Annotated in this window: 76 protein-coding genes; 38 read left to right on the top strand and 38 right to left on the bottom strand. The window is 38.6% G+C overall.

The features are described from left to right. Positions 1-3,873, top strand: a 3,873-nt coding sequence (locus tag JHD79_RS08520) for a pectinesterase family protein (RefSeq protein WP_199118801.1), incomplete at its 5' end; no start/stop codon positions are given. Between the two features lie 248 nt (positions 3,874-4,121). Here JHD79_RS08520 and lipA read toward each other — a convergent pair. After that, positions 4,122-5,015, bottom strand: a complete 894-nt coding sequence (lipA, locus tag JHD79_RS08515; protein ID WP_199118800.1) for a lipoyl synthase — start codon at positions 5,013-5,015, stop codon at positions 4,122-4,124. Positions 5,016-5,274: 259 nt separating this feature from the next. Between lipA and JHD79_RS08510 the strand changes: the two genes are divergently transcribed. The 3 genes from JHD79_RS08510 to JHD79_RS08500 are packed head-to-tail and all read left to right on the top strand — an operon-like array spanning position 5,275 to position 7,050. Continuing rightward, a complete protein-coding gene (locus tag JHD79_RS08510; RefSeq protein ID WP_199118799.1) occupies positions 5,275-5,985 on the top strand; it encodes a thioredoxin domain-containing protein in 711 nt (236 codons plus the stop codon). Positions 5,986-5,987: 2 nt separating this feature from the next. Further along, positions 5,988-6,551 (top strand): YeeE/YedE family protein, encoded by a 564-nt coding sequence (locus JHD79_RS08505; RefSeq protein WP_199118798.1) that lies wholly within the window; start codon positions 5,988-5,990, stop codon positions 6,549-6,551. A gap of 10 nt (positions 6,552-6,561) precedes the next feature. After that, complete coding sequence (locus tag JHD79_RS08500; protein WP_199118797.1) at positions 6,562-7,050, top strand: DUF6691 family protein; 489 nt, start codon at positions 6,562-6,564, stop codon at positions 7,048-7,050. A gap of 1 nt (position 7,051) precedes the next feature. Here the strand turns inward: JHD79_RS08500 and JHD79_RS08495 are convergent, their stop codons facing one another. From JHD79_RS08495 to JHD79_RS08440, 12 genes are all read right to left on the bottom strand, one after another. After that, entirely contained in the window at positions 7,052-9,154 is a 2,103-nt protein-coding gene (locus tag JHD79_RS08495) for a tetratricopeptide repeat-containing sensor histidine kinase (protein WP_199118796.1), read from the bottom strand. Between the two features lie 338 nt (positions 9,155-9,492). Next, a complete protein-coding gene (locus tag JHD79_RS08490) occupies positions 9,493-9,924 on the bottom strand; it encodes a GNAT family N-acetyltransferase (RefSeq protein WP_199118795.1) in 432 nt (143 codons plus the stop codon). 4 nt (positions 9,925-9,928) lie between these two features. Then, on the bottom strand, positions 9,929-10,867 hold the full coding sequence (locus JHD79_RS08485) for a phosphatase PAP2 family protein (RefSeq protein WP_199118794.1): 939 nt from the start codon (positions 10,865-10,867) through the stop codon (positions 9,929-9,931). Position 10,868: 1 nt separating this feature from the next. Then, positions 10,869-11,489 (bottom strand): sterol desaturase family protein, encoded by a 621-nt coding sequence (locus JHD79_RS08480; protein WP_199118793.1) that lies wholly within the window; start codon positions 11,487-11,489, stop codon positions 10,869-10,871. A gap of 11 nt (positions 11,490-11,500) precedes the next feature. Then, positions 11,501-12,784 (bottom strand): DUF4833 domain-containing protein, encoded by a 1,284-nt coding sequence (locus tag JHD79_RS08475; protein WP_199118792.1) that lies wholly within the window; start codon positions 12,782-12,784, stop codon positions 11,501-11,503. Between the two features lie 109 nt (positions 12,785-12,893). After that, positions 12,894-15,455: a DUF5686 and carboxypeptidase-like regulatory domain-containing protein gene (locus JHD79_RS08470; protein ID WP_199118791.1), complete on the bottom strand. Its 2,562-nt coding sequence runs from the start codon at positions 15,453-15,455 to the stop codon at positions 12,894-12,896. Then, positions 15,456-15,830, bottom strand: a complete 375-nt coding sequence (locus JHD79_RS08465; protein WP_199118790.1) for a GtrA family protein — start codon at positions 15,828-15,830, stop codon at positions 15,456-15,458. 4 nt (positions 15,831-15,834) lie between these two features. Beyond that, positions 15,835-16,290 carry a phosphatidylglycerophosphatase A gene (locus tag JHD79_RS08460; RefSeq protein ID WP_370583310.1) on the bottom strand — a complete coding sequence of 152 codons (456 nt, stop codon included), beginning with the start codon at positions 16,288-16,290 and terminating at the stop codon, positions 15,835-15,837. Between the two features lie 280 nt (positions 16,291-16,570). Then, complete coding sequence (locus tag JHD79_RS08455) at positions 16,571-17,884, bottom strand: inositol-3-phosphate synthase (protein ID WP_199118789.1); 1,314 nt, start codon at positions 17,882-17,884, stop codon at positions 16,571-16,573. A gap of 107 nt (positions 17,885-17,991) precedes the next feature. Continuing rightward, complete coding sequence (locus tag JHD79_RS08450; RefSeq protein ID WP_199118788.1) at positions 17,992-18,984, bottom strand: NAD(P)-dependent oxidoreductase; 993 nt, start codon at positions 18,982-18,984, stop codon at positions 17,992-17,994. Further along, positions 18,981-20,105 (bottom strand): hypothetical protein, encoded by a 1,125-nt coding sequence (locus JHD79_RS08445; RefSeq protein ID WP_199118787.1) that lies wholly within the window; start codon positions 20,103-20,105, stop codon positions 18,981-18,983. Before JHD79_RS08445 ends, JHD79_RS08450 begins: the two co-directional genes overlap by 4 nt. A 2-nt stretch (positions 20,106-20,107) precedes the next feature. Then, entirely contained in the window at positions 20,108-21,313 is a 1,206-nt protein-coding gene (locus JHD79_RS08440; protein WP_199118786.1) for a pyridoxal phosphate-dependent aminotransferase family protein, read from the bottom strand. 601 nt (positions 21,314-21,914) lie between these two features. On the opposite strand from JHD79_RS08440, the gene JHD79_RS08435 reads away from it, so the two are divergent. The 3 genes from JHD79_RS08435 to JHD79_RS08425 all read left to right on the top strand — a co-directional run bounded on the left by JHD79_RS08435 (position 21,915) and on the right by JHD79_RS08425 (position 25,092). Further along, on the top strand, positions 21,915-22,811 hold the full coding sequence (locus tag JHD79_RS08435; protein ID WP_199118785.1) for an AraC family transcriptional regulator: 897 nt from the start codon (positions 21,915-21,917) through the stop codon (positions 22,809-22,811). Between the two features lie 301 nt (positions 22,812-23,112). After that, a complete protein-coding gene (locus tag JHD79_RS08430) occupies positions 23,113-23,517 on the top strand; it encodes an OsmC family protein (RefSeq protein ID WP_199118784.1) in 405 nt (134 codons plus the stop codon). A 57-nt stretch (positions 23,518-23,574) separates the two neighbouring features. After that, a complete protein-coding gene (locus JHD79_RS08425; protein WP_199118783.1) occupies positions 23,575-25,092 on the top strand; it encodes a malate:quinone oxidoreductase in 1,518 nt (505 codons plus the stop codon). Positions 25,093-25,180: 88 nt separating this feature from the next. Here JHD79_RS08425 and ytxJ read toward each other — a convergent pair whose 3' ends face one another. The 3 genes from ytxJ to JHD79_RS08410 all read right to left on the bottom strand — a co-directional run bounded on the left by ytxJ (position 25,181) and on the right by JHD79_RS08410 (position 27,152). After that, a complete protein-coding gene (gene ytxJ, locus JHD79_RS08420) occupies positions 25,181-25,513 on the bottom strand; it encodes a bacillithiol system redox-active protein YtxJ (protein ID WP_199118782.1) in 333 nt (110 codons plus the stop codon). A gap of 269 nt (positions 25,514-25,782) precedes the next feature. Further along, entirely contained in the window at positions 25,783-26,274 is a 492-nt protein-coding gene (gene ribH, locus JHD79_RS08415) for a 6,7-dimethyl-8-ribityllumazine synthase (protein WP_199118781.1), read from the bottom strand. A 209-nt stretch (positions 26,275-26,483) separates the two neighbouring features. Then, positions 26,484-27,152 carry a tetratricopeptide repeat protein gene (locus tag JHD79_RS08410; protein WP_199118780.1) on the bottom strand — a complete coding sequence of 223 codons (669 nt, stop codon included), beginning with the start codon at positions 27,150-27,152 and terminating at the stop codon, positions 26,484-26,486. Positions 27,153-27,277: 125 nt separating this feature from the next. On the opposite strand from JHD79_RS08410, the gene JHD79_RS08405 reads away from it, so the two are divergent. Then, a complete protein-coding gene (locus tag JHD79_RS08405) occupies positions 27,278-28,381 on the top strand; it encodes a DNA replication/repair protein RecF (protein ID WP_199118779.1) in 1,104 nt (367 codons plus the stop codon). Beyond that, positions 28,374-28,664, top strand: coding sequence for a DUF721 domain-containing protein (locus JHD79_RS08400; RefSeq protein WP_199118778.1), 291 nt, complete (start codon positions 28,374-28,376; stop codon positions 28,662-28,664). The genes JHD79_RS08405 and JHD79_RS08400 overlap by 8 nt, the downstream gene beginning before the upstream one ends. 23 nt (positions 28,665-28,687) lie before the next feature. On the opposite strand, the gene JHD79_RS08395 is transcribed toward JHD79_RS08400, so the two are convergent. The 3 genes from JHD79_RS08395 to JHD79_RS08385 form a co-directional block, all read right to left on the bottom strand. Next, entirely contained in the window at positions 28,688-28,864 is a 177-nt protein-coding gene (locus JHD79_RS08395) for a hypothetical protein (RefSeq protein WP_199118777.1), read from the bottom strand. A gap of 56 nt (positions 28,865-28,920) precedes the next feature. Beyond that, entirely contained in the window at positions 28,921-29,700 is a 780-nt protein-coding gene (locus JHD79_RS08390) for an FKBP-type peptidyl-prolyl cis-trans isomerase (protein ID WP_199118776.1), read from the bottom strand. Positions 29,701-29,786: 86 nt separating this feature from the next. Next, positions 29,787-30,206, bottom strand: a complete 420-nt coding sequence (locus tag JHD79_RS08385) for a nucleoside-diphosphate kinase (RefSeq protein WP_199118775.1) — start codon at positions 30,204-30,206, stop codon at positions 29,787-29,789. A 222-nt stretch (positions 30,207-30,428) separates the two neighbouring features. Between JHD79_RS08385 and JHD79_RS08380 the strand changes: the two genes are divergently transcribed. From JHD79_RS08380 to JHD79_RS08355, 6 genes are all read left to right on the top strand, one after another. Next, complete coding sequence (locus JHD79_RS08380; RefSeq protein ID WP_199118774.1) at positions 30,429-31,439, top strand: bifunctional oligoribonuclease/PAP phosphatase NrnA; 1,011 nt, start codon at positions 30,429-30,431, stop codon at positions 31,437-31,439. A gap of 123 nt (positions 31,440-31,562) precedes the next feature. Next, positions 31,563-32,561: an FKBP-type peptidyl-prolyl cis-trans isomerase gene (locus JHD79_RS08375; RefSeq protein WP_199118773.1), complete on the top strand. Its 999-nt coding sequence runs from the start codon at positions 31,563-31,565 to the stop codon at positions 32,559-32,561. A gap of 85 nt (positions 32,562-32,646) precedes the next feature. Next, positions 32,647-33,414, top strand: coding sequence for a TatD family hydrolase (locus tag JHD79_RS08370; RefSeq protein ID WP_199118772.1), 768 nt, complete (start codon positions 32,647-32,649; stop codon positions 33,412-33,414). 142 nt (positions 33,415-33,556) lie between these two features. After that, entirely contained in the window at positions 33,557-34,573 is a 1,017-nt protein-coding gene (locus JHD79_RS08365; RefSeq protein WP_199118771.1) for an asparaginase, read from the top strand. A 236-nt stretch (positions 34,574-34,809) separates the two neighbouring features. Beyond that, the gene (locus JHD79_RS08360) at positions 34,810-36,225 is read left to right on the top strand and encodes a rhodanese-like domain-containing protein (protein ID WP_199118770.1); all 1,416 of its coding nucleotides are present in this window, start codon (positions 34,810-34,812) and stop codon (positions 36,223-36,225) included. A 215-nt stretch (positions 36,226-36,440) separates the two neighbouring features. Continuing rightward, positions 36,441-37,421, top strand: a complete 981-nt coding sequence (locus tag JHD79_RS08355; RefSeq protein ID WP_370583311.1) for a YpdA family putative bacillithiol disulfide reductase — start codon at positions 36,441-36,443, stop codon at positions 37,419-37,421. A 17-nt stretch (positions 37,422-37,438) separates the two neighbouring features. Here the strand turns inward: JHD79_RS08355 and JHD79_RS08350 are convergent, their stop codons facing one another. Next, on the bottom strand, positions 37,439-38,617 hold the full coding sequence (locus tag JHD79_RS08350) for a TlpA disulfide reductase family protein (protein ID WP_199118768.1): 1,179 nt from the start codon (positions 38,615-38,617) through the stop codon (positions 37,439-37,441). Positions 38,618-38,800: 183 nt separating this feature from the next. On the opposite strand from JHD79_RS08350, the gene JHD79_RS08345 reads away from it, so the two are divergent. Then, complete coding sequence (locus JHD79_RS08345; protein ID WP_199118767.1) at positions 38,801-39,874, top strand: sensor histidine kinase; 1,074 nt, start codon at positions 38,801-38,803, stop codon at positions 39,872-39,874. Further along, positions 39,871-40,548 (top strand): LytTR family DNA-binding domain-containing protein, encoded by a 678-nt coding sequence (locus JHD79_RS08340; protein WP_199118766.1) that lies wholly within the window; start codon positions 39,871-39,873, stop codon positions 40,546-40,548. Before JHD79_RS08345 ends, JHD79_RS08340 begins: the two co-directional genes overlap by 4 nt. 113 nt (positions 40,549-40,661) lie before the next feature. Here JHD79_RS08340 and JHD79_RS08335 read toward each other — a convergent pair whose 3' ends face one another. The 4 genes from JHD79_RS08335 to JHD79_RS08320 form a co-directional block, all read right to left on the bottom strand. After that, positions 40,662-42,008: a deoxyguanosinetriphosphate triphosphohydrolase gene (locus JHD79_RS08335; RefSeq protein ID WP_199118802.1), complete on the bottom strand. Its 1,347-nt coding sequence runs from the start codon at positions 42,006-42,008 to the stop codon at positions 40,662-40,664. 295 nt (positions 42,009-42,303) lie between these two features. Next, complete coding sequence (locus JHD79_RS08330) at positions 42,304-42,645, bottom strand: SRPBCC domain-containing protein (RefSeq protein ID WP_233164611.1); 342 nt, start codon at positions 42,643-42,645, stop codon at positions 42,304-42,306. After that, positions 42,642-43,514 carry a patatin-like phospholipase family protein gene (locus tag JHD79_RS08325; RefSeq protein ID WP_199118765.1) on the bottom strand — a complete coding sequence of 291 codons (873 nt, stop codon included), beginning with the start codon at positions 43,512-43,514 and terminating at the stop codon, positions 42,642-42,644. Before JHD79_RS08325 ends, JHD79_RS08330 begins: the two co-directional genes overlap by 4 nt. Before the next feature lie 22 nt (positions 43,515-43,536). Beyond that, positions 43,537-44,514, bottom strand: a complete 978-nt coding sequence (locus JHD79_RS08320; RefSeq protein ID WP_199118764.1) for a carboxylesterase — start codon at positions 44,512-44,514, stop codon at positions 43,537-43,539. Between the two features lie 70 nt (positions 44,515-44,584). Here JHD79_RS08320 and JHD79_RS08315 point away from each other — a divergent pair, with 70 nt between their 5' ends. Together JHD79_RS08315 and JHD79_RS08310 are read left to right on the top strand one after the other, a co-directional pair. Then, entirely contained in the window at positions 44,585-45,556 is a 972-nt protein-coding gene (locus JHD79_RS08315; RefSeq protein ID WP_199118763.1) for a polyprenyl synthetase family protein, read from the top strand. Further along, the gene (locus JHD79_RS08310; RefSeq protein WP_199118762.1) at positions 45,556-46,605 is read left to right on the top strand and encodes a TerC/Alx family metal homeostasis membrane protein; all 1,050 of its coding nucleotides are present in this window, start codon (positions 45,556-45,558) and stop codon (positions 46,603-46,605) included. The genes JHD79_RS08315 and JHD79_RS08310 overlap by 1 nt, the downstream gene beginning before the upstream one ends. A gap of 38 nt (positions 46,606-46,643) precedes the next feature. On the opposite strand, the gene ruvC is transcribed toward JHD79_RS08310, so the two are convergent. Then, a complete protein-coding gene (ruvC, locus tag JHD79_RS08305; RefSeq protein WP_199118761.1) occupies positions 46,644-47,207 on the bottom strand; it encodes a crossover junction endodeoxyribonuclease RuvC in 564 nt (187 codons plus the stop codon). Between the two features lie 42 nt (positions 47,208-47,249). Here ruvC and JHD79_RS08300 point away from each other — a divergent pair, with 42 nt between their 5' ends. From JHD79_RS08300 to JHD79_RS08280, 5 genes are all read left to right on the top strand, one after another. Next, positions 47,250-48,227, top strand: coding sequence for a lysylphosphatidylglycerol synthase domain-containing protein (locus tag JHD79_RS08300; RefSeq protein WP_199118760.1), 978 nt, complete (start codon positions 47,250-47,252; stop codon positions 48,225-48,227). Then, entirely contained in the window at positions 48,205-49,344 is a 1,140-nt protein-coding gene (locus tag JHD79_RS08295) for a glycosyltransferase (protein WP_199118759.1), read from the top strand. The genes JHD79_RS08300 and JHD79_RS08295 overlap by 23 nt, the downstream gene beginning before the upstream one ends. 5 nt (positions 49,345-49,349) lie before the next feature. Then, on the top strand, positions 49,350-50,435 hold the full coding sequence (locus JHD79_RS08290) for an ABC transporter permease (RefSeq protein ID WP_199118758.1): 1,086 nt from the start codon (positions 49,350-49,352) through the stop codon (positions 50,433-50,435). Between the two features lie 118 nt (positions 50,436-50,553). Further along, the gene (locus JHD79_RS08285; RefSeq protein WP_199118757.1) at positions 50,554-51,153 is read left to right on the top strand and encodes a ribonuclease HII; all 600 of its coding nucleotides are present in this window, start codon (positions 50,554-50,556) and stop codon (positions 51,151-51,153) included. Between the two features lie 4 nt (positions 51,154-51,157). Further along, the gene (locus JHD79_RS08280; RefSeq protein WP_199118756.1) at positions 51,158-52,375 is read left to right on the top strand and encodes a glycosyltransferase family 4 protein; all 1,218 of its coding nucleotides are present in this window, start codon (positions 51,158-51,160) and stop codon (positions 52,373-52,375) included. A 1-nt stretch (position 52,376) separates the two neighbouring features. Here the strand turns inward: JHD79_RS08280 and JHD79_RS08275 are convergent, their stop codons facing one another. From JHD79_RS08275 to JHD79_RS08260, 4 genes are all read right to left on the bottom strand, one after another. Next, positions 52,377-53,099 (bottom strand): phytanoyl-CoA dioxygenase family protein, encoded by a 723-nt coding sequence (locus JHD79_RS08275; protein WP_199118755.1) that lies wholly within the window; start codon positions 53,097-53,099, stop codon positions 52,377-52,379. 77 nt (positions 53,100-53,176) lie between these two features. Next, positions 53,177-54,283, bottom strand: a complete 1,107-nt coding sequence (locus JHD79_RS08270) for a DNA alkylation repair protein (protein WP_199118754.1) — start codon at positions 54,281-54,283, stop codon at positions 53,177-53,179. Positions 54,284-54,317: 34 nt separating this feature from the next. Further along, a complete protein-coding gene (locus tag JHD79_RS08265) occupies positions 54,318-54,776 on the bottom strand; it encodes a GyrI-like domain-containing protein (protein WP_199118753.1) in 459 nt (152 codons plus the stop codon). A gap of 50 nt (positions 54,777-54,826) precedes the next feature. Continuing rightward, a complete protein-coding gene (locus tag JHD79_RS08260; RefSeq protein ID WP_199118752.1) occupies positions 54,827-55,543 on the bottom strand; it encodes a YafY family protein in 717 nt (238 codons plus the stop codon). 295 nt (positions 55,544-55,838) lie between these two features. Here JHD79_RS08260 and JHD79_RS08255 point away from each other — a divergent pair, with 295 nt between their 5' ends. From JHD79_RS08255 to JHD79_RS08235, 5 genes are all read left to right on the top strand, one after another. After that, positions 55,839-57,125: a DASH family cryptochrome gene (locus JHD79_RS08255; RefSeq protein WP_199118751.1), complete on the top strand. Its 1,287-nt coding sequence runs from the start codon at positions 55,839-55,841 to the stop codon at positions 57,123-57,125. Positions 57,126-57,240: 115 nt separating this feature from the next. Next, positions 57,241-60,024: a 2-oxoglutarate dehydrogenase E1 component gene (locus JHD79_RS08250; RefSeq protein ID WP_199118750.1), complete on the top strand. Its 2,784-nt coding sequence runs from the start codon at positions 57,241-57,243 to the stop codon at positions 60,022-60,024. Positions 60,025-60,114: 90 nt separating this feature from the next. Continuing rightward, on the top strand, positions 60,115-61,341 hold the full coding sequence (gene odhB, locus JHD79_RS08245; RefSeq protein ID WP_199118749.1) for a 2-oxoglutarate dehydrogenase complex dihydrolipoyllysine-residue succinyltransferase: 1,227 nt from the start codon (positions 60,115-60,117) through the stop codon (positions 61,339-61,341). Positions 61,342-61,709: 368 nt separating this feature from the next. Then, positions 61,710-62,447, top strand: coding sequence for a DUF2490 domain-containing protein (locus JHD79_RS08240; RefSeq protein WP_199118748.1), 738 nt, complete (start codon positions 61,710-61,712; stop codon positions 62,445-62,447). A gap of 159 nt (positions 62,448-62,606) precedes the next feature. Next, positions 62,607-63,488 carry a hypothetical protein gene (locus tag JHD79_RS08235; protein WP_199118747.1) on the top strand — a complete coding sequence of 294 codons (882 nt, stop codon included), beginning with the start codon at positions 62,607-62,609 and terminating at the stop codon, positions 63,486-63,488. 64 nt (positions 63,489-63,552) lie between these two features. On the opposite strand, the gene JHD79_RS08230 is transcribed toward JHD79_RS08235, so the two are convergent. The 3 genes from JHD79_RS08230 to JHD79_RS08220 form a co-directional block, all read right to left on the bottom strand. Next, complete coding sequence (locus JHD79_RS08230) at positions 63,553-64,290, bottom strand: head GIN domain-containing protein (protein WP_199118746.1); 738 nt, start codon at positions 64,288-64,290, stop codon at positions 63,553-63,555. A gap of 110 nt (positions 64,291-64,400) precedes the next feature. Further along, positions 64,401-66,059, bottom strand: a complete 1,659-nt coding sequence (locus tag JHD79_RS08225) for a M1 family metallopeptidase (protein WP_199118745.1) — start codon at positions 66,057-66,059, stop codon at positions 64,401-64,403. 11 nt (positions 66,060-66,070) lie between these two features. Further along, positions 66,071-67,948: a CocE/NonD family hydrolase gene (locus JHD79_RS08220; RefSeq protein WP_199118744.1), complete on the bottom strand. Its 1,878-nt coding sequence runs from the start codon at positions 67,946-67,948 to the stop codon at positions 66,071-66,073. Between the two features lie 178 nt (positions 67,949-68,126). On the opposite strand from JHD79_RS08220, the gene JHD79_RS08215 reads away from it, so the two are divergent. Next, positions 68,127-68,858 carry a DUF6515 family protein gene (locus JHD79_RS08215; protein ID WP_199118743.1) on the top strand — a complete coding sequence of 244 codons (732 nt, stop codon included), beginning with the start codon at positions 68,127-68,129 and terminating at the stop codon, positions 68,856-68,858. 154 nt (positions 68,859-69,012) lie between these two features. On the opposite strand, the gene JHD79_RS08210 is transcribed toward JHD79_RS08215, so the two are convergent. Beyond that, complete coding sequence (locus JHD79_RS08210; protein ID WP_199118742.1) at positions 69,013-69,186, bottom strand: hypothetical protein; 174 nt, start codon at positions 69,184-69,186, stop codon at positions 69,013-69,015. 280 nt (positions 69,187-69,466) lie between these two features. On the opposite strand from JHD79_RS08210, the gene JHD79_RS08205 reads away from it, so the two are divergent. The 4 genes from JHD79_RS08205 (at position 69,467) to JHD79_RS08190 (ending at position 74,054) form a co-directional block, all read left to right on the top strand. Then, a complete protein-coding gene (locus JHD79_RS08205; protein ID WP_199118741.1) occupies positions 69,467-69,658 on the top strand; it encodes a hypothetical protein in 192 nt (63 codons plus the stop codon). A gap of 131 nt (positions 69,659-69,789) precedes the next feature. Next, the gene (gene lpdA, locus JHD79_RS08200) at positions 69,790-71,196 is read left to right on the top strand and encodes a dihydrolipoyl dehydrogenase (RefSeq protein WP_199118740.1); all 1,407 of its coding nucleotides are present in this window, start codon (positions 69,790-69,792) and stop codon (positions 71,194-71,196) included. 213 nt (positions 71,197-71,409) lie between these two features. Continuing rightward, the gene (locus JHD79_RS08195; RefSeq protein WP_199118739.1) at positions 71,410-72,594 is read left to right on the top strand and encodes a serine hydrolase; all 1,185 of its coding nucleotides are present in this window, start codon (positions 71,410-71,412) and stop codon (positions 72,592-72,594) included. 275 nt (positions 72,595-72,869) lie between these two features. Continuing rightward, positions 72,870-74,054 (top strand): MFS transporter, encoded by a 1,185-nt coding sequence (locus tag JHD79_RS08190; protein ID WP_199118738.1) that lies wholly within the window; start codon positions 72,870-72,872, stop codon positions 74,052-74,054. 336 nt (positions 74,055-74,390) lie between these two features. Here the strand turns inward: JHD79_RS08190 and JHD79_RS08185 are convergent, their stop codons facing one another. The 4 genes from JHD79_RS08185 to JHD79_RS08170 form a co-directional block, all read right to left on the bottom strand. Then, positions 74,391-77,579, bottom strand: coding sequence for an efflux RND transporter permease subunit (locus JHD79_RS08185; RefSeq protein ID WP_199118737.1), 3,189 nt, complete (start codon positions 77,577-77,579; stop codon positions 74,391-74,393). Between the two features lie 88 nt (positions 77,580-77,667). Further along, positions 77,668-78,726: an efflux RND transporter periplasmic adaptor subunit gene (locus JHD79_RS08180; RefSeq protein ID WP_199118736.1), complete on the bottom strand. Its 1,059-nt coding sequence runs from the start codon at positions 78,724-78,726 to the stop codon at positions 77,668-77,670. 31 nt (positions 78,727-78,757) lie between these two features. Beyond that, entirely contained in the window at positions 78,758-80,098 is a 1,341-nt protein-coding gene (locus JHD79_RS08175) for a TolC family protein (protein WP_199118735.1), read from the bottom strand. A gap of 40 nt (positions 80,099-80,138) precedes the next feature. Continuing rightward, complete coding sequence (locus tag JHD79_RS08170) at positions 80,139-80,777, bottom strand: TetR/AcrR family transcriptional regulator (RefSeq protein WP_199118734.1); 639 nt, start codon at positions 80,775-80,777, stop codon at positions 80,139-80,141. A 193-nt stretch (positions 80,778-80,970) separates the two neighbouring features. Between JHD79_RS08170 and murB the strand changes: the two genes are divergently transcribed. The 4 genes from murB (at position 80,971) to JHD79_RS08150 (ending at position 83,729) form a co-directional block, all read left to right on the top strand. Beyond that, the gene (gene murB, locus JHD79_RS08165; protein WP_199118733.1) at positions 80,971-81,987 is read left to right on the top strand and encodes a UDP-N-acetylmuramate dehydrogenase; all 1,017 of its coding nucleotides are present in this window, start codon (positions 80,971-80,973) and stop codon (positions 81,985-81,987) included. Positions 81,988-82,135: 148 nt separating this feature from the next. Next, positions 82,136-82,651, top strand: a complete 516-nt coding sequence (locus tag JHD79_RS08160) for an RNA polymerase sigma factor (RefSeq protein WP_199118732.1) — start codon at positions 82,136-82,138, stop codon at positions 82,649-82,651. Between the two features lie 164 nt (positions 82,652-82,815). Then, the gene (locus JHD79_RS08155) at positions 82,816-83,493 is read left to right on the top strand and encodes a lycopene cyclase domain-containing protein (protein WP_199118731.1); all 678 of its coding nucleotides are present in this window, start codon (positions 82,816-82,818) and stop codon (positions 83,491-83,493) included. Next, entirely contained in the window at positions 83,493-83,729 is a 237-nt protein-coding gene (locus JHD79_RS08150) for a cytochrome b5 domain-containing protein (protein ID WP_199118730.1), read from the top strand. The genes JHD79_RS08155 and JHD79_RS08150 overlap by 1 nt, the downstream gene beginning before the upstream one ends. Positions 83,730-83,781: 52 nt before the next feature. Here JHD79_RS08150 and JHD79_RS08145 read toward each other — a convergent pair whose 3' ends face one another. Further along, the gene (locus JHD79_RS08145; protein ID WP_199118729.1) at positions 83,782-84,705 is read right to left on the bottom strand and encodes a PfkB family carbohydrate kinase; all 924 of its coding nucleotides are present in this window, start codon (positions 84,703-84,705) and stop codon (positions 83,782-83,784) included. Positions 84,706-84,840: the final 135 nt, after the last annotated feature.

Raw genomic sequence — 84,840 nt, 5'->3', positions numbered from 1 at the left:
TCGGAGATGTGTATAAGAGACAGCAATACAAGAGAAAATAAAGGTTTTTTATTTAGGAATTGCGACATTATAGCCAACAGGGGCGTTACCAAATATGTATTGGGCAGGCCATGGCAAAATGATGCTGCCACTGCAGAATCAAAATCTACCTCGGCTACTATTTTTATCAATACCAAAATGAGCAATGTAGTAAAACCGGAAGGATGGGCTGTTTGGGATGCTGGTACGGATGTGAGTAGGATCATTTATGCAGAATACAATTCGATGGATATGAATGGAAACCTATTGGATGTGTCTTCCCGTGTTGCTTGGTCTAATCAGCTGCGTAGCGTAGATGCCGCAGAATATTTAGATAATAACATCGTATTCAAGGATAGAAATGATAATATTTGGGACCCCTATGCTGTTTTTCTGGATGGAAATACAGTCCCTGCCAATAGATTGGCCATCTCTAACTTTAAGTATATTAAGTCTGGTACAGAATTAACCTTTACCTGGAACCTGAACTGGCCCGAAAATAATGTCGTCTACAAATTGTACAGAATTGCAGATGGTGGCAGCCCCGTGTTGGTGAATGAACAAACCATCAACGGTAATAATGTAAATATTTCTCACGCTCCTGTAACAGGTAGGGAAGTCGTACCGCCGTCTATGTCTACTTATGAATATTATGTAGAAGCTACTTCGACAAATGGCACGATACGATCGGAAAGCATTTCAATTTCAGCAGTACCTGTAATTAACCTTACAGGAACTTTACAAGCTTTTAAGCAAGGGATCGACAAACCTTCCTCTTCTCAAATATTAACAATTAATGGAGAATATTTATTGGGAAATGTGACCATTACTCCGCCGGTAAATTTCGAGGTGAGCGTGGATAATGGTGTAAATTGGAGCAATGCATCTAGTCCCTTAATCATGAGTGCGCCGAATGGTCTACTAACTTCAAAAACCATTTTGGTGAGATTGAATGCAGCTGCTGCAGGAACCTATGCCGGAAATTTAACCATTGTTTCAGGTACGGGAGCCCATAATAAAAGTATAGCCGTAACAGGAGAAACTTACAGTCATCCCTTGGTGAACAGCAAAACCATAGCAAGTCTTTCGCTGGCCCAAAATTCGAATGCCACCTACCTTAAAGATGGCCTAGAGACCGCAACATTAAATTTAAATACCTACGTATTGTCTGAAAAGGTATCTGGCACAAATATTTCTTATTCTACTGTTTCGGGTATTCAGTTTGCTCCAAATTCACTTGGCGGCGGTTGGGGCGCTAACGAAATTAAGAACATGACCGATAAGACTAAGTATATAGAGCTCACTCTAAAGGCGGCTTCGGCTTATGAGGCGAGGGTCGATTCATTGTTGTTTAACCTAGCTGTTTTTCAAACGACAGGAAATTTTGCGGTTGAATATTCTACGGATAATTTTCAAACCAGTACGCTATTGCAAAGCGGCCTGTTAAATGGTACTCCAGAGACGCCCATTACCTACGGAAGTTTTACCAATGGAGCATTTGTGCTGGCTAATCAGAATACTGGAAATAAAAGATACGCTTTTGCCTTAAATGGAGCCAATGGCGTACAGGTGGCTACTGGCAAAGAGTTAAAGGTAAGGATGTATTTTAGAACGGGAAGCTCATCTAATGATAGATATGCCACTTTAAAAAATATTGATTTTAAAGGAAGTGTTGTAAAAGCTGCTGTGAATGGCGATTATATCACGGTAAAAAGTGGCAACTGGGACGATGTAAGCGTTTGGAAAAAATATGACGGAACAACATGGAATACAGTAAGTGCCTATCCTGTCTATAATTCTGGAGGGACATCAATCATTGACAATGGACATGTTATATTGCTGCCAACTATTACCAACGGGTCTGGATATGTAAATAATTTTACGGTAAGAGAAGGGGGAAAGCTAACTATTCCTTCAACTTCTACGGTGAAATTTGCAACCCAATCACCTAATTTCGTGGTTGAGGGAGAATTGGTAAATGATGGAAGCATTTCAAATAATGGTATTTTCAATCTTACTGTAAAAGGCACTTTTACAAATAATAGTGGTAGTTTGCTTAAAATTGATGTTGCTGGTAGCCAGCTAATTATAGGCGAAGATGGTGTTTTTGATAATATTGGAACTATTCAAGCCACAAATAGCACCATTCAAGTTGGCAATAAAGGTACATTAATTAATAAAGGTGCTGTGACTAATGGTGCATCAGGAAGTATCATAGTGCAGTTGGGAGCTACATTTACAAATAAATCATCGGTGGGCTATACCAATGTAAATCTATATGGTACATATGAACATGCTGCAAATTCTAGTACCATGCCGGCAATCATTAATTTTCAAGATGGTTCAACTTTCTTAATTTCTGGTATTACAACTTCTCAGACAGGAATATTAAAAAATACCCTAAGTTATTATAATGTAACTTGGAACAATACGGGCCAAACAAATTATTATGCATTTCAGGGAAATTTGGTAGAGAATATACGTGGGAAGTTTACGGTTAATAGTACTGGTTCTACTTACTTAGCTTTATTAAATACCAGCGGTACAATTGGCATGGGCAGTTATGAGCAAAATGGTGGTAGAGTGGTGGTAAGGGAAAATGGTACGGTGAATGCAGCAATTAATGTTTCTGGTGATTTTATAGTTAATGCGGGCACATTCGAATCTAATTCGGCAGCATCGGTTAAAATAAATCTAAAAGGGGCAAACAGTAAATACAAGTATACTGATGCCACAAATACCCTAACTGCATTGGATATTGATGTTGCGGGTAATTATGAACTGCAATCGGCCTTAACGGTAAGAAACCTAAGTATTGCTGAAGGCAAACTCAGCTTGGGTACAAATAATTTGACAGCTACAAATATCACCAGAACCGGAAGTGGTTATGTGGTAACCAACGGAGCAGGAAGCTTAACTTATAAGAACGTAGGAAGTTCGGTCTCCTTGTTTCCTATAGGTACAGCTAGTAGCTATACCCCGCTTTCTATTTCAAATACTGGAACGGTAAGCGACTTTATCGTAAAGGTTAAAACAGGATTTGATAATGTACTTCCATCAAATACTACAAAATCGGTAAATCTGCAATGGGATGTTGCCCCTGCAGTTAATGGGGCAAAAGCAAATATTGTTTTTCAATGGAATACAACAGATCAAAATTCAGGTTTTGATATTGGATATCCAATTATAGTAGCGAACTATCATAATAATGCCTATGTAGGTTATCCCACTGCTATTAGTGGTTCGAATCCATATAGTGTTTCCATTACAGCGATTGAACAATTTAGCCCATTTGTAATTATAAATGATGGGGTATTACCTCTAAAACTGCTGTCTTTTACCGGAAAGCTGAAGCAGGCTGTAGCACCTTCGGTATTATTAAATTGGCAAACGGCCGAAGAAGAAAATGTTTCCCATTTTGAAATAGAAAGAGCTGGAAGTGAGCTGAATTTCACTAAAATAGGTTTGAAATCTGCTTTGAATAGCTCGGGTACAAATAATTATTTATACGAAGATACGCGTCCGCTAAATGGAGTGAACTATTACCGTTTAATTATGATAGATAAAGATGGAAGAAGAGAAGAAGGAAAGTATATCGCCGTAAATAATAATACTGTTGCCATTTCAGTTTACCCGAATCCAACCGAGCGTATCATCAATATAGCTCATCCTGCAATACAGCATTCGGGATGGATAACGATTTATAACCTTCAAGGGAAAAAAGAAGTAATAGTGTCCATAGCCAAGGGGCAAAATTTAACCCAGGTAGATTTGTCGGCAGTGGTCAAGGGTGTCTACTTCATAAGGATAGAGACAGATGGACAAAAACAGGAAATGAAAATAATAAAGAAATAGATGAATAATAAAAAACTTATTGGAGAAATGGCAGATAGAGCGTAAAGTAACCAATAATATATGCTTTCGGAGGGGTGCTTTTTTGGTTTGAGGTGCCCCGAAAGAAAGCATAGCTGCAAATGCCAAAAATTAATGATTAGTTTAACACCGCTATCCAAAAGATAGTGGTGTTTGCTTTTAATGCCCTGATTCATTAATTCACCGCAGGTCCAAGCTGCTTTAAGTGAATAAACGCAACGATGAAAAAATTAAGCGATACCTTCTATCTCAAATAAATGTTTTTCGGCATGATAGGATGACCGTACCAAGGGTCCGCTCTCTACATACTTTAGGCCTTTGGCCAGACCTACTTCTTTGTATTTGGCAAATTGGTCAGGATGTATCCAGTCTATAACAGGGTGATGTGCTTTAGTGGGTTGTAGGTATTGTCCTAAAGTAAGGATATGTACGCCGTTGGCTACCAGATCATCCATGGCTTCAAATACATCTTCTTCGGTTTCGCCAAGGCCCAGCATAATGCCTGTTTTGGTACGTAGGCCAAAGTCAGAAATCCTTTTTAAACACGCTAGACTTCTGTCGTATTTAGCTTGGATACGTACTTGACGGGTTAAACGTTTTACCGTTTCCATATTATGTGAAACTACTTCAGGTCGTTCTTCTAAAACGCGGTATAAATTATCCCATTGCCCTTTGAAGTCTGGAATTAGCGTTTCTAAGGTAGTTATTGGACTTTCCCTTCTAATGGCCTGCAGGGTTTCTGCCCAGATAATGGAACCACCATCTTTTAGGTCATCCCTATCTACAGAAGTAATCACGCAATGTTTTACCCCCATTAATTTTACCGAATTAGCTACACGATTGGGTTCGTCTGTATCAACGGCTAGAGGTCTTCCGGTAGCAACCGCACAAAAGGAACATGAACGGGTACAGATGTTGCCCAAGATCATGAAGGTGGCAGTTCCTGCGCCCCAGCATTCGCCCATATTCGGACAGTTGCCACTTTCGCAAATGGTGTGTAGCTTATGTGTGTCTACCAAACTTCTAACCTGTGCATACTCCTTACCAACAGGTAATTTAACCCTTAGCCAATCGGGTTTACGTGCTTTTTCAGTTACGGCTGCGACAACGGGAAGTTCAATCATAATACAAAGTTAAGCAATCTTCGTTAATTGTTATAAGATTGATATGTTGTAAAGATGTAATGTTTCGTGCTTTGTGCTTAGGCTTTTAGGAAAAAAACTAAAATCTAGTGTCAAAAAACAATATGACAACAACAAATTTTATAGGTCAAAGTAAAGCGTTTCGCTAACTTTGCTTAAAGTTTATGATGTTGCTGCCTCATAATGTATCTTGGCAAAGCTATAATCGCATTAATAAGTGCATTGGTCAATAAAAAAATAAATGAACAAAAGGATAATCATGCAGTTTCTGGCTATTTTAATAAATAGCTATGTTCAAGGACAAACAAAACCTGAACCGACTAAACTTTCGGTGACCGAATTCTCCGAAAAGATAAATACTACAAAAACTGGTGTAGTTGTGGATGTAAGAACGCCCGCAGAATTTGAAAAGGGCCATGTAAAAGATGCCATTAACATAAATTGGAATGGGCAAGATTTTCAGGAGCAAATGGCCAAATTGGATAAATCGAAACCTGTATTTGTATATTGTTTAAGTGGCGGACGTAGTGTGGCGGCAGCTGGGGAAATGAGGAAAATGGGCTTTGGGCAAGTGTTTGAAATGTCTGGGGGCATGATGCAATGGAGAGAGAAAAATCTTCCGGAAACAAAAATGGCTTCTGTAACTAAGGGGATGAGCCTGAGGGAATATGAAGAACTTTTAAACTCCGATAAGTTGGTACTGGTTGATTTTTATGCCGACTGGTGTGTTCCTTGTCGTGAAATGAAGCCCTATCTGGAGAAAATTAGTGTAGAACTGGCAGATCAGGTAAAATTGGTTCGCATAAATGTAGATGAAAATGTAGCGTTGTGTAAGACTTTAAAGATCGTTGCTTTACCTGTACTAAAATTATATAAAAAGAAGGAACTCATATGGGAAAATATGGGTTTAATTAGTGAAAAAAAGGTAAGAAAACAATTGAAAAATAATTAGAAATGCTGGAATTCATCAAACAACCCTGGCCATGGTATGTGGCAGGACCCTTAATTGGGCTAACTGTGCCTGCACTTTTAATTCTCGGTAATAAATCATTTGGCATCAGTTCATCATTGAGACATATTTGTGCAGCCTGTATACCATCGAATATTCCATTTTTCAAATATGATTGGAAAAGGGAAATTTGGAATCTATTTTTTGTTTTCGGGATATTTTTGGGCGGAGCAATAGCGATCAATTTTTTAGCTAACCCCAACCCAATGGTGATAAACCCGAAGTTAGTGGCTGAACTTGCCAAATATGGCATGACGAACTATCATAATTTGGTGCCCGAAGATATTATGAATTGGTCATCATTATTTACCTTAAAAGGCATATTGATAATGGTGGGTGGAGGTTTTTTGGTAGGCTTTGGTACCCGTTATGCAGGTGGCTGTACCAGTGGACATGCCATCATGGGCTTATCTACCTTGCAATGGCCATCTTTGGTGGCAACGATCTGTTTCATGGTGGGAGGTTTTGCCATGGCAAATTTGATCTTACCTTATATCCTTTCACTTTAAAATAGAGAAAATGCAGAAAAATATAGATTTCGAAGTGAGTTCTCTAGATAAGATAGGCGTGAAGGAAAGTGGTTTGGCACCCCAGTGGTACCATTATTTAAAATATACTATTGTTGGTTTGTTGTTTGGGGTCATATTTGTGAAGGCGGAAGTGGTAAGTTGGTTTCGTATACAGGAAATGTTTCGTCTACAATCTTTTCATATGTATGGAATAATAGGTAGTGCCATTGCGGTAGGGATGATTTCCGTTTGGTTGATCAAACGATTTGATATTAGGACTATTGATGGAGAGAAAATAGTATTCTATCCCAAACAATTTAATAAAGGACAAGTTTATGGCGGCCTGCTTTTCGGTTTTGGTTGGGCCATAACAGGGGCTTGCCCTGGTCCGCTATTTGCACAAATAGGAACTGGAGCTACCGTTATTGTGGTTACCCTTTTGAGCGCTATTGCCGGCACTTGGGTATATGGCAAACTTAGGGATAAGTTGCCACACTAGCTTAAACTAAACTTTTGGCTGGAAGTGTAATGTAAAAGATGGTACCGCTATCTAAGTGGCTATATATATGTATGTTTCCATTATTCTGAAGGATCATATCCTTACACAGAATAAGACCAATTTGATAACCTTTTTCGCCAGAGGTTCCAGTACTCATGGTGTTTGCTAAATTGAAAAGGTTTTCTTTGTCCCCATCATCAATTCCGGGTCCAGTATCCCTAATGGAAAGCACTACCATATCGTTTTCTAATTTTGCGTCAAAAAACACTTGATCTTCTGGTCTACAGAATTTTATGGCATTTGAAAGCAGGTTTCTGACCACTACATTGATCATGTCTGGATCAGCAAAAACCGTTATTTCTGGATGGATGCTGTTGTTAACCTTAAGTGACTTCAGTTTAATTTGGGAATCCATTAATTTGATGTTATCATCTACAGTTTGATGTATCTGAAAAAGCGTAGGATTGACCATTATACCATCGAGCTGATTTTTAGACCATTCTAATAAGTTATCTAAAAAATCTGCGGTAGTGTATATCGTATCTTCTAGTTTGGTTAATAGTTCGCTTAGTTCTTGTTCATTTAAGGTACCTTTTCTGTATAGCCCCAACAGCATTTTTAAATTATTCAATGGTGCCCTTATATCGTGGGAAACGATGGAGAAAAACTTGTTTTTTACTTTGTTTAGCTTTTCCAGTTCTATGTTCTGTGCCGAAACAATATCCATTTGCATGGTCAATTCTTCATTTAATGCCCCAAGCTCCTCGTTAACTTCGGCAATTTCTTTTTTCTGTTTTTGCAATAGGGCATTGGCTGTATTCTTTTCGGAGTTCTTTTTGTAGTAGAGTACCAAAAGAATAGCCACCGCCACCAATAGGAAAGTAATGATTGAAATGGTAATGATATAATCGCTGATTTTGGCATTTATGGTTTTGTTCCGTTTTTCTAGGTTTTTGTTATCGTAATTAATTCTGCGTAGATCATTTAAGATAACCTCTTTTTTGGTTTTTGAATTGTTAATGCTATCGTTTATGGCCATATATTCAGATTGATGGCGCAAGGCATCGGCATATTTTTTCTGTGCTTTATTTACCTCTACAAGGTATTCAAGCGCCTGTACTACTAATCCCTTGGAGTTGGATTCTTTAGCCTTGGCCAAACCTAATTTTGCAGCTTTCTCAGCATTTTTATAATCTTTTAGTTGGACATGGGCATAAGAAACTGACATGAGTACAATAGCTTCTTGATAGATATTTTTTAATGCCCTATTGTGTTTTAGCGCAATTTCAAGATGCTCTAATGCCTTATGGTATTTTTTGGTGTTGTTCATGACCAGGCCAATGCCCCAATGGCTTAAGGCAATGCCATTTAAGTCACCGATTTTTTCTCTAATGGCTAAACTTTTTTGATAATATTCGAGCGATTTTTTTTGATCGCCGATCTTTCTGTTTGAACTACCTAATGAAAAAAGAGCAGTGGCCAGACCTGCTTGATCATTAGGCGTTTCTTTAACACTTTCCAATACCTGTCGGAAATAAATATCTGCTGTTTTATATTCGCCCAGATCAAAATAGAGAGAACCCAAATTCATAATACATTGGTTAATACCCTTTTTAAAATTGAGTTTCCGATAGATTTTTAAGGACTCTTCGTAATTTTTGACGGATTCTTTTTTACGGTCAAATCTATCGTAAATAAAGCCAATGTTTACGTAACTACGAGCTATGCCCTTTGTGTAATTACTGGCCTTCGATTTTTCCTGGCCTAACCTAAAGTAATAAAGGGCACTATCTAAATTGCTTCTAACGGCATAAGAGATGCCCATATCTAAATAGGCATTGGCAACGGAAGAGTCTATGCCATTTTTTTCTGCCAATAACCTATATTGGTTTGCATAATAAAATTTTTTTATGGGATCAACCGAAGTATAGGCCGCAGATAATTTCCTCATGACCTTGATCTGGGTCGTATCTGGATCATTTTTATGGAGTTGATTAAGTAGTTCGTCTACCTTGGTAGTTTGGGCCGAGGCCGTAATGCCGGAAAAAAATAGAACAAAGCAGAAAAATAAACGACTTTTTAGTCGTTTTATTACAAGTGGCATACTATTAAGTGTTTAGTCTGTGGTTTAGGTGTCTAGAGACAACAGCTAAATATAGGGATTATTTTTTTGCAAGTGAATGGATTATAAGCTGGTATCTGCTATGAAGATCACATTCTTGCCCAAGGTTTTAAAACGAAGCCTATTATCATGTGTTACGATAAGGGTCATATGCCCTGTTTTGCTAAAATGGATATCACTAATCTGGCAAGAAATACCTTTAATAGCCTTACATTTAACGCCATTTTTAAATGAAGCATTTTGGATATTTTTGAACGGTTTCCCTAAATTTACAGTGATTGATGATGCCAAGCATAGCAGAGGGAAAAGTTAAAGTGGGACTATAGATCTAATTCAAAAATTTTTTGCTCTTTATTGCATTGAAAACCAAGGTGATGATAGAATTTATGGGTTTCGGTTCGTAGTACATTACAGCGTATCAACATTTTGGAAATGTTCAAGTTGGCACTCCATTGCTTGCTGGTCTCTATTAAATTTCTTCCGATATGCAGGCCTCTTGCTTGTTCATCTACCACTAGACCTGCAACCTCTACAAATAAAGGGCTTTCTACCCTTAGGCCAACCAGGCAATGCAACCAACCTACAATTTTTTGATCTACTCTGGCCACAAAAATGGCATGGTCATCTTGTTTAATGATCTCGCTTAGTCTTGAAGACAGGGTATCGACATTATTTTCATACCCAAGCTGTCCAGATAAATTTAGAATTTGGTTTAGGTCATCCCCTTTAAGTTGGTCAAGCTTGCTGATCATATGGCTATGAGATTAGTTTTAACATCGATTTGGTAAACGATACGAGTGGTTTTCGATTTTTTAGCCAATTAAAAAGGAAGATGCCTATTATTGCGGTGCAGATTCCAGCCAAAACATCGGTAATATAATGATGGCTGGTATAAACGGCGGCAAACCAAATGCCTACCATAACCGTTGCAAAAAATAGGTTTATTTTGCCTAGTTTCCCCTTAAGGCCATAATAAAGTACAATTAGAGGGTAGGCAGAATGTAGGGAAGGCATGGCCGCAAAAACATTGGAACCTTTACTGTAGATAGATTGAAATAGGCCTCCATTAAAGAAATGATCAAATCTGACTAAGCCCGCTGTATTGCCGGGTGTACCTGCAATAAAATCGAACCCGTGTTGTTGTACGTACCAAGGTGGGGCGGCAGGATAGAGATAATACACTACAAAACCCAATAGGTTGACCAGTACAAAGGTAAGGGAGAAATACAGGAAGTACGGTTTGTTTTTAAAGAACAGAAAAGCAGCAAAAGCCAAGGGGACAGGTATCCACATTAAGTAGAAAAAACCGGTGAGTACATCTAAAAAGGTATTGGTGTGCAGTAGCCAATATTCATTCGGTGTAAGAAGTAGTTTCCCTTGTGTAATGCCAAAAACGTTTTGTTCAAAATGATAAAGATCTGCAATATGTACAACACTGTAATTATAATTGGGGAAGGCCTTCATATAATCATAAATGATCCAGTAGATAATGAAAATAGAAAAGCCTATGATGAACTTACGCGTATTTATCGATAAAAAATAGAGCGTGCTAAAAATACCGATAAGTACGAGCTGATCGGTTTTAAAGCCAACCAATAGATATGAAATGGCAAGGTAAAGTACAGAAACACTTAATGTAAAGAACAAATCCCTCGTGGTAGAGCGTACCTTCTGTGAAGGAATTTCAGTTGTCATATTATTTTTTATCGAATTTAGATCTAAATATATCATCCCAAAACATCCAGCTAACACCGAAACCTTTGGTAGAGTCTGAGTAATGGTGTAACATATGGTGATGTTTTAACCTTTTCCATAAACCACTTTTGAAATTGGCATGATGTAAGGCATAATGTACCATGTCATAAAATAAATAGCCTCCAATAAAGCCTATGAAAAAAGAGTAGATTTTGGTGTCGGGCAGAAGCCAATCAAACAAAAAATAAAATGCCAAGGCCAATGGAATACTTGCCGATGGGGGCATTACCAATCTATTGACATCATTTGGATAGTCGTGGTGCACCCCATGAAATATGAAATGAATACGCTTTCCCCATTTACTGGAGGGATAGAAATGGAAAATATAGCGATGTAGTATATATTCGGTAATGGTCCATATAAATAAGCCAAATGCTATCCATCCTATAAACTCAAGTAGGGGTGTTTTTACATCGAAAAGCGATTTCCATGTTAAAAAACCAATAATGGGTATGTACACAATTAATGGGATATAATATTTTACCTTGGATAAAGCTTCTAATAAATCGCTTTTAAACATTCTTGTTGATTCACTAGAGTTTGAAACAAAATTTTTTGCCATAGCCTGATATCTTAAACTTTTATTCTTTCTGTTACCGCTTTGGTAGGATTTGAAGCGTCGTAACCTTTTATTTCTACATATTTAACGTTGGGTAGCCAAAAAGTACCTCCTTCAATTCTAAGAAAAATCCTATCCAATAGTATTCTCTTATTGTTCGCAGTTACGTAAACATGATATTTTTTATCTATTTCCGATTTGGTGAGCAATAGTGGGAACTTCTTGTACGATACAAAGCGGAGTTCATATTGATCGTTGCCTATGTCTTTACTTTGTATGCCATAGGCAAATTTTCTTTGGATGTAGTTGAGGTCTTTTTTCCCTTCCTTATCTGCATAGCGAATCCAAAACACGTTAACAGGCTGTTTCTTATCAATGTCACCTTTTTCATCAACATTTAGCTGGCAGATAATGGTGTTGATATTCGGGTCTCTTTGAACATAAAACAATTGGTTCGATATATTTTTTGGTGTTGGGAAGGTAAGTGGCGAAGGGTCGTCATTATGTTGGGCCTTTGCGCTTGGCTGTACAAATAGCCCTAGACCTACAAAGAACACTGAACCAATAATTAATGCAGCTTTGTTGCTTTTGGTTTTTAACACTTCTTGGGCATCTAGGGCTTTTTTTGCATCCATTAACCTATTAAATGCGGTAATGTTGGTGAGTATGGCCATAAGTGTAATGGGCAAGGTAAAAATGGTCATAGTTTCAAATACATGAAACTTGATTCCAGGAACGAATAGTTTATAATCGCCACCGATGAAATTGGAGGCAATGCCACATACAATGGCAAAAACACCAATGGTTACTACTCGTTCAGGCCTTTGCATGAGACCTCCTTTACACTCTACGCCCAGTCCTTCTGCCCTGGCCCGTGTATAGCTTACCATCATAGAGCCAATTAGCGCAATAAAAGCAAACAATGAACTTAGGAAATAATGATGGGAAATTAAGTAATAACAAATGCCTAAAAACATGACCATTTCGCTATAACGGTCTAAGACAGAATCATATAAAGCGCCAAACTTAGAGCTCATATTGCCCAATCGGGCAACTTGCCCATCTAGCATGTCGAATAGGCCTGCAAATAGTACCAGTGCGCCTGCCCAGCCCACATATTCAAGCTCACCTCTATTTGATTTCTCGGCGCCTACAATAAAAATAATGGCCACACCAATATTAAGCAGCAAACCAATGGTGGTGACCATGTTTGGAGTAAGGCCAATTTTAATAAGACCTTTTACAAATGGATTAATTACCCTATAAATGCCCTGTTGGAGGCTATCTCTTACTTTCATCTGTTCGTTTTTTATTTGTCAGATGCCTACCTGAAACAGGTAGGGGACCACTGATGGTTAAAATAATTATTGTATTCATCATTATTTTAACCATATTGGCTTCATCTTGTTAAAAATCAAGTTTTACTCTAGTCCTAATACCCCACTCAGAAACTTCCGGATGATTGAGGTAATTAAACCTTTTAACCAAATCTAGCCTAATTAGTTTGAAAATATTTCCTAAACCAACACTTCCTTCTATATATGGAGTTTTGCTTAGTGAATAGGTTCTTTGCAAGCCATTTTCATACAAAGGCATTTTATACAATCCAGTAGTTGTTTTTTCTGGATTGTTCTCGTCACGTAGACCGCCATAAATCGCTTTAAAAGAGATGATCTCCCTCAATTTTAGGCTTCTGATCAAAGGTATTTTATTTAAAAAGAACCCATTAAAATTGTGATCAATATTCACGCTAACATAATGGTCGCTTACAAACTCTAAGAAGTTCATTAGATTGTAAGAGTTTAGCTGATAGGCATAGGTTTGGTTGGCACGGTGGATGGCCAACAAAGGAAAAGGAAGTTTTCCGGTAATATAGCCACCTTCTAACCGAACATCACTATAACCCAGTTGAGATAGATAAAAACGTTTATCCATACTACCCATGATATTGTGGTAATTATATTCACCGCCCAAGAAACCTTTGATGCCGGCTGTATATCTTAAGTTAAAGATAGGAAAACGATCTATAATCGGTGTTCTGTAGATTTTTCCCTGGTAGAATTTTTCGTTTTTCGCGAATCTTAGGCCTAGAGAAAGCTCTGTGGTGGTCAGCTTATTGATGTTGCTGTTATCTAAAGCATCGACGTAATATAGCCCTCCAGCAGGTGTCTGAGACCATTTCTTTAATCCTAGCGTATAAGAAAAATGGTTTTCGAACTCTTTTACATAGTCTATCCGATAGAAGTCGTTATACAACAACATATCATTAACCCCTCTTTTAAAAGATAGAAGAAAGTTGTCCTCTTGTACGAATTGTAGCTCCTGACCTGGGATTTTAGTATCTCTTTGGAAACTGGCCCTGATATAGTTTTGAGGGAATTGATATATAGACTTATTGTTTAATGAATAAGTGGCAGAAAGGAAGAATTTCCATTTCTCATCTTTAAATCCATATGCGGCATAATTCTCAAAATAATATCTCTTGCTTAATTCAGGAGTTGTTCTTCCACCCAAGCGCAAGCGTAATCCCTCTACATTGTTAAAACTATAAAAGGTATTTACGGGCCCAATTTCATAGGGGCCTAAATTTTGATAGCCTGCGAAAAGTAGGGTAACAATCTGCATCGTTCTTTTGAAGGATGGCAGATTTTGCAAGGTGTCTATATTATTATAGATCTTTAACTGGTTTTTAGAGATGGTATCAAGTCTATTTTGCGACCAAAAATCGTCACTCCTTTTATTGGCACCACTAAGCACTTCTAAATTTTTTCCTGTAAAGATGCTATCTGGAATGCTAATGTTGGTCTGATAATCTTTGTAGGTTACACTTCTCTCGCCCGTAAAGCCAAGCCCTTTATTTTTATTGATTCCAAAATCGGCAACCAGATTACTCTTGCTCAAATAATACCTTTTATCGGTATTTTTATCGAAGTCAAGATCAATTTGCATTCCTCTTACAAAATTGAGGTTAATGTTCTTGTTTACTCCGAAAGAAGCTCTTTGCACGGCATAATTGCCATCCATGGTAATGTAGATCTTACCTTCAAACAACATATCGCCCTTGTTACGTGGTGTAAACGAAAGTTCGATTACATTTGGACTGATGTTTTTCAAAGTATCGGTAATAAAGAATTTGTAGAAGGTAGGGGCAGCGTTGGCTATAGGACTTAAAAAGTCGTTGCTCATTACGGAAATGTTATTATCATAGATATTGATATTCTGGTACATCCTATCAAAATAGGCTTTCATCCCTTGGTTATCAATGTATCTATTGTCAAATTCTACCTGCTTTTCGCCTAAAACAATAGTCTTGCTCTTGTCGGGAGAAAAACTAAGGTATCGGTTGGACAGCTTTTCCTGTATATATACTGGTAATAAATTCTTGCCACCTATTAAGGTAGAATCTTGCTCCTGAAACAGGAATTGATAATTTTTGAAGATGCGTTTGTTCTTGAATTTTTCTGAAATGTTGCTCATAGAAAACAGCATCTTTTCATATTCTTTATAAGATACGGTCTGATAGCTTTTAGGCTGGTTTTCGTCCTTATGTTCAATGACCTGTCTGATCAGCTCTACAGCAGGATTGTTCTTGTTGGAATACCTCACTTTTTTTCCGGCCAGGATCGTCACTTCGTTTAGCGATTGGGCATTAGATTTTAGTAAAATATCAAGTTTCTGTGTTTGGCCAACAATAACATTTTTATATAAGACCTCATAGCCAACATAATTGAATTTCAGTTTATTGTAATTTTCTAAGGTGCTTATTTTGAAATTTCCATCAATATCTGTCTGTGTACCAATCTTCGTATCATTGAAGAAAATAGATACATAGGGAAGAGTTTCCTTGGTTACCGCATCCCTAACGGTGCCTGTAATGGTGGTTTTTTGAGCGAATGCCGATGATATACCAAGTACAGTAGCATTAAGAAATATTAATGCATAAATTAATTTTTTATATGTGTGTCTCATTTACTGTATGAAAATGAATTGCTTCTGCATGAAGTAATTGTAAATAGTACCGATTAATCCAGAAACTAGGATTTTAGAGAGCATATAATTGAAGCCCAAATAGTGCGTAAGCAAATAAACGCCTGCTGTGATCAACACCAGGTTGCCGCACCATACCAAAATGTACTTTAATATTTGGAGCTTAATGTCTTTATCGGTAGAATTAAAAACCCAATTACGCCCCATATAAAAATTTACACAGCCACCAACAACTGTTCCCTTTATACTTCCTAAAACATACCAAAGCCCTAGCATATCTACACAGAACCATGTGATCAAATAATCGACCAGTGTAGCTGTTAATGATGATGCTTGTGCTTTTAAAAAGGTTAACATTCTTTTAAAATATGCTGAAGAAAATGATTAGTTGCAATATTATATTTGAATAAATACCTGCCAGCACATCGTCAGCCATTACTCCCCAGCCGCCGGGCCATTTTTCCAATTTACGTATGCCCAAAGGCTTTACAATGTCAAAAAACCTGAATAAAATTAAACCTGCAACTATATATTCAATTTTAACAGGCACAAAGAGTAAGGTAATACACATTCCCGCTACCTCATCTATCACCACCCGGTTATGATCCTTCCCCCAAATCGCTTCTACTTCATTTGCACTTCTAATTCCCTGTATGGTCAATAACAGGGTAATTAATACTGGTGCAAGTTTTGCTTCATATTGCCCAGTCTGGAAAATATACCACAAAAGGCAGGTAAAAATAGCAGCGTAAGTGCCAGCTCCTTTACCTATATATCCTATTCCCAAACTGGTTGATATGATTTTGTGAAATATCACTGTTTCAATTTCTTTGAAGTCTCAAGCAATTTACCCTCTATTTTTAACACCTCAAAACTATGGAAACTTTTTTTAAATCAAAAGTTTCCGGCTATTGTTTTTGGTGTCTGATTTGGCAAATTACAATTTGCAGACAAATGACGAATATTCAGGAAACCGTTTAAGTAGATTTAATTTCAGCTACAACTTCGTTGCCGATTTGCTCCAACAGAAATGCTTACTATTTTAACGGCTTCCCGATTTTATTTTTAAAGAGTCTGCAAAATCTTCATTTGTTTAATTAGTTCTCTTCGTAATAATCAAGCCCTAAATGAGTGATTAATTCTTCACCCATGAAATAGCGCAAGGTATTATGTAATTTTTCTAACTGCTTGAAAATATCGTTCTCTGGACGCAATCCTTCTTTAGTTTGAGGAGATTTCAAATAAAACGATAACCATTCTTGAATACCGCTCATGCCAGCACGTTTGGCTAAATCTGAGAATAAAGCCAAGTCTAATACGATAGGAGCAGCCAAGATAGAGTCGCGGCACAAGAAGTTAATCTTGATTTGCATTTTATAGCCCATCCATCCAAAGATGTCAATGTTATCCCAGCTTTCTTTGTTATCACCGTGAGGAGGGTAGTAGTTGATACGGATTTTGTGGTACATATCACCATACAAATCAGGGTTTTGTTCTGGTTTGAAGATGTCTTCTAGTACACCTAATTTAGATACTTCTTTAGTTTTGAAGTTATCAGGATCGTCCAATACCAAACCATCACGGTTACCTAAAATGTTGTCAGAGAACCAACCGCGAACGCCTAAAGAACGAGCCATTAAACCTGGAGCCAAAACGGTTTTCATTAAAGTTTGGCCAGTTTTAAAGTCTTTGCCAGCCACTGGAGTTTGTGTTTGTTTGGCCAACTCTAACATTGCGGGGATATCTACAGTTAAGTTAGGAGCACCATTTGCGTAAGCATAGCCTAATTTTAATGCAGCATAAGCATAAATCATGCTTGGAGCAATGTTCGGGTCATTGTCTTTTAAACCTTGCTCAAAAGCAGCTAATGTTTGGTGAACTGCAGATGGCTCTAAATAAATCTCGGTAGAACCACACCATACCAGTACAATACGCTCGCAGTTGTTTTTAGCTTTAAAGTCTTTGATATCATCAATTACTTGTTGAGCCAAATCCCATTTTGTAGCCGCTTCCTTAACGTAAGTTCCATCTAAATTTTTAACATAATTTTTGTCGAACGCAGCTTTGTAAGGTTTAATTGCCGCTAACTCATCTTTAATTTCATACAAAAGATGGCCGTCGATAACCTTAGCTTTCATTGCAGCATCGTACACGTTATCTTCATACACATCCCAGCCACCAAAAGCCAGGTCTTCTAACTTTGCTAAGGGAACGAAATCTTTAATTAGGGGCTCTCTGTTTTCTGTTCTTTTACCAACACGTATAGTTCCCATCTGTGTTAAAGATCCAATGGGTTTAGATAGGCCTTTTCGTACAGCAATCACACCAGCAATCATGGTGGTTGCTACGGCACCAAGACCAGGCATTAATATACCCAATTTTCCATTGGCTTCTTTTATTTGCTTTTTCATTATTATTATGTATTAATCTATTTACTAAGTATTAAGTTTTACGTTATTAAGTAATACGTTTACGTGTGCGAATGATTACTATACAACTTACCACGTAGCTTACTACTTTATTTTAACCAATTATTAAGTTTATACCATTTTACGGTTTCATCTAAACCTTTCTGTAAGTTATATTGAGGTGTAAACTTTAAATCTTTTTTAAAGTTCTCTATACTACATGCCCAATTTGGAGCAGTAAGTTCTTTTATTTTCTCTCTGTTTAGTGTAGGCGTTGCTGAGGCTTTGGCATATAAAACATCCATCAGTCCGGCCAGCCCCTTGATCATGCCCAAGGGAATATGCATTTTCAGTGTTTTTTTATGCAATGCCTTTTTCAGCTCATCAGCCAATGCATACCTATTGTATACCAACCCATCAGAAATATTGTAGGTTTTGTGAACCATAGCTGAATTCAGGCACCTGATAATAATTTCAGCCAGATCCTTTACATAGATAAAGCTCAGTTGCTGATCGAATTTGCCGATGTAGGGCTCAAGCCTGCTGTTAATGGTTTTAAACAGAATAAAGATATCTTTCTCTCTTGGTCCATATACTGCGGTAGGTCTTACCGTTATCAAAGGAAGATTTTCAATTTTATTTAAATAATCTTCTGCCAGTTTTTTGCTCATCCCATAAAAAGTTACAGGTTGCAAAACGGTATGGTCCTCAATAGCGGAATTAAAATCTGAAAGCGGGCCAACGGCAGCTAAACTGCTTACAAATACGAATTTTTCAAGCTGATAATTGACCAATGATGCCGCCAATGCCAAGTTTTTACTGTATTCTGCATTGATCAGGTTATAGGCCTGAAGGGTTTTGGCCTTTGTAGTGCCTGCAGCATGTATAATATAAGCATATTGCTTTTCCTCAAGTTCTACTTTTAAAGCATCTACTGCATTAAAATTGAGGTGTACATAGTTAATGTTTAGAGAAGAGAGGTGCGAGGTATTACTGTTAGGGCGTATGGCTGCATAAACATCGAGTCCATGCTCAATTGCAGCTATGATTAAATGATAGCCTACAAAACCACTAGCGCCTGTTATTAATACCTTTTTGCTCATATCGCTTTTTCCAGTATCCTGTATTTCCTGTACAACTTTCCACCAATATTCTCTATTGGGCGGTTTACCATTTCATTATCTTCCAAAGTCCAGCTCGCCTCGGCGTATTTAAAGTCTCTGGCCTTAAACGCTTTGATAATGCGGCCATACAAACATGCTTCGATACCCAGTTTGCGATACCCATCAATAACGCCCAGTAATAAAATACGGATGCCATTTATTTTCTTTTTGCCCAGTAGAAGCTTAAGGAGGCCGGTAGGAAATAACCTTCCCCTTTTTATTTTGATCAAAATTTGGTTAATGTCGGGAATGGCCAATGCAAAACCAATAATTTTGCCTTTTTGCTCGGCAATGTAACAGAAATCGGTATCCAGTACCAACTTAAGGTCATTTGCCGTATAATCGAATTCCTTATCTGTCATCGGTACAAAGCCAAGATTTTTATCCCATGCTTTGTTGTAGACTTCCCTTAGTGCAGCGGCTTCTTCCTTAAATTTCTTAAGGTTTATTTTTCTAATGATAATTTCACTACGTTGTAATCGATTTTCTAGGCCATCTAGTAATTGTACTGCTCTGTCATTATAATGACCAGCTGTATATCTGTAGGCCCTTAGATCAACCTTTTTTTCGAAGCCGAAATCTTCTAAAAGATCAAGATAATAAGGGGCATTATAGGGCATCATGGCTACTGGAGGACCATCGTAACCTTCTATCAGTAAACCACAAATATCATTGGTAGAGAAATTTACCGGACCCATTATTTTGGTTTGGCCGTTTTCTTTCAACCAATTTTGAGCTGCAGATAATAACGCTTGGCTTACTTGCTTGTCATCAATGCTATCGAAGAAGCCAAAGAAACCTTCTTTTACATTTTTTGTGTTGTTGTGGTTACCATTGATAATGGCAGCAATCCTGCCTACAGGCTTTTGTTCATCATTATAAGCTAAAAACAATTGTATTCTAGAATGATCATAGAACGGATGTTTGCCTGGTGTAAGCATGTCACGTTGAGCTATGAATAGCTCTGGTACATAATAAGGGTCGTTTTTGTACAGTTCATGAGGGAAATCGATGAACGCCTTAAGCAACTTTTTGTCTGAAACTGCAACTATTTTGGCCATTTTTATAGTTGAGCTTTTACTAAATTTACACTGGCCTCTTTAAATGCGGCGTTTAGCTTCTCTACAGCGGTTTCAATTTGGGCAAAAGTATGTGTTGCCATTAAAGAAAATCTAATTAAAGAAGCATCAGATGGTACTGCCGGAGATACAACCGGGTTTACAAATACACCGTTATTCTGTAAAATATTAGTGATCAGGAAAGTTTTGTCATTATCCCTAATGTAGATTGGAATGATGGGACTATCCGTATGTCCAATATCAAAACCAGACTCCAACAAAAGTTTCTTGGCATAGTTGGTGTTGTCCCAAAGTTTATCGATGCGCTCGGGTTCGGCTTCAATAATATCTAAAGCTGCAATTACGCTGGCTACGGCCGATGGAGGCATACTGGCACTGAACATTAACGATCTGGCCCTGTGTTTAATAAATTCGATGGTATCTAGGTCAGCGGCAATAAAACCACCTAGTGAAGCCAATGATTTACTAAAGGTGCCCATAATAAGATCTACCTCGTTGTTCAGGTTAAAATGTGATGCCGTTCCAGCACCATTAAAGCCAATTACCCCTAAGCTATGGGCATCGTCCATCATAATATTGGCACCAAACTCATTGGCAATTTTTACCATTTCTGGTAAATTGACCAGATCGCCCTCCATGCTGAAAATACCATCGGAAACAATCAGTTTTGCCGAATCCTCTGGTAAACGGCTCAGCTTGCTGCGCAGGTCGTTCATGTCATTGTGTGCATACTTTATGGTACGCGAAAATGATAGCCTGCTTCCGTCAATAATAGAAGCATGATCATATTCATCTAAAATAAGATAGTCATTTCTTTCCAATAGGCAGGAGATAACACCAAGGTTGACCTGGAAACCAGTACTGAACAGTACTGCAGCTTCTTTATCTACATAGGTGGCAAGCCTGCTTTCCAGTTCTAAATGAATATCTAAAGTTCCGTTTAGAAACCTTGAGCCGGCACAGCCCGTTCCATATTTTTCTATGGCTTTTTGAGCAGCTTCCTTAATTGTTGGATGGTTCGTTAAACCTAGGTAAGAGTTTGAACCGAACATTAAAACCTCTTTCCCGTTAATCATAACCTCTGTATCTTGGGCCGAGTCAATAGAACGAAAGTATGGGTAAAGCCCTTTCTCTTTGATCAGCTTAGCATCTTTAAATGAGGCTACTCTATCTTGTAATTTTTTACGCATATTTTTATGCAATTAGATCTGTTGTGTAAATTGGATATTATTAATTCGCCAATGGTTTAAATCAATATGTACATCTTTTTTAGATTAAGGCTTCGTTAAGATGTTACTCCTTTTGGCAACATAAAATTAATCATTTAATAAACTAGAATTAATAAAATCTCGCAAATTTAATAAATCTTTGCTCCAGATGGGGTGGTTCAAAAGTATGGGTTATTGGTCAAAATGTTGGATTTTGATAAATCTGACATTGAGAAAACAAAAGGCATTGATATGGCATCCTTAAAAGAAGGGATTTTGTTTTTCTTGGTAAAAGTAGCTTTTTATGTTTTATAGACAGGAAGAACGAGAAATTGCCATCAAGATGATTTAATTCAAGACAACTCCTGGTTTTGATCTGTATTTTGTAATTTTTGGTCATTATTTCAGATGCGAAAATAATTAAAAAAGTTAATCATTTGATTAATTAGGGCGGTTTTTGACTGTTTTAGAGGCTAGAATTAAATGTTTTTTGCCCTTGTAATCCAATCCCAAGTTTTGTTATTCTTGTCTATAAATAGGGTATTTTTATATAAATTAGGCGATTATTAAAATGGGTGACACTATGCGAAAAAAAGTAGATATGCCATGTTTGGACGAGGGATTTGGTGATTTGGGACGTATGAACGTGCTGACACATCATGAAATAATTCCTTACTTGGTGCTCAGCCAGCCTTTTAGGTCGAATTCATTTGCGGTTATTGTTGTTCAAGAGGGGGTATTCAAGTTTCAGAATAATTTTGTTAAGTATACCCTTGGAAAGGGAGATGTGTATTTGGTTACCCCGGGTTCTATGTGCGAGCTTTTTGAAGTTTCCGATGATGTACAGTTTATCAGTATGGGCTTTAAAAAGGATTATCTAAAAGAGCAGGGTGTTTTTTTGAATGGTGCAGAAGTGGTTCATCTTTTCTCCTCAGAGCTTGTGCATCAGTTTACCCTTAGTGAAGAAGAGTTTGAAGATATTGTATTTTCAATGAAATCACTGAAAAAGAAGCTGAATATGGGACCTACAACCCCGCATTTAAAAGAAATTATTCGCCATAGCTTCCTTTCGGTCTTGTATGAAACATTGATCGTATATAGTAAAAATAGGGTTTTCGTTCCCGTAAAAGTCAATAGAAAAGAAGAACTGACCACTAATTTTCTGATGATATTGAGTGATAATTTTAAGAAGGAAAAACGAGTACAGCACTATGCAAAAGAATTGTGTGTAACTTCTAGGCACTTGTCGCAAGTGGTGAAGCAGGTAACAGGCAAAACAGCAGGAGAACTTATTGATGAAATGATTATCAAGGAGGCCAAAGTTTTATTGTCTTCCCATCTCTTGAATGTGGCACAGGTGGCAGATGAACTGCAGTTTAGCGATCAATCTTTTTTTGGAAAATTCTTCAAGAAATATACAGGTATTTCACCCTCAATTTATAGATCTAACAGTACGGTAGCTATAAATCCGCCTTTTTGACCAAAAAGTGCTACAAAATCACCTGCCTTTTATATTTCAATAGCCATAGATTTGTGCGTTAGTTAAGTATTTGCCTAAAAAGAACCAGGTATCTGTGGCCAAACCCCTAATGGTAGGTTACAGGTAGGTGCGAAATAGCCAGAATAAGGACCATGATTTACATTGGATTTGTAACAATGTCTCCCTTTTGGATGTTATAGTGTTTAGGAAAAGGATATGGTTTTTTAATTTGATGGCAAAACTTCAATTTTATTACATAATAATTTGATTTTAAGCAGTAAATTTGCGAAAATAACAAGTGATGGCTACTTCAAAAATTACTTATACAGGAGATTTAAGGACAAAATCTGTACACATAAAGTCGGGGAAGGAGATTGTTACCGATGCACCTACTGATAATCAAGGTAGAGGAGAAGCCTTTTCTCCTACAGACCTACTGGCAAACTCCCTGGGTAATTGCATGTTAACCATTGTAGGCATTGCGGCGAAGTCGCATGGTTTTAATATTGATGGGGCAACAGCGGAAATTACAAAGATCATGGCCGAAAATCCACGTAGGGTTAGTGAAATTGTAGTTCATCTTCAGTTCCCTTCAAATGATTATTCCGATAAGGACAGGGCAATTATTGAGCGTGCGGCAAGAACATGCCCCGTGGCTTATAGTCTGCACCCTGAAATAAAACAAAACATAACTTTTAGTTACTAGTTATACAAGCTTGCTTACATGAGTAATATTTGAGCAGGTAAAATATTTGGTTGAAAAATGAGCAAAAAAAAGAAGACGGTTGTTGAAACCGACGCAGATGTTATCTTGATAGGAGCGGGCATCATGAGCGCAACGCTTGGTGTACTTTTAAAAGAATTGGAACCTAGCTTGAGCATAGAAATTTATGAACGTTTAGACGTGGCAGCGGCAGAAAGTTCTGATGCTTGGAATAATGCAGGTACAGGGCATTCGGCTTTTTGCGAATTAAATTATACCCCACAAAAGGCAAATGGTACTGTAGATGTTAAAAAGGCGGTTGCCATTGCCGAATCATTTGAAATTTCAAAACAATTTTGGGCTTACCTATTAGAGAAGGGCATTTTGTCTGATCCTTGTTCTTTCATTAGGAATATACCTCACCTCAGTTTTGTGTGGGGAAAGAAAAATGTAGATTATTTGAAGACCCGTTACCATAACTTAAAAGAGTTTAATTTGTTCAGCGATATGCAGTACAGTGAAAAAGCAGAAGAAATTAAAGATTGGATGCCTTTGGTTATGGAAGGAAGGAAGGCAGATGAACCTATTGCGGCTACCAAAATGGATTTGGGTACAGATGTCAATTTTGGATCGCTTACCAGGGAAATGTTCAATTACCTGGCCAAACAGGATAAGGTAAGTCTACATTTCCATCATGAAATACGTGATCTCGATCAGCAAGATGGAGGAAGCTGGGAAGTGAAAGTTAAGGATTTAGACACAGGGAAAAAGAAGAAATGCACAGCTAAGTTTGTGTTTATTGGTGCAGGTGGTGGTTCATTATTGCTGTTGGAAAAATCTGGAATCAAAGAAGGAAAAGGTTTTGGCGGTTTTCCGGTAAGTGGTCAATGGTTGAAATGTACCAATGAAGAGGTCATTGCCCAGCACCATGCAAAAGTTTATGGTAAGGCGGCAGTTGGGGCTCCACCAATGTCGGTACCTCACTTAGATACCAGGATAATTAATGGTAAACAGGCCCTATTGTTTGGACCTTATGCCGGCTTTTCAACTAAGTTTTTGAAAAATGGATCGTATTTTGATTTAGCTGCGTCTATCAAGATCAGTAATATTCGTCCTATGATCTCGGCGGGATTGAAAAGTATCGATTTAACAAAATATCTGATAGAACAGGTGAGGCAATCTCCAGAAGATAGGTTTGAAGCTTTAAAAGAATATATGCCCAATGCAGATATAAAAGATTGGGAGTTGGAATTGGCGGGTCAAAGGGTTCAGGTGATCAAGAAAAAACCAAGTGGAGGTGGAATCCTGGAATTTGGAACTGAGGTGGTAAGTGCTGCAGATGGTTCTATAGCTGCTTTATTGGGGGCTTCTCCGGGAGCATCTACCGCAGTGTCTATTATGTTGGACCTTATGAACAGGTGCTTTAAGAAACATATGCAGACAGCCGATTGGCAAAGCAAGATCAGAATGATGATACCCAGCTATGGCCAAAAACTGGCCAATGATGACGAGCTGTGTAATGAAACCCGTCGACGTACCTCTGCTATTTTAAAACTCAATAGTCTGGCAATATCTTAGGGCTGACACTTGATTTTACAGCAATTAAATAATATGCCAGTTCATTGAAAGAGCTGGCATTTTTTTATGGGAAAAAGATAAGTTAGGCCTAGTTTGAGATCACCTCGGTAATTTCATCTGCAGAAATATCACCATGTGATGCGTCTAACAGGCATTCGCCATTTTTAATGAGAAGCACTTGCGGCGATTCGTGATGTACATGGAAAACATCGGCAATATAGCTGGAAATATCACGGTGATTGATCAGGTCGAGGAAATAAAACTCGGTACCTTTAGGGATATTTCCCCAATCCAGTTCGAAGTTTCTTTTTGCCATTAGACTGATAGAACACCTTGTGCTGTGTTTGAAAATAACACTATAGCCCTCATGTTTTTTAATCTCGTCTATTTGGGCAATTTCATTAAGGTCATTCCACTGCATGTGTTATCTCCTTCTTTTGGCTTCAGGATAAGAGCTATAGGCAGGGCACAAGCGGTTAGAACACGATTCTAAAACTGTGATGGCACAGAATAAAAATAACAAAAGAATAGCTACTTTTTTCATTCGGATATAGTTTTTGTTTTCAGTAGTAATGAAATGATCATGGCAAATTTCTAGCTGTTTGTGGATGTTGTATGCATGATTTTTCACCTTAAAGGTTGATTTTAAGTTACTAAAGTACAGTTTTTCTGACAATAAATTGTTATGGTCTATAAACTTGATGCATATTCGGCCATTTTTAGTGCGGTAATGGCGGCTTCATCTCCTTTGTTGCCATGTTTACCTCCTGCCCGGTCAATAGCTTGCTGTTCGTCATTGGTGGTTAATACGCCAAATATGACGGGCTTACTGTATTTTATCCCCACATTGGTAATGCCATGGGCAGCGGCGTCGCAAATAAAATCAAAGTGTTTGGTGTCGCCCTGTATTACACATCCGATGCAGATCACCGCGTCAAGGTCGCTTTTTTTATTTAACAGCATATCGGCGGCCCCGGTAAGCTCAAAAGTTCCAGGTACACTCAGGGATAAAATATCGCTCTCGTCAACGCCTTGTTTAATCAAAGTGTCGAAAGCACCCTGGTATAGCGCTCCTGTAATTTTGGCATTCCATTCTGCAACGATGATCGCCATTTTATAGCCTTTACCTGAGGGTATGGTCGTATGTGAAAAATCTGATAGGTTTTTAAGGTGTGTTGCCATGATGCAAAGATAGGTTTTTTAGTTGTTTACTTGTTAGGTTTCGTTTGCCTTGAAAGCCAGAATGTTGCTTTTAGGGCAAGCAAATTTGGGCACCAAAAGGCTAAGTTTAATTTTTGAAAGGTCGGAAAGATTTGAAAAAATATTGGGTAGCATAGGGCATAAAAAAGGCTTCCAAACATTTGGAAGCCTTCTACCCAAGATTTGGGGAATTATTTTATTTGAGCATTCGCTCTGGCAATGTACTCATCAATCATCTGGGCTTCCTGGCTCTCAGGGAACTGGGTTTTGATTTTAGTGTAAGCTTCTTCGGCAGCTTTGAAATCTTTCAAGGTTTCGTTTACTAAGCCTAATTTTTTCAAAAACATTGGCGAGGTAAACTTATTGGTAGATTTATCAACTGCTTTTTTGTAATAAGTGGCAGCTTGCTTAAAGTCTTTAAGCTCGCTATAGGCATCTCCCAGTAATCCCAATGCTAAAGGATCGGCAACAGGGCTTCCGGTTGGACTATATTTACCCAAAGCTTCAGTTGCTTTTTTGTAGTCGCCTTTACGTAGGTAGATACCGCCCAAATATAAATTGGCCAGATTAGCAGATTTTGTATTTTCATACTCTTCGGCAATTTTTTCAAGGCCCGGATAACCACCCTCTCCATTAATTGCTTTGTTAGCTAGCGAATCTACACCTACAAACTGCTCTGCTTTGAACATTTGGTTGGCCGCATCTTCTGCTCTATTCTTTAAATAAACATTTTGATACCAGATGAATATACCAATTAGAACTACTATAGCTCCAGCAATAAATCCTAAGCTTTTAGTATTCTCTTGTATAAAAGAACCTTTTCTTACGGGTTGTTCTGTTTCTTTCTCTGTTGCAGACATTTTATGATTAAAATTAAAGGATTGCAAAAATACATTTTTCATTTAAAGTATCAACCCCTTTTAACTATTTAATTAAACTTTAGTGTATTAGCAAAACTAAAAAAGGGTAACTTTGGCTTTCCGTTATGTGGCTAAAAAACATTACCCTTCTCAATTTCAAAAATTATGCTTCGGCCAACCTTAGTTTTGCCAAGACAGTGAATGCATTTGTGGGCAACAATGGTGCAGGGAAAACTAATCTACTGGATGCCATACATTACCTATGCCTCTGTAAAAGCTATTTTAATCCGATAGATAGCCAGCAGATCAAAGTTGATGAAGATTTTTTTTTGGTGCAGGGCGATTTTGATAGGACTGAAAAGAACGAAAAAATTTCCTGTGGGCTAAAGCGGAACCAAAAAAAATCGTTTAAAAGAAACAAAAAAGAGTACGATAAATTGGCCGACCATATCGGATTGTTTCCGGTCGTTATGATCTCTCCCTATGACATTAACCTGATTATGGATGGAAGTGAGGAACGGCGAAGGTTTATTGATAATGTAATTTCGCAAACAGATCCTAAATATCTGGATGAGCTGATCATCTACAATAAACATTTGTTAAATCGAAACTCATTGCTGAAACAGGTTGCCGCCACTCGAAAATTGGATGTAACGCTTTTACAGATTTTAGATGAACAGTTGGTTAGCTCGGGCAATCTCATCTTTGAAAAACGTAAACAGTTCCTGGTAGATTTTATTCCCTTATTTAACCAACACTATACTTTTATTACCCATGATGCCGAACAGGTATCTTTAGTCTACCAATCTCAGCTCAACGAACAACGTTTTGAAGATTTGCTAGCGGGGTCGATAGAAAAAGACAGGTTATTGGAAAGAACTACTACAGGCATCCATAAAGATGAGCTACTTTTTACCATCGCAGAAATGCCTTTGAAAAAATTCGGCTCACAAGGACAACAGAAATCCTTTCTAATTGCACTTAAGCTTGCTCAATATAGCTACCTGCAAAAGTTTAAAGGGTTTAAGCCTTTATTGTTATTGGATGATATTTTTGATAAATTAGATAACCAAAGAATACATAAGCTAATGGAAATGGTTTCGCATCATGATTTTGGACAAATCTTTATCACAGATACGAATAAAGATCGGGTATTGGCCGTTTTTAAGGAAATAGCCGTGGAAGTAGATTTGTTTAATGTAAAGAATGGAGTGGTAGAACATGCGTAAACCTAATGATATCACATTAAAGCAGGCCATTGACAAGATGCTTGCACATTATAAGCTTCGTGGAAAATTTGATGAGACGGGTGTAGTGTCTTTATGGCCCGAAATTATGGGAGCTGCAGTAGCCAATAGAACCAAGCAGATTTATGTTAGCCAGAAAAAACTTTTTGTTCGAATAGAATCTTCTGTCGTGAAGAACGAATTGTTGATGGTCAAATCTGCCATTATTGACAAACTCAATGAGCGGGTAGGGTCCAAAGTGATTTTTGAGATCGTTTTTTTATAGAATAAGGCTGGGAAAAACCAACCTTATTCCTTGTTCCCTCCGAAGAGCTTGGAAATTAACCAGCCCAACAGGGCAATGATAATCACTACTAGAATTATTCCTGTCCACATCCCAGTCTTAAAGATACCCTCTATCAATTCGCAGCTGGACAGTGTGGTGCATAATGTGGCTATAAAAGCCATGGGAATTATTTTTTTCATAAGAAATGCCGTTTTATGGTATTAAAACAGCATTGTCCTATAAAAGTTTTAAATAATTATTGACCTACCTTGATCAGTTCCACTTCAAATATCAGCGTGCTGAATGGAGGGATATCTTCTCCTGCGCCCCTGCCACCATAAGCCAATTGATAAGGAATGAAAAATCTATATTTTGCACCTTCTGGCATAAGCTGAACACCTTCTGTCCATCCTTTGATCACCTGATTAAGTCCAAATGTTGCAGGTTCGTTTCTATCATAAGAACTGTCAAACTGTTTACCATTAAGGAGCGTGCCCTTGTAGTGTACCGTAACTTGGTCGGTAGCTTTGGGTTTTACCCCAGCTCCTGGTGTAATGACCTCATATTGTAAGCCACTTGCAGTTGTTTTGATGCCTGGTTTTGTCTTGTTCTGTGCAAGAAAATTTTCACCTTCTTTAATGGCCGGTGCATATTTTTCCTTGTCTTTTTCTTCACGAACTTTAGCTAGGCTTTCAAATAAGCTATTGATAGCCGTTTGTGATACTTGCTCGGTCATTAAGGCATTGCCTCCCGAAAAAGCATCTTTCATGCCTTTGTTCAATAGCTCATAGTTTAATGATTCCAGCCCTCCAGATTTAAGGTTGCTGGCCATGGCAAGGCCAAAAGCATAACTGGCAGAATCTAGCTTGCTCTTAAAAACCACAGGCTTCGCTGCAATAGTGGTTGTTTTTTTTGTAGGTGAGGCCTTTTTTGCTGCCGTAGTGTTCTTTGCCGCAGTATTGGTTTTAGGTTGGGTTTGTGCGTTAGCGCTAATGGCAAAAATAGAGGCCAAAGCAATAATATAAGTCTTCTTCATTTTAAATATTGAGTTTCGAAATATACAAATAAAAAATAAGCATCCTAATATGGGATGCTTATCTGTAAAATCAATTTATACCTTGATTAAAAACGCTCGTCTGCAGTGAAGAAGAAATCACCTTCAATTTGTGCATTCTCGTCAGAGTCAGAACCGTGAACCGCATTTGCATCAATAGATTTTGCATATTTCTGGCGAATGGTACCTTCGGCCGCTTCAGCTGGGTTAGTTGCGCCAATCAGTTTTCTGAACTCCTCAATGGCATTGTCTTTTTCTAGGATAGCAGCTACAATTGGTCCCGAAGACATAAAGCTTACCAGGTCATTGTAAAATGGACGTTCTTTGTGGACTGCATAAAATTCTCCAGCTTTTTCAGCAGATAATCTAGTGTATTTTAAAGCGATGATTTTAAATCCTGCCTTAGTAATATCATTTATGATAGCACCAATATGTCCGTTAGCAACGGCATCAGGCTTAATCATAGTAAAGGTTCTATTTGTGCTCATTTTTATAAAAATTTTTGCAAAAATACAATTATTGACCTAAATAATACATCATTAGCAGAAGAAAACTTTTAGTTTTTAAGAAAGCAGTTACCGTAGTGTGCTGTCTCTATAGCCCCGTTTTTCGGTTTACTTGGCTTATCATTTATAACAATTTGTCAAATCAACAGTTTAACAATTAAGCAATATTCAACCTTAAATCATTAACTTCGCAATTATAATTATATGATATCAGTTTCTGAGTTAAAAGACTTGCTGGCTACGCCACAAAAAATAGTGATCACTACACATCATAAGCCAGATGGCGATGCGATGGGCTCGTCTTTGGGCCTTTATGCCTACCTTATTCAAAAGGGCCATCATGTGAATTTGATTACGCCTACAGATTATCCCGAATTTCTGCATTGGATGCCTAATAATTCAGAGGTGATCATCTATACCGAAAATGTGGCAAAATCTATTGGTCTGGTGGAAGAGGCCGCTTTGATTTTTTGCTTGGACTTTAATACGTTGAGCAGGATCAATGATCTGGGTGAACATATCAGGACTTCTTCAGCCATTAAACTAATGATAGACCATCATTTGGAGCCTGAAGATTTTGATGATTTTCGTCATTGGGATATTAACGCCTGTGCTGCTGCCCAATTGGTATATGACTTCATAGTTAATGTAATGAAAGAGGCCAATTTGATAAACAAAGATGTGGCTACCTGCTTATATACGGGTATCATGACCGATTCGGGATCATTTCGCTTTCCTTCGGCAACTTCTGCCGTGTACCGCATTGCTGCAGACCTGATCGATCTGGGTGCTGAGCATTGGCGTATACATCAATTGGTGTATGATAATGCTTCAGAAAACCGCCTGCGATTTTTAGGTTACTGTCTTTCTAATAAATTAGAGATCTTAAGGGATTTTAATACCGCCTTGATTACCGTTTCGAAGGAAGAGTTGGAGAAATACCATATCAGTACGGGAGACACCGAGGGCATTGTTAATTATGCGCTGTCTATTAATGGAATAAAATTGGCTGCTTTTATCATTGAACGAACAGATCGGGTAAAATTATCTTTGCGTTCAACCGGCGATTTTCCGGCCAATGAGATTTGCAAGAAATATTTTCAAGGGGGAGGGCATAGGAATGCTGCCGGTGGTGCATCAGATAAAAATCTGATAGATACCATAGCAGATTTTAAGGCGATTTTGCCAGAATACAAAAGCCAATTATTGCTCTAACGGCAAAAAAAATTAAACAATCAAAAAATATAATAAATAATACAGAAACCTGATTAACTTAGCGGGCTTAAAATGTAAAAGTTGATATTTATATAAAACATTAAAAAACAATTAAAAAGATAAATGAAAAAAAGTTTAGTAATTCTTCTTGCAGCTACTTTGGGCTTAGCTGCTTGTAATTCTGAGAAAAAGGGTCCAGGTGGTTTGTTATACAAAATACACAACTCTGCAGGAAAAGAAAAAATAAAAGAAGGCGATATCGTTAAAATCAATTTTACACAAAAGAATGAAAGAGATTCTGTATTAGGCAGTACCTATGATACAGATCAGGCTCAAATATTCCCGGTAGGTAAAAAGACTTATGCAGGTGATATGCAAGACGTACTTACCCTTTTTGGTGAAGGAGATAGCGCAACTTTCAAAATCAACCTTGATACCATGGCTTTTCACACTAAACAACCTAAGCCAGAGCAGTTTAAAAACGATAAATATTTGGTGTTTACCGTAAAAATCGAGAAAGTTTTCAAAAAAGGAGCAAATGAACCTGATTCGGTTTTCCAAAAGAAGGCAAGTGACTTTTTCCAGGCAGACTATAAAGCTGATATGGATAAAAAGAAAAATGCAGAAGAAGGAAAGATCAAATCTTATATTGCAGATAATAACTTAAAAGTACAAACCTCTGCTAGTGGTCTGCAATATGTGGTTACTACCCCTGGTAGTGCCGATAAAGCTGTGGATGGCGATACTGTATCTGTAAATTATACAGGTAAGTTCACTAAAAAAGGAAACGACAAAAAATATAAAGTTTTTGATACCAGTGATGAAAAAGTAGCTAAAGAAGCAAAAGTACACCAGCCAGGTAGACCTTATGGCCCAACAAAAATGGTTGTAGGTGGTACCGTACCTGGTTTTACAGAAGCGATCAAATTAGTAGGTAAAGGCGGTAAGGTTACGGCTATTATCCCTTCTAAATTAGGCTATGGCGAGCAAGGTGGTGGTCCAATTGGACCTTATAGCCCATTGGTTTTTGATATTGAAGTGATTGATATCATCAAACCTAAGGCGGCAGCTCCTGCTGCACCCGCACCTGCACCTGCTGCACCCGCACCTGCAAAAAAATAGTTAAATCATTCACCTGAAATTAGAACCCTGCTCATATTCGTGAGCAGGGTTTTTTTATGGCATAAATAAAAGATAACTTTGTAGCATGTTGTTGACCGATACCCATACCCATCAGTACTACGAAAAAGATATAGAAAAAAGGGCACAGGCCATGGAACGTTGCTTTGCCAATGGTGTAAATCGACTGTTTTTGCCAAACGTAGATATTTCCTCTATCTCACTTATCGATGAAATAGTGGCGGCCTATCCCGAAAACTGCTTTGCCATGGCCGGTCTGCATCCCTGTGAGGTGAAGGAAGGTTACCAGCAGGTGTTAGAGGAAATCTATCAAAGCATGCCAGATAGGAAAATTTATGCAATAGGAGAAATAGGGGTAGACCTATATTGGGACAAAACCACTTTAGCTATTCAACAGGATGCATTTAGGCAGCAGATTAATTGGGCCAAACAGCTCGATCTGCCGTTTGTTATCCATTGTCGCGAAGCCTTTGATGAAACCTTTGAGATCCTGGATGATTTGAAAGACGAAAAGATGCGGGGCATTTTTCACTGTTTTACTGGAGACTTGGCTCAAGCAGAAAGGGCCATAAAATTGGGGTTTTATTTAGGGATAGGCGGAGTAGTTACTTATAAGAAGGCAGGACTAGATCAGGTGCTTTCCCAAATTTCGATCCAGAACATCGTATTGGAAACAGATTCGCCCTACCTGGCGCCGGTGCCGTTTAGGGGAAAGCCCAATGAAAGCAGCTACCTTGTTCATATTGCTCAAAAAGTTGCCGATATTTATCAATTAAGCTTGCAGGAAGTGGCAGAAATTACCACAGAGAATTCCAAAAAGATTTTTGGGGTTTGAATTTCTGAATAAATGCTCGTTTCGCTTATTGTTTTTACAATCGATCAATAAAATGGTTAAATATTTGCTAAATCTTGTTCACGTGGTAAAAAGCTGTGCGAATGTTGTTTAATTTGTACTTGCAATCCATAGCTGTACTTTAATGACTAAGATACTAATCATCTACACCGGGGGCACCATTGGCATGGTTAACGATGCCAAGACCGGTGTTTTAATTCCTTTTGATTTCGAACAGATTAAGGCCAATGTGCCAGAACTTGCCCGATTGGATTATGAGATGTCTGTACACTCATTCAATCCAATTATCGATTCGTCAAATATGCACCCCAACCAATGGAAGGTATTGGCCGAACTGATTAAGGAAAATTACGAAGAATTTGATGGTTTTGTCATTCTACATGGATCAGATACCATGTCTTTCACCGCTTCGGCATTAAGCTTTATGCTTAAGAACCTGGCCAAGCCTGTAATATTGACCGGTTCACAATTACCTATTGGGGAAATTAGGACAGATGCCAAGGAGAATTTAATTACCGCATTGGAAATAGCGGCGACAAAAAATAATGGAAAAGCTGTAGTGCCCGAAGTGTGCATCTATTTTGATAATCAATTGTTTAGAGGAAATAGGTCTATAAAATACAATACAGAGAAATTTGAGGCCTTTCGTTCGCCTAACTATCCAATTTTGGCCGAAGCAGGTGTGCTGTTGACCTTTTTTCATAAGGAAATTTTACCGGTGCCAACAGCGCCATTTTATATTCAAACTGAATTTGATGCCAATATTGGCGTTTTGAAGGTTTATCCAGGGATAACAGAAGAAGTAGTGGCCGCGGTAACCAAATCGAGGGTGAGGGCAATTGTATTGGAAACCTTTGGCTCGGGAAATACCACCACAGACGAATGGTTTACGGATGCCTTGGCGCAGGCTATAGACAATGGTAAGATTATTGTTGATATTTCACAATGTAAGCGCGGTTCGGTACAGTTAGGTATGTATGAAACCAGCAGCAAACTGAAAAAAATGGGGGTTGTAAGCGGCTACGATATGACTTTTGAAACTGCGGTAACCAAATTAATGTATCTGCTTGCCGCAGGCATTTCCGACGCAGAAATTAGACAGCAGATGGAAGTTTCGATTGTAGGTGAGTTAACTCATTAATCTTTAGGTGTTATACGTTTTCTTGTCGGTTTTAAAAAAGCGCTCACTAACGTTATTGTGACATTCTTGGTGCGGGTTCTTTTGGGCGCAGTGGAATTGATGAGCTAAAGTAAAACTTCTGCAATTATGACACCCATCATTATATAAGTAAGCATTAAACCTTATTTTTGTTAACGATTAATACGTATCATGGCTTGATACTTGATAGGTACTACTTGATTCTAATACACTGAAAAATGAAGATAGAGCAAATATATACGGGCTGTTTGGCAGAAGCTGCCTATTATATCGAAAGTAATGGCGAGGCTGCTATCATAGACCCACTTAGGGAAGTTTCTCCCTATTTAAAAAGGGCGGCACAGAGTGGAGCAACTATTAAATATATTTTTGAAACTCATTTTCATGCCGATTTTGTGTCTGGACATTTAGATCTGGCCGAAAAGTCTGGAGCAACTATTGTTTATGGACCAACGGCAACCACCGGATTTGAAGCGCATATTGCCCAAGATGGTGAACAATTTAAAATTGGAGCAGTAACCATTACTGCATTGCATACACCTGGACATACCTTAGAATCTACCACTTATCTGCTTAGCGACGAACAGGGCAAGCACCATTGTATTTTTAGTGGAGATACCTTGTTTATTGGCGATGTAGGAAGACCAGATCTGGCTCAAAAAGGTAGCTTAACCATGGACGATTTGGCGGGAATGCTCTACGATTCGCTAAATGAAAAGATAAAACCATTGGCCGATGAGGTCATTGTCTATCCGGGACATGGGGCAGGTTCTGCCTGTGGAAAAAGCATGAGCAAGGAAACTTTTGATACCTTGGGGCATCAAAAGCAGGTTAACTATGCCTTAAAGGCTGCTACCAAAGCGCAATTTATAGAAGAAGTAACCGATGGGATTTTACCTCCTCCTCAATATTTTGCAAAAAATGCGGCAATGAACAAAGGAGGGTACGAAAGCATTGATGAAGTATATCAAAAAGGACTGCAGCCATTAGACCCGCGGGCATTTGAAGATATGGCCAATCAAACAGGAGCGCTCATATTGGACACTCGAGATCCACAGGTTTTTGCTAAAGGCTTTATTCCAAATTCAATCAATATAGGCTTAAATGGACAATTCGCACCTTGGGTAGGCGCCTTAATTACCGACCTAAAGCAAAATATCTTGTTGGTGACCGAAGAGGGCAAAGCAGAAGAGACCATTACCCGCTTGGCCAGGGTAGGTTACGATTATACCATTGGCTATCTACAAGGTGGGATTGCTGCTTGGCAAAATGCCGGCAAGGAATTAGACCATATTAAATCCATAAAAGCAGAGGAGTTTGAACAGGTCTCTTTGCAAGATCCAACTTTATTGGCCTTGGATGTACGTAAACCCGGAGAATACGAAGCTGAGCACCTGGAAATAACCTGGTCTCGCCCTTTAGATTATATTAACGATTGGACAGCAGAGATGGATCCAAACAAGACTTATTATATCCACTGTGCAGGTGGTTATCGCTCTATGATTGCCGCATCGATCTTGAAGGCCCGTGGAATAGATCATGTAATAGATGTGGCTGGCGGATATAGTGCCATTAAAAACACTTCTTTAAAACGTACAGATTTTGCTTGTCCAAGTAAGGCCATGAAAGTTTAACGTCATGACCAGTTGTTAAGAGTGCTTGCTGCAATTTTTGGAAAGGAAACTTGGCCATCTTTTTTATATTAGAAAAACAATGACAATATAGCTTCGGTAACCACAGCCCCGCTTTTCGTTTTAATCTTTTTGCAGCTGTTATCCTGAGCCTGTTCAAGGAAATTGCAGCAAAAAGGATTTTCACTACAATCGGGTTTAATTTTTAAAGGAACAATATCTTGGCAACAGAAAATCAACATTACGATATCCTGATCATAGGTGCTGGCCCTATAGGTCTAGCTTGTGGAATAGAGGCCCAAAAGGCGGGTAAAAGCTATGTCATTATAGAAAAAGGGCCATTGGTGAATAGCTTATATCATTACCCTGTTTTCATGACCTTCTTTTCTACGTCGCAAAAACTCGAAATTGGGGGTGTTCCCTTTGTTAGCATCAGCAATAAGCCAAACCGTAATGAAGCTTTAGAATATTATCGCCGTGTAGCGGAGAAATTTGCATTAAATATCCGTCTTTTCGAAACTGTAGAACGAAGTGAAAAGCTGCCTAATGGTGATTTTGAAGTGTTCACGAATAAGTCTAACTATCAGGTAAAGCAGGTAATTGTTGCTACCGGGTTTTATGATATACCGGTACTCATGAATATACCGGGAGAAGAATTATCAAAAGTAAAACACTATTATCAAGACCCACATTTATACGCTTTTAGTAAGGTTGTGGTAGTGGGGGCAAATAATTCAGCTATTGATGTAGCTTTGGAGACTTACAGAAAAGGAGCTAAGGTTACCCTGGTCATTCGTGGTGGAGAAATTGGTTCGTACGTGAAATATTGGGTAAGGCCAGATATAGAGAACCGAATAAAGGAGGGCGAAATAAAGGTCTATTACCATAGCGAGCTAACCCATATTTCTCCAAATTCTGTGACCATAAAAACACCCGAGGGCCTAATTAACCTGGAAAATGATTTTGTGTTGGCCATGACCGGATATACGCCGAACTTTAAACTGCTGGCTAATTTGGGGGTACAGTTTGATAAAGAGCAAAACCCCATCCATCATACAGAAACCATGGAAACAAATGTGCCAGGACTATATTTGGCTGGGGTAGTTTGCGGAGGTATGGACACCCATAAATGGTATATCGAAAACTCTAGGGTCCATGCAGAACAAATCATGAAGCATATAGTAGGTGCCCAACGCTAAAGTGTATAAGTCTTAAATTAAAGATTTGATGATAATGCTTTCTTAATTGCCTTTTCAATTTCTATTTTGTCAAACCCTCTTGAGGTATAAATAACCTTGCCATTCTTATCCAATAATATGGAGGCTGGATAGGCATAAATACCCAGGTTATTGGCCAGCTTTTCACCATTATAGAGCATTTGATATTTTGGTTTTTCTCTTTGATAGAAGAAATCTATTTCCTCTTTTTTCTCATAGGCATTGATACTTAAGATTTCAATCTTCTTGCCATACTTTTCCTGTAACGTTTTTATTTCTGGAAAAGCCAACATACAATAACCACAGTTTTTAATCCAAAACTCCATCAAAACAATTTTGCCTTTGAGATCAATAGATTGTAGGGTATCTGAATTTGTGGGATCGTATTTAGGCAGTGTCCAATTTTGGAGAAAGCTACCAACCATAACCATTGGTTTTTGGGTGCCTTTCTTTTGGGGTTCGTAACCCTTATAACTAGAATAATACCACGAATCTTCTGCGGGAGATTTTGGATTGACATTGATGTTCGTGAAAATCGTTTTGGTATAATATTGATCTTTGGAGATACTGTTCCCGTCAAAAACCATAAAAGGTAAAGCAGTTGTTTTGTCGATGATCAATTTATAATATTTGATTACCTCACTATCAAAACTGGCAAACCCGTTTGGAAATTCCATCGTTTTTTTGTTCAATGCAAATTGTACGAGATCATAACTTTTACCGTCAATTACGGTGTCTTTTAATGATTTTGGAATGCCTTGGTCCTTTAATAATAAGGGGAGGACGATGCGGATGGTGGTGATGGAATTATAGAGTAGAGATATGCTTCCAAGTTGTTTTGCTGTCCTTTTTTCTAGTTCCACGGTTTTGTCAGCATGGTCTAAAAGAAAATATTCTGTTCCATTATAGACCTGCAGACTTTTTTCATTTTGAAGTTGAAACTTCGCTACTTTTCCATCAGCTGCAGAATCATATTCAAAGTAACTGTTCCCGCTATTCTTTGAAAAGTAATTGTCTTTGAAATTATTGATTTCTCTATAACTACTATAGGAGATGGATTTTAGGCTGTTGAGTATTTCACTTGTCTTGCCAATTACATTTTCGACTGTTGCTACATTTTGGGCCGACGCCATGCTAACGGTAGATAATAAAACTAAAAAGGTTAAGCTATATTTCATGATTTTAAGTTTTTGTTTTACAAATCTATACATCGCAATGAAGCCTTTTTTATGAATTAGACCGGGTGGTTGATTAATTCGACAGAAAGGTCAAAATTAATTTTAGTCTAAAAAATGTGGGTTTTAGTCGAAAAGTAAAATCAATTGAAAAAGAGCTAGACAAATATTATTTACCTTGGTGCCATGTTCAAGCTCAAGACTAAAACAGATTGGAAGTACTTCAAGATAGAATTGATCTTCTTTATCTTCATCTGTTATGTTGGCTCAATCATAAGCGATATCGAATATAGTTTCTATGAGGAGAACAATTTATGGAATTTTACCCATGCCTTAGAGTATAGGTTAGTTATTGGTACGTATATTTTTATCTTCTATAGCATTTATTACTGGGTGTTTTTAAAAGGTTATGTGTTTAAGAAAAAAACCATCCCAATTGTGATAAGTGTGGCCTTTTTTGTTGTTTTAAGCCATATGTACGACAAATATGTAATGAACTGGTCCATTACTAAATTACCTTTTGTATCAGCTGAGCTGAAAGCAAGGGCTTTTAAAGATTTTAGTAGACCAACCTTATACTTTATCATCAGTTATACACTTAACCGCATTCTTTTTACCATTATCGGTTTTGCTTTTTTGATCCGGTCTTTACAACAGGATGAACAACTAAAAACATTAAAAGAGCAACAATTAATTTCCGAATTGACCTATTTAAAAGCACAGTTGCAACCCCATTTCTTTTTTAATACATTAAATAATATATATAGCCTGGCTTTGAAACAAGATAAGGATACAGCGCCATTGGTGGCTAAATTGGCAGAAATGATGCGTTATATTTTATACAGGACGGAAAATCAATTAGTGCCTTTGCATGATGAGATCGCATTTATAAAAAATTATGTAGAAGTAGAGAACATTCGTTATCGTGCGGCAATAAATATTAATTTTGATGCACAGGGCGTGGACAAAGGGGGTCAAATTAGTCCTTTGCTATTACTGCCATTTATAGAGAACGCCTTTAAGCACGGGGTAGAAGAAGAGGAAAAGGAAGGCTTTGTGAAGATTATCATCTGCAAAACAGAAGAAGAGCTGACCATGGAAGTGAGCAATAGTATAGCAAGTAGGCAAAGCAATAGGGGAGGAATCGGTTTGATAAATGTGAAGAAGAGATTGGAAATATTATATCCACAAAAGCATATGCTAGAGATACAAAGTAACAATGGAGTTTATCAGGTAATTTTAACACTAAAGATGACATGATCAAATGCTTAATTGTAGATGATGAGCCATTAGCGCAAGACATCCTGGAAACTTATATCAACAGCCATGAAAACTTATGTTTGGTAAAAAAAAGTAGCACAGCTTTTGAAGCCTTTGAAATATTGCACCAACAACAGATAGATTTAATGTTTTTGGATGTGAAGATGCCTGCCTTAAGCGGGATAGATTTTCTAAAATCGCTTAAAAATCCACCAGCGGTTATTTTTACAACAGCTTTTCCCGAATATGCCGTAACCAGTTATGAGTTAGAAGCCGTAGATTATCTTTTAAAGCCAATTACCAACGAACGTTTTCAGAAGAGCATACAAAAATTTCTTAAATTAACCGTAATGGCAGTTGACGAGGAAAAGGACTATACCTATTTCAAGGTTTCAGGAAAACTATTAAAAGTGTTGCATATTGAACTTTTTTATGCCCAATCTATCAAAGATTATATTATGCTGTATACCAGAAATGGTAATTTCATGGTGCATATGACCATGAAATATTTAGAGGAACTGTTGCCGAAAAAGCAATTTGTAAGAATTCACCGTTCTTATTTGATTAATCAGGATTATCTTTTGGAGATGGGGAAGAACCAGGTTAGGATTCATAACGTAGAAATCCCCATTGGAGAAAACTATCGTAAAAACCTAGCGGCGGTAAAAAGTTAAAGATATGTTAAGCTTAGAAACCCCGTAGGTTTTTATTGTTCAACGGTAAAGTTGAGAGACTTCGCCTTTTAAAGCCTACGAGGTTGGATAAATTTTGTTCAAATGTGCCCAGCCTAAGTTACCGAAGGGAAGGAAATTCCCTTAATCTTACTATAGAGCTCAACAGCATAAAGGTCGGTCATGCCAGAAACAAAATCCAGCACACTTTGTATTTTTGAATACAGGTCGTCCTGTTCGTTTTGAAACTGTTGAGGGATGAGCTTTACCAACTTTCTGTAGTAATGCGTATCATTATGTACCCATGCAGGTACAAATTCTTCCAATAGACCTGCCATTACTTTATAGCCAGAAACCTCTTTTTGGATAACCGACTCGTAATTATAGATTTTTTCTATCGAGATTTTTTCAATGGCCTGCCAAGCGGTAAGGTAATGTTCAGGAAGTGCATCTGTGAGGCTCTTGTTAAAATGGCCACTTAAGATCTGGTCTTGTGCCTCATAAAAAATTCCTGAGCATTCCTGTATTAAGGTGTTAATGGCTTTTGCCCTTAACAAACTTATTTTGGCATCTTCGTCCTCAATTTCATTTTTTAGTCTTGCATCTAACCTTTCGTCATTGCAAAGCGGTAATAAAAGCGTTTTGACTTCTTCAAAACTTAATATTTTTAATCGATGGGCGTCTTCCAGGTCGATGATATTATAGCAGATATCGTCGGCAGCTTCAACCAAGTAGGTGAGCGGGTGGCGTAGGTAAACTAAGGGAGCCTCATTTTCTTTGATCATGCCCAATGCATTGGCAATGGTGCTAAAGGTTTCCTTTTCCGATTGAAAGAAACCATATTTCTTTTTATGCCTAAACTTTTTATCATGCCCAATGCTCGATTCGCAGGGATATTTGGCAATTGCGGCCAAAGTAGGATAGGTAAGGGCATAAGCGCCGTTGCCCTTGCCCTTAAAACCATGGGTTAGTATGCGAATAGCATTTGCATTGCCTTCAAAATGGGTGAAATCTTTTTTTTGATCCTCACTTAATTGTTCAAGGTATTTTTTTCCTTCTCCATCTGTAAAATACCTTGAAATGGCAGCTTCGCCAGAATGGCCAAAAGCAGGATTGCCCAAGTCATGGGCCAATGCTGCTGCGGCAACAATATTGCCCACCTCGCTCATTAATGGTTGGTCATTATCGATAGTTGGCTGGTCTTTTTTTAGCTGATGGTAAAATATGCGGCCCAAAGAGCGGCCAACACTTGCTACCTCTAAGCTATGGGTGAGCCTGTTGTGTACAAATATGCTTCCAGGGAGCGGAAAAACTTGGGTTTTGTTTTGTAGCCTCCTAAATGGAGACGAAAAGATCAATCTGTCGTAATCTCTTTGGAATTGAGATCTTGCCTCATCTGTATCTTCGTTTAATTTTTTCTCATGCCCCCATCGCTGTGAAGATAGGAGCTGTTTCCAATCCATCATATTATTTATTTTAGCCAATTACCTAAGTGGTAAGTATATTTTGCCTTGTAAACATCTACCCGTTTTTTGAATTTCTTCTTTTATTGGGAATAGCCCCATTTAGAGTCCAAGTTTGGTTTAAATTTTCTGCGATGTTAAGCAATTTTTTGGTGTGGTTAAACTATAATGTATATTTCTGTGGCAGATTATTCCTTGAGAAACTTGTCACCAATCAAATTCAATTGAAGTCCGTATTCCAGATAAGCCTTTAAACCATCCAGCACCGTTGTGAAACCACCGGTGCTATCTTTGATCACAGCGATGAGCTCGTCGCCCGTTTGATGGAAGCCGTAGTTTTAATTACCACATAGGTACGTTCGTTGTCAATGGCTTGAAAATCAAAATCAACTATAGTGGCAGGTGTATCCCACTCGAGTATGATTTTTTTGTCTTCGATAATTTCTTTGACCACCACTTCTGTAGAAACATTGTACATTTCCCATTGCCAGGTAATGCTTTTTCCAGCTGCCAGTTTGCCACTGGACTTGGTGAACCAAAAGTTACGGGTGATGGAAGGATCTATAAAGGCATTAAAAACCATTCTGACAGGTTTTCTGATTAGCATTTGGGTTTCTACACATGGAAGGTTGTTCATGTTATTGATTTTTTGATTGGAGGATGATCAATAAGCGCCATGGCTTTATCATAAGCCTTTTCACCCATTTCTATTAATTGATTCGATTTGTGGAAGTCGAAGGTGCCACAGCTATTTCTGGGAATTTCTACCACCAGGTCAGGCTGATAGTGGGCTATGGTCAATTGGGCCAACCTGTCCTGGGTAAAATCATAAGAGGTGTTCATCAAGTCGAAAAGGGAAATTTTGGGCGTGGTGTTTTTTACCCCGCTGTTCCAATATTTATATAGCCAACTTTTGCTTTTCTCTTTAGGGGCTTCTTTTTGGTCGGATATAGGTATATTTCTTCCGTTGATGTTTACGGCTACAACGAGGGTGTCTTCTCGTTTTTGGATTAAGCTAAGTGGCAATGGGTTAAGTACGCCGCCATCTACCAAAATACTGTCTTCGGCCAATACAGGTGTAAATACGCCAGGAATGGAAATGGTAGAGCGTAGGGCGGTAAATAGATTGCCGGAGCGATAGTGTACTTCTTCCATATGCAACATGTCGGTGGCCACGGCGGTAAAAGGGATTTTAAGGTTTTCAATTTGCTGATCACCGGTAATTTTGGCAATTAAATTCCATATTTTCTCTCCTTTTACAAAGCCCCTGCTATTTAAGGTGAAATCTAGTAAGCTGAATACATTACTTCTGGTTAAGGTTTTCAGCCAATCTTTATAGGCGCCTAAAAAACCGGCACAATATAAACCGCCCACTACTGCGCCCATCGAACAACCTACCACTTCGCATATTTCATAACCATCTTTTTCTAAGCCTTCAATCACGCCAATGTGGGCTATTCCCCTGGCACCCCCACTCCCCAGAACCAACTGTACTTTTTTCTTCATTATAAAAAATGAAATTGATCAGCTAATAATTTTCTTTTGCAAATTGTGCAATGGCCTTTTCTACTCCTGCAACATCTTTTGAGGTAATAAATGAGCCTATTACGTGGTTCCCCGTATGGGGTAGTGCCAATTTTTGCTTTTTACCAGCTGGAGTGCCCAATTCGTCGAACATTTTGAGCATGGCAGATATACTTACTACAGGATCTTGTTCTTTTTCATTTTTATAGTAATACAATAAGAGGGTAGGCTGAGTCACTTTTTTAAACAATGTGCTGCTCATGGAGGTTTCCAATAATTCCTGAAGCTCAACCACAGATTCCAAACGATAATGGGTATACCAGTACTTTTGGTATAAAGGGCTCCTCCCATCTACTCTTCTTTCGTCTCCACCAGTTACCAGTCGTGCAATCTGTAATCCCCAAGGATTATTAAGCATCCAGGCCTTATTGTCGTTAATGGCAATGTTTGGCGATAAAAGGATAAGGCTGTGTACTTCGGGATAGGTGGCGGCCAACTTTAAAGCTAATGTTCCGCCCGTGGAAGTACCTGCCAAAATGACTTTCTTGCCTAATTTCTTACCAATGGCGTAGGCCTGTTGGGCGCTTTCCCAAAGTCTATCGGCAGTAAGGTATTGCATGGGGGCTATGGTATCAATGCCATGATCGGCTAATCGGGCCAAATATAAATTGGCCCCTATGGACTTGGCAAAAGTCTTATGGACAGGGTCGCCTTCTTCTTTCGAGGCAGAAAAGCCATGTAGGTAAACTACAGCATAAGCGGTTTGCTGATGACTGCTGTCTGCCCATACAATTTGGGCATTGTTGCCTGGCTTTATTCGATGCTTAGCTTCCTGTTGATCAATAAACGTTGTTAAAGAATCTATAGATGGAACCTTAGGTAAATCCTGTCGATAAATTGGTGTTTTAGGTTTGGGGCCTACCAAATAACCAAGGGCAAGCAGAACTAAAATGGAGCCGAGTATTCTTAAAAAGATTTTCATGCGAATAGTTTCATTAAAAATACGCTTTTAATGGAAATTCAACTAAGTTTGCAAACAGATTTTTAGCTAGATGCCCGGAATAGATAAAATAAAACTACCTATTGCAGAAGAGATTGATGCATTTGAAATCAAGTTCAAGGACTCGATGCACAGTAATGCACCTTTGCTCAATCGTATTACCCATTATATTGTAAAGCGAAAAGGAAAGCAGATGCGTCCAATGTTTGTATTCTTTGCGGCTAAACTTTGTGGTGGCATAGTAGAATCTACACACCATGGTGCGGCCTTGGTAGAGCTCCTGCATACGGCAACCTTGGTGCACGACGATGTGGTAGACAATGCCTATGAAAGAAGAGGCTTTTTTTCGATCAATGCGCTATGGAAGAATAAGATTGCCGTTTTGGTTGGCGATTATCTATTGGCGAAAGGCTTGCTGCTTTCGGTAAACAATAATGAATTTTCCCTTTTAAAGATCGTTTCCGAGGCTGTACAGCAAATGAGCGAAGGAGAATTGCTGCAAATAGAGAAGGTACGTAGAATGGATATTGGAGAAGAGCTCTATTTTAACGTAATTCGCCAGAAAACAGCTTCCCTTATTGCTTCATGTTGTTCCTGTGGTGCCGCCTCTACTGGAGCATCTCCCGAAGTGGTGGAAAAAATGAGGTTGTTTGGAGAGTTGGTGGGCATTGCCTTTCAGATAAAAGACGATACTTTCGATTTTGGTACAGATGATGTGGGCAAACCTTTGGGGATTGATATTAAGGAAAAGAAAGTTACTTTACCACTGATCTATGCGCTGAACAGGTCGGATAAGGCAGAACGCAAAAGAATTATCAACCTGGTAAAAAACCATCAGGATGATCCAAAGAAAATACAAGAGATCATTGATTTTGTGAATAGCAAGGATGGCGTACATTATGCCAACCAAAAAATGCTGGAATACCAGAATAAAGCTTTTGAAATTTTATATGAATTTCCGGAAGGTGATGCCAGAACAGGACTGGAACAATTGGTAAGATACACAACAGAACGAAAAAAATAATGTCGCACGAATTATTATTTATTGGTGGTTTTTTGCTCTTCATAGTGCTTATACTTGCACTTGATTTAGGACTTTTTAGTAAACGCGATCATACCATTAGTCTTAAACAAGCTGCGGTGATGAGCTTCGTAATGGTGGTATTGGCTTTGAGCTTCTACCTTTTGCTCATCCTAAAGGGGGAATATCTACATGGAATAGATAGCTTTGAAAAGCTTGAACAGATTGTGAAGGCACATCAGCACCAGATCACTTTGGTGCCTGGGCATTTCGAAGAGAGCCTTCTTATCTATAAGAAAAACCTGGGCATTGAATTTTTAACGGGCTATGTGATAGAATATGCCCTTTCGGTAGATAATATTTTTGTCATCGTACTTATTTTTTCAGCTTTCGCCGTTCCGGAGAAATATTACCATAGGGTTTTGTTCTGGGGTATTTTGGGCGCCATTATCATGCGGTTTATCTTCATTTTTGCAGGAGCGGCCCTAATTAACCAGTTTGCTTGGATCTTATATGTTTTTGGTGCTTTTCTGGTCTTTACAGGAATAAGAATGTTCTTCTCTAAAGAAGATGACGATGCCATTGATCCGGCCAACCATAAAGTGGTAAAATTTGTATCCAGGTTTTTTAAAATCCACCCGCACTATGAAGGAAAGAAATTCTTTCATAAAGTAAACGGCAAGAAATTATTAACACCTTTATTCCTGGTATTATTGATCGTAGAATTTACCGATCTGATTTTTGCGGTAGATTCTATTCCCGCTATATTTGCGGTGACCAAAGATGCCTATATCGTCTTCTTTTCTAATATTTTTGCCATTATGGGCCTAAGGTCCATGTTCTTTCTATTGGTGAATATTATCCATAAATTCCATTACCTTAAAACAGGCCTCGCATTTTTATTGACTTTTATCGGTGTTAAAATGTTGGCCCACGATTATTTGAAACTGTGGGGGTTTACAACCGAGCATTCGCTGATTATCATCGTCGCTATCTTGGCCATTAGCGTGATTGCTTCGTTGATGTTTCCGAAGAAGAAACTTAAAGTATAGAAATTGTTAGCTAAAACAAAGCCAACAATTAAAAGCGCTTACTTCACCCGCTTCTTGTTATCGCTTACGAAAGCTTCCCAGCCAGAATAGCTTTTGCTTTTTCCACTGGTAGGTATTCTCTGAAAAGAATGGCAGACGGCTACGGCCAGTCCATCGGTGGCATCCAAAAATTCTGGTGTTTCGTTAAAGTTGAGCAGGCGTTGCAGCATGGCCGCTACTTGTTCTTTGCTGGCCGTACCCTTTCCGGTAATGGATTGTTTTATTTTTCTGGGCGCATATTCTGTTACGGAAATATCCCTTGAAAGTGCTGCTGCCATGGCAATCCCCTGCGCCCTGCCTAACTTTAGCATGACCTGTATGTTTTTTCCATAAAAAGGTGCCTCGATAGCTAAAGCATCTGGTTTGTAGGTGTCTATAAGGCCTATGGTCTGCTCAAAGATGCGTTTTAGCTTTAAAAAATGGTCATCAAGATGGTCCATACGCACCACGCCCATGTTCAACAGTTCCATTTTGCTTCCTTTTTCTAAGATCACCCCATAACCCATAATAGCAGTACCTGGGTCTACTCCCAATATTACACGTTCCTTTTTTTCAACCAACATACAACAATATTAAGCATATTTGCACACACAAAAAGCAATAGTTTGACATCTAATTACAAAAAAATATTAACCACCCTGATCAAGATTGCCGTAGTGGTTTTCGCTTTTTGGTTTATCTACCATAAATTAACAAAACATAACGACTTAAAACAGTTTGTTTTATTGGTAAAAGATATTCCACCTGTACAGGTTTGGAGCGTGGTGACCATTGTTTTTTTATTGATGTTTTTGAATTGGGGAGTTGAGGCGGTCAAATGGCAGAAATTGATTGCCAAGGTAGAGCAAATAAGCCTATGGAGTGCCATCGAATCTGTTTTTTGTGGATTAACATGGGCTGTTTTTACCCCTAATAGGATAGGAGAGTACGGAGGAAGGGTTTTCTTTTTGTCGCCCAAACGTAGGATTGCGGGGGTGGTGGCCATGACTGTGGGCAACATGGGACAGTTGGTGTTGACCAATGTATTCGGAGCAATCGGGGTCTGTGTGTTTATCTATAGGTTCATCCCGCTCGAACCCATACTGTTCCTTGCCGTTTGTGGTCTGGCTTTTGTGTTTGCCCTGTTCTTCTTGGTTTTTTACTTCAACATTAAATGGTTGAATGGTATTTTGCTGGCCATGAGGATAACGAGGAAATACAAAAAGTTTTATGCGGTTTTGGGCAGTTATAAAAAGTCTGAACTCTTAAAGATCCTGCTTTTCTGTTTAGCCCGATATGCCGTTTTCACTACGCAGTATTTCATCATGTTTTTATGGTTGATCCCCGAACTGAACCTGCTGGATATGCTCATATTGGTGCCTATCCTATTTTTTGTTCAATCGGCCTTGCCTTCATTAGATTTGCTCGACATAGGCATTAGAAGCGTTACCGCACTGTTCTTTTTTAAATATGTTACCCCACAAAATGCGGCAGTAGTGGCATGCATTGCAAGTATTTGGCTCGTCAATATTATAATTCCTGCTATATTAGGATCTTATTTCGTGTTTAAACTCAATTTTTTTGGAAATTCTCAACGGCATTAGTTACTTTTTTGTTTTTTTAACCCTTATTTATGTATTCGTAGTCATTACATTTATTAGGGGTTGGGCCAAAATACCTGTTTTTAAAAGAAGCAAAAAAAGGCTTTCCACGTTGGTGTCCATCATTGTTGCTGCACGTAATGAAGAAGATAAGATTGCCAGTACCATAAATGATATTCTTGCACAAGATTATGAAGGTCATTTGTTTGAATTAATCGTAGTCGATGATCATTCTACCGACACTACGGCGCAGGTTGTAGCTGCTTATGCTGAAGACGGGGTAAAACTCATCAGGCTGAACGAAGATCTTGCCCTTAATTCTTATAAGAAGAAAGCAATACAAACCGCTATTGGCCAGGCGAAAGGTGAACTGATTATCACTACCGATGCCGATTGTAGGATGGGCAAAGGCTGGCTGAGTACCATTGTAGATTGTTATGAAACCAATGGTTATAAAATGATATCGTCGCCAGTGGCCTATTTTGAAGAAAAAGGTTTTTTTGAAGAGGCGCAGTCCTTGGAATTTGCCTACTTGATAGGTTTGGGGGCTTCTACTATTGGCAATAAAAATCCAAGTACCTGCAATGGAGCCAATTTGGCCTATGAAAAACAAGCATTTCATGAAGTTGGCGGATTTAAAGGAATAGACGATCTGGCATCTGGAGATGATGAACTTTTATTGCACAAAATATCAGCTATTTATGGGAACCAGATAGGCTTTCTTAAAAATGAAGGGGCCATTGTGTACACCCATGCCAAAGCAACTTTGCGGGAATTTATCCAACAACGTAGGCGTTGGGCTTCCAAAAGCACCCGTTACAAAGAGAAGTCGGTAATTATTTTGGGCGTTAGCGTATGGCTGTTCAACCTTAGCATTATCATCAATGCGATATTGAGTATTTTCTTTCCGGCTAATTACCTGCCATTTCTATATTTCCAATTAGGTGCCAAGCTTGTTATAGAGTTCATTTTCTTGAATAATGTTATGGCATTCTTTAAAAGAAAGGCGTTGCTGGTGTGTTTGCCCATATTAAATGTACTGCATATTATATACATTGTTTATATTGGCATAGCTGGAAATTCGGGCAAGTACAATTGGAAAGGTCGTATGGTTAAATAGAATAAATGAGCAAGAAAGCCCCCTCAAAAGTTTGGAAGAAATTTAAGCGTAATAAACTTGCCTTTGCAGGCCTGATTTTTATTGTGCTGTTGATGGTCGTTGGTGTATTAGGTTATCTGATTACACCTGACCAGACCCCTTATGCCAATACCATGCATTTACAGTTAAGTAATAAAAAGCCTGGACGAACCTTCCAGTTTTTGATTATAAGCAGAAATGATCAGGTCAAAAAAGTTGGCTTTCTTCATAGAATGCTATATGGTCAAGAGGCTAATTATAAAAGTATTCCCATAACATCTTATCGAGTGGAAGGTGATAAGGTTATTGCTAAAGAATATATAGGAGATGATGAACTGGCTGAAGATGCTGCTTTTCCACTTGTTTCTGGTGAGTTTGCCTATAAACAAACTTATTATTTGGGTACAGATATGTATGGGCGGGACATGCTGAGCCGTCTAATTCTAGGGGTTAGGGTTTCGTTATCGATAGGTTTAATGGCTGTACTAATTTCTATGTTTATCGGTGTTGGCTTAGGTGCTATTGCAGGTTATTTCGGTGGGAAAATAGATGCCGCCATCAGTTGGTTTATGAATGTGATCTGGTCTTTGCCTTCCTTATTATTGGTGATTGCCATTTCATTTGCATTGGGTAAAGGTTTTTGGCAGATTTTTATTGCGGTGGGCCTATCTACATGGGTAGATGTGGCGCGTTTGGTTCGCGGACAGGTCATGGCGCTTAAGCAGGTAGAATTTGTGGAAGCAGCCAAATCATTGGGTTTTTCTAATGGCAGGATTATTATAAAACACATTCTGCCCAACATAGCGGGACCAATTTTGGTGGTCGCCTCAGCTAATTTTGCCTCTGCCATTCTACTCGAAACCGGATTAAGTTTCTTGGGTTTTGGAGCACAACCACCAATGCCCAGTTGGGGTACCATGATTAAAGAACATTACGGTTATATTATTATGGATGCCGCCTATCTGGCAGTGCTACCTGGCCTGGCCATTATGCTTACAGTTTATGCTTTCAACCTAATAGCCATTGGTCTTCGTGATGCCTTTGATGTAAAAGGTCAGAATACCAGCGTTTAAGTGGTTGTTTTCGATCTTTAAGGGACTTGCACTGAGCAAAATTTTGGGCTTAAATTAAATAGTTGGTGTAAATGCTAAAAACTGATAAGTAAATGCATATAAGTGCTATTTTTGTAAAATGCTGCTAAACTGTTATCAAATAGAATTTATGGAGGCTGGCTGCGATGAAGCAGGACGTGGTTGCCTGGCAGGTCCGGTAGTGGCGGCAGCGGTAATTCTGCCCAAAGATTTTTACCTAGATGGTCTTAATGATTCGAAACAGTTATCCCATAAGCAACGCGATGAGCTTCGGCCCATTATAGAAGAAAAAGCATTGGCTTGGGCAGTAGCCATGGTAGATCACGAGGAAATCGATAAGATAAATATCCTCAATGCCTCTTTTTTGGCGATGCACCGTGCGCTAGACCAATTGCTGTTGCGTCCAGAATATCTGGTGATTGATGGTAACAGATTTAAACCTTACCAGAACATCAAACATTCTTGTATTGTAAAAGGCGATGGCAAGTATCTGAATATTGCTGCGGCTTCTATTTTGGCGAAAACACACCGTGATGAATACATGAGCAATTTGGATCTGGCCTATCCTCAGTACGAGTGGAAAAAGAATAAAGGGTATCCTACCATAGCTCACCGTAAGGCCGTAATAGCCTTGGGCGCTTCACCATACCATCGTAAAACATTTAATGTAAGCAGTCCTCAACTCACCATTAAGTTTTAAAGCGATGAAAGTTCTACTGTTAAGCAATAGGGTGCCTTTTCCGCCAAACAGTGGTTATCCCATAGTGGTGTATAATACCATTAAGGGCTTGCTCCATCAGGGAGTGGAAGTCACTTTGTTCAGCCTTAACAGTTCTAAGCATTATGTGGATGTAGATGATATTTATGATCCTATATTTGACCAGATAAATTTTCATTCTTTTACCATTGACATAGAAGTGAACATCTGGGATGCTTTTGTGAATATTTTTTCGAGCGAATCTTATAATGTTTCGAGATTTTTTGATGACGATGCGGAAAAAGTATTGGAAGGCATATTAAGGGAGCATGAATTCGATATCATACAGTTTGAAGGCCTGTTTGTGGTACCTTATATAGATACTGTGAAAGCACATAGCAAGGCAAAGTTGATCTACAGGGCACATAACATAGAGTTTGATGTATGGGAAAGATTGGCAATGAGAGAAAGTTTTACACCACGCCGCACCTATCTGGAGTTTTTGTCGAGAAGATTAAGGGCCTATGAAACAGAGCAGGTCAACCGCTTTCATCAGGTGTTTGCCATCAGCCAGCCGGACCGTCAAAAATTATTACTGATGGGCTGTCGAACAAAACTAGATGTATTTCCCGTAGCATTGGATTTTGAGAAATATAAGGTAGATGTTGGCAAAACCAGTTTCCCTACATTGTTTCATTTGGGGGCAATGGATTGGAGGCCAAATAAGGAAGGGTTAGAATGGTTTTTGGATGAGATTTGGCCTGATATTGAAGAATTGAGTGGCGAATTGCGATTTTACATTGCAGGGAAAAATATGCAACGCCAGTTTTTTGAATACGATTCTGATAATCTTATTGTAGAAGGGGAAGTGCTAGATGCCGTTGAATTTATGAACAGTAAGGCCATTATGATTGTACCTCTGCTTTCGGGAAGTGGAATGCGGGTGAAAATTATTGAGGGTATGGCCATGCAGAAATGTATTATTGCCACTACAATGGCTGCAGAAGGTATTGATTATAAGCAGGGTAGGGATATCCTTATTGCAGATACGGCCGATGAATTTTATCGTTCCATCCTAAAATGCATTACGCAACCTAACCGATGGCTGGAAATTGGTAAAAATGCCCGTAAGACCGCCGAAAAGCATCACGAAATTCATGCAAATGCCAAACGTATGGTAGCTATTTATCAAGAGTTGATGGAGGCCAAAATACGATTGGATTAATTTATAGGCAATGTAGTTTTTCTGCCCATTCTATACCGCTAGGTAATTCACTATCTGAAAATTCCAAGTGTATTACCCTTCTTCTTCTTTGGTTTGTTGTCCTTTCTGAACTATGTAACAACAAAGGCTTCATGATCATAATGCCTCCTGCCTTTACATTACAGGTAATTTCCGTTTCTGTAGTCCAGTTGATGGTTTCGGGCCTGTAAATATTTTTTAGGTGCGATTTTGGAATAACTTTCAGGGCGCCGTTTTCAGCATTGGTATTGTCTAAATGAATTCTAATGGTAAAAATGTTCTTTAATATTTCCAGAGGTGGTTGTACTGCAAATTGCTGCTGCTTAACTGTCCATGAGCTAAAACCCACCAAGTCTGTATTTCTATCTACAGCGATAGTTAGGTCTTGATGATAAGGGACATACCAATTTGACGTTGAGGGCTTATCGAAATAAATGCTTTTTACGTTAAAATAACCAGTGCCAAAAATTCCATAGATTAATGTCTTCAATTTGTGGTTGAATATAGGCACCATACTGTCTGGTACTTCTTTTAAGAATTGTCTGATGGCAAATAGATCAGTAGATTTTCTAAAGGTCATTTTTGATTGGTCGGCCTGCTCTATCTGGTCGACAATCTGATCAATCTCCTCTTTGGAATAAATCTCCTCGATAATGGCAAATCCATTTTCGGCAATTTGATCTTTAAAAGAAGTCGGTTTGTCCATTGGTAATAAGAATGCTTTTAATAATTAGCTAAATTAATATTTTTAGCCTATCGCTATTGTTTAGCCTAGAAAGAGATCTAGGTCAAAAACTCAAAATTACCTGTTTGCCTTTCCTTACCATTGATAATAATGGAAAGTTGTTGTGTCCCGTGATAAAATTTTCTAGTGGTAATTAATTTAAAGCTTTGTTTTTTTTCGATGCTTATCTTTTCATTCGGTTCCAAGGATCTTTCACTGATTTTGAACACTTTTTTGGAAAATTGACCATTTTGCCGAAGGTAATAGATCGAGTATTCAATTCTGAGTGTCTGCTTAAAGAGGTCTTGATTGTGTAGGCTAAAGGAAAATATCAGATCATCGCCTATAGTTACCTTTTTTGTTGAGATGCCAAAGTCTGTTAGTTTAATCTTGTCATTGTTGATTAGGCCATAATGGGCTAAAATTTCTGGGTGTCCTTGCTTGAGTAGTGTTCTACAACCATGTTTAATGATCGCATCGGTTTCTTTTCCCAGGCCTGTCCATTTTTGGGCCAACGAAATAACGATGGAGGTATGGTCTTTGGATATGTCGTTGATGTGGTTGGCTACGCTTCTTCTGACCCATTCGGAGGGATCGCTCTTTAAATTCTCCAATAAAGCTAAATTCGGTAATGGGTCTTTCTTCAATTGGGGCAGGGCCATTGCCCAGGGAAGACGTGGACGAGAGCCCTCGCTTGCTAGTCTCCTTACTTTATGGTTTTCATGCATAGACCATTCATACATTTGCATGAGCATTTTATCCCCATATTTAATAATGAAGGGCCTAACTGCAAATTCACAGCTAATAAATTGGGTGATGAACTCTATGGATCTTATCGAGGCATCATAATGTTCAATTCCAAAAGTCTCGACATAATCGGGGAAAAACATAAACTCCACACTTGTTCCTGTGAATTTTTTTTGCTGAAGTTTAAGGATGATCTCTCGAATACTAAATGTAGCTTTCTCAAAATCATTGGGTAGAAATTGGTGTAGAACCCATGAAGTATGCCTCATGCGGTCTTTCAACTCCTTTTGGGGCCAAGTGGTGTCAAAAATGGCTTCTGTAAATTGAAGCTGATCAAAAGAAGGTAATACTTCTTTTAGCACATTAGAAAAGTTCTCGTAAAACGAAGGGGAATAAATATCTTTAAGAAGGGTGCTCATAAGCGCTTGTAAATTGGAGTAACCGGTTTATCAATTATTTTACTGCTAGAAAGATGTCTACTTCCGCATTATGGATGTCTTGTGCCTTTTCCCCATATACTTCGTAATCGGCCGTAAATGCCCTAGGTAGATCTAAATTCCAGATTTTTTCCCATTCTTCAAATACAATATTCTTTGTGAGGTCTCCTTTTGCCCCTTGCTTTAAGTATGTTCCCTTCGGTATGGTTTTTCCGATCATTCCCTTTGGAATTTCATTCAAAGAACTGACCTTACAGCCTAAAAGGGTAAGGTAGGGCCGGGTGTGATCTTTTTCATAATCGGTATAGACGCAATAAAGAGAATGGTCAATTTTATTGGGAATCTGCGCTGCAATTCCTTCTTCTATAAATGTTTGCCATAACATGGGGATATCTTTTGAAGATTGGCCATTTTCATTGGTGGTTTTTATCGCAATACCGATAATATTAAATTCGTTTAGGGTGTAATTGTCCATGCTTTTAAGATTAAGTTACAAAACTAAAATGGACCAGTGACAGCCTTATGTCAAGGCTGTGAAAAATATTTTGCATTGCAGATTTCAAAATATTCCTGTAGGGACATTTGGTGTGGTTCAAAGGTATCGTCAAGCACATTTAAATGTTGTATGCGATCTAGCCTAAAGGACCTGAAATCTTTCCTTAACCGACAGAAAGCCACCAGTAACCAGTTTTCCTGGGTGCTATATAAAGCAAAAGGTTCAATTGTTCTTGTCGTTGTTTGTTGGGTTTCGGGAGCATAATATTTAATGGCGGCTAGGTTAAAATTGGTTAACGCCAATTGAAGGGTCGATAGGTAGCTGCTGGTCTGTTCGTTCCCTATGTTATACCTAAAGGCAATTCGATCAGCCAGCAGATTGGTTTTATCTTTGGTGCCAAACTTCAATACCGATTTTATTTTGTTAATGGCCAAGGTATACTCTTTAACAAAAGAAGTGTCTTTGTTCCTTAAAATCAATTGTTCGGCGGTGACGAGTGCGTTGGCCTCACTTTCCGTAAACATAATGGGCGGTATATTATAGCCTTCCATTAAGGTATATCCTTTTCCCTCCTTGGTTAAGATAGGGACACCAGCTTGCTCTAATGCTTTGATATCTCTATAAATAGTTCTTGGCGTCACCTGAAATGCTTCGGCAAGTGTCTTGGCCGTAATTAAGCGTTTGGTCTGTAATTTGATCAATATGGAGGTCAGTCTCGAAAGTCTTGAAGTATCGTTATCATTCATGGCAAATTCACAACAAAAATAGTTTTTAAGTTTGCGACTTAATTTTAATGATAAAGTTAGCACAAATGCGGTTAGATCTATAAAAAGCCCGAGGTTTTTGCGATATGGAGAAGATCCATAAAAGTGATTTAATGATAGGGCTTACCTTTGCTGGAACCTCCCTGCATACTTTTCGGACAGTGCCTGGAAATTGATGAACATGTGTTATATATATGTAAAAAATCGGTAGCCAATATTACTTTTGCCCTATTTTTTTGCAAATTGCACTCCACTTTAAATTGAAAGGCTACGGGATATGGGCAAAAAGATTTTAGTTTGGTTTAGGAATGATCTTCGCTTACATGATAATGAGATGTTGGTGGAGGCTATTTCCAAATCTGATGAAATTTTGCCGGTTTATGTCTTCGACCCTCGCCATTTCGATAAAACCATTTACCATACCTATAAGACAGGCGTAGTCCGAACAAAGTTTTTGATAGAGAGTGTATCTTCCTTAAGACAATCGCTGCAAAAAATGGGAGGTGATTTATTAGTGGTGAATGGACGACCAGAAGAGGTGCTGCCAGATTTGGTGGCTAAGTATGACATTGCCGAAGTTTATCACCATAGGGAAGTAGCTAGTGAAGAAACTGCCGTAAGCACCAAAGTGGAAGATCTGCTCTGGAAATTGAAGGTAAACCTGAAACATTTCATCGGCCACACCCTCTACAATAAGGAGGATTTGCCATTTCCGATCAAGGACATTCCTGATGTTTTTACCCAATTCAAAAAGAAAACAGAAAGAGATGCGATAGTAAAGCCCTGTTTTCCGACACCAGATTCCATGAGTTTTGTAAGGGTTGATGACTGGGGCGTATTACCTGAACTGACAAGCCTCGTCAATGGCCATCTATCTGTTCCAGAAAACTTTCGCACCGATTTTATGGGTGGAGAACAAGAGGGTTTAACGCATTTGCATCATTATCTGCATGCTGGAGAAGGGATGATATTGGCAAATGCTACTTTGAAAAAGCACGAAATTGTCTCTAAACTTTCGGCTTGGTTGGCCCTTGGCTGTCTGTCGCCCAGGGAAGTTTACTGGAAGATGAAAGAGGCGGAAACCAATTACGGTGTACGACCTTATTTTCACCAAATTGTATTAGGTTTGCTTTGGCGCGACTACTACCGGTTCATGTTCAAAAAATATGGCAATATCTTTTTTAAACCAAGCGGTTTTAACCCTAATGGGATATTAGAAGACCTGGCCGACAGTGAGCTGTTGCAAAAATGGAAAAATGGCCAAACTGGACAGCCTTTGGTTGATGCTTGCATGAACGAACTTAATACCAGCGGATACATGAACCATACCGCCAGGCAATTGGTAGCTACTTATTTAGTTGATGAGCTTCATGTGAGTTGGATATTGGGAGCCGCCTATTTTGAAGAAAAGCTAATCGATTACTGCCCAGCGAGTAACTGGGGAAATTGGGCCACCATGGCAGGGGTTGGCAACGACCAAAAATTAACCAATAGTTTCGATTTTGAGAAGCAATTGAAATTTTTAGATCCAAAAGGTGCATTCGCACAGGTCGTTAAGGCCTAGAAAAACGTCTATTATTTAGTTACAGTTTTTATTTTATTTAAATGTTAAGTTTATTGCCTTTTCTTAAGGTAAAATCCTAATTTTGCAATACTTATCGTAATAGTTATAATATACAATGGATAATCTATCTTATCTTAACGGCACTAACGCCGAATATGTTGAGTCCTTATACCAGAGCTATAAAGAAGATCCTAATTCTGTAGAGTTTGGCTGGCAAAAGTTTTTTGAAGGTTTTGATTTTGGAAGAGGAGCCGATGCTACCAATGTAAGCGGAGAAGCCCCAGAACATTTTTTAAAAGAAATTAATGTATTGAACCTAATCAATGGTTATCGCCAGCGTGGCCATTTGTTCACCAAAACCAATCCAGTTAGAGAAAGACGTAAGCATCTGCCTACCCTAACGATAGAAAACTTTGGATTGAGCACTGCGGATTTGGAAACCGTTTTCAATTCAAGTGTAGAGCTGGGTATAGGCCCCGCAAAATTAAAGGACATTGTGGCCTTCTTGGAACAGACTTACTGCGGCCCTATTGGTGTAGAATACAAGTACGTGCGTACCCCAGAAATTTTATCTTGGTTAGAGAGTAAAATGGAAGGCGATCGTAATACGCCAAAACTATCTGTCGATGAGAAAAAGAGAATACTTAAAAAATTAAATGAAGCGGTAGTATTTGAAAATTTTTTAGGAACAAAATTTCTTGGTCAAAAGCGGTTTTCACTTGAAGGTGCAGAAGCTTTAATTCCAGCATTAGATTCGGTAATTGAAAAAGGCGCCGATTTAGGTATAGAAGAATTTGTTCTTGGTATGGCGCATAGGGGTAGGTTGAATGTGCTAGCCAATATCATGCAAAAAAGTTATAAAGATATTTTTGCAGAATTTGAAGGTAGGAGCTATGACCCAGATACCCCGTTTGGTGGAGATGTAAAATATCACCTTGGTTATTCTACAGATATTGCAACGAACAAAGGTAAGAGTGTACACTTGAGCTTATGCCCCAACCCATCACACCTGGAAACGGTAAACGGTGTGGTAGAAGGCATGTCACGTTCAAAAATCGATTTTAAATACGGTGGAGACAATAGCCGTTTAGCCCCTATATTAATTCATGGCGATGCTTCCGTTGCGGGTCAAGGTATTGTGTATGAGGTGATACAGATGGCAGGTTTGGATGGTTATAAAACCGGAGGAACGATCCATTTGGTCATCAATAACCAAATTGGTTTCACCACCAACTATAAAGATGCCAGATCCAGTACTTATTGTACGGATATCGCAAAAGTGACCTTGTCGCCTGTTTTCCATGTGAATGGCGATGATCCGGAAGCTTTGGTTTATGCAATTAATCTGGCGATGGAATATCGTCAGAAATATAGAAATGACGTTTTTATTGATATTCTTTGCTACCGTAGGTTTGGTCATAATGAAGCAGATGAGCCGAAATTCACCCAACCTTTATTGTATAAGGCTATAGAAAAACATCCTAACCCTTTAAAAATCTATGTAGACCAATTGATTAAGGAGGGTAAGTTAGATGAAGCTATGGCAAAGGATATGGAGAAAGAGTTCAAGGCACATCTACAGGATTCATTAAACGAAGCCAAAGAATTTACAGCTTCGTCTACTGAGATTAAATTTGGAGGTGCTTGGGCCGATATGCGTCTGGCAACCGCTAAAGACTTTGAGAATTCTCCAGAAACTGCAGTTAAGAAAACAACCTTATTAGAGGTGGCAAAAAGAATTTCTACCTTGCCAAAGCATAAAAAGTTTTTCAAGAAAATTGAAAAATTATTCGATGAAAGAAATAAAATGGCCTCCACTACCCATGTATTTGATTGGGCAATGGGCGAGCAGCTAGCCTATGGTACATTATTGGCTGAAGGCAAGCGTGTACGTTTAAGTGGCCAAGATGTGAAACGTGGTACTTTTTCTCACCGTCATGCGGTGTTAACTTTGGAAGACTCGGAAGAAGAATATGTACCATTATCAAACATCTCTGATCAACAGGCCGAATTTGATATTTATAACTCTCATTTATCGGAATATGGGGTGCTGGGTTTTGAATATGGCTATGCCATGGCCAATCCAAACGCCTTGACTATTTGGGAAGCCCAGTTTGGTGATTTCTTTAATGGCGCACAAATTGTAGTAGATCAATATATTGCCAGTGCAGAAACGAAATGGCAAAGAGAAAACGGTTTGGTCATGTTGTTGCCCCATGGTTATGAAGGCCAGGGACCGGAGCACTCATCGGCACGTATAGAACGTTTTATGGAGCTTTGTGCAGACTACAACATGCAGATCACCAATTGTACTACACCTGCAAATTTTTTCCATGCATTACGTCGCCAATTTAAACGCGATTTCCGTAAACCTTTGGTTGTATTCAGTCCTAAAAGTTTGTTACGCCATCCATTATGTGTAAGTCCATTGGCAGATTTTACAACAGGAGGTTTTAAAGAAGTCATTGACGATGAGAATGTGAAAGCAACAGAGGTGAAAAGAGTAGTTTTCTGTACAGGAAAGATCTACTATGATTTATTGGAGGCGCAAAGAAACAAACAAAATAATCAAGTGGCCCTTGTACGAGTTGAGCAATTGTATCCAACACCTGTTGATCAAATGGAAGCTGCTTATAAGCGCTATAAAAATGCAACTGAGGCAGTTTGGGTACAGGAAGAACCTGAAAATATGGGTGCATGGCCATATCTGTTACGTAGATTAAGGAAAACCATATTTAGTGATATTGAGGTCATCTCGAGAAAGGAAAGCAGCAGTACAGCCACAGGCTATGCAAAACAACATGCCAACCAACAAGCTTATATTGTGGCCGCTACTTTTGATGTACCGACAACAGAAAATGCCACAAAAAAGACAAATAAAAAATTAGTAAATATATAGACTAGCGTTAAGCAATTAGCGGTGGGCATTAGCCTAAAGTGTAAAACCTTCCGCTTGTCGACATGCGTTAAACAAAACATATAAATTAATATGAGTTTAGAAATCAAAGTTCCGCCAGTAGGCGAGTCGATTACCGAGGTAGTTCTATCTCGTTGGGTTAAAAACGATGGCGATTTTGTAGAAATGGACGAAATTATTGCTGAGTTAGAATCAGATAAGGCAACTTTCGAACTTACTGCAGAACAAGCGGGAACTTTAAAAATTGTGGCTAGCGAAGGTGATACGCTAGAAATAGGTGCGGTAGTTTGTACTATTGAAGTAGGTGGTGCTGCACCGGCCAAAGAAGTAAAAGAAGAGGCGCCTAAAGCCGAAACACCTGTAGCAGAGAAAGCAGCTGCCCCAGTAGCAGAGAAATCTGGCGAGAGCTATGCAACGGGAACGCCATCTCCATCGGCAGCTAAGATTTTGGCTGAAAAGGGGATAGACGCTACAGCTGTTAAAGGAACAGGCGTAGATGGTAGAATTACCAAAGATGATGCAAATAATGCCCAAGCGGGTAAACCTGCAGCCAAAGCAGAAGCACCAAAAGCTGCTGCCCAACCTGTTGTTGCCGGTTCAAGGAACGAGCGTAGAGAAAAAATGTCTCCGTTACGTAAAACCGTAGCTAAACGTTTGGTGGCTGTTAAAAATGAAACGGCGATGTTAACTACTTTTAATGAAGTTAACATGAAACCGATCATGGACCTGCGTGCTAAATATAAAGATCAATTTAAAGAGAAGCATGGTGTAGGCTTAGGTTTCATGAGCTTCTTTACCAAAGCGGTTTGTGAAGCCGCAAAAGACTTCCCTGCAGTAAATGCACGGATTGAAGGCGAAGAAATTGTCTATAATGATTTTGTAGACGTATCGATTGCTGTTTCTGCACCTAAAGGCTTGGTAGTACCAATCATTAGAAATGCAGATAGCATGAGCTTGGCGCAAATTGAGAAAACAGTGATTGAACTGGCTACCAAAGCTAGAGATAGCAAATTGACCATTGAAGAGATGACTGGAGGAACATTCACGATTACTAACGGTGGAGTGTTTGGTTCTATGATGTCTACGCCAATTATCAATGCACCACAATCGGCTATTTTGGGCATGCATAATATTATTGAGCGCCCAATTGCTGAAAATAAAGAAGTGGTTATTCGTCCAATGATGTACATTGCACTATCATACGATCACCGCATTATCGACGGACGCGAGTCGGTAGGTTTCTTGGTTCGTGTAAAACAGTTATTGGAAGATCCAGCAAGATTATTATTAGGGGTTTAAATAAAAAACTCCGCCACGCTCTGTGCTTGTTTCAGAGTCTGCAATACGTATAAAACTGATGCTGATTTGTAGCAAAGCGAAAAGCTACGAAATAAAATAAATCCAATAGCTATTGGATCAGCATGACGATAAAAAGCCTTGTTCGTGAAAATGAGCAAGGCTTTTTTATGCATTTTTCCTAATTACCTCGTCATTGCGAGGTACGAAGCAATCTTAGAGCTATGAAGAAGAAATAACAACTTTGAATGATTGCCACGTCGTTACACTCCTTGCAATGACGAAAAAGAGCTTTGTCTAGTTTCTGTTACGTTTTCTTCGATTTTAACTTATTTTGATATTTTCGTTAATCACACAAAGATTAAAACCAGATGAGAAATAAAATTGTACTTGCTGCTTTCTTAAGCATTTTCGCTTCTTCTCTTTACGCCCAAACCATTAACCAGAATACTGGTTGGTTTATGTTTCTAAACAGTACCAAGTTTAATGATAAATGGGGCATGCATTTTGATTTGCAATTGCGTTCACAAGATAATTGGGATGGTGTTAGAAATCTATTGGTAAGGCCGGGGCTTACCTATTATATCAATAAAAACTCTAATGCAACTGTTGGCTATTTATTTACGCAAACTTATTTGCCACACCAATATCCTGTATTTGCGGAAGGTGCCGTTCCCTACGAGCCAAAGTTTACCTTAACAGAGCATCGCATTTGGCAGCAATATATTTATAATCACCAACCTTGGAGAGGTGCGACATTAAGTCATCGATTTAGGTTGGAGCAACGTTTCATAGAACGTCAGACAGATGATTTGTTTTCGCAACGATTCCGCTATTTCTTTAGGTTAATACAGCCTTTGGAAAGACAGGCTGAAGGTTTTAGTAAAGGTGTTTTTGCAGCCCTACAGAACGAATTGTTCTTTAATCTCCAAAATAAAGATCAATTAAATGGTAAACTTTTTGATCAGAATCGTGCCTATCTTGCCATGGGTTATAGATTTTCTAAAAAAGTAGATCTAGAGGCGGGATATTTGAACCAGACAATTAAAGGTTTAAATAATAGTACCATTAATCATGCCGTACAGTTGGCTTTATACACCAGATTTTAGTTTACTTAAAGTCATATTCTAAACTCAAGCCACTAATCTTTTTGATCGGAATACATTTTTTGCATTTTTGCTGCGGAAAATGGAATTTTCTTTTCCTAATTTTCAAATACTGTAGCAATACGCTAACAAGGTAGTCTATTAAAGACTTAAATGATGTCTATGAAAAAAACGTTTATGATATTAATGGTGTTGATCTTTGGTCGCAGAGTTCATGCCCAGGAAATTTCACCAAGTATAAAAACAGGTAAAAGTATTTTTAGTGGAAAACAGTCGAATAGGGACTTTAGCCGTAAGGGCGATTGGTATGTGCATTGGGGCTGGAATTTTTCCTGGTATGATAAAAGTGATATTACCTTTCAGGGACCGGGTTATAACTTTACCCTAAAAGATGTAAAAGCAGCAGACAGGCCCTCTAAATTAAGTCTAGACTATATCAATCCGATGGAGTTGACCACGCCGCAGTTTGATTTTAGATTTGGTTATTTTTTTAAGGATAATTACAGTATTTCTCTGGGCTGGGACCATATGAAATATGTGATGCAGGTGCCGCAGAAAGTGGTTGTTAACGGGTATATAGATCCGGTGGTGTCCAATCCGGGTATTGTTACGGGTAAGTATGCAGGTGTTTATCACAATCAGGAATTAGAGGTGCAGCCAGAAATGTTGACCTTCGAACATACGGACGGCCTAAACTATGTGAGTGCCGAATTGGAAAGATATGATGACATATGGATAGCTAAGAATAAAAAACAAATGTTGACCATGGAAACAGGTGTGGGAGCTGGTTTTGTAATCCCACGTTCTGATGTGAGGTTTTTTGGTGTTGGCGAAAATAACTTCTGGAATTTTGCAGGATATGGCCTCTCCTTAAAGGCCGGTCTTAAGTTTAACGTAACCAGAAAGCTCTATTTCCAAAACGTGACCAAAGCGGGATTTATAGATATGGATAAAATTCATACCACCGGAAGAAACAGCATAGATGGGGCAAAGCAAACCATTCGTTTTTTGGAAAATTATACGGCGATAGGATTTCAGTTTTAGAGAAATTCACCTATATAAAAGGCCCCAATATGCAAATATTGGGGCCTTTTACGTGGGTATAGATTTATACTTTTCTTACTTTTCCAGAGCCAATTACCCTTTGGTTAACTTGGGCATTGCCTTTGTAATTGATACTGCCTGAGCCGCTGATCAGGGCATCAATATTGCCATCGCTATGAACGAAAATCGAGCCCGATCCACTAATACGAGAAGAAAGGTTGCCCACCTTAAAGCCTCCCTTTTCTGGTAAGGAAGCAGATCCACTTAACGTAATGCTGGCTTCATCGGCCTCTCCAGAAATATTCAGTTGACCAGAACCACTAAGTACCGCTGTAAAGCGGTCAACGTTAATGTTGGCCGTAATTGAACCTGATCCACTTAGCGTAGCAGCTAAACTCGAATTATTGATTGTCCCTTTGATGGTGAGGGAACCATCTCCACTCATGGTTAAGCTTTTTAATGTTTTTGCACTTACATGAGCTATTATTTTTTTGTTTTTGTATTTGTGTGCCCAGCTGGTCCAACTGGTTTGTGGCCTAATCATCAGCGTGTTTCCTTTTACCTCCGCTACTAAAGAGGAAATGGCCTCTTCATCCCCTTCAAATCTGAGGTCTTCTTTATTGTCTAGCGTAACGACGACCTGAATTGGACCTCCCGCAGCAATAGCATTGAAATTTTTAACTTCAATATCCTGTTTCTTCAGTTTGGTTATGCCAATGTTAATGGGCAATTCTGCAAAGACGTTTTGCGTAGCCAGTACAGTGATGACAATTAAGCAGGTGTTAATGTATTTTCTAGTCATAAGTTTTGCGTTTTAAAAGGTACTTTTAAAAATAGACGTTGATTGCAAATAAAACGTTGCATAAGCTAAAAACTTATTTGGGTTTCATAAATAGTAGCATGGACATAGGTTTATTCGATTTTTTTTATGGCGATGTAAAAATTAATATCTACTTTGAAATTGCTATCATTTACCCCATTTTCTAATTTTATGGATTGCCAATTTTGGCTTGGTTTGACGAAGCTGAATTTATCTTTTTCCAAGGTAACTTTTACGGGCATATCGAAATTCTTGACATCAGCAACCCAGCGTAGCTGTAAATGCTGGCCTTCAATTTTATATTCTAACATGGGGATTTTTGCATAATGCAGGTATTGATCAAAAACTTTGTCCAATTTCAAGCCACTTTGCTTGGCCATGTAATCTTCCACTTGTTTGGAAGTAACGGTTTGATGGTAAAAAGTTTGGTTCAAACCTCTTAATATACTTCTAAACTTTTCGTCGTTATCTATAAGTTGTCTGATGGTATGAATCAGGTTGGCACCTTTTGGATACATATCTCCATCTCCTTCATGGTTAACATTGTAAATGCCAGTAATAGGGGCCTTGTTGTTAATGCCCCGACGTAGCCCAACTACATAATCTTCAGCCGTTTTTTTTCCTTGTGTAGATTCTACAAAAAGAGCCTCCGAATAATTGGTAAATCCTTCATGTATCCACATATCGGCAATGTCTTTGGCTGTAATGTTGTTGCCGAACCATTCGTGCCCGCTTTCATGTATGGTGATAAAATCCCATTTCAGGCCAATGCCTGTGCCTGATAAATCCTTGCCCAAGTATCCTTTTTTAAATTGATTGCCATAAGCCACCGCACTTTGATGTTCCATACCTAAATGGGGAGCCTGTACCAGTTTGTAACCATCTTCATACCAGGGATATGGGCCGAACCAGTATTCAAAAGATTTCAGCATGGGTTTAACGTCGGCATCCCAATGTGGACGGGCAACAGCGCTGTCTTCCTTTAGTGCATAATAATCTAGGGTCAGTTTCCCCTTTTCGCCATCATAAGAGTCGGTCCAGTGTGCATATTTTCCAATATAAAAGGCCACATTGTAATTGTTGATGGGGTTAGCTACAAACCACTGATGTTTTACATAGCCGTCTTTTGTGTCTATCGAACCACGTGAGCGCCCGTTGGCAATACAATCTAATGCTTTAGGTACACTTATACTGATGAGCATGCTATCTACTTCATCGCTTTGATGATCTTTATTGGGCCACCATACACTGGCACCTAAACCTTGGCAGGCGACCGATATAAATGGATTGCCAGATTTATCTTCTTTGAAAATAAAACCACCGTCCCAAGGTGCATTTTTTGCCACCTTAGGCTGTCCGCTGTAGAATACCGTAAATTGATCTTTGTTACCCTTTTTTATGGTTTTTGGGAAAGTGACGAATACGGCGCCAAAAGCTCTGGTAAAAGGAAGGTCTTTGTCCTTATAGACGATTTTTTCAATTTTAAGGTTTTCAAAAAGATCAAATTGCAACTGATCGAAATCCCTAGTGGCCGTAAAAACAAACTCATTGCTGCCATTTATTGATTTTTCATTAATGTCGATCTTCACATCAAGATGATAATAATTGATATCATAGCAACTGCGCAAATCAGAAAGGGTTCCCCTTAAGGTATCTGCTTTGGAAAAGGCTTTTTTGTCGGTCATTAACTGCGCCTTACCGTACTTGGCTGTACATACAAGTACGGTAAGGGCAATAAGAATGTTTTTCATGGTAGGATAGATTAATTTTTTAATACAGGTAAAGACAAGAAGGAGCTGTTGAAAGTGTCATGATAAATTCGATGTGTGGCCTTTTGGAAATCACCAGGCTCGGCTTCGTAAATGTTCATGAATTTCTGTGGATTTCTATCGGCAAGAGGGAACCATGAGTTTTGGATTTGAACCATAATACGGTGCCCTTTTTTAAAAGTATGTCCTACATCTGGAAGTTGATAATTGACTTTTGTAATGGTTTGGGGAGTAAAAGGTTCAGGTTTTTCAAAACCATTACGGTACTTTCCTCTAAGAATTTCTCCGCGCACCAACATTTGATAGCCACCCATTACCAGGTTATTTGGGTTAGGCGTCGGATTTGGCGTGTCTTCTGGAAAAACGTCAATTAGTTTTACCACATAATCTGCATCAGTACCAGTAGTTGATATTACTAAATTGGCCAATACAGGGCCCGTTAAAGTAATGTCTTCTGTTAAAATATCAGTCTGATAGGTTTTTACATCAGGTCTACGTGAAGCAAAGCGTTGGTCATCTATCATATATTCTCTGGTTCTTCTGGTCTGTACACCATTCTGATAAGGTACGGGGTGGTTAGGATCACTTACGTATTCGTCCCAACTGTCTGTACGTTGGACCTTTTCGAACGACAGCTTACCGTTTGGATGAAGATACAGGTTTTTGGTCTCTATATTTTGTGGAGGCCAAGTAGCAAAACCTTTCCATTGGTTGCTGCCTGTAATGAATATATTGGCTTCGGCTGCTTTGAATGCTCCCTCGCCTTTAAGGTAATATTTGAAAAAAGGTAGTTCAAGGTTTTGCTGATAATAAGTGCTGGTTTTTTGTCCGAAGTTGATATCCCCAAAACTGCTTCCATCGCCACGTACCCATCCGCCATGGAACCAAGGTCCTGCTACCAGGATATTATAATTGTTGGTATTCTGTTTTTCTATGGCCTTATAGGTAGCAAAAGTACCATAGGCATCTTCAGCATCAAAAAAGCCGCCTACTACCATTACTGCAGGTTTTATATTGGTCAAGTGGGGGAGAATTTGTCTCGCTTTCCAGAAAGTATCCAGGTCGGGATGCTTAAATAGATTGTTCCAGAATTTGATGCTATCGGCGAAGTATTTTTCTTTGAGGTTTTTAACAGATCCGCTTTCCAGATAGAAACGATAAATATCTTTGATGGGAAACTGAAAGGGTTTTGGTCCTTTGTCTGGTGTAATGGGCTTTGGTCTAGGTACACCAAAGGAGCTCATGAAGCTAAAGGCATCGGTCAAAAATAAAGCACCTCCGTGATGAAAGTCATCGCCAATGAACCAATCGGTTACCGGTGCCTGCGGCGATACCGCCTTGAGTGCAGGGTGGGCATTAGGCAGGGAGGTTGTAGAGTAGAAGCCAGGGTAGGAGATGCCGTACACTCCGGCCTTTCCATTATTGTTCTTAATGTTTTTTACCAACCAGTCTATAGTGTCATAGGTATCGGTACTCTCATCAATGTCCTTTTTGCCTTTTTTCAAGGTTTGTGGTCTGATGTCTTCAAAGTTGCCTTCGCTCATCCAGCGCCCTCGTACATCCTGATAGACAAAGATGAAACCTTCACGCATCATATCAGGAAAGTTGCCCAAGCTTAATTTGTATTTGTCCTCGCCATAAGGCTGTACGGTGTAAGGAGTTCTGTTGATTAAAAAAGGATATTTTTTGGTAGGAGAAAGGTCTTTTGGGATGTAGATAGCAGTGAACAGCCTTATGCCGTCACGCATCGGTATGGATCGTTCTATTTTGGTATAATGGCTACGTACATAGGCCGAATCGGTTTCTTGGGCAACTAACCTGCCCGAAATTAGCAAGGCAAATAGTGCAAAGTAAATTTTTAAAAATTTCATTGTAGAAATGTTTTGGGGTTAGGATTTCCTTTTAAACAAATATAGGAATGAAAATTTAATTCACGCGTTGAAGGGAATACCTTTAAAAAAGGTACCTGTTCTGTCACAAATCCATCAAATTTTATGCTTTGGAGTAATAAAGGGCGGGGTTTTTGCGTAGGATAGTAAAATTAGAATAATGAAAGATTTGATAGGTAAAAGATCTGTTATCGTTGCTATGGTAGCAATAATGACAGTTGTTGGTGTTGGAACGGTATTGGCCCAAAGGCCTACAAGAGGATTTTCGGGGGGGCGAACGGCTAGTATTAGGCCTGGTCATGTATTTTCAAGACCTTCGAATATTCATATGGGCTACAATAGATCTATGTACCGCCCAGGTCATATAGGATCAATCAATTTTGGGTATAGACCTTATTATACTTATTACAATTATTATAGACCGTTTTTGGGCTTTAGGGTAAACATACTTCCACGTGGTTTTTATTCGCTTTATTTTGGGCCAGACCAATTCTATTATGCAGGAGGGCTATTTTACAGACAGTATAATGATGCCTATGAAGTTGTTGCCCCGCCACTGGGTGCTGAGGTTAAGAACTTACCTTCTGGTGCGCAACAAGTCGTGATAAACGGCCAGAATTATTACGAATTTAAAGGGGTTTACTTTATGCAAAAGGCTTATGCCGATGGTAAGGTGGTTTATGTGGTAGCCGGCAGAGATGGTGTTTTGAATACCAATGAGCTGGTAGGTCCAGCTTACCAAATTGGAGATTTGATAGATCAGCTACCAGAAGGATCGAGAATGGTAACCATTAAAAACGATAAATACTACGTTTCGCCAGATGATGTATACTATGAGGAAGTATCAGACGGAAATAGGGTAAGGTATAAGGTCATAGGTAAATTGCTTTAACGGCAATCTCTTATCGTTGTAAATCATAAAAGCGCAAATCTTAAAGTTCAAAAGATTTGCGCTTAATTTTTTAAGGAAGTTGTTCGGATAATTTTGCGGCTAAATAATGTCAATATTCAATTGCTTGATAGCCATTATCCTGCTTTTTAGCATATTAATGGCCACCGTCTGAGGTATCAATTGGTTTGCGAAATGCGAAACCTAAAATAAAATAAATCAATGCGATAATATACCATACCGCAGGACAGTCATTTTTAAAAACCAATAATCCAAAAAGCAATGCAGTTACACCTACTGCAAAAAATGGGACGTTTCTTAAGTTTATCATATTCAAACTTAGATAAAGTAGCTTATATACGCAATAATAATTGTAGGAAAATTGAGCGTTTATCGATCTCTCCTCTATCACTGAAGAATATTTTTATTACAGAGGAATATAAGAATGTGCTGATTATAACCGAAAATTAAATGAAAGTTTTGCTAAAGTAGACGCTGTTTTTGGTTAGTGATAACACCAACCGAAGGTGAAAAAGGATAAAGAGGCACATAAGCCGACACGCTTGCGCCAGCGTAAAGAGCGTTTGTCACTTTAAAATTGAAATTTGCTTATGAATAGCATTTTTAAATTCATAAGGGACTTATCTATGTTGGGAAGGGGCATGTTTGTTCTTCCGGTTTCTTTTATGATAAGTACCGTTTTTTGTAAACTAAACGGGATTGTAGTGGATCCCGATTTCTCATCGGGAGGAGCGGAAAGCCCGACTAGCGTAACCGATATAATGCTGGCCTGGCTTTTCTAAAAATATGCGCTGTAATTGGTGTGTTTCGGGAAATAAAACCGTGACCAAGTTTTTACAACATTAAAACACTTAACTTTTGGGGTTTAAGTGGTAAAACGTACATTTGCCCTAACAAAAATTCTTAAAAGATCATGCAATACGATGTAGTTGTTATAGGCTCGGGTCCGGGCGGTTATGTAGGTGCCATCCGTTGTGCACAATTAGGTTTAAAAACAGCGGTAGTAGAAAAGTATAAAACTTATGGCGGTACCTGCTTAAATGTGGGTTGTATCCCGTCTAAGGCATTATTAGATTCTTCGGAGCACTATCATAACGCGGCTCATACGTTTACCACTCACGGTATTAACCTTAAAGATTTGAAGGTTGATATGAAGCAAATGATTGCCCGTAAGGATGATGTAGTAGCACAAAATACGGCTGGTATTACGTATCTTTTCAAGAAGAACAAAATCGACGCTTACGAAGGTGTAGCTTCCTTCGAAGATAAAAACACCATTTTGGTCACTAAAACTGATGGTAGTACCGAAAAGCTGACTGCTAAAAACGTCATCATTGCTACGGGTTCTAAGCCTACAGCTTTGCCGTTTTTGCCGATCGATAAAAAACGTATTATTACTTCTACAGAAGCCTTAAATTTAAAAGAAGTACCTAAAACCATGGTCGTAATTGGCGGTGGTGTAATTGGCTTAGAGCTAGGTTCGGTCTACGCCCGTTTAGGAACGAAAGTAACTGTAGTGGAATATGCTCCTGCAATTATTGGCACTATGGATGCTGGCTTGGGCAAAGAATTACAACGCGTGCTAAAGAAATCTTTAGGCATGGAATTCTTAACTAGCCACAAAGTAACTGGTGCATCGGTTAAAGGTAAGGTGGTAACGATAACTGCCGATAATGCAAAAGGCGAAGCCGTGAAAGTAGAAGCTGATTACTGCATTGTTGCTGTAGGTAGAACGGCTTATACTGCTGGTTTAGGCTTAGAAAAAATTGGAATTACTCCAGAGGAAAGGGGAAATAAAATTCCGGTAAATGATCATTTAGAAACTGCTGTTAAGGGTGTTTATGCCATAGGTGATGTGATTAAAGGCGCTATGCTTGCCCATAAAGCTGAAGATGAAGGGATCTACGTGGCAGAAACTATTGCCGGACAAAAGCCTCATATCAATTATAACTTAATTCCAGGTGTAGTTTATACTTGGCCAGAAGTCGCTTCTGTAGGCCAGACCGAGGAGCAATTGAAAGCTGCTGGTGTGAAATATAAAGCGGGTTCTTTCCCTTTCAAAGCGAGTGGTAGAGCTAAAGCAAGTATGGATACTGATGGCTTTGTAAAGGTATTGGCTGATGAAAAAACGGATGAAATTTTGGGCGTTCACATGATTGGTCCACGTGCTGCAGATATGATTGCAGAGGCTGTGGTAGCCATGGAATTCCGCGCATCGGCAGAAGATATTGCCAGAATTTGCCATGCACACCCCACCTATACCGAAGCTTTAAAAGAGGCTGCTTTGGCAGCTACTGAAAATAGAGCGATACATATTTAAGTTAAAAGTTTAGCGTTCAAAGTTGAAAGTTTGAACATTGTGATATATAAAATCCTGCGGTTGCTACCGTGGGATTTTTTTGTGCTATTCTCTTTTGTAGCGGTTAGTGGGAATAAACCCAAAGCCCTTGAAGTGAGGTATTACCACCATAAAAATATTACGTAAATATTTTGTTTTGCTAAGGCTGTGTAACCTGACTTTCGTATTTTAGTAATGATGAGAATAGCTTTTCCCCTAGTTGCAGCATTACTTTGTTTAGCTGCTTGTGTACCACTCAGATCAATTAAATATTTAGTGCCTGATTTGGGCGATAGTGCCAAATTTGAAAATGTAGTCATCCAGAAATCAGAAAGGCCATTTTATTTTAAAAACAACTATCCTAATGATGTTTATACCCCTTTAAAGAAACATATCGACTCAACTATACGCTATACCAAGACCAATGTTTTTCTGGTGATTAAAAATGATAGTATCATTTACCAATATCTTTCTGAAGGGAATAGCCTGGCAGCCAAACAGCCTAGTTTTTCTATGGCAAAGGCTTTTGTAGGGACATTGGTAGGCATTGCTGTAGATCGTGGACAAATCAAGTCGACAAATGAACTGGTAATTCGGTATTTGCCTGAGTTGGCAAAGAATGATGAACGCTTTAAGCGTTTAACCATACAGCATGTTCTGGATATGAGAAGCGGATTTGATTTTACCGAAAGATCGTTAAATCCCTTCTCGAAAATTGTACGTAGCTATTATGGTGCCGATCTGAAGAAGATGGTAGGTAAGCTGAAAATGAAAAATGAGCCAGGTAAGGTTTTTGAATATCAGAGTATCAATACGCAAGTACTGGCATTTATACTGGAGAAGGCTACCGGTAAAAAAATAGAGGTATTAATGCAGGAAAGTTTATGGAAACCCTTGGGTGCAGAGAGCGAAGCCTTATGGAGTTTGGATGACAAGCACCATGTCAAGGCCTTTTGCTGTATCAATGCTACGGCACTAGATTTTGCCAAGCTTGGCAGACTTTACCTGAATGGAGGTAATTGGGAGGGCAAACAGATCCTTTCCAAAAATTGGGTAGAAGTGACTACCCATCCAGATTCATTAACCAAGAAAAGGTATAAAAACCAATTTTGGGCCACTAGGGATTTTAAATTTTTTAAGGATTCTGTAAGTGCGGTAATTTCGCTTGAAAAGGAGGGTTTAGATTATCCTATAGAGAGAAATGTCGATGGTAGGTATTTCTACGCCAAAAAGGTCTATGATTTTAAAGCGCAGGGCATGTTCCACCAATCGATTTATGTGAATCCGCAAAACAAAGTGATTATTGTGCGTTTGGGAGGCCGGCAAAAAAGAGTCAACTTTCACAGTTTTGTGCAACAGGTGGGACGGAGCGTGAAGTAGTTAATTTGAATAAGAGATTGCTTCGTAAACTCGCCATGACGCCACTATTTTCATCATTGCGATAGCTTGTTCCGTTTTGGAAGAGGCACGACGAAGCAAGCTTTTAAATGCAGGTTAATATCCATTGAATATATTCGGTTCGGTACAGATTGAATGCCTTCATTAATTCAAAAGTAATCATTGTGTTAAAATAATAAATGGCAAGGGTATTGGGTGGTTTTATTGTAGGTTTTTACAGACCTTTGTAGAAATAATTACAAATTCCCCGTTCTTTCATGTCAACAATTACCGATAGTTCCGATTTATCCGTTAAAGAAACCAGTAAATACAGTAAAAAGACCATCCGATTAGCTGTTTCTCTTTTTTATTTTGGTCAGGGCTTGGTTTTCGCTAGCTGGGCAAGTCGTATACCCGATTTGAAGGCCATGTTAAATCTGTCTGATGCCGCTTTGGGCAGTATTTTGTTGGCCTTGCCTATCGGACAGCTCATCACCATGCCGCTTTCTGGGAGATTGGTAGCGGTTTTTGGTAGTAAGAGAATACTTACCCTAGCTACTCCTCTTTATGCACTGTGTTTAACCAACTTGTCCCTAGCTACACAAGGTTGGCAATTGGCTCTTTTTTTATTGTTGTTTGGTATTTCTGGTAACTTGTGCAATATTGCATTGAACACACAGGCGGTTACTGCCGAGGGACATTATGGAAAGCCTATTATGTCTTCTTTTCATGGTTCATGGAGCTTGGGCCTGTTCACCGGGGCCTTAGTGGGTTTGTTGATGATGAACCTGCACCTTCCTACCAATACCCATTTCTGGATCATTGCCATTATGGCCTGGCTACATATTTTTGTAAACCATCGTTTCCTGTTGGTTGGTAAAGCGGTACAGAAAGATAAACCAAAATTCTTAATGAAGCCGCAGGGTGTGCTGGTTCAGCTTGGTATCATTGCTTTTTGTAGCATGGCTGCCGAAGGAGCAATGATGGACTGGAGTGGCGTTTATTTTAAAGAAATTGTTAACGCACCAGCAAAATGGGTAATTTTAGGTTATGCTTCCTATTCGGCAATGATGACTATTGGTCGTTTTGTGGGGGATAAATTCATTGCTTCCCTAGGTAGAAAAACAATGCTGCAGCTTTGTGGTGTCATTATTTCAACAGGGATGTTCTTATCTGTCGCATTCCCAAATCTAATTTTGGCTACCATTGGTTTTATGCTGGTAGGCTTAGGCGTTTCTGTCATCATCCCTATGACTTATACCATTGCTGGTAATAACCATAAAATTCCTTCGAGCTTAGCTATTGCAATGGTTTCGAGTATCGGTTATTTCGGTTTCCTAATGGGGCCACCCCTTATTGGGTACATTTCCGAGCTATTCAACCTGCGTTACTCGTTTGCTTTGGTAGGCTGTTTCGGAATTTTGATTAGCTTACTGGTTAGGAAGATCAGCGCAATCAAGTAAAGACCTCTATTTTCAAGAAATCGATCCTATTGATGGATGATTATGGAAATATGGCTAGAATTTCTCAACAATGATTTTAGCGAAAAACCAGACTTCCTTTAAAGAGATTTATAGTCTTGCTTTCCTGTAAATTAAATAAACATTCATATTAAACACACTGCTCAGGTGAGCACCTAGCGTGAGACCAACTTGGCAGATTTATCAAGGTATAACACGTCAACTTGAGCGTTGGAGAATCATAAAGAAAATTAAACCCTTTTCGGTTTCATAAGGGCAAAAAAAGCCCCTTTAATTATAAACTAAAGGGGTTGCATTTGTGTGTGGGTTATTTAAATATTAATGATCTAAATCGTACTCATTTACGTCTTTGTGGTCGTAAGGTTCAACCATCAACTCATCAATAGTTTTACCTTTTTTGTTGAAACCTAATTTTTCTAATATAATATCGAAAATTAGGTAAACCACCGGTACCACAATTAAGGTTAAGAAAAGCGAACTCGTCAAACCGCCTACGATAACCCAGGCCAGACCATTTTTCCACTCGGCACCAGCACCGCTTGCCAAGGCAATAGGTAGCATACCAAATATCATGGCAATGGTTGTCATTAAAATTGGACGTAAACGAGCGTGATTGGCCAATACTAAAGCCTCTACGGTTGTTTTTCCTTCTGCTTTCATGTGGTTGGTAAAATCGACCAAGATAATTGCATTCTTGGCCACTAAACCCATCAACATAATAAAACCTAAAATGGTGAAAATACCAATGGAGTTGTTGGTTAAGGCTAGTGCTAAGAAAGCTCCAATTAAGGCTAGAGGTAAGGAGAACATTACCACAAATGGATAAACGAAACTATCATATAAAGCAACCATGATGAGGTAAACCAAAATAATAGAAGCCAATAATGCGATACCTAAAGTACCAAAACCTTCGGCCTGGTTTTCTTGATCCCCTGCCCAGGTATAACTCACACCAACTGGCGCTTTTAACTTGCCATTTTTTTGCATTTCCTCTAGCTTTGTCTGAAACTCGGCTACTACAGTTCCAGTTGGCCTACCGATTGATTGCGCTTTAACCGATACTGAGGTAGATTTGTTTAAACGCTCTAACTGGCTTGGACCTGAACCTTCGGTAATGGCTGCAAATTGCGATAGTTTAATCTGAGCGCCTTTATTATTAACGAAGATAAGGTTACGTACATCATCAATATCTTTTCTGTTGAAAGCTTGATACTGGATATTGATATCATATTCATACTCACCTTTTCTGTATTTTCCATCTGTATTGCCCGCAAAAGCAGTTTGCATGGTAGAACCTACGGTTTGTAGCGTAAGACCAAGTGCCGACATTTTATCGCGGTCTACCTGTACGTTGATTTCTGGCGTTCCTTTTTCTACCGACAGTTTAATTTCTGTGGCGCCAGGTATCGATGCTAAAACTTTTTGGGCACCTTCTGCATATTTTAAGGCACTATCTAAATCAGAACCCATGACCACCAATTGAATTGGTGCATTTTCGGCAATACCCAAGATGCTGATGGGGACTGTTTTAACTTTTGCACCTACCAATTGTTTGGCCAGTTCACGGCTCATTCTGGTTGCAAAAATATCCGAGGAAACACCTTCACGTTCTTTACGTTCAACAAGCTTTACATTAATTTCCGATTTATAGGCGGTGGCTTGTGTTCCACCAAAATCACCACTTGCCTGTCCAACAGTTGTAATTAACTGGGTAACTTCTGGTTGCTTGCTTAAGAAAGCTTCTGCCCTTTGGGTATAGAAGTTGGTTTGTTCTAAAGGCGCATCTTTAGGTAGTTCAATTTGAACCAAGAATTCTCCCTTATCTGATTTAGGGAAAAACTCTGACCCAATGAAACCTGCACCGGCCAGCCACATTGCTGCAACGAATAATACTATAACAGCAACAATGGTACGTCTTTTATGGTTTAATGACCATGTTAAGATGGAAGTAATCCAGTGGGTGAATTTTTTAAGCTGTTTTTCAAACCATAAGATGAAGCGGCCGAACATATTTTTACCTTCAATGCGTTCCAGTTTGCCATATCTAGAGAAAAGTAAGGGTACAATGGTAAATGAGGCAACTAATGAAAGCAGTGTTGCAATAATTACCACCACACAGAATTGACGTAGGATGTTGGACACCAATCCTGTACTTACGGCAATAGGGAAGAACACTACTACAATTACAAAAGTAATAGAAACTACAGTAAAGCCAATTTCCCGGGTACCATCAAACGCCGCCCTTACCTTGTTTTTACCCATTTCCATATGGCGTTGAATATTCTCCAATACCACAATGGCATCATCTACCAAGATACCTACCACAAGAGAGAGGCCCAGTAACGACATTAGGTTCAAGGTAAAGCCAAATAAGTTGATCCCGATAAACGTAGCAATTAAAGATGCCGGGATAGATACCATTACGATGAGCGCATTACGTAAACTATGTAGGAAGAATAACATAACAAAGGCTACCAGCACAACTGCAAGTATTAAATCGTGAATTACGGCATCGGCAGATTCTAAAGTAAAAATTGAGCTGTCGTTTACAATTTTAATATCAAGTTTATTGGCTGCATATTCTGTTTTAAGTTTTTCGATAATGGCATGCACACCTTTACTTACTTCTACGGCATTGGCATCACTTTGTTTAATGATTTGAATGGCAATGGCCTCTTTTCTATCAATACGAGCTAATTTTTCTGTTTCTTTTTGTGCGTCCTGTACATCGGCAACATCGCCTAAGCGAATTTGAGCGCCAGTTTTTGAAGTGGTTAAAACCAAGTTTCTTAACTGCTCAATGCTAGTGTATTTACCAGATAAACGGATTAAAACATCTTGATTTTTTGTCTTAACACTTCCGGTGGGGAAATCCAAGTTGGAGCTTAGTATCATTTGTTGTACTTGTGGTACAGCAAGATTGTAGCCTTGTAACTTGTTGGCATCTAAGGAAACTTGGATTTCTCTTTCAGAACCACCAATTAAATTTACCTGGGCAATACCGTTTACTCTTGAAATTACAGGGGCAATACGTTTGTCAATTAAATCGTAAAAGGTAATGTCATCCATGGTTGCCGAAGCCGACATAGTGATTACAGGTAAATCATCTAGGGAGAACTTACTTAAAGATGGTGTTTTTACATCTTCTGGCAGCTGAGAAAGAATTGCATTTACCTTACGTTGTGCATCGTTCAGTGAAATATCAATATTGGCCTTATCTGTTAGGGTAATGGTTACCGTAGATAAGCTCTCGAATGATACTGCATTGATTTTTTTGATGTTTTCCATTGAAGATACCGCATCCTCAATTTTCTTGGTCACGGTATTTTCTACTTCGTTTGGTGAAGCACCAGGGTATATGGTTGAAATAGATACTACGTTGTTCGAGAACTTTGGAAGTAATTCATAGCCCAGCGAAAAGTAACTTAATAGCCCCAATAGCGTAAGCGCAGTAAAAACCACGATGACCAAGGAGGGCCTTTTTATAGATATATCTGTTATTTTCATTTCTTATTAAATATTTAGTATTGAGATGATAGATCTTAGACCATTGGTCTTTTGCTCAAAATCTGCAAACTGAGAATTGTAAACTGGACTATTTAACGATGCTTACTGCAGTTCCTTCGGCCAAGTTAATTTGTCCACTTGTAATAACAGTTTCTCCTTCTTTCAAGCCCTCAAGAATTTCAACATTGTCTCCCAGAATACGGCCAGCAACAACTTTACGTATTTTTGAAGTATTGTTCTCTAATACAAAAACTTGGTTGCTACTTACGCTACCCACAAAAGATGAACGTGGGATAAGAATACTAGGTGCTTGTTTAGGAAAGTTAAATATTGCTGTACCATACATTCCCGCTTTTAGGCTATTGTTAATATTGTTTGTTACTTCAATTTCGACAGGGAAGTTTAATGTCTCATCTGCCTTTGCAGCAATGAAAGTCACTTTTCCACTATAAGTATCATTAGGGAACACCGAAGATTTTACGGTGATCTTATCACCTAATTTTAGACTGGCAACCTGACCTTCATTCACATTCACCTTAAGCTTTAGCTTAGAGATGTCAACCAGTTCGAACAATTGGGTGCCTGGAGCTACTACTGCACCTACTTCGATCATTTTTTTGTTTACAATACCGTTGATAGAAGACCTGATATTGGCATCGTTTAATTTACGTTGTTGTTGTTGTAGTTTAAGTTTAGCATTTTCTGCCGTTAGTCTTACCTGATCCAATTGTTGTTGGGTAACTCCACCGGTTTTGAAAGAGTTTTCATAACGGGCAAGATCTTTAATGGCATTTTGATAAGTGGCTTCTGCAGTTTCTCTATCGGTATTCAATATCTCGGCATCTATACGGGCCAAAACCTGACCTTTACTTACACGGCTACCTTCTTCTACAAAAATTTTGGTTACACGACCACTGTTTTCGGCAGAGAAATTGAGCTCCTGATTAGGTGCAAAAGTACCATTGGAACTAAAATCAAGGTCAACAACCTTTTTCTCCACTGTAGCGATACGAACCGCTACGGCACCACCACCTTCGGCAATATAAGCGGTTTTGGCATCGTTTTTCTTTTTGTTATTGTTTAATACGTAGGCAATAGCAGCTAGCACTACAATTATTACGACGATTATGGTTATTACTCTTTTCATTTTATGTAATTTATTTCTTCTATATTTTGGTTTATTGGGCTAGAGTTTTGATTTCTCCTTTGGCTTTAATTAATTGTATTTCGGCAATCTTATAGTTCAGCAATGCTTGGGTATAGCTGTTTTGGGCTTCGGTAAGTGAATTTTCCGTGTCAAGCAAATCTGTTAAGCTAGCCAAACCGTTGTTATAATTGTTTTGTGTGCTCTTATAGATTTCCGTTGCCAATTCAGCATTTTTTTTCTGAGAGGTAATGGTGTTCATGCTGTTTTTTAATTGGATTTTGGCATTCTCATAAGCTAAATTCAAGGAGTTTGTGGTTTCAATCCTATCTTGTTTAGCCTTGTCGATTTCCACATTGGCCTGACGCACTTTTGAACGGGTTAAAAAGCCATTGAAGATCGGTACTTTTAAGGAAACCCCTATGGCCGATGCGCCAAAACCAATAGCTGCACTACTTGAATTTAGAAAATCAAATCCGTTGCTCTGGCTGGAATAGGTATAATTACCAGTTAAAGATAAGCTAGGGTAATATTCAGAAAGGTAAGCTTTGCGTTGCAGGGAAAGCAGTTTGTCTTGATTGTTTAAAAGCTTGATCTCTGTTCTATTGGCCAAAGCAATTGAATCGGCAAATACGGGTAATTGCTTAACTTCGGTTAATTCAGTTTCCGGTAAAGAGATGGGCCTGGCCACTGGCATGCCCATAGAAAACTTCAACTGATTCTCTAATTGGGTAATTGAATTGATGATTTCTGCACGTTTTGTTTCTAAATTGGTAAGGTTAACCTTAATACGGTCCACATCAATTTTTTTGGCCAGGCCATTTTCATACTGGCTTGAGGTAATCTTTTCCACCACTTTTACATTTTTGATGTTGTTTTCTATAACACCCAACTGCTGTCTGCCTACCAGTACCTGGTAATAGTTGTTGGCCACCAGCTCTATAATCTGCTCTTCTGTAAATTGGGCAGTGAGGTTATAATACTCTTCACTTGACCTAGCTGCTTGTAAGCCTGTAAACACGGTTTGGTTGAACAATTGCTGCGAAAGTTGTACACCTGCACTAGAGTTCCAATTTTGGCCCAATTTAAATGACTGGGTCTGGCCACCTATGTTAGCCACCAATTGGCCAATAATAGGATTGTAGGTTAAACCGGCATTCCCTGTGATTTGAGGTAGGGCCTGGGCTCTTATTTCTTGTACCTTGTATCTTCCGCCATCTATATCTAACCTTGCTTTACGAACTTTCACATTATTATCAAGTGCGAACTTCAGTGCATCTTTTAAGGTTACGGGTTGTTGTGCGAAGGTTAATGCTGGCAAACCAAGGCTGGTAAGCAGCAACAGCATCAGTTTTGCCGTTTTTATTCTAAACATAGTTGATTAATTATTAATTTTTGGGTGAACTCTATTTTAGTTAATTGCTTTTGGCAAGTTCTTGCTTTTGCAAGATTTCCTTATCATACTTATGGATCAATTTTATACCCTCATTGTTACAAATTCCGAACAAAAAGTGTCTGGTTATTTCGACCATAATATTCGATAAACTGTTTTTGTTCGTGTCATAATGCCCATTTTGAGTAAAAACAACATCTACTTGATCCAACCTCATCCTCGTAATGATTTCGCTATTGATATCATCCCGGTAGAGGCCTTCTTGTTTGCCCCTTTCCAGGTTTTCCATAATTTTTTTGCCAATTTCTTTTTCCTTAAAGGCCATGAACTTTAGCCACGCTTCCTGATGATATTTTTGTAAATCATAAAAAAGCATTGGATTCATGGTCGCTAAAAAATAATCCATGTCTTGCATGCCAAAGTAAACCTCCTGTACGGCATTTTCAGATGCAATCAAACATTTGTTCATCTGAAGATCCTGGTTTACAATCCTATCTCGAATAAGGATGTTGATAAGCTCATTTTTATCCTTGAAGTTTTGATAGATGGTTTTTTTAGATATTCCTAAATGTTTGGCAATATCATCCATGGTTACGCTTTTAAAACCATATTGGCAAAAAAGCTTGTCGGCACCGTTAATGATATAATCTTTTATTTCCAATTTCGTGTCCTTTCAAAATTCTGCCGCAAAACTATGGAAACTTTTTTTAATCCTAAAGTTTTCAATGATTATTTTTTTAGGATGAGATGAAATTACATTTAACAGACATAGGTTTTAAATGGCAGGTAGACCGCTCTTTTTTGAAATCATTTCTTGTGGTAAATAACTTACATTTGTAGCATAATTATAGACTATGCCCCTCATCAAAGAAAACCATTCTCTTAAAAACCTGAATACTTTTGGAATTGATGTAAATGCCAAATATTTTGTAGAAGCCCATCATGTTGAAGATCTGCAGGCTATTTTTGAAAGTCCTATTGTTAAAGAGCAGGCCGTTTTGATCTTGGGCGGTGGGAGTAATATGCTCTTTACCAAAGACTATGAAGGTTTGATAGTACGAATGAACATTTTGGGTATAGAAGTAGAGCAGCAAGACACAGAAGTGTGGGTAACGGCCGGAGCGGGAGAGGTGTGGAATAACCTGGTAAGCTATTGTGTGGAGCATGGTTTTGCCGGCATAGAGAATCTTACTTTGATCCCGGGAACGGTAGGGGCATCGCCCATCCAAAATATTGGTGCCTATGGGGTAGAAATCAAAGATGTGTTTGCCAGTTGTGAAGCTTTTGAAACTGCTACAGGGCTGGTCAGGACTTTCAGTCCAGAAGAATGTGGCTTTGGTTATCGGGAAAGTGTCTTTAAAAATGAATTAAAGGGAAAGTATATCATTACTTCGGTTACCTATAAATTAAGTACCAAACCTAATTTAAAGACCCATTATGGCGCTATCAATGCCGAATTGGAAAGAAGAAATATACAGCAGCCCAGTATTTCTGATATTTCTGAAGTGGTAGCGGCTATTAGGGTGAGCAAACTGCCAGATCCAAAAACAATAGGCAACGCGGGGAGCTTCTTTAAGAATCCAATCATAACAAAGGCTCAATTCGATAGCTTATTCCAAAAGTTTCCAGAAGTGGCCCATTATCCGGCGCCAAATAATAAGGTTAAGTTGGCTGCTGGTTGGTTAATTGAGCAATGTGGTTTTAAGGGCGTAGTAGATGGCCAAACTGGTACTTGGAAAAATCAAGCTTTGGTACTGGTCAATCATGGCCATGCCACAGGCGATGAAGTGTATAGATTTTCAGAAAAAATAATAGACACTGTACAGCACAAATTTGCCGTGAACTTGGAGCGGGAAGTAAATATTTTTTAATCATTAGTCTCTTGAGCTTAAAAACAAAGTTTTTGAGTTTTAAGCCTTAGCTTGTTGTTTTTTGGTATTATAGTTGTAAGGGGTTACATAGCTATGACAGTTTGCTGACCATCAAGCAGCTGTTCTTTATTAACTTAAAACTAATACTATGACACAGCTACAATTTAACGACCAATTAAATGACTATTCAAGTTCATTAAAATCATTTGCCTTAAATTTTACCAAAGACATTGAAGATGCGAATGACCTTGTTCAGGATACGCTTCTTAAGGCTGTAACTTATTATGGCAAGTTTAAAGAAGGAACAAATTTAAAAGGTTGGCTGTTTACCATCATGCGTAATACTTTTATTAATAATTACAGGCGTCTGGTCAAAACAAATGCATTGATTACCCAAAGCGAAGACATTACGTATGCAAACCTCCATTTTAGTGCTACCAATAATGCTGTGGAGAGCAAGTTTGTGCTAAAAGACATCAATAAGGCGCTTGATTCTTTACAGCCTGAATACTATGTACCATTCATCAAATATTTTGAAGGATTTAAATATCATGAAATTGCGGAAGAATTGAATATTCCCATTGGTACAGTAAAAACACGTATACATGTGGCCAGGGGGCACCTGAAAAAATACCTTAAAAATTATTCCATAGAAAAAGTATAGGCCTTATTTAGCTTATACGATAGAAGAGAGCGTCAGAAAAATATTTTTCTGACGTTTTTTGTTTCATAGATCGTGCTCTCGAGGGGGCATGTAGGCATGTATGGTGTGATTGTTCTCTGAAAGAGGTTTAAAAATCATACTTTTGTGGAAAATATCCTCAAACAATGAATTTTACTTTTCTGGCCATTGATATCTTTTTATTGCTGATCCCTTTTTTGCTGAGCTTGGATAAAAATGTACTGGGTAAAGCCTATTTGAAATTTAGTTTAGGGGCTGCCCTGGTTTCTGCCATTGTTTTTTCTGCAGAAATGGCTTTTTTAAAGATTTTCAGTGTGGTCAACTATCATTTCGATTATTTTTTGAGCTTTAACTATAAGGAACTGCCCCTAACGCAATATCTTTTCAATTTTGCTTTCAGTTTTGCAGCCTTAGGTGTTTATCATTATCTGCATATCCGTTTCCCGAAAAATGACCTGCAAAAGTTTAGCTTGACCTTAAGTAATCTTCTGTTGGGTATTTGTGTGGCCTTTTTGTTTTTTGCCTATGGTAAATGGTACAGTCTGTTGACTTTCTCCTCACTATTTTTATTGTTGCTGTTTATCGAATACCTCAACAAATTAAGATTTATGTACAAGGCCTATCGGGCTTTTGCGGCTATGTTCATTCCATTCTGCATTTGTGCGATCTTTTTAGAAAAGCAGGGAATCGTTACCTTTAACCAAGCAGAGACCTTAAAACTTACTTTTCTAACGGTCCCCTTAGAGAGCTACTTTATGGCCTTGTCTATGGTGGTGTTAAGTATTTATATGTTCGAGTTCTTTAAGCACAGGGCTGCCAAGTAATGGAGTTGCCCAGCTATACCAAGCAGCAGTTGGCCTTACGGAATGGACAGGATAAACCACAAATATGGGTAGCCTATAAAGGTTTTATTTATGATGTAACCGAAAGCAGGTTATGGAAAAATGGCAAACATTATGAGCATTGGGCTGGACAGGACCTTACCGAAGAACTGGCGGATGCTCCACATACGGATGCGGTTTTCGAGAAATTTGAAAAGGTAGGATTATTAAAAGTGTAAAGTTCAAAGTTCGACATGCGTTTGACTTTAAACTTTACACCTTCTATTTATTTTAATCTTGAATAATTTCAAAACTGCTTAAGCTTACAAATTGCTGTAAACGGGCAGCAATTTCTGTTTGCGAAAGCTCAACGAGGCGCTCAGTCCCAAATTTCTCTACACAGAACGAGGCTAGGGCTGATCCATAGATCAAGGCATTTTTCATGTTGTTGAAATTGATGGTGCCTACTTTGGCCAGATAACCAATAAAACCACCGGCGAAAGTATCGCCTGCACCAGTTGGATCAAATACATCTGCTAATGGCAGGGCAGGGGCTGAGAAGATCTTGTCTTCATGGAATAATAATGCGCCATGCTCACCTTTTTTGATAATAAGGTATTTGGGCCCCATAGTCAAGATTTTGTTAGCGGCTTTTACCAGTGAATATTCTCCAGATAATTGACGGGCTTCCGAATCGTTGATGGTCAATACATCCACCATTTTAATGGTTTCCAGTAGGTCGTCCATCATGATGTCCATCCAAAAGTTCATGGTATCTAATACAATTAGCTTGGGGCGATTTTTTAAACGTTTAATTACCGTTTGTTGAATTTGCGGCGTTAAGTTCCCTAGCATTAGATATTCGCAATCTTGGTAGCTTTCTGGAATAATAGGATCGAAGTTTTCTAATACATTCAATTCTGTAATCAGCGTATCGCGACTGTTCATGTCGTTATGGTACTTGCCGCTCCAGAAAAAAGATTTTTCTCCTGCTTTTATTTGTAAACCTTCGGTGTCTATGCCATGTTTATTTAAGGTTTCGATGTCCTCTTTTTTAAAATCATCGCCTACAACAGCAACAATTTTTGTCTTGTTATAGAGGTAAGAAGCGGCCAAACTAGCAAAAGTTGCAGCACCTCCAACAATTTTATCAGTTTTTCCGAAAGGAGTTTCAATGGCGTCGAAGGCCACAGTACCTATGATTATCAGGCTCATATAAAATAATGTAAATTTTTTTAAAATTTTTTCACTGCAAATATTGCATAAATAATTTAAAAGCCCTAATATTGCATTCCCAAAACGAAGGAGGCTAAGTTTTCCAAACCAAACCTAGATCGTTTTAGTGAAAAC

Origin of the sequence: Pedobacter sp. ASV28, from assembly GCF_016428855.1 — a bacterium.
In the GTDB taxonomy this organism is placed as follows: Bacteria; Bacteroidota; Bacteroidia; order Sphingobacteriales; family Sphingobacteriaceae; genus Pedobacter.
The sequence above is the reverse complement of the archived record's forward strand: the minus strand, read 5'-3'. Positions and strand labels throughout refer to the sequence as shown.

Bases quoted from the DNA above. Each gene is read 5' to 3' on its own strand.
- lipA (WP_199118800.1), bottom strand. From the start codon at position 5,015: ATGATTGAACTTCCCGTTGTCGCAGCCGTAACTGAAAAAGCACGTAAA.
- JHD79_RS08510 (WP_199118799.1), top strand. From the start codon at position 5,275: ATGAACAAAAGGATAATCATGCAGTTTCTGGCTATTTTAATAAATAGC.
- JHD79_RS08505 (WP_199118798.1), top strand. From the start codon at position 5,988: ATGCTGGAATTCATCAAACAACCCTGGCCATGGTATGTGGCAGGACCC.
- JHD79_RS08500 (WP_199118797.1), top strand. From the start codon at position 6,562: ATGCAGAAAAATATAGATTTCGAAGTGAGTTCTCTAGATAAGATAGGC.
- JHD79_RS08495 (WP_199118796.1), bottom strand. From the start codon at position 9,154: ATGCCACTTGTAATAAAACGACTAAAAAGTCGTTTATTTTTCTGCTTT.
- JHD79_RS08490 (WP_199118795.1), bottom strand. From the start codon at position 9,924: ATGATCAGCAAGCTTGACCAACTTAAAGGGGATGACCTAAACCAAATT.
- JHD79_RS08485 (WP_199118794.1), bottom strand. From the start codon at position 10,867: ATGACAACTGAAATTCCTTCACAGAAGGTACGCTCTACCACGAGGGAT.
- JHD79_RS08480 (WP_199118793.1), bottom strand. From the start codon at position 11,489: ATGGCAAAAAATTTTGTTTCAAACTCTAGTGAATCAACAAGAATGTTT.
- JHD79_RS08475 (WP_199118792.1), bottom strand. From the start codon at position 12,784: ATGAAAGTAAGAGATAGCCTCCAACAGGGCATTTATAGGGTAATTAAT.
- JHD79_RS08470 (WP_199118791.1), bottom strand. From the start codon at position 15,455: ATGAGACACACATATAAAAAATTAATTTATGCATTAATATTTCTTAAT.
- JHD79_RS08465 (WP_199118790.1), bottom strand. From the start codon at position 15,830: ATGTTAACCTTTTTAAAAGCACAAGCATCATCATTAACAGCTACACTG.
- JHD79_RS08455 (WP_199118789.1), bottom strand. From the start codon at position 17,884: ATGAAAAAGCAAATAAAAGAAGCCAATGGAAAATTGGGTATATTAATG.
- JHD79_RS08450 (WP_199118788.1), bottom strand. From the start codon at position 18,984: ATGAGCAAAAAGGTATTAATAACAGGCGCTAGTGGTTTTGTAGGCTAT.
- JHD79_RS08445 (WP_199118787.1), bottom strand. From the start codon at position 20,105: ATGGCCAAAATAGTTGCAGTTTCAGACAAAAAGTTGCTTAAGGCGTTC.
- JHD79_RS08440 (WP_199118786.1), bottom strand. From the start codon at position 21,313: ATGCGTAAAAAATTACAAGATAGAGTAGCCTCATTTAAAGATGCTAAG.
- JHD79_RS08435 (WP_199118785.1), top strand. From the start codon at position 21,915: ATGCGAAAAAAAGTAGATATGCCATGTTTGGACGAGGGATTTGGTGAT.
- JHD79_RS08430 (WP_199118784.1), top strand. From the start codon at position 23,113: ATGGCTACTTCAAAAATTACTTATACAGGAGATTTAAGGACAAAATCT.
- JHD79_RS08425 (WP_199118783.1), top strand. From the start codon at position 23,575: ATGAGCAAAAAAAAGAAGACGGTTGTTGAAACCGACGCAGATGTTATC.
- ytxJ (WP_199118782.1), bottom strand. From the start codon at position 25,513: ATGCAGTGGAATGACCTTAATGAAATTGCCCAAATAGACGAGATTAAA.
- ribH (WP_199118781.1), bottom strand. From the start codon at position 26,274: ATGGCAACACACCTTAAAAACCTATCAGATTTTTCACATACGACCATA.
- JHD79_RS08410 (WP_199118780.1), bottom strand. From the start codon at position 27,152: ATGTCTGCAACAGAGAAAGAAACAGAACAACCCGTAAGAAAAGGTTCT.
- JHD79_RS08405 (WP_199118779.1), top strand. From the start codon at position 27,278: ATGTGGCTAAAAAACATTACCCTTCTCAATTTCAAAAATTATGCTTCG.
- JHD79_RS08400 (WP_199118778.1), top strand. From the start codon at position 28,374: ATGCGTAAACCTAATGATATCACATTAAAGCAGGCCATTGACAAGATG.
- JHD79_RS08395 (WP_199118777.1), bottom strand. From the start codon at position 28,864: ATGAAAAAAATAATTCCCATGGCTTTTATAGCCACATTATGCACCACA.
- JHD79_RS08390 (WP_199118776.1), bottom strand. From the start codon at position 29,700: ATGAAGAAGACTTATATTATTGCTTTGGCCTCTATTTTTGCCATTAGC.
- JHD79_RS08385 (WP_199118775.1), bottom strand. From the start codon at position 30,206: ATGAGCACAAATAGAACCTTTACTATGATTAAGCCTGATGCCGTTGCT.
- JHD79_RS08380 (WP_199118774.1), top strand. From the start codon at position 30,429: ATGATATCAGTTTCTGAGTTAAAAGACTTGCTGGCTACGCCACAAAAA.
- JHD79_RS08375 (WP_199118773.1), top strand. From the start codon at position 31,563: ATGAAAAAAAGTTTAGTAATTCTTCTTGCAGCTACTTTGGGCTTAGCT.
- JHD79_RS08370 (WP_199118772.1), top strand. From the start codon at position 32,647: ATGTTGTTGACCGATACCCATACCCATCAGTACTACGAAAAAGATATA.
- JHD79_RS08365 (WP_199118771.1), top strand. From the start codon at position 33,557: ATGACTAAGATACTAATCATCTACACCGGGGGCACCATTGGCATGGTT.
- JHD79_RS08360 (WP_199118770.1), top strand. From the start codon at position 34,810: ATGAAGATAGAGCAAATATATACGGGCTGTTTGGCAGAAGCTGCCTAT.
- JHD79_RS08350 (WP_199118768.1), bottom strand. From the start codon at position 38,617: ATGAAATATAGCTTAACCTTTTTAGTTTTATTATCTACCGTTAGCATG.
- JHD79_RS08345 (WP_199118767.1), top strand. From the start codon at position 38,801: ATGTTCAAGCTCAAGACTAAAACAGATTGGAAGTACTTCAAGATAGAA.
- JHD79_RS08340 (WP_199118766.1), top strand. From the start codon at position 39,871: ATGATCAAATGCTTAATTGTAGATGATGAGCCATTAGCGCAAGACATC.
- JHD79_RS08335 (WP_199118802.1), bottom strand. From the start codon at position 42,008: ATGGATTGGAAACAGCTCCTATCTTCACAGCGATGGGGGCATGAGAAA.
- JHD79_RS08330 (WP_233164611.1), bottom strand. From the start codon at position 42,645: ATGAACAACCTTCCATGTGTAGAAACCCAAATGCTAATCAGAAAACCT.
- JHD79_RS08325 (WP_199118765.1), bottom strand. From the start codon at position 43,514: ATGAAGAAAAAAGTACAGTTGGTTCTGGGGAGTGGGGGTGCCAGGGGA.
- JHD79_RS08320 (WP_199118764.1), bottom strand. From the start codon at position 44,514: ATGAAAATCTTTTTAAGAATACTCGGCTCCATTTTAGTTCTGCTTGCC.
- JHD79_RS08315 (WP_199118763.1), top strand. From the start codon at position 44,585: ATGCCCGGAATAGATAAAATAAAACTACCTATTGCAGAAGAGATTGAT.
- JHD79_RS08310 (WP_199118762.1), top strand. From the start codon at position 45,556: ATGTCGCACGAATTATTATTTATTGGTGGTTTTTTGCTCTTCATAGTG.
- ruvC (WP_199118761.1), bottom strand. From the start codon at position 47,207: ATGTTGGTTGAAAAAAAGGAACGTGTAATATTGGGAGTAGACCCAGGT.
- JHD79_RS08290 (WP_199118758.1), top strand. From the start codon at position 49,350: ATGAGCAAGAAAGCCCCCTCAAAAGTTTGGAAGAAATTTAAGCGTAAT.
- JHD79_RS08285 (WP_199118757.1), top strand. From the start codon at position 50,554: ATGCTGCTAAACTGTTATCAAATAGAATTTATGGAGGCTGGCTGCGAT.
- JHD79_RS08280 (WP_199118756.1), top strand. From the start codon at position 51,158: ATGAAAGTTCTACTGTTAAGCAATAGGGTGCCTTTTCCGCCAAACAGT.
- JHD79_RS08275 (WP_199118755.1), bottom strand. From the start codon at position 53,099: ATGGACAAACCGACTTCTTTTAAAGATCAAATTGCCGAAAATGGATTT.
- JHD79_RS08270 (WP_199118754.1), bottom strand. From the start codon at position 54,283: ATGAGCACCCTTCTTAAAGATATTTATTCCCCTTCGTTTTACGAGAAC.
- JHD79_RS08265 (WP_199118753.1), bottom strand. From the start codon at position 54,776: ATGGACAATTACACCCTAAACGAATTTAATATTATCGGTATTGCGATA.
- JHD79_RS08260 (WP_199118752.1), bottom strand. From the start codon at position 55,543: ATGAATGATAACGATACTTCAAGACTTTCGAGACTGACCTCCATATTG.
- JHD79_RS08255 (WP_199118751.1), top strand. From the start codon at position 55,839: ATGGGCAAAAAGATTTTAGTTTGGTTTAGGAATGATCTTCGCTTACAT.
- JHD79_RS08250 (WP_199118750.1), top strand. From the start codon at position 57,241: ATGGATAATCTATCTTATCTTAACGGCACTAACGCCGAATATGTTGAG.
- odhB (WP_199118749.1), top strand. From the start codon at position 60,115: ATGAGTTTAGAAATCAAAGTTCCGCCAGTAGGCGAGTCGATTACCGAG.
- JHD79_RS08240 (WP_199118748.1), top strand. From the start codon at position 61,710: ATGAGAAATAAAATTGTACTTGCTGCTTTCTTAAGCATTTTCGCTTCT.
- JHD79_RS08235 (WP_199118747.1), top strand. From the start codon at position 62,607: ATGAAAAAAACGTTTATGATATTAATGGTGTTGATCTTTGGTCGCAGA.
- JHD79_RS08230 (WP_199118746.1), bottom strand. From the start codon at position 64,290: ATGACTAGAAAATACATTAACACCTGCTTAATTGTCATCACTGTACTG.
- JHD79_RS08225 (WP_199118745.1), bottom strand. From the start codon at position 66,059: ATGAAAAACATTCTTATTGCCCTTACCGTACTTGTATGTACAGCCAAG.
- JHD79_RS08220 (WP_199118744.1), bottom strand. From the start codon at position 67,948: ATGAAATTTTTAAAAATTTACTTTGCACTATTTGCCTTGCTAATTTCG.
- JHD79_RS08215 (WP_199118743.1), top strand. From the start codon at position 68,127: ATGAAAGATTTGATAGGTAAAAGATCTGTTATCGTTGCTATGGTAGCA.
- JHD79_RS08210 (WP_199118742.1), bottom strand. From the start codon at position 69,186: ATGATAAACTTAAGAAACGTCCCATTTTTTGCAGTAGGTGTAACTGCA.
- JHD79_RS08205 (WP_199118741.1), top strand. From the start codon at position 69,467: ATGAATAGCATTTTTAAATTCATAAGGGACTTATCTATGTTGGGAAGG.
- lpdA (WP_199118740.1), top strand. From the start codon at position 69,790: ATGCAATACGATGTAGTTGTTATAGGCTCGGGTCCGGGCGGTTATGTA.
- JHD79_RS08195 (WP_199118739.1), top strand. From the start codon at position 71,410: ATGATGAGAATAGCTTTTCCCCTAGTTGCAGCATTACTTTGTTTAGCT.
- JHD79_RS08190 (WP_199118738.1), top strand. From the start codon at position 72,870: ATGTCAACAATTACCGATAGTTCCGATTTATCCGTTAAAGAAACCAGT.
- JHD79_RS08185 (WP_199118737.1), bottom strand. From the start codon at position 77,579: ATGAAAATAACAGATATATCTATAAAAAGGCCCTCCTTGGTCATCGTG.
- JHD79_RS08180 (WP_199118736.1), bottom strand. From the start codon at position 78,726: ATGAAAAGAGTAATAACCATAATCGTCGTAATAATTGTAGTGCTAGCT.
- JHD79_RS08175 (WP_199118735.1), bottom strand. From the start codon at position 80,098: ATGTTTAGAATAAAAACGGCAAAACTGATGCTGTTGCTGCTTACCAGC.
- murB (WP_199118733.1), top strand. From the start codon at position 80,971: ATGCCCCTCATCAAAGAAAACCATTCTCTTAAAAACCTGAATACTTTT.
- JHD79_RS08160 (WP_199118732.1), top strand. From the start codon at position 82,136: ATGACACAGCTACAATTTAACGACCAATTAAATGACTATTCAAGTTCA.
- JHD79_RS08155 (WP_199118731.1), top strand. From the start codon at position 82,816: ATGAATTTTACTTTTCTGGCCATTGATATCTTTTTATTGCTGATCCCT.
- JHD79_RS08150 (WP_199118730.1), top strand. From the start codon at position 83,493: ATGGAGTTGCCCAGCTATACCAAGCAGCAGTTGGCCTTACGGAATGGA.
- JHD79_RS08145 (WP_199118729.1), bottom strand. From the start codon at position 84,705: ATGAGCCTGATAATCATAGGTACTGTGGCCTTCGACGCCATTGAAACT.